We start from the raw sequence: 113,929 nt of genomic DNA, 5'->3' as shown, positions 1-113,929 counted from the left end.
TGAACTAATTGAATATACTGGGGTTCTTACTGTTGATAAAAGTGCAAATGTAAAAGAAATTAAGCAAGTTTAAGTTTAAAAGGGAGAGAGGAATCGGTATGGAAAATCAACATAGTCTTACTGTCAATGGATCAGGTAGCTCAGCAGGTGGAGATTATAACAAAGTAAAGATACGCGGCGAAGGAACAATCTCTAATCATATGAGTTGTAATGATTTTAAAACGTATGGTACGAGTGAAGTACGTGGCAATATGAAAGCGAAAAATTATGTCGTGTATGGAGATAGTGAAGTACAGGGGAATATGGAGGCGGAATATGTAAAAGTATATGGCAATGCCCAAGTACAAGGCGACGGACAAATTAATAAAACAAAAGTTAGAGGTATGATAGAATTTAAAGGGAAGCTATCCGGTGATTTCGTAGATGTGAAAGGCGCTTTAAATGTAATGGGAGATATAGAAGTAGAGGAATTATTACTAACTGGTGGTCTTGAAAGTGATGGTTTGCTTAATGCTGAAAATATTGAAATCTCACTTCGTTATGAAGGAAGTAAAGTGAGAGAAATCGGTGGGAAAAAGATTACAGTACGTAAAAAAGCGAGATTTATTCCTTTTACAAGTCATGCAGGAAGCCTTCAAACATCAATTATTGAAGGGGATGATATTTATTTAGAACATACAATAGCAGACGTAGTAAGAGGAAATCATGTTATAATTGGCCCTGGCTGTGAAATTAGTGTAGTAGAATATCACACTAGTTTTAATCAGAAAGGTAATGCAGTCGTAAAAGAACATAAACAAATATAAGTAGTATGAGGGAGAGCAAGGTTATGGTTGAGAAGAATAATAAGCTCGGTTTTGTTGTGGCGGGCTTATTGCTAGGGATTTTAATGGCATCAATGGATAATACCATTGTCGTAACAGCGATGGGAACAATCGTTGGTGATTTAGGAGGTCTTGAAAACTTTGTATGGGTTGTTTCTGCATATATGGTTGCAGAAATGGCAGGTATGCCGATTTTCGGTAAACTATCAGATATGTATGGTAGAAAGAGATTCTTTATTTTCGGTTTAATCGTCTTTATGATTGGTTCGGCACTTTGTGGTACTGCTGAAAATATTACACAGTTAGGTATTTATCGTGCCATTCAAGGTATTGGCGGTGGGGCACTAGTGCCAATCGCATTTACTATCGTTTTTGATATTTTCCCTCCAGAAAAGCGCGGGAAAATGGGTGGTTTATTCGGAGCAGTATTTGGTTTATCAAGTATTTTCGGGCCATTACTTGGCGCATATATTACGGATTATATTAGCTGGCACTGGGTGTTTTATATTAACTTACCACTTGGAATTTTAGCACTTATTTTTATTACATTATTTTATAAAGAGTCACGAGTTCATAGAGAACAAAAGATTGATTGGTTTGGCGCAATTACTTTAGTTGGTGCAGTAGTTTGTTTAATGTTCGCCTTAGAATTAGGCGGACAAAAGTATGATTGGGATTCTAGCTTTATTTTAAGTTTATTTGCTGGGTTCGCTATTTTAGTAATTGCTTTTATTGTTATTGAACGAAAAGTAGAAGAACCAATCATTTCATTTGAGATGTTTAAACAACGTCTATTCGGAATGAGTACAATCATTGCCTTATGTTACGGGGCGGCATTTATGTCAGCAACTGTGTACATTCCGTTATTTATTCAAGGTGTATACGGTGGTACGGCAACAAACTCAGGATTATTGTTATTACCAATGATGTTAGGATCAGTAGTTACAGCGCAGTTAGGTGGATTTTTAACATCGAAACTTAGCTACCGAAACATTATGATTATTTCTGCTGTAATTATGCTAATCGGATTATTCTTATTAAGTACATTAACGCCAGAAACAAGTCGTATATTATTAACAATTTATATGGTTATTATCGGTTTTGGAGTTGGTTTCTCATTCTCTGTACTAAGTATGGCTGCTATTCATAACTTCGGTATGGAGCAACGCGGTTCTGCGACTTCAACGAGTAACTTCATTCGTTCATTAGGTATGACACTTGGTATTACAATCTTCGGAATGATTCAAAGAACTGGTTTCCAGGATCAATTAGAAGAATCGTTTAAAGGTATGAGCGGGGGAATGAATACAAACGCTTTAGGAGATTCAAGAGCTATTCTATCAGAATCGGCAAGATCTCAAATTCCGCCGCAAATATTAGATAAAATTATTGAAGCTCTCTCTAGTTCAATCGTTCAGACATTTATGTGGGCGTTAGTCCCCGCAAGTTTAGCGTTCGTATTCGTTTTCTTTATGGGAAATGAGCGCATGGTATATAAAAAAGAACAAAACAAGGTGAAAAGTGAAACATCAAAAGCATAAAGAAAAAGCTCCTTTCAATTTTGAAAGGAGCTTTTTCTTATGTACGGAGTCGAATTAGCTTTCGATAATTTCGTATTCTTCGTCTGCTAATAATAAAATTTGTGTTTTCTTACCCTTGTTTTGAACTTCGATTACATCATATGTACCTAAGTCTCTTAGCTTGCTTTGAGAAGCGTTAACCATAACTTCCATAGAATCAATTAAGATATCTTCTTCAACGTATGATTCAGGTAATGCCATATCTTCAGTATCTAATACACATGTATATAGATTTTGTAAGTTCTCAGCAGTTGGGTTTTGTTCCTCAACATCAATGATGTTTTTTACTGCTTCCATATTTTCTTCTTTTACTTGATATACTTTAATTTTAGTCATTGTTTTAATCTCCTTTATTACGTAATCTTAGAGGCTGCAATTCATCCCGCAATAACGAGCAGTAGACTCCCGCCTCAAGGTGAAGAAGCAAATGATGAGGACGGCAGGAGATAACTGCCCGTAAGAGCCCGATTGGTGAGGGCTAACCATTAGTAGGAGATAAAGCTCCCCGCTAATAGAAGTTTCACTTTATTATAACGCTTTTTTGTTGAAAGATGAAATTGTTATATGCATTTATAGTGAAAAATATATTTTATTACTTATTTGAGGAACGATGAGTTTCTTAATTTGACAGGCATATGTCTGTATACTTATCTAGACTAATATTAGAGTTATATTGTCCAAGCTTTTCTTACATACCTTTCATATTATATTTATTAGGTAAAACATATAGGAAAGGAATGGAGAATCAGTGGATTGTGAGCCGAAACGTGATTGTCAATGTTGTCAAAATAGTATATGTGAATTTTTGAAAAGTTTACATCCTTATTCTAGGGTTGAGAGTATCGTAATAGACGGAAACGAAATAGTTGTATCCTATTTTATTTCATTTAATGAGATAAAAGGTATAGTGTCGTTTGCACAAGAAGACAGTGAGGTAATATTTGTAGATTGTTCAAGAATTGATGCGATTCGAATAGGGAAAGTTTGTAGTTGTAAAACGAAAGTTAAATTTATTGAAGATGAATTCAGTTTACTTGGAAATGTTTGTCCACATTGTTTAAATGAGGGAAGTACACTATTCTTCGATTTTAATAATCCTGAATTAAGTTTATCTTTACAGGCAACAACGATTGATCCACCTAGATGTATTGAATTTGTAGATGAGCTTGGGAATGTAGTAAAGCAAATTACTATAGTAGGTGAAGCGATTGTTTCTAAAGATTTCGTTCCGGTACCTGAACTGTTAGATTTTCGATTAATCTTATCGGATATAACTGGAAATCCATTGAAATTTGGATTACTGTTTATTAACTTCCCTGATATTACGTTTATCATTCTTTTCGCATCAAATGGATACCTCAACATTTCAAACTGTTTAAAAATAGAGAGTGGAACTGGAAATGCCGAAATAGAAGAGATGAAAAAAGAGATTATTAACGACAATAGTATGATGTACAATTCAATTATTAAGTTAACTAGAATATATAAAAATGGTGAGACGGAATCTTACATTTCTAAGAAGGAGTTATAACGTATTTATCGTAATTAACCCTCGTACACTATAATGAGGGTTTTTACATAAAAATGATTAAATGAAATATTGTTACATTTGAATTTAGCCATTTATTGTGTGGAATCGGAAATTTTTTAGCTTCTCTTTAGATACACTAATGAAAGTAAAGGTATTTATTGTTTTCTATACTGTATAGGCCGTAGTAGCGGGAAATAGGCTGGTTTGTACTATCAATTAATACGTGTTATTCCTTAATGCGTCACTGCCATAAACATGCAAATTAGGTACCCTGCTTACGCAACAAAATATGAAAGAAGTCAATTGCAGGGGGATATTTATTTAAGTGTAAATAAATATAGCGGTGGAGTAGGGTATTATACAATATTAGTAAAATAATTAAAAAAAGGCTGCTACGACAGCCCTTTTTTTAATTATGTAAATACCTGCTGTAAGTTTTTTTGAGAGTGAATTTTATTAGGAATAATTAGTCATCATTGTTACCATATATCGCCATCAAGTTAACGAAAATACACTACCAATTCTGATTTTATATTAAGATTTTACTTGCTAAGCTCTCTTTGAGCCCCCATATAGCTTCCAATGATATTTTGATAACTTGGAAGATGCTTAGCAAGTAAAGCTCCGAAACCTTCAACATCATTTCGCCAGTCACGCTGTAATTCTGCTGCAACGCTAAACCAGTTCATTAGTTGCACCCCTCCATGAGCCATACGCATAAGAGCGGCATCAGCAACTTGTTTACTAAAAGTTCCAGATGCATCCGTTACAACAAATACCTCATACCCTGCATTTATAGCTGATAGAGCTGGGAACGCAACACAAACATCAGTAACGACACCTGCGATAATTAACTGTTTTTTACCCGTTGCTTCAATAGCTTTTACAAATTCATCATTGTCCCACGCGTTAATTTGTCCAGGACGCGCTATTTTAGGCGCATTTGGAAATAGTTCGATTAATTGCTGCATGAGTGGACCATTAGGACCGTCTTCGAAGCTAGTTGTTAAAATAACAGGTAAATCAAAAAACTTAGCGGTATTCGCAAGAGCTAAAACATTATTCTTGAATTCATCAACACCATAGTCACGCACTAGACTGGAAATAAGACCTGTTTGATGATCCACTAGAAGAACCGCGGCATCACTTTTTGAAAGACGAGAATACAAATCAGACATTTTATAATCCCCCTTAATAAGCTTATTTACAAATCAATCTTACAGTTATTTATCTTGATTTGGTATACATGCAAAAATTTATCAACAAATAGTTTTCATTAGAATATTGGGATGTATGTATTTTTATATTGAGGAATTACAAATTTTTCGTTTTGGGAAAAAATGTATTAATTGAGTGGATAGCTATGTGGTATGGTCCTAATGCTATCTATTATTTGTGAATAATAATGTTTTTACCTGTAAATAGAAAATGAGATATGAGGACTAAAATGAATCTGAAAATAGCAATTCTTGATTGGTAAATCATTTCAATGAAATTAGATGTTATAATAAAATTGAATTTACGTATAATTTATAATTATTTGATATTTGAGTTTCATAGACATTTACTTAGATAATAAATAAGTGTGTATAAGAATACTAATAAAAGTTAACTCATGAAAATGTTGAGTCTAGTTGATTTTAAAGAAAGCGGGAATGTAAATGATATATGAGGCAAAAATACATACAAGAAAAAAATTAGTTTCTATGTTCGAGGATTTTAATAATGTTGTTCTACTTTCTTATTTACAAGGACATATGGGCAATGCCTGGGTGAACGATCTTGAAAACCCGACAGTAGCGCAAATTACGGTAGGAATTTTCACATTTTACGCTGGGGATCCAAATGCAAAAGAGACAGAAGAGTTATTACGTAACATCCCTGAAAGAATTTTAGTAATCGTAAATAGTGATCAATGGAAAAAGCGTTTAGAAACATTCCATGAAAGAAAAATAGATAAGTTTTTACGATATAAATTTAAAAGAAATGCAAAAGTGTTTAATCGCTCAAAATTACAATCTTTTATAACTGCACTTCCAAAAGGATATGAATTAAGAAAAATAGATGAGCATATCGCAACTAATCCAACATTACACAACGTTTCTGAAGATTTTACAAGTCAATTTCGATCAATAGATGATTATGTAAATCGAGGTATAGGTTATAGCATTTTGTATAATGGAGAAGTCGTATGCGGTGCATCATCATATAGTATTTATAATGATGGTATTGAAATTGAAGTTGCTACTGATCTTGATCATAGAAGAAAGGGATTGGCAACTGTAGTTTGTGCGACCTTAATATTGGATTGTTTAGAAAAGGGGAGGTATCCAAACTGGGACGCAGCGAATAGTACTTCTGTCAAATTAGCAGAAAAGCTAGGGTATGTTTTTGATAAGGCATATGATACTTATTTTGTAAATAATAAGTGAATGAACGGGAGCGTGTACGGATTGTACAACGTCATAAGACTAGTAAATTAACGTTTAGTAGTCTTATTTTTTATAATTGCAAACAAAAACTAAACTATCCAAAGATAAAAAGGTATTAAAAGAGATGTTAATAAATGAAATTAAGGGAAAAGAATGACGACAAGATTGGTTTCCTAAGAAGAGTTGATAAATTTTAGTGAAAAATTTGAGAATAAAACAATGATATTAATGATAAGGATGAAGGGATTCCGCAAAAATTCGGGTATAAAAACCGACTTTTTTTAGTCGGTTTTTATTTTTTTCAACAGTAGAGTGATACTAATATTGATTTTTCTTCTATTACTAGTGAATATAATTAACACATCAGTTCCTACTTCCACGATGAGGGTTCAGAAATTCTCTTTTTATATAGGTAGATAATCATAAAGGCTTAATATATTAAGTTATGTGTGTTTAACTAACAATAAATTTGCTATTTTTTTGTAAATGATGAAAGTAACTATTATACAAACCCACGCATTAATAGAAGAGATACATATACAGTATAGAGAGTTAAAAAACTCCAAAATATTGTATAAAGGAGATTATAAAATATGAGCGAACAATGCCCAATTAATGTACCATGTCAGGTAGATGGACAAACTCAAACGCCATTAAGTGATGCAGCTGCAACACCAATTCTTACTCCAGGAACACCGATTGTAAAAATACCAGTTGTATTAGCAGAAAGAACAATTCAAATTGTTGTAGAATCTGATATTTCATTAGATCCTCCAGCAACTGAGATTAAACGTGTGTTAAAAAATGTATTTTTAACACAATGTAAGTTAGTTCCTGTAGCATTTACTCCAGTACCAGGTACAAATTATCGCCGAGTTACAAGAGCAAAATTATTTGTACAAGGATATATTCGTAAAAATATTGAATATGCAAATGATGAGTGTAATGGAGTGCTATATGATCGTATTGCAAATGTTCCATTTTCTGGTTTTGCAGATTTAACAGCAGCTGATTTTCTATCACAAGCTGTAGTAGCTTCTTCCTCAGATACTACATCTCACTTTATTAATCCTAAAAATGGTGATTTACCACGTTTAGACAAATACTTCTTCGAAAATACAGTTTTTTATAATGAACAACCATATTGTGAATTAGTAAGCGCACAATTTTTCGAATTAGACTTTTCACCTTGTCCAACAGAATTAAACGAGCCATTTGGAACTCTTCGTGAAAAAATTGTACTAGATCTTACTTTAAAAGTTTTACAAGTACAACAAGTACAAGTATAAGACTAAAAAAGCATTGTCTTTAATAAAAAGACAATGTCTTTTTTATTATTATAAAACATATATAATGATGGAATGGTCGCGTACAAAAAGCATATTTTTATGAATTTCATCAGATGGGGGGATGGTGATGAATAAGCCATGGGTTGGTAAGGAAATATGGAACAAAGTTTACAAATGGAAAATGCTGAATATTCAAGATGATTCGCGCGAAATAAGAGAAAAAAAGGAAAGTAAAGAAACAGAGTCAAAAAAAGAAGAAAAAGCAATGGGGATAGAGAAAGAAAGTAAAGAAACAGAGTCAAAAAAAGAAGATAAAGTAATTGGAATAGAGAAAGAGAGTGAAAAAACTGGATTAACAAAAGAAAATAAAGCAATGGGGATAGAGAAAGAAAGTAAAGAAACAGAGTCAAAAAAAGAAGATAAAGTAATTGGAATAGAGAAAGAGAGTGAAAAAACTGGATTAACAAAAGAAAATAAAGCGATTGGGATAGAGAAAGAAAGTAAAGAAACAGAGTCAAAAAAAGAAGATAAAGTAATTGGAATAGAGAAAGAGAGTGAAAAAACTGGATTAACAAAAGAAAATAAAGCGATTGGATTAGAGGAAGAAGAGGTGAAAATTGAATCAGTAAAAGAATATGAAGAAAGAGAATTAGAGAAAGAAGAAAAAGCAATTGAATCAAACAAAGAAAGTGAAGAGACTGAACCAGCAAAAGAAAATAAAGTGATTGGATTAGAGAAAGTAGAAGTAGCAAATGAATCAGAGAAAAAAAGTGAAGAAACTGAATCAAAGAGAGAAAGTATAGGTTTAGGATCAAAAATAGAGACTTCAGTGCATTCAATGGTAGTGAAAACGCCATTTTCTATTATTTCAGAAGTGTCTAGCTTTAAAGTATTTCCAAAAATAAATGTGAAAAATCAAGATGCATTTGTATTTCGAAATGAAAAAGATGCGGAGGGGCGTGAATTAGATTCTAAGTTATTAACTACAGTGCAACAGTATCATTCGGAGGCTTATTGTAAATTAGTTTCTTTAAATCTTCATGAAAAGAGAGTGCTTGTTGAATTATATAATCAAAAAGTTAAAGGGAATAATGAAGAGAATAAGGTAGAGACATCTTCATGGATTCCTATTCACAGCATAATATTAGAGAGTGAAAATGGGGGAGAAGTAAGTAATTATATAACAGCCAGACTACCAATAGAAATAGGAAGATATAAAGGTGAAATTAGTTTACGAGAAAAAGTGGTATTTACAGAAAAAGTCATAGGAATAAAAGAGGTGGAACAGGAGATTGTTTTGACAAAAACCGAATTTTTAGTACCAAAAGTAAAAAAGAATGGACAAAATAAATTTACAGTTGAAAAAGGGAGCTTATTGGTAGAAGGATATATATATCAATGTATTGAATACATATCAGAACAAAGTACATTTCATGACAATGTGTATCAGTTAGTACAAAATATTGTATTGGAATTAATCATTCAAGTGATACAAGAACAGGAAGTACAAGTGCGAATTACATAAAAATGATTATATTCCCTTGATTAGCTCATTATTTTTATTCGTAGCGTATCAATGCGTAATCTTTTGTAAATCATTCAGTGCTATAGAATATCCTCCAAACGGTTTATCCTCAATGAATTCACTTTAATATTTGTGAAGGATGATATTATTGCTAGCTAGGATAGTTACTTAATTGTATGAATTTCTTCAGGTTTAAGTTTTAAAAAGGTGCTAACAAGTTTGTCAACGAACTTGCTAACACTTATTAAAAACGGGTATAAAATGTGGCGTATATGTTGTTTGAATAAAGAAGCTAATTCACAGATAATTGCTTGTATAATCTGATGTGTAATACAAAGTGCATTGACTCCTTTTTTACAAAACTCACAACTTAAATAGTAAAACATGTTTATCGTAATTTTCCAAACACCAATTATATTTTTTTAGAATAATTGGGGGGACAACTTCTTTCGTAGTATCGACTTCAGTATAGCCATATTTTTTATAAAAGTTTTCTAGTTCCTCGAAAGGAAGACAATACACATTTAGTATTTGTAATTTTTTTGCAGTTTGTACTAAAAGTGAAACGAGTTGCCCAGCTAATTGTAGACCTCTAAATTTAGGGAGAATAAAAATTCCACCCATTTCAATAGTACCTTCATCTATTTGGACTAAACGTCCAACACCTGCATACTCGTTGTTATATGTAATGATCGCAACTGTGTCTCGTGTTAAATCACTTGGTACAAATCCTATCGATTCATAATGATTATTAACCTATTTTAAATCATTATATGTAGCTAGTTGAATACTCATATGTATCCTCCCTCAGAAAAAATGTAATATTCTCATTATACACAGTGTAATAACTTGTAAAAAGAGGTTAAAATGAAATCATTTTTATTTGCAGTTCAAGTTTTGAAGAATAGTGCATACAATATAAAGTCTTTTCCTTTCTTCATTTAAGTTTTACGTATATAATTTAAAAGTACTATTTTTATTTTATATTTTTTATATTTATAACAGAATAGAGGTTTAAAAATGGGTGTTAAAATCATTACGGATAGTGCGGCGGATTTACCGGTAGAATTGCTGCAAGCATATGATATTGATTTAATTCCACTCCGTGTATATGATGAAGCAGAAACAGAGTACTTAGATGGGGTTACATTAAAATCGGTTACATTACTGCAAAAAATGAGAGAAGGCGCAGTTTATAGAACGTCATTGCCTTCACTTGAAACTTTCCAAGAAAAATTTGTTTCTTATGCAAAAGAAGGTAATCCTTGTATATATTTAGCTTTCTCATCTGAACTGTCTGGTACATATCAATCGTCAGTTCTCATTAAAGAAGAAGTGAAAGAAACATACACTGATTTAGATTTAGAAATTATTGATACAAAATGTGCCTCACTCGGTCAAGGTATTGTCGTATTAGAAGCTGCAAAAATGGCAAAAGAGGGCGCATCAAAAGAAGAAATATTAAACCGTGTCGCTTTTCTAATGAACCATATGGAACATATCTTCACTGTAGCTGACTTGCAGTACCTAGTGAGAGGTGGGCGTTTAAGTAAAGTAGCTGGTTTTATTGGTGGTTTATTAAACATTAAGCCGATCTTAAATGTGGATGAAGGAAAACTTGTACCACTTGAAAAGGTAAGAGGGAAAAAGAAAGTATTAAGCCGAATTGTTGATATTATGGAAGAGCGTGGGAAGGACCTTAAAGGTCAAACAATCGGTATGACTCACGGTGATGATTTAGAAACTGCCGAAGCATTAAAAGCATTAATTACTGAAAGATTCGCTTGTGAAGTATTTATCGTAAATACAATTGGAGCAGCAATCGGAGCGCATACCGGACCAGGTGCGTTAACGTTGTTCTTCTTAAATGAAGTAGAGTAAAGGATTGATCTTTTGATCAATCCTTTTTTAATTCTAATATAATTGTTTTATGCGGATGAAAAATATGTAATTTTATATTAGTTAGTAACTTTCTTTTTAGTAGGTATGAAGGTAGATAGGAAACCAGTGAAGGCTAGTATGAAACCAAATGTTTCAGTATCATCAACTACTAAACCATTGTTCCACTGATAAAGGAAGGATGCTAGCAATAAAAGAGTAGCAGCGCCTCCAACATATCTTGCCATTTTTCGTGTTGAATCTTTTTTTGTTTTTACAATCATATTTGTCATCCTTTCATATTTACTAAATAATTCGACAAACTAATTTCTAGGATGTGATATTGATAATTCATCTATTGAGCTCATTTAATTTATTTTCATTTACAATAGATGTCTTCCATGTACTAGGTAAATGTAATTAACCATTCGATCTATTTTAAGAATGATAGTTTACATGTAGTTAAATCCTTTTCATTAAGTTTATCGTAATTCAAGTATATGGCGCTGTCCTTGTTAATAACAAGTAGTAAAATTGTATGAAAAAAGTGGGCAAAAACCTTAAATTTAAACCATTAAATTTAACAAGCTATCTAGAAATAATCATAATATGAATGTAAAATTAAAATGAATGATACATTTTTTTACATTTGTGAAATTGTATATTTTATTTAGTATGAAAAATATGTAGATACATAATGACTTAATCAGTAAAAAGCATGAAATGGTTAATTAGGGAGAGAAAAAGATGGAAATAGGGGAACGTATTCGGCAAGTTCGTATGCATAAAGGATTGACACAGGGGGAGCTCGTATCAGAAATATGCTCAGTAACCTATTTAAGTAGAATTGAGAGTGGGAAAATCAAACCATCATCTTCTTTTTTAAAACAAGTTTCTAAGAAGCTGGGTGTTGATTGCGATTTTCTCATAGATGGCAATTACAAGGAGATAAAGCTTACTATTCTTGAAATATGTAATAAATATAAAAAAGATAAAATTATAACTGAAGCTGAATTATCTTTGTTAGAATTATACGTTCGTGAAGTGGACGCAATTCCTTTATTATTAAAGACGTATGGCGTCATCATATACTATCATGTCCGAAATAAAAACTTATTATATGTGAAGTTATTTGTAGATCAAGCTTCGCAAATGATTCCAAGTCAGGTGGAAATGCAAGATACTGAGGATTATATTTATTACTTAAGAGCTCGAGGTCTTTATTTTTCTAATAAAGGTGAATATTTTACAGCATATGAAGTTTACAAAAAGATAGAAAATATGCTGGAACTAGAAGAGACAGAGTTGCACGCAGATACGTATTACAATCTAAGTATAGTAAGTCAGAATCTTAATAAAGATCAAAGTATTAGTCGCATATATGCAAAAAAAGCATATAAATTGTATGAAAAGTTTAATATAGAACAATATAAAATTTATGCGCTAATACTTCTTGCGATGCAATATAACAAAGATAAACAGTATGAACAAGCATATGAAACTTTAAAACAAGTAGAAAATGAATCGAAGGTGGAAAATGAGCCATTAAATTTATGTTTTTTGAAATATAATTACGGGAAAATTTATCAAGCATTAAAAGATTATAAAAATGCAATAAAGTGTTACGAGGAAAACTTGATTCTTTGTGAGTATTTACCAAACAAAGAAGGTAAGGTATATACAATTCGGAATTTAATAGAAATTTATATAGAATTAAAAGATTGGCAAACAGTAACTAAACTTATAGATGAGGCATTTGAAATTTTATCGATTTGTGATGTACCGTATGCCCATGTTCAACTATATGGATTTAGAGCGGAAAAATCTAAAATATGGGCAGATTATAATGGATATGAGAAGAATATGAAAACAGCAATTGAGATGGGGATAGAAAAACAGCAATATAGCTTGGTTACTGAATTAGCTTATAAATTAGGAGATTATTATTATGAGAATCGTTCCTATAAATTATCTGCAAAGTATTTTAAAATATCAGCTGAAAATAAAATGGATTAAAACAGGGTTTCAGTAATATGTTTTCTTAGTTTATAAATTATTAGAGGTTATCCTAAAGAGTACGTGTTTTAACGCCCTTAGGGAGAAACTTTTTTTATCCCGCATTAGCGGTTCTGTATGGAAAGAACCGCTAATGTGAATTGCATATGCGAAGCAAAATAAAGAAGAAAAAGCCAATGTCCTTAACGTATGGAAATTGGTTTTTGTTTATCTGTATTATAGAAACTGGCCAACTGGAAAATCAAGATTGATAGTGGTATGGCACAACATTGATTTATGGAAGTTCGCTTTCTTTGAAAACAAACGCATTAAAACAACAACTTCTAAGGATTCACTAGATAAAGCATCTTCATCTTCTCTACCAATAAGCACTATATCCGGTAAAACAGGCCAGGAACCAGCGCGATTATAAAAGTGAGCTAAAGATGGTTTACATGTGAATATACCGAAATCTATATTGCTTTGTTTTTCAATCCATTCAGTAGCTGCAGCAACTGTTTGTAAACCTAAACCTTGCCCATGATAATCTGGATCAGTCGCTACACAACTAAGTCCGGCTATATTAAATATTTGCCCATTATGATGGATAGTTTTGCGCACTACACCTGCATAGCTGAATAACTTTCCATCTATGTAGGAATAAAATGAGTGTACATTAAATTCTTTAAGGTGAGTTTCTGAAATTGTTTCCTTAGGCGTGGAATCGAAATCTGGCCAAACCTGCTGTAGCATTACAGCAATTTCGCGTCGTAATGCATCAGATGCTTGATTATAGTCGGTTGATTGTACAATATGAGTTGTCATAAGTTATTCTCTCACTTTCTACTATGTTTAAATTCTATATATACTCAGTAAAAGCCAGCATCTTTAGATATCGTTAGGGTGGTATTTTTTTCAATTTGTTTGAAATATATTTAAAAATCAGTTCCAGTCATTCGAGCTAGCATAAATATTATTAAAAATATTGACTCTTCATGTTGTAACAATTACTTATAACATTAATCCAAGTGGAGTGAAAATTATAAACTTCAAACAAAAGAAAGAGTAAATAAACAGTGTAGTCTATACGAACCTAGAAATTCCCTAGCAGAAGTAGTAATACTTACAACTTATATAAATAGGAAGAAATAGAAAATGAAATATCAAATTACATTCATATAAATTTGAATATTTCAAGATATTAAAATTTTGATAGTTCATATATAATAGTGAAAAGAGTAGAATTTTGTAACTATTTGTAAAAAAAGGAGGGTGCAAAATGAATAAAATAATACAAGCCCAATCTCAATGGGATTTGGACAGGCTATATCCTCAAGAACAAAGCTTTACGTTTTCTATAGAAACGATAGAAAGATTAAAAATTGAATATAAAGCAACAAAAGACTCAGTAATCCTTTCACAACTTATACAGGCTATCGAAAAAGCAGAGTATTACTTATATTGCCGTGCTGCTGAAGATGAGAAGCATCCTGAAAATACTTTACTAAGTGTAAAAGTAAATCAATTAAAGAAAGAAGTTCAACTATTAATAGAATCTAGTAAGGGACAAAGTGTTAATACAAATCATTCAAGTATTAAACTAATAGAAAATGAATTAAAAGCTTGGGAAGATATGTATACACAATTAAGAAATAAAATAGAAGTAATACACGATAAAGAGACTTTATCATTTGGACAAGCAAATTACGTTGCGATGAATAGTGATGATCATAATGAAAGATTAATAGTATTTGATTCTCTTACAAATGCTTTGAATAAGGAAAAAGATATCTTTGCTACTGTATTGAATCAAATAGGAAGATTACGTCATGCTAAAAGTGATGAAATGGAAGGGGCAGAGATTTTAAAACAATCACTACAAGCAAATGGCATCTCTGAAACTGCATTATCCCAAATGTGGAATGCAACGGAACAAAATCTTACGAAGCTAGTAATTGCGTTAAACGGTTATAAAAAAGGAAAGAATTCAATTACATGGCACGAGCTAATGACATGGAAGGAAAGTAATAAGGCTGTTATTCCTTTTTCAGTAGCAGTAAAAAACATATATGATGCACTAAAAAATATAGATGAAGAATTGGCACAGTTCGCACAGAATGCAATAGCGAATGGCTGGATCGATGCTGAACCGAGAGATAATAAACCGCCGGGTGGATTTTGTGCTCCTTTTTTCAGTGAAAAAGAATCTCGCATTTCACTTCGTTATGATGGAACAATTGATAGTGTAAGAGTACTTGCTCATGAACTGGGACACGCTTGGCATTTTTATGTTATGAGTCTTGAACAATCTACAACATTTTTAGATGATTATCTGCCAATGAGTACAGCTGAATCAGCGTCTATTTTCTTTGAAACGGTAACCATGAATTATTTAATTCAAACAACAGATTGTGTAGAGATGAAAAAGTCATTGCTTAGCTGGAAAATAAGAAATAGTTTTAATTATGTTATGGCAATTCGTGCATCGTTTCAGTTTGAGAAGAAGTTTTATGAAGAATGCAAGGAAGGTCCTTTAAGTGCTGATGAAATTGAGAAATTATCTATATTGGTACAAAAAGAAGCATACGGAAATGCATTAAGCGAATATCAGCCATTTGTTTGGATGAAATACGTTCAGTTTTATATAGCAGATGTTCCTTTTTACAATTATCCATACACATTTGGGTATTTAGCGAGTTTTAGTTTAATTGAAATAGCAAAGGAAAATAAAAATGCATGTCATTTGAGGTATAAAGGGTTTTTACGAGAAACAGGAAAGGCCCCAGTTGAAGAATTGATGAAAAAACATTTTGATATTGATCTAACAGAGTATGAATTTTGGAATAAAGCTTTTATGCAAATTCATAAAGATATTGATGAATATTTGCAAATTAATTAAGGGGACTACATATATGAACAGAATCGGTATTATCGGAGCAATGCAAATAGAAATAGACTTACTATTAGAAAAACTACTTATTAAAGAGGAACATACTATTGCGGGAATACCTTTTTATAAAGGAAACTTCATGGATACAGAAATTATTATTACGCGATGTGGTGTAGGAAAGGTAAATGCCGCCGCATGTACACAAATTTTAATTAATAAATTTGATGTGAATTCTATCATTAATACAGGTGTTGCGGGTGGATTACATCCGGATGTGAAAATTGGCGATCTAGTTATTTCTACAAATGTTACGCATCATGATGTTAATAAAAATCAAATGAAGAATCTATTTCCGTTTCAAGAAGCGTTTCATGCAAGCGAGGAATTAAGAGATTTAGCCCGAAAAGCTGTTAATAGTAGTAGTTTAAATATTACTGTTCATGAAGGAAGAATCGTCAGCGGAGAATGCTTCGTCGAGGATTCAAAATTAAAGGAGCAATTAGTCACTGAATATACACCTCATTGTACAGAAATGGAAGGAGCAGCAATTGGACATGTTGCTTATATAAATGACATACCGTTTCTCGTTTTGAGATGCATTTCTGACAGTGCAGATGATTCAGCGCAAGTTTCATATGATGATTTCGCGAAAACTGCAGCGAATTATTGTTCAGAAATTATTGTTGAGATGCTTAAAAATATTTCGAGTAAAGCTGTATTGTAGTTCATAAGTAAAGAATGGGAGAGAATATCATGTTACAAGCACTAATTTTCGATATGGATGGAACTTTATTTCAAACAGATAAAATTTTAGAGTTATCACTAGATGATACATTTGATCATTTACGGTCACTACAATTATGGGATACGATAACACCAATTGATAAATATCGTGAAATTATGGGTGTACCTTTACCTAAAGTTTGGGAAGCTTTATTACCTAATCACTCTAATGAAGTAAGGGAACAAACAGATGCATATTTTTTAGAAAGACTAATTGAAAATATAAAGAGCGGAAATGGTGCTTTATATCCGAATGTAAAGGAAGTTTTTAGTTTTATAAAAGAAAATAACTGTTCCATTTACATTGCTAGTAATGGTTTAACGGAATATTTACAGGCAATCGTATCTTATTATGATTTAGACCAATGGATTACGGAAATATTCAGTATTGAACAAATACACTCGCTAAATAAAGGTGACTTAGTTAAAGGTATTTTGAAGAAGTATGATATACAAGAGGCAGCGGTAGTTGGGGATCGTTTATCGGATATTAATGCGGCAAAAGATAATGGTTTAATTGCGATTGGATGTAATTTTGATTTTGCACAAGAAGATGAGCTTGCTCATGCTGATTTAGTAATTGATGATTTAATGGAACTGAAGGGGATATTACCAGAATTGAAGAATACGTACATAACAAAATGAATAAGTTCACATTCAAATGAATGCTCAGGATAATATATTCTTGGGCATTTTTATTTTTTAAAAAGATACATTTGGATAGAGAAAGTGGGGGAGTAAGCTGGAAAATATACAAATAAAACGAATTGGAGATTTGCTAAAATATGAGGTCAATCACCTTGTCCAGGAAAGTAAAGAAGAAGGATTTAACTTCTTAATAAAACTAATAAATGAATATGAAAGTAAAAGAAATACGTTTAGTAAAACAGGTGAATGTTTATATGGAATCTTTCGAGAGGATACGTTAATTGGAATTGGAGGATTAAATCAAGATCCGTATACGAAAAATAATAAGATTGGTCGATTAAGAAGATTTTATATTGCAAAAGATTACCGGCGGAAAGGATTAGGAAAGTTACTGTTAGGGAGAATCTTAAGCGATGCAAAAATCTATTTTACTATTGTTGTCTTACATACAGATACAGAACAGGGGGATCAATTTTATACTTCGAGTGGATTTGCGAAAGGGAAAATGTATGTAGGAACAAGCCATTATCTAAACTTAGATAAAAGGATGTAGTGAATTATTATTTGATCTCTAAGAGAACGTTTGTTCTACATTATGTAGATTTATGGTATAATTTATTTGAATCTACTATTAGAATGGGGATTAGATGATGGGAGAAAATAAAATTATTAATGATTTTAAAGATTATTCAATGTGGATAACCACATTGAAAGGTATGAAAGAAGAATTGTGGACAGCGCCAATATCAGAGGGGAAATGGACTATTGGTGAGATTGTATCTCATATTATGAATTGGGATGACTATCTTTTACGTGAGACATTATCATCAGTGAGAGATGGACAGGGAATGGAGTTCCCTGACTTTGATACATATAATAAACAAGCCTCTAATTATGCAAAATCAGGTATATCTAAGATAAAACTTCTTGAAGAAGCACAAGCTAAAAGAGATTTACTTGTTCAAGAGCTTAACCGACTGTCTATTGGAAAGCTAAAGGAACATTTAACTGCCAATGGAGTATCATATTGTCCTCATACTGGAATGCCGTACTCTCTAATATATATTATTAAAGAATTCGTAGATCACGATAACCATCACAAAAGGCAGATTATTAATTTTTTAAATGAAAATCAAGTTGTTAACTGATAAAGAAAGATCCCGCGAATGATACTTGCGGGATCTTTAATTAATTATAATTTAACATTCATTTGTTTCAATAAACCCTTCGGATCACCTTTTACATAATAAAAATGTGGATTATTTTCATCATCGTAAAGCATAATGTAAGGTTTTTCATTAACTGGGAGAAGGATGAGTACTTCATCAATTGTTGTATGTAACCATTGATTTGTAATAGGAACAGGTTTCGATAATGGGATTTTTATCATATGTCCATCTTTCGGAACGACGTTTAAGTTTTTGAACGGGCCAGTAATGAATTTAGCATATTGAACAGCTTCTTTTTGAATGGCTGAATCTAAAGATTGTTTTTGGACCACCATTTCTTTTTTACAATCAAATACTTCAATTTGTTTATTTGTATTTGCGAACGCATTTGTTGATAATAAAAAGAAGAGAAGAGTAATGACTCCTATTTTTTTGAACATGAAACAACACCTCACGCTTACTATACCCTCAAACGTTGTAAATATTTTTATGTCACATTGATGTAACAAAGAAGTTGTATGATAAAATTGATATTTGTTTATAAGTAACGGAGGAATTGTAATGAAAGTATTAATCGCGGATGATGAACAAGATATGCTGAAAATTTTAAAAGCGTATTTTGAAAAAGAAGGCTTCGAAGTTTTATTAGCAAAAGATGGAGAGGAAGCACTTCAAATATTTTATGATGAGAAAATTGACTTAGCTATTTTAGACTGGATGATGCCGAAAAGTAGTGGTATTACTGTTTGTCAGGAAATAAAAAAGAATTCGAGTGTAAAAGTATTAATGCTTACTGCGAAAAGTGAAAGTGAAGATGAATTAGCAGCTCTTCAAAGTGGGGCAGATGAGTATGTGAAAAAACCATTTCACCCAGGAGTGCTAATTACGCGAGCGAAAAAGCTTGTACAGCATGAAGATGTTATTCAAGTTCAAGATTTAAAAATAGATTTCACCAAAAATAAAGTATATAAAAATGAGAAAGAATTAGACATTACAAAGACAGAATTACAATTAATAAAGTGCTTTTTAAATCATAAAGGCACGATTTTAACGAGGAAAAAGTTGTTAGATATCGTCTGGGGATTTGATTATTTTGGGGAAGAGCGAACGGTTGATACGCATGTAAGAAGATTACGTAAAAAAATAGGAGAAAATATTATAAAGACACATCGCGGTTTAGGATACAGTTTGGAGGAAGAGTGTGAATAAACTCGGTAAAAAGTTATTTTTCAGCATCTCTTTAACAGTCATCCTTATTTTTGCCATCTCTTTATTATTAATCAACTATTTTTTACCAAAATATAATGTGCACAAAACACGCGAAAGCTTAGAAGGCATTACAGCGCAAATCCAGTCAATACCGCGTAAAGAGCTGGATGATGCTATAAATCGTATTGAAAATGAAGGTAATGTTACGATTGCTTATACATCAATAAATAGTTCAGAAGATGCTATTAATGAAGAATTACGCATGCAACTTACAAAAAAGAGAGTTGCATTGAATAAACTTTGGATTACAAAAGAAGAAATTACGAAAGTGAAGAACCTCGGACAATCGAATAAAATATATGATCAAGAAAAGATAAAATCTAGTTTTTTTGCGAAATACATTGCGAAAGATGATATGTTGATTTTAGTAGGAGTTTCTATCGCACATTCAAATGAAGTAATTAAAACGCTTAACTCATTTTATTTATACATTTTGGGATTCTCACTATTTCTTATTATCGTGCTCGTCTGGATTTTTTCAAAAACAATCACTACACCACTGAATGAATTGAGTGATGTCGCAGAAGATATTTCACGTCTGAAATTTAAACGGACGAAAGTTAAAACGAATGATGAAATAGGTGATTTAGCAAATAGTATAAACATTATGAGTGATAAATTACATGAAGCACATCAAGATTTAACAGATCGAAATGACCACTTAAAACGATTTATGGGCGATGTAACTCATGAATTAAAAACACCAATCGCATTAGTAAAAGCATATTCTATGGGAATAAAAGACGGTTTAGATGATGGAACATATGTTGATACAATCATCAAACAAACAGATCAAATTTCAAATTTAATTGAAGAGTTATTGCGATTTTCTAAACTAGAAAGAGATATTTTACAAAAAGAAGAATTCCCTATTGAACCACTAGTACAAAGTATAATAGATAAGCATAAGATTGAACTGGAGTCGAAAGAAATCAAGTTGCAAGTGAACTATAGTGTTGGTGACACGATTGTTTATGCTGATTTAAATAAAATGAGAATGGTCTTTCAAAATTTAATTTCTAATGCGATAAAATATACAACGAATCAAAATATAAAAATCACATTAGAAGAGAAAAATGGCATTGTGTATTTTCAAATTCAAAATGGTATTGCTGCTGAGGGAATTAAAGAGATAGATAAAATTTGGGAGCCTTTTTACGTATTAGAGTCTTCTCGCAGTAAAGAAAAATCAGGTACTGGATTAGGATTAGCGATTGTAAAAAGTATATTAGAAAGACATGGTTTTGAATACGGAGTTTCGGTAGAAGATGGAGAAATACAATTTTATATGTATATAGAAAGGAACTAATTGTTATTAGTTCCTTTTCTATTATCTTGAAAGATTCGAATGTTTTACAAATTTCTCAACTTTCTACGAAATATAAACTGAATTTTCTGCATTTTTAATGTATAGTAAAAGAAGGAATATATGGGGAGGGAAGGGCATGAAGAAAAAGAAAATAGCAATTACACTATCGACTATATTATCTTTAACAATTACTTCAGGAGTTTCTAGTATGACTGCACATGCAGAAGAAAATGAAGGGAGCTCCGTAAAAGACAAAAATGTTATGTTAAATGGTCAAATTTCAGAGGGTTTAATGTCAAATACGAAAATTGAATTAGAAAATGGGATGACGAAGCCAATCTATTCACTTGATGAAGCCATCGTAGAAAATCTATTTGTAGAGACAGAAGTTGATAGTGATCGTGATGGTAAAAAAGATCGTGTATCAGTAAAGGTTATGCGTCCAAAGACGAACTCAGATGTGAAAGTCCCCGTTATTTATGAAATGAGTCCATATCGATCAGGATTAAAAGATGTTCCTGTTTATAATGTTGATGAAGAATTGTATGCGTATGAAGGAAAACCGTATGGGGCAGTTAATCTTGGGTCGTATGGTAATTATTATGTTCCGAGAGGATATGCAGTCATTTTAGGCGAAAGTATCGGAACTGGAAAATCAGATGGATGTCCGACAACTGGAGATGAACAAGAAATACTAGGGACGAAGTCTGTCATTGATTGGGTAAATGGGCGTGCGAAAGCATATACAGAGGATGGTAAGGAAGTAAATGCAAATTGGTCTTCGGGAAATGTAGGAATGACAGGAGTTTCTTACAATGGTACGTTACCGAATGCTGTCGTAACGACAGGAGTGGAAGGGTTAAAAACAATTATTCCAATCGCAGCGATTAGTAGCTGGTATGATTATTATCGTGCAAATGGGGCGGTTATTGCGCCAGGTGGTTATCAAGGAGAAGATACAGATAATATGGCAGAAGCAGTACTAACAAGAAAGAACCCTGAAGTTTGCGGGCAAATTATTAAAGAACTAACAGCTGGACAAGATCGTAAAACAGGCGATTATAACGATTTTTGGGATAAACGTAACTATGTAAAAGATGTTAAGAATGTGAAGGCTAGTGTGTTTGTTGTTCACGGTTTAAATGATTGGAATGTAAAAACGAAGCAGTTCGCACAGTGGTGGGAAGCTCTTGGCAAAAATAATGTTCCTCGTAAAATGTGGTTACATCAAGGTGGACATGGCGGAACATCAAGTAATAACTGGCAACAAACTCAAAATAAATGGTTCGATTATTGGTTATATGGAATTGAAAATGGAATTATGGATGAACCGATGGTAGATGTACAACGTGAAAATAAATCGTGGCAAAAAATAAAAAATTGGCCAGATCCAGCAGCTGTACCATCAAAAGTCCGTATGTATTTAAGTAATAAAGCAGTCAATCTACCATTAAGTATGGGATCAGTAAACAATGTTTTCTCATTAGTAGATGATGCTAAAATAAAGTCAAATCAACTAGTAGAAAACCCTGAGTTAGAAATAGCGAATCGATTAGTATATACAATGCCTGTACTGCAAAAAGATATGCGAATAAGTGGTACGCCTAAAATTTCAATAACAGGAAATATTGATCGATCTGTTTCAAATTTAACAGCTTTACTTGTTGATTATGGCGGAGCGAGGCCTGAAATTGTAACGAGAGGTTGGATGGATCCGCAAAACTTAAATAGTATAGAAAATTCAACAGCGATTCAACCTGGTAAAGATTACACATTTACATGGGACATGCAGCCAGATGATTATGTATTTAAAGCTGGGCATCAAATGGGGGTCGTTTTAATCGCAAGTGATTACGATTATACAATTAGACCGAAAGCAGGAACGAAGCTAACGGTGAAATTGAGTGAAGTGACATTGCCGATTGTGAAATAAATAGTTTTTGATAAAGAGCTTACTATAGTAAGCTCTTTAAATTTTGAAATAGAAATGCCTACAAACATAGGGAGTGTATTATGCATTTCTATTGGTAGATATAATAATATTTACAACAAATAAAAAAATTGCATTAATGATTAAAAGGCCACTAAAGATAAGCCCAGCAAAACCTCCAGCTAATCCATCTCCTACTTTTTCTCCAATTACGTGCATAGTGGCAAAGAAAAAAATGGGGGAAGAAAGAATGAAAATACCACTGGCTATTTTCCATATTCGTTTATACTGCTTTGCTATAAAGAAAATTAGAACATTAATAGCGATAAGAAGAAAAAGAAATCCAATTAATGAATTCATCATATCCTCCTTTCAGTATAAGTCTGAATTTTGTTTTCTATATGTTCATTTTGAAGGGAATATTATACAATATGATTATATTCTATGGAAAGCGAGTGATATATTATGACAGTCAGCTCTTTCGAATTCTCATTAAAATTTGAGGTACGGAAAGATTAAGTAAGTTAGAATCTTCCGTACACATAAAACGGAGGAGAAAATAAATGTTTAGTTATTATAGTACACTTTGTACGGAATTATATGATTTCACAAAACCTGTCGGTTACGCTTTGAATGGTGATATTGAATATTATCAAGATCGTTTAAAGAGTTGTAAAGGGAGAATTCTCGAAGCAGCAGTAGGATCGGGACGTGTCATTATTCCATTTCTTGAAGCTGGCTTTAAAGTTGATGGGATAGATTATTCGCCTGAAATGCTAGATTCTTGCCGTATGCGGTGTAAAGAGAGAGGCTTGCATCCTAATTTATATGAAGGAAGCTTACAACAATTTTCACTGCCGCATAAATATGAAGCGATAATAATTCCTACTGGATCCTTTTGTTTAATTGAAAATCGTGATGATTCTATAAATGCTCTGAAATGTTTTTATCGACATCTTAATCTAGGCGGGCGTTTAATTGTAGATCTTGCGCTTCCATATGACTGGAAGACGGGTGAGATTCATACATCGACTTTTTCTTTGCCAAGCGGGGACGGAATTACATTAGAAAATAAATCAATTGAAATAGATTGGCTTAACCAAGTAACTGTATCATATTTAAAATATGAAAAATGGAGTAAAGGAAAGTTAGTACAAACTGAACTACAACGTTTTGCAATGCGGTGGTATGGAATAGAAGAGTTTAGACTCCTTTTAGAAAGTATAGGTTTCACTGACATTACTTGCTCTGCTGACTATGTTTATGAAAAGCAACCGTCAAATGCAGAACAAATTATTACTTTTGAAGCTGTACGAAAGTAATAATATAGGAACTATTCATGAAAATAAGGCAATCGACACAACATCGACTGCCTTATTTTCAATTTTAGGATATGTTTTATTTCATTGTTTATAGAGAAAAATCGGAGGAAAACAAATGAAATTCATCTTAATATTTGGCCCGCAAGCAGTCGGGAAAATGACGGTCGGGCATGAGTTAGAAAAAATAACTGATTTAAAGCTATTTCATAATCATATGACGATTGATTTTGTTAGCTCGTTTTCTGATTACAGTACAAAGCGGAAGCACAACGGTTAGTAAGTTTGTTTCGTAATGAACTGTTTGAAGAAGTGTCTAAAAGTGATTTATACGGAATGATTTTTACATATGTATGGGCATTTGATCTTCAATCGGATTGGGATTACATAAACCATGTAGTAAGTATTTTTGAATCAAAAGGCGCAGCAGTATATTTTGTAGAGCTCGAGGCAGAAATAGATGAAAGATTAGAGCGAAATAAAAGTCCACATAGACTAGAGCATAAACTGAAAAAAAGAGACATTGAATGGTCTGAAAAAAATTTAAAAGAAACGATGAAAAAACATAGATTAAATTCATTTCATGATGAAATTGAAAAAGAAGAGTACATAAAAATTAATAATACTCATTTGAGTGCTAAAGAAGTAGCTGTAATGATTAAGGAAAAATTCCGATTGTAAAATACTTAAATGCTGTTACGTTTTCATTGTCCAAGCATTCTCCTACTAACTACATATACTATTTATATTAAGGACGGTCACTAATTTATTGAGCAACCGTCATTTATATATAAATGACAACTTTGGAAGGAGGTAAGAAAAAATTGGAACATGAACAGCCAGGAAGAATTGAAAATCAAGTGTATTCTAATCGAGTTGTAAGATCAGAATTTGATAAGCATTGGGAAACTTGTATTTCAAAAAGTGGTTATGTAATCTATGTAGCGACAAGTGATCATGCTGAAGTAATAGTACTTCTTTCAGATGGTTCAAGTAAATTGTTAATCTTCGAAAAAGGCGGAAAAGTAGTAGTGGGTGGTGGTGGAACGAGTCATTACAGCAAACCGCATATTGCAAGAAATATTTAATGTGAAAAATGTTAATCGAGAAGATGCTGGTAGTCTTATAATCTTTAATTTATATATAGAAATACAAATCATAAAGTAAGTTTTTTTAGATTCTGGCGTTTTTTGTAACAAAAATAAGATGAAAAAGATCTTTAACGTATAAAGGTCTTTTTTGTTTTATTATAGCAGGGATATACTGTATACATAAAAAAGTGTAGTGAAAAACAATCAGCCTTTCATGTATAGTACATGAAAGGCTGATTGTTTTTATGTGTTGAAGGAGTCTTTTAGAAGAATTGTAGTTTTTAGATTGATAGTTAAAACTGTAACAGCTTATGTATAATTAATATCATTTTGTCAAATGAATGTCACATAAAAGTCTTATAGTGTATATAGAAAGTGAAACATATACAAAGCAGGAGATGAAATGATGAAAAAGGCACTACAATATATATTCATATTATTTACGTTAGTTACTTTAAGTTATGTAATTTATATTAACTATGAAAAGCAGAAAGAGATTAAAAATAATAAACAAGTAATTAGTGAAGTTGCAAAGAGGTATGATATTCCAGATTGGATACCATTATCAATTGCGGACCATGAAACAAAATTTAACCGAAAAGCGATAGGGGATAACGGAACATCTTTCGGATTATTCCAATTACATCGTGGTGGATTAGCACCAGCGCAATTATCGGAAGAGAGTTTAGTGGATTCGCGTATAAATACAACGATAGCAATTTCAAGTATGGTCAAATCGTATGAACGTGGTGTGAAAAAAGGACTGCAGGATTGGGAGTTGCTTAAATATGTTGCTAATACATCAGGGTGGCCAGGAAACTTAGGGGGAGAATGGACAGATAATAATACGAAATATAATAAAGGGCTAGAACAATCATATCAATTATATAAAAAAGAGAAGTAGATATAAAAAGGCATTTTCAATTTGGGGAAATGTCTTTTTTATGTTATAGTATAAAAGTGTTTGGGCGTTATGTTATTTCGATATATCTTCAAATTTGTTGTGTAGTATTTTTATATTAAATAACTACTAAAATCATTTTTTTATATAAGGAGTAAGAAGTAGGGATATGAAAAATATAGATTTTATACTAGAAAGTGATGAAACATTAAAACCGTCAGAACGATTAGTACTATTATTATTAGAGAAGCATAGAATGTTATATACGAACGATCTATTAGCTCTTTCAAATTTATCATATAAAACATTAACAGATTCACTAACAGCACTCGTTTTAAAGTCTTATGTTTTAAAGGATACAGGTAAGGGAAGAAGGCAGAATTGTTATAGATTAGTATGATAAGTGTACTGCTATAGATTCTTGTCACATATGTATTTTTTAAATGTAAGGATAAATTCCATTTTTATTTTCAAATGATAAAAACTATTAATTTAAGTAAATAGCCGGTTTTGATATGTAAAGAGTTTATGGCTGCTAAATATATAATTTCATTTCATTTTTATTAATGTTTATTAGTTGTAAGTGAAAATGATATTTTTTTAAACAAATATAAAAATGAAATTAAAAAACAACCTACTCATTAGAGTCGGTTGTTTTTTTATTAGGATAGCGAATTATAAAAATAATATTATTATGTAAACTTAATTATTTAGAAAGGAACATGTGATTATTAATGGAATTTATTAAGGGGTACTTAATATTTGTATACATGGAGGTTCATTATGGAACAAATCATATCAATATCACAAGCAGTCATAAGAGGGGAAAAAGAAAAGGTAGTAGAAATCATTAATACGGATCCAAGTGTTGTTAACTCATTTAGTGAAGATGGATGGACACCGCTTCACTTAGCTGCTTATTTTGGACAGAAAGAAATTGCAAGTTTCCTTTTAGAACAGGGAGCAGAAATACATATTAGAGCAAAAAACGAAAATGAAAATACACCTCTTCAAGCAGCAATTGCGAATAAGCAAAGCGAGCTTGTAGCTTTCTTAATTGAAAAGGGATCAGATGTGAATGCTGTGCAAAGTGGTGGCTGGACAGGACTTCATGAAGCGGCGTTATTAGGAAATGAAGAAATCATTATATTACTTCTTGAAAATGGTGCTAATAAAATGATTAAGAAAAATGATGGGAAAACCGCATATGATATTGCTTTAGAAAAAGGGTATGAATCCCTATTACATCATTTGCAAGAGGAAGTGAGCTTATGATTAGCCACTGGAATGTAGGGATTTTTCTTTTTAATGAAGTGGAAGTGTTAGATTTTGCGGGTCCATTTGAAGTGTTTTCCGTTACAGCAACAAGTGAAGGTCAACTATTTACAGTTCGTACTGTTAGTCAAGATGGAGAAATGGTTACAGCGAGAAATGGATTAAAGGTACAACCGGACTATAGTATCGAAAACTTGCCTCCAGTTGATATTTTAATTATTCCTGGTGGGTTAGGTGTTAGAGAAAACGAAATGAAGAATGAAATAATAACAAATTGGATCCGCGAGCAAATGAAAGAAGTAAAGTTAATGACTTCTGTTTGTACGGGTGCGCTTTTACTTGCGAAAGCTGGATTACTCGATGGCTTCAAAGCGACAACACATTGGGCAAGTATTGAAAGTTTTAGAAATGATTTTCCGAATGTGGAAGTATTAGAGAATGTAAAGTTTGTAGATGAGGGGCATATTATTACGTCTGGAGGAATTTCAGCTGGAATTGATATGTCATTTCACATTGTGAGAAATTTGTTGGGTGCTCGGGTTGCTGAAGAAACAGCGAAGATGATGGAATATGATATTGATTTACAATATTAAAAAGTAAAACAAGACCAGCAGTTGGATATTTCCAGCTGCTGGTCTTGTTTTATATTGACTGAATATGCGCTAATTCCTCATCTGTAAGAATCGGACGGATAGACGAGTCTGCATTTTCTTTCGCTTGTTTTTCTGTTTTTGCGCCAGGAATTGCGACCGATACCGCTGGATGAGTGAGGACATAACGAAGTGCAAGTTGCCCTAAGGTTTGATTTTCATTTGAGAGTAATCGTAGTTTCTCTACTTTTTGTAAATCTTCTTGAAACCACTTTTCTTTTGGCCATTCTTTGCGTAAATCTCCGTCAAGAAAAGTTGTTTTATTTGTAAATTTTCCAGTTAATATCCCCATTTTTAAAGGGCCGCGTATAACAGCTCCTAAATTGTTCTCCTGTAGGTAGGGCAGTATGTCGTTTTCAGGTTTTCGGTTTAATATGTTGTAATCAAGTTGCACAACATCAATTTCATTGTTTTTATTGAAGTGTTTTATATATTGTATGTCGTGAGTTGAAACACCAACAGCTCTTACTTTTCCGTCCCGTTTTAATATTTCAAATGCTCGTAAAAATGCTTCTGTTTCTTCTTGTTTATCCCACCAAATGTGACAGAAATAAACATCAATATAATCTGTTTCTAGGCGCAGTAAGCTAGTTTCAAATACTGCGATCACTTTTTCTGCAGTATTATAAACAGGCTCTCCACTTGGATCATAGTGATGCCCAATTAAACCGCCTTTCGTTGATAAAACGATATTATTACGGTGCTCTTTTATCGCTTGAGTTACTAACCTTTCACTATGTCCTAATCCGTATACATCAGCAGTATCAATAAAGTTTACGCCACATTCAATTGCTTTCTTCATAGCGGTTATAGATTGTTTGTCGTTAACAGGACCCCATTCATCGCCGCCAATCGCCCACGCTCCAAAGCCAATTTCAGAAACAGTAATTCCAGTTTTACCTAATGTACGGTAGTGCATCATTTTTCCTCCTTGTAAGCATGTTATAACATCGGTATGCAAAACTAGAATTTATATGTGTAAAAATGTTTTCTACAATTGGGGAAAAAGAATAACATAAACTACTATTTTATAGCAGCATAAATAAAAATTCTCATTTTAAATACAGAGATGTCGTCGAACGCTATCTCTAATTGGTTAATTTGTGAGATTTTTTTGTGAAGGAGGTTATTTTATAAGAATAGAATTTAAGTTAGTAAGAGATCGTGCCTATGGTAGTGAGAAAATATGGGTTAGGGGGATTTGAAAATGAGGAAACTCAAAAGAGTCAATGTTCCTAATATACCAGAGCAACTATCACAGCCTAACGACAAGCGAACTATAAATAAGAAGAAGTTAAGGCGTTTTATTTTCATGTTCATTTTTATTGCTGCGACTACTTTGTACGTTCAATATATTTTAACGAAACAACAAGAAGTAATTAATGGCAAAAAAAATACAATAACAAATCAAAAGAAACAATTAGTTTCTTTAAAGAAAGATCAAGGTTCTTTAAAGACTAACATTGAGAATTTAACCGATAATGAAGAAGAGATTTTAAAGTTTGCTAGAAAAGAGTATCAATTTTCTAAGTCAAACGAAACAATATTCGTATTGCCAAAGTGAAGTGGTGGAACAGTTAGCGATAGCTAACTGTTTTTTGATGTATGAGGGAAAAGTTGTTTGTAGTGTGAATGTCATGGTACAAGGAGCAATGACATATTGTAAAAATGAGAAGTTTGAGCCAATTTTAATTGTTTTAAGAGATTTTCATAATTATGGAATATATGTCAAAATAAATATTGTTAAAATTCTGTCAATTGTATATAATACAAGGTAAGCGGATACATTTTTTAATCAACGTTGAGTTAACAGCTTATACGTCTGTTAAGAAAACCGTTATCCTCGTATAAGAAAGGAAGATAGCTGTGTACGCTTCAAATACAATTTACGTCGTAGGGGATGCGAAAGCACCTCAAAATAATCCCATTACCGAAAAGTTCAAAAGTTATTTTGTAGCATTTGTACTTGAGAAGGATACAGGGGAAATTGTAGATGCAGATTGCTCAGCCACAATTGCATTAACATCTCAATTTGTTAAATATTTGTTTCTACATAAAAATATTAATGACCCAGCATTAGTAACAGAAATAAAAAATCGGTACTTCGGTTCGTCTCAAAAGGCGCTACTTGTAGCGCTAAAGGATGCACAGAAAAAATATAATCAGATCGCTGCTTTGTCTACCCATTCATAGACAAAATCCAGCCGTAAGAATCTTCTTATGGCTGGATTTTTTTGTTTCGTATTAACGGAAAAGCCACCCGGATATTAAAGTATCACTCTATAAACAATGAAAGGATGAACAAAATGAAAATTACCGATGTGAAGGTAAACCGCCGACATGTAAAGCTTCATACACCGTTTAAAACTGCGCTTCGCACTGTAACGGAAATCGAAAGTATAGATGTGTTTATTCATACAGATGAAGGGATTGTTGGAAAAGGAGCTGCTGCAGCAACACCGGTTATTACAGGTGATTTTGCCAACGGGATTGAGGAAGCAATATTAGGGCCAATTCGCTCCGTATTAGTTGATAAAGATGTGCTGCAATTTCAAACGTTATTGTTACACATTCAAATGAGCTGTATAGGAAATACAAGTGCGAAAGCGGCGGTAGATATGGCTTTATACGATGTATATTGTCGATTTCACAACATACCGTTATATGCATTGTTAGGTGGGAAGAAAGAGATTCATACTGATATTACAGTAAGTGTGGATGAGCCTTTATTAATGGCAAAAGAAGCGAAAAAGCATATCGAAAAGGGATTCCAAACATTAAAAATTAAGGTGGGTAAAGAGGCACATTTAGATTTAGAACGCATAGAGGCAATTCGAAATGTAGTACCAAAGAATACGACGTTACGTTTAGATGCAAATCAAGGATGGAAACCGAAAGAAGCGGTTTCTATTATTAGAGAAATGGAGAATAGAAATTTAAATATAGAATTTGTAGAACAACCAGTTCATGCGAAAGATTGGGAAGGATTAAAGTACGTGAAGGACAATGTACAAACGCCTATTATGGCAGATGAAAGTATGTTTTCGGCAAGCGATGCATTAAAGATTGTCCAAGGAGGATATGCAGACCTACTTAATATTAAATTAATGAAATGCGGCGGCATACGAGAAGCATGGAAAATTGCAGATATTGCGGAAGCAGCAGGTGTGAAATGTATGGTTGGAAGTATGATGGAACCTTCACTTTCAGTTAGCGCTGTTGCCCATTTAGCTGCGGCACATCCGAATATTCATTACTTTGATCTTGATGCACCGTTATGGTTAGTAGAAGAGCCAGAAGGGATGACTTACACTGGTCCAAAGGTAAACCTACATTCTATAGTGAATATACAATCTTAGAGGTAGTACCTAGTAAACTATCTTATAAGGGGGATATATATGAAAAAAGTAGGAACTGCATTTTTAACAACTTTATTTATATTTTCATCGTTTACTTCGGTGAATGCTGAAGAGAAGAAGGATAGTAAAGCATTTATAGATGTATCTGCTGCAACGTTATGGACTGCACCAGATTCATTACGACCAATTGATGCACCGAGTGCGACAAATCCAGTTGATTTATGGAAGTGGACGAAATCAATGACGCTAGATGAGAAGCTTTGGTTAACGAGTGCAAATAAATTAGAAACGCAAGCGCTACTCGGTCAAGAAGTAACGGTTGTTGATAAGAAAGGTGACTGGGTGAAAGTGTTAGTCCACGGTCAGCCAACACCAAGAAACGAAGTAGGTTACCCGGGATGGATGCCCGAAAAACAATTAACGTATAATCAGGAATTTGCAGATAAATCAAACGAAGCTTTTGTATTAGTAACGAAACCGACAGCAATTGTATATATTAACCCTTCTGAAAAACATAAATCGCTTGAAGTCAGTTATAATACGCGTTTACCGCTATTAAGTGAAGATACGATCTCATACCGCGTATTGTTGCCAAATGGTCAGAAGGCGTGGCTACGGAAAAATGATGGAACTGTTTACCATTCTCAAAATGATATTCCGACTCCAACCGCTGATGACTTAATAAACACCGGAAAAATGTTTTTAGGATTACCGTATATATGGGCTGGTACAAGTGGTTTTGGATTTGATTGCTCTGGATTTACACATACGCTTTATAAATCACATGGCATTACAATACCGAGGGATTCTGGGCCACAATCAAAAGCAGGAATTGCGGTTGATAAAGAAAACCTACAAAAGGGCGATTTAATATTCTTTGCACATAATCAAGGAAAAGGTAGTGTTCATCACGTTGCCATGTATATTGGTGATGGAAATATGATTCACTCTCCAAAGGCTGAAAGATCGGTAGAAATTATACCGCTAAATACACCAGGATATATAGAAGAATACGCTGGTGCTCGTCGTTACTTACCTTAAAAAAGATAGGGGGGCTTTATATGAAAAAGGTTGTTCGCTACTCATTAGTGAGTACTCTACTTGTATCTTCATTTTTAGTAGGCTGTGCTAAAGAAAAAACAGCTACAAAGCCGAAAGCTGAGAAGAAAGTATTACAACTACTAGAAACGGGTGAAATTCCATCATTAAATTCAGGGAAAGTAACAGATGCGGTATCATTTAACGTTTTGAATAACGTAATGGAAGGGTTATTCCGTTTATCGAAAAATGATGAAGTGATTCAAGCGGGAGCACAAAAATATGAAGTGAGTAAAGATGGTAAGACATATACATTCCACTTACGTGATGCGAAATGGTCTAACGGAGATCCAGTAACAGCTCATGATTACGTATATGCTTGGAAGCAACTTATAAATCCAGATACAGCCTCTCAATATGCATATATCGCGTACGATGTGAAAAATGCGGAGAAGATAAATAAGAAACAATTAGGCTTAGAAGAATTAGGTGTGAAAGCAAAGGATGATAAAACGTTCGTTGTAGAGCTGGAACATCCTGTACCGTATTTTACGAAACTACTCATTTTACCATCTTTCTATCCAATCAATGAAAAATATGCGAAGGAGCAAGGCGATAAATACGGATTAGAAGCAAATAAAGCGATATATAATGGGCCGTTTACATTATCAGAGTGGAAGCACGAAGCGAGCTTTACAATGAAGAAAAACGATAAATATTGGGATAAAAAAGAAGTGAAGTTAGATGAAGTAAACTATCAAATTGTTAAAGAAATTTCAACTGCGGTAAATTTATATGAGACAGATAAAGTTGATAGAGCTGTCATTTCAACAGAATTTGTAGATAAATATAAAAATAATAAAGAGTTGAAACAATATACAGATCCGGTTATGTATTTCTTCCGTTTCAATGAAAATGTGCCGATTCTTAAAAATAAAAATGCACGTCTTGCGCTAAGTACAGTGTTTGATAAAAAGGGCTTGGCGACATCATTTTTAAATGACGGATCAGTTGCTGCGAATTACTACGTACCAAAAGGATTCTTAAAAGGACCAGATAAGAAAGATTTTAGAAGTACGGCAGGCGAGTTTAATAAGACGGATGTAAAACAGGCAAAGGAATATTGGGAAAAGGCGAAGCAAGAGACAGGCACAAATGAAGTGACGTTAGAACTATTAAACTATGACTTAGAGAACTTTAAAAAAGTAGGCGAATATATAAAAGAACAGCTTGAGAAAAACTTACCAGGGCTAAAAGTAAATGTGAAATTACAACCACATACGCAAAAACTAGCATTAGAGAAGAAAAAAGAATACGAAATGTCGTTATCACGTTGGTTACCTGATTATCCAGATCCAATGACATACTTAGAAGTTTTCCTTTCGGGAAGTACCGTAAATAATACAGGATATGCAAATCCAGAGTATGATGCGTTAATTAAGAAGATTAAAACAGAGTTAGGTAATGATGAAAAAGCTCGTTGGAAAGCACTACAAGATGCGGAAAAAGTGCTCCTTGATGATGCGGTAATTGCACCAGTATTCCAGCGCGGTCTTTCTTACTTACAAAAACCATATGTGAAAGAATTATATGTACATCAATTCGGTCCAGCTACAAGTTTAAAATGGGCAGATGTACAAAAATAAAGTGATGGAGAAACAGACTTCACGTATGTGATAGTCTGTTTTTTCTTATAGCTTCAAATGAATTATAGACATTTTATAAGTTTTTTCATCGCTTAAAAATAAAATTATTACATAAATTAAAGTGTGAAATTTATGTAGAATCTTGTATAATTAACATGTTTCTTTGGAAGCATTTTCTTGCGCTATTTGTATAGGACTTAATAGAGCAAGGGAGGAAATACATACATGTATATAATAGATAAATAGAATGGAACATGTATAGAAAAAAGGAGAAAAATGATGACGTGTCATAAACAAGGGTTACAATTTATTCGTAATAGAAAGAGGAATAAACGATGAAGATGAAGCATGCTTTTGGTCCAATTATTTTAGCGTGTCTACTCTTTTTCATTGTATTGCTTATTCCATCTAAGAGTTTAGTATCATTAATAAGCGATAAAAAGATAGAAGATGCAGCAACTTCCTTACAAAAAGAGAAATTACAAAGTGTTTTCTTGCAACAGAAAATGTTAGAGAATTCGCAGTATTTACCGATGTATGGTTCATCAGAGTTTTTACGAATGGATGCATATCATCCATCTAACTATTTTAAAGTAAATCCAGCAGGTTTTACTCCATTTTTAATAGGGACTGGTGGTACGCAAAGCTTGGCTCATATATTAAATATGACGTCTACAATGGATGAATTAGAAGATAAAAAGGTAGTCTTTGTTCTTTCACCACAATGGTTTACAAAAACCGGTGTATCACAAGGGGATTTTACAAATAATTTCTCCAAACAACAAGCCTATCACTTTATTTTTAATGACGAAATAAAGCCTGAAATGAAGAAAAAAATCGCGAAACGTTTACTAGATTATAAAGTTGTTCGTAAGGATGCGATATTAAATAGTTCGCTAGAAAGTATTGTATATAACGATACAAAACATAACATAAAAGCCGGACTAGCTAAACCGCTAGCGTATATGTACCGGAACATTTTAGATCATCGAGATTTATTTAACTCTCTATTTAAGATCGAACCGATGAAAGAGGAAACAAATATGGGATTACGTTCGCTTTCTTGGGAAGATGCACGTAAACATGCGGAACAAGAAGGTAAAGTAGGATCCACAACAAATAAATTCGGAATTGAAAATCCATATTATTATAAACATAATTTAAAGAAAAAATTAAAAGGTTTAAAAAACTTTAGAGCAAATGAATCGTATGATGATTCACCAGAATATGATGACTTACAAATTGTTTTAGATCTTTTCAAAGAAAAAAATGTAAAACCACTCTTTATTTCTGTGCCTGTAAACGGACCGTGGTATGATTACGCTGGTTTCCCAAAAGAACGTCGTGATGTGTATTACAATAAGGTTCGCGATCAAGTCGAGAAAGCAGGATACCCAGTAGTCGATTTTTCTAGCCATGAATATGATAAGTATTTCTTAAAAGATACAATTCATTTAGGCTGGAAAGGATGGATCTATTTTGATGAAGCAGTGCAGAGGTTTTACTCTGAAAAATAATGCATAAACAATAGAAACAGGAATGGCAATAAAGCCGTTCCTGTTTTTTAGTATAGAGGATTTTGGTGTGGGCAATTTGGAAAGGCGTGTATATCTTGAATTTGTCTAAAGTCATAATGTTTCATGGCGAACTGGGCTTGGTAAAGGTATTCGTAAACAAATAATTGATTATTTTGAACACCGCATAAAACGCCGGATGTCCCTTGCCCATTAATGAGAGAAACACCAACAGGGCGTCCGATTAAGTATGGTACTTTTTGCTGCCAATGCATAGGGAATCAATCCTTTTTGAGTTACTATACGTATTTTATGGTGGAATTGTTGCTTATCCATGTAAATCTTAGACTGGAGGGGTTTTTATGTAATGTCTAGAAGTTATATATGAATCGATTATTAGTGTGAAAGAGGAAGGAATGAATTATGGAGAAAGAAAGTATTCTAGAAAAAAAGTTAAGTCTAATAGATTGGTGCCAAACGTTGAAGTATGTAACTAAAATGATGTATGGTTAAACCTTTTAGAAAAGGTTCATGGGGAACCGCGGATGTGATTTCACATTTAATCGTTTGGGATGAGTTTTTAATGAAGTTTAGAATTCCATACTTTATAAGCGGACAATCTGTACCCAATGTTCCAACAGGTGTTGAGGAAATGAATGATGGTGCAATAAAATATGCGAGATCCGGTATTTCAAAAGAAGAACTATTAGATCAATTCAGCTTTACTCGTAAACAATTAGTAGACCAAATTGAGCGAATTCCTGCTCGTAATTTTAATAATGACTATCAATTTGGTACAAAAAAAGTGAGGTTAAATAATTATTTTCCATCACTCATTCAGCATGACTTAAAGCATAAAGAAGAAATAATGCAATTTCTAATACATAATCAAGCCTATAATAAAAACCGCTATAATTCTAAATGAATTTATAGCGGTTTTTATTATAATCTTAAGCAAGATTTTTACGTTTTTTTGTCCACTTTTTTATTACGAAATATAAAAGTATAAGTACAACGCCACCGATAGCGAACGATTTCACATACGGTCCAGCAATATCGTTAATATTCTCCCAATTTTCACCTAGTTTCTCACCTAAATAAATGAAAATGATAGACCAAGGGATGATCGCAAGTGCTGTTAATGTAGTGAAACGTAGTAATGGCATTTTTGTAATACCAGCAGGAATTGATATCGCATGACGAACGATAGGAATGAAACGTGCAGTGAAAATTACGCCAGTTCCGTAACGATTAAACCAATCTTCAGCAGCATCCATTTGTTTTTTATGTATGAATATATACTTACCGTAACGTTCTAATACAGGGCGACCACCATATCGACCAATCCAGTAAACAAAGATTTGGGCAATAACACCACCAATTGTACCGAATATAACTGCGCCTACAAATGAGATACTACCATTGAATACTAAGTATCCCGCATAAGCAAGGACAATCTCACTTGGAATAATTTCAATCATAAGTCCAAGCATTATGCCCCAATAACCTAATCCCTCAAAAAATGTTAATACTGAATGAATAAAACTACTTAACATTGTTGCACCTTCTAATTTATAAATTTTGAATATAAGCCCCTTTATTTAATAACATAAAAGGTTCACTATATGTAGATTATACCTTATTCATATAGGGGATTGCCATTTCAATTCTTTTATGTCTCTCATAAGTATTATAGTAAAGGATATAAGCCATGTTTTCATGAAGAGATAATGAAAAGATTATTAAAAATTTCTCATATATTAGTGAGAATAAAGGTGTCTACATAAAATTTTTTTAGTCTCCGAAAAAGTTCATGAAGGGCAATTTCGAATTTCATGTGAGCTTAATAGTACAAAAGATATATTGATATAAAAAAACAGGAGCAAATCTGCTCCTATTTTTTACGGTTTCACTTCTAAATTTTGTAAAAATAAAGTTGCTGTTACGTAACGTTTCGCTAACATTTGTACATATGCGGTATGTACAGAAAGGGTGGCGATAATAATGGCGTTACGAATTGCTTCGCGTTGTTCGTTATTAATTTGATCGAACTTACTTGCTATTTTATCAGCTCTTTCTTTCACGATATTTTCAATTGTATGGATTGTGTCTGTTGCATTTAATTGTAAGCAATTCCCTTGATTGAGTTCTTCAAATAGAGAAGAGTATGCTCCGTACAAATGAACAGGATTGATTAAGTCATCACTTCGATCGGCTGGGTCATTTACGATAAGACGTAATAGCTTACGAATAGATTCAAAATCAAGCGCTGTTTTTAAATCTTCGACAATGAATAGTAATGCTGCTTGTTCGATTGAGTATTTTTTCCCTTTTTGAGGGGAGCCAATCATTTCTTTTATATCTCGTTTCACCCAGTTTTGCATAGCAGTTACAGAGAAACTCGTGTTTTCAATCTGATTGCCAAGCGCAACTATTTCATTTAAAGAAAAACCGACATCTGTATCGTCAATCTTAATCAATTTTTCAAAAATAGGTGAAAGTGCGGTTGTAATAAAAGCAGTAACGCTTTGTCCGCTTTCAATATCTTTTTTATGTGACTTTGCCCAAGCTTCTTGTAAAATGCCGAGAGGCTTCTTCGTATTCCATCCTCTTAGTGATAGAAGGAGCGTTGCCATTTCGTTTCGTGTGAGATGAAATGTTTCCATCTTTTCACCTCCAAAATTATAAAAAGTTCTTATGAACTTATAATATGTTTTGTTTCATTTAAAGTCAATTCCGTTTTGCTTAATTTTTCCTATGTCATGAAATTGTCGTAAGTAAATAATGCTTGCATATTTCGACAAAAGTTCATATAATAAGTTCATAAGAACCTTTAAAATGGTTTTAAAACAAATCTATCATTCTGAATTTACTAGAAAGGTAGATTTCACATATATCTATATAAAAGGAGAATGGATATAATATGTTGAAAAAACTTGTAGCAGTAATGACAGCATTCATGGTTATCTTTGGGGCTAGTAGCTTTATGTTCGTAGATCATGCGGCAGCGAAAAGTTACAAATCTGGTAAAAAATCATATACACCAAGTTCAGGTCAAAAGTCAAAAGTTGATTTAAACAAAAAAGATTCTAATGTGAATTCACAAAAAACGACAACTGATTCAAAAACAAAAGCAACAAACACAGCGCCAAAAAGTAATAAAGGTGGCTTTATGAAAGGCTTATTACTAGGTGGTCTTGGTGGTTTACTAATGGGTAGCTTATTTGCAAATATGGGAGCACTTGGTTCTGTATTAGCGTTTATGGTAAATATGTTAGTAATGGCTGGTATCGTAATGTTAGCAGTTCGTGCATTTAAATACTTCAAAGATCAACGTAAGAAAAAGGCAGATGAAGTAGCATGGAAACAATAAAAATTTCTGAACAAGAACTTATAAATGCGCTTTGCGTATATATCGCTGAAAAAAGACAAGTTGGTCCAGAAGAAGTTTCAGTTGAACTAATGTATGATGATGACTACGGTTTCTCTGCAGAAGTAGAGGTAAATGGTCGCCAGCAAATTTTAATTCAAGCAAACTTAATCGAAGCACTACGCTTGTTGCTTGATCGAGAATACAACGTCAATTCATTTGCAGCAAGATTGCAACTTGAATTAGATGATGAAGAAGGCATCTACGCATTAGCGAAATTTAATAATAATGAACAATAAAACTGTTAGAGCTGTATGCTCTAACAGTTTTTTATTTGGATTAATATTGTTAGTATGTTTCCTCTTTTGGGATAAAATCCAATTATTAATAAACTAATGAATTGGTAAAAACATGTTATTATAATCAAGAATATTTTATGTTAATAGGAGGATATAATGAAAAATAAATTATTAGTAGCATTAGCTACGGTTTGTTTATCTTTAACTGCTTGCAATTCAACAGAACAAACGAAAGATGTACAAGCGAACGAAAAGAAAGATAATAATGTGGAACAACAAACTGGAACTACTAGTCCGAAAGCTAAAGAAATAACAGAAAAAAGTACAGTGGAGAGATTATCTCAAGATCATAATGTGTCATTAGAAGGTGATGGTGAGAATTCTTCTGACTTTTTTGAATTGAAATCTGGATTTGTCATTGCTGAGGTAGAACATACAGGAGAAAGTAATGCGATTCTTGAGTTGAAAGACGAACAAGGTAATGACGCTGGTTCACTTTCAAATTTTATTGGTAATGGAAAAGAAAAAAGGTTAGTTCTCATAAAAAAGAGCGGTAAATATTTCATTAATCCTACAGCGGATGGTCATTGGAAAGTTAATATGTCACAGTCTATTTCAATGGATAAAGTAATAACAACTCCGGGAACAATTAGTGGCCATGGATCTGATGCTGTTTTTGTAAAACTTGAAAAAGGCTTGAAAGAGTTACATGGTGTACATATGAACGGTGAAAGTAATTTTATTGTTGAATTAAATGATAGTATAGTATTTAATGAAATTGGTGCAGCTGATACAACGAAAAAAATGCCTGTAAAAGAAAACGGTATACATATATTCACTATTCAAGCAGATGGTGATTGGACAATTGAAGTGAAATAATTTGAAAAGCTCCTCTTATTGTTGTTGATAAGGGGAGCTTTTTGTTATAAAAAGTGTAGTATAAGTATATTAAATAATTTCTTGTTGCTTATATGAAGTATCCTTTTTAGAATGAAAATCACGCCAAAGTTCATTCATCTTCCGTCTACCAACATCAACCATCGGATTAAACTGAATCGCAGCTTGTTGACGCACAGTGTGGACATTTTGAATTGCTTGTTGCAAGTGTTGTTCAACCGAATTGGATGTTTGAATTGCTTGCTTCACGATTGAATATCCAGCGACAGTACCTTGTGCCATCGCGATTTTTCCGCTTTCAATTCCGGTAATATTTCCAGCTACAAATAAACCTGGAAGAGGGGTTTCCATTTCTTCTGAATGAAGTGGAACATGTCCGCCTAATTCTGGAATGTAATGGAAAGGGCATCCTGCTACAGCGGCAAGCTCAGCAAGCGGATATAAACCTCCGGCTATACAAACGAAGTCAGCCTCATATATCTTTTCTGATCCATTAATAATATTTCCTTTAGAATCAATGTTAGCAACACGAACACCTTCAACTTGTTCCGCTCCGATAATCTCAAGTGCAGCTTTACGAAGATGAAGCGGCGTCCCGTTTATTTTCATGCCGCTATTTGGATAAAATGTTAATCCAGCTTTTCGAATCCAATCATATTTCATAAAACGGCTACCTATACGTAGGAAGGGAGATGGGGCGAGGTGAGCCGCATTTAAGAGTGAGTTTAAAACTTCTTCTGGTTCACCGGCCTTTTGGCTTAATTCGCTTTTTTCAGGGAGTACAATATGATCCACTGTGATTCCAGCTAATTGCAATTCGTTTAAAATGGCGAATGACAAAATATTAGCACCGATAATGATTCCTTTTTTACCAACTTGAACGCGGTGAACATTTGTCATAACTTGAGCTGCTCCAATTGACATAACTCCTGGAAGTGTCCATCCAGGAAGGGGAATGGAATACTCAGCAGCCCCAGTAGCAATTAGTACGAACGGTGCTTCTAGCGTCCCGATATTTGTATGCACGAACCAAGACCTCTCATCTTCATCTAAGTTATATACGGAAACACCGCACCGAATATCGACTGAAAGGGATTTTGCTTCTTCATGAAGGCGCTTTGATTCTTCTATTCCGTTCCACCATTCCCCAGTAGGCTCTTGATGCAACTGTCCTAACAATCTCCCGCCCGGCTTCATAAATTCATCAATAACAAGTACGTTAAGTCCAAAACGTGCACAAGAGATGGAAGCTGATAATCCTGCTGGTCCTGCACCAATAATAATTACATTGATCATCGCTTTTTCACCATCTCTCTCACGATATTTGGATGCTGTTTTCCGCTGTCAACAACCATATCGTTTTCAACTACAGTTAAGCAAGCTCGTACATTTGTTTGATTGTTTACAGTCACGCGGCATTCTGAACAATGCCCGATATTACAATAAATACCTCGCGGAGTTCCGCTATCTTCATGCACTCTTAACGTTCTTATTCCGTTTGCAAGTAGAGCGGCCGCTATCGTTTCATGTTCATATGCTTCGTATTGTTGACCGTTAAATTGAAAAGTGATGTGCTGATTATTATTTAAACTATCTAAAATAGGGTGATGTGTAATTCTACTCATTGATTGTCACCTACCGCTCCAAAAGTAACAGCACGCACTGGCGGTTGATATTTTAATGGAATTTCATTTTGGGATATGTTAGGATTCGCATTTTCTACCATTCGTTCTATCGTCATTCTACATGTTCTACCGCCGCAAAAACCCATACCAGCACGTGTTCTTAGTTTTAGCTCACGAGCTGAGCAATTATATTCAGCAATTGTCGATTGAAGTTGTCCGTATGTAACTTCTTCACAACGACAAACAATTAAGTTCTCTTTATTCGTCATATGTATTCCTCCTCTAGTTCGGTTTACACAAATTATTATGCAAAAACTATGCCAATATAGAGGAGGAGAGGGATTATTGTAACCCCAGTCTTTTTAAACGATTATATAAAGTGGCTCTTGTTACGCCAAGTTGTTTCGCACATTCTAATTTATTACCATCTAAAATGCGTAAAGCTCTTTCAATTACCTTTTTCTCGTGCTCATCCATTTCTTCTTGTAAAGAAAGAATCGTATTATTGTTGCTGAGTAATAGGGATTGAGCTGTATGATTGTCTAAAGTTTCATTTGTATGAAATGGTAAATATTCTTGTTTAATAATGCCGTCTGTCGCAAATACGACGAGTCTTTCAACTACGTTTCGGAGCTCGCGAATATTACCAGGCCAATTGTAATGAAGTAGTTCATGCATAATATTTGAAGGTAAGTCTCGAATAGGCCTGTTATAGTTTATTGAAAAATCGTTTAAAAAGGAGTACGTCAATTCGATAATATCCTCTCGTCTTTCGCGCAGCGGTGGAATAAGCAAGCTAACTACATTTAAGCGATAGTATAAATCTTCTCGGAAAGTTCCTTTTCTCATTTCTTCTTGTAAATCACGGTTTGTAGCAGCGATAATGCGGAAATCGATATTAATTTCTTTTTCTCCACCAACTCGGTAATACTTTCGTTCTTGCAGTACACGCAAAAGTTTCACTTGCATATCGAGAGGCATTTCTCCAATCTCATCAAGGAATAAAGTACCGCCTTGCGCGAGCTCTATTTTCCCTTTCTTCCCTTTACTATTTGCACCAGAAAACGCCCCGCGCTCGTAACCAAATAATTCACTTTCAAATAACGCTTCAGGAATTGCACCGCAGTTAATTGAAATAAACGGGGCATTCGCTGTCTCACTTGCTTCATGAATTGCTTTCGCAAACACTTCTTTTCCAACTCCGCTTTCGCCGAGTATTAAAACCGTGGATTTTACTGAACAAACCTTTCTAGCTAATTGAATCGTTCGTTGTATAACAGGGCTTTTTCCATTCATCGCAAGGAAAGGATCGGATGTATCTTTATATTTTGCTACTTCTTGTTCTAATCGGTGCATTTCATGCGACATATTAAATAGTTTTTCATTCAAAGCGACTTGATTTGTAACATCAGTTTCAGAAACGACTGCTCCTATAATTTCATTGTTACAATAAACTGGATTTGAATTAATTAATACGAACAAATCCGGACGAGGCTGATGGAACTGGGCGATTATGCTTTTTCCGTCATGTAATGATTGTAAAATTTCTAAATCTTTATAATCAAAAAAACGTGTAATCGGTTGCCCGATAATTTCGTTATATTTGACTGAAAAGATTTTTTCAGCGCCATCTGTCCACGTACGAACGCATTCTTTCTCATCAATGACGGTAACAGAAGAATCAGTCGTTTGAATGACAGTGTTATAAAAAGCTAGCAGATCATTGTAAGACTTATAAAGAAATGGAATCATTTGTTGAGCAGTTACACAGCATATAGGATCTAGATTTTCGTTCACAATTACAACTGCCGAATTGTTAGAAAAAGCTTCGATTAACGTAGTGAAAGAGTCCTCTTCATAAATAACTGCGCAACTACATTCTTCAGTAGATGAAGGAAGGTAATAAAAATTTTCACCTTCCTGTTTCATGTGCTGAATGGTGCTTGTACGATCAATTGATAAAATTTTTATAAACTCTTTTATTGTTGGAAATGAAAATGTCATAGTGTCCTCCTGGTATGTATAAAAATTTAGACAGTGATAAAGAAATAATACACCTATTTACGATAAATTTAAAATATTTTTACAAATAAATTTATTTTATATAAATATTTATGTGTGTAGAGTTGGCACACCAATTGCATAAATAGAAAGTGAGAGATTTAGGAGAAAGGAGGAGTGCTATGTGAGGCACTGTGACGTTTTAATAATAGGCGGTGGAATTATAGGATGTTCTATCGCTTATTACACATCAAAATTCGGAAGAGACGTAACAATCATTGAAAAAGGGGAATTTGTCAGTGGGACGTCTTCACGGTGTGACGGGAATATTTTGGCTATTGATAAAGACCCAGGGTTTGATAGTCAAATGTCGTTAGTAAGTCAAAATTTAGTAACTGAATTAAGTGAAGAATTGGAGCACTCATTTGAATATAGAGCGCCAGGAAGCATTCTCGTTTGTGAATTAGACGAAGAGATGGAGGCAGCGCAGCAATGGGTAAATCGTCAAAAAGAGGTTGGTTTACCATTTCGAATGCTTGATAGGCAAGATATAAAAGAAGAATCACCATTTTTTGCAGATGATTTATTAGGCGGTTTAGAATGTGCAACGGATTCAACTGTAAATCCATATCTTCTTGCTTTTTCACTTCTTGCAGAATCGAAGAAATTTGGTACAAAAGCTTTTAATCATACAGAAGTTAAAGAAGTGAAAAGAGATATAGACGGTTCCTTTATTGTAGAAACAACAAATGGAACGTTTACTGCGAAGCAAGTTGTGAACGCAGCCGGTGTGTGGGCTCCTAAAATCGGACAGATGTTAGATGTGAATATCCCAATTGAACCGAGAAAGGGACATATTATTGTAGCTTCAAGGCAACAACACGTTGGCTGCCGTAAAGTAATGGAATTTGGTTATTTAATTTCTAAATTTGGTGGAAAACGAAAAGTGGATGCTTTAACTGAAAAGTATGGGGTGGCACTTGTATTTGAACCGACAGAAAGCCAAAATTTTTTAATTGGTAGTAGTAGAGAGTTTGTAGGTTTTCATACGAAGATAAATAACGAGGTTATTAAATGTATTGCGAATAGAGCAATTCGTTTTTATCCGAAAATGGCAGATATGATGGTGATTCGTTCATATGCTGGATTACGCCCGTGGACAGAAGATCATTTGCCGATAATTTCACGAGTGGAACATATTCCGAACTACTTTATAGCAGCAGGACATGAAGGTGATGGAATTAGTCTTGCGGCAGTTACTGGGAAAGTGATTGAAGAGTTATTAAATGAAAAAGAAACAATCATTCCTATTGAACCACTTCGTTTGAGTCGTTTTACAGAAAGGGTGTTAAACGGATGAGGTCACAAAGAGTCTTTACGACGATTGATACACATACCGGCGGGAATCCAACGAGGACATTAATTAGCGGACTTCCTAAGTTAATTGGAGAGACGATGGCAGAGAAGATGTTACATATGAAAAGAGAGTATGACTGGATTCGGAAATTGTTAATGAATGAACCTCGTGGTCATGATGTAATGTCAGGGGCATTATTAACAGATCCATGTCATCCTGAAGCTGATATAGGTGTTATATACATAGAGACAGGTGGATATTTGCCGATGTGTGGCCACGATACAATCGGTGTATGTACAGCTTTAGTTGAATCAGGTTTAATTCCAGTAATTGAACCGGTTACTTCTTTAAAGCTAGATACACCAGCTGGCTTAGTTGAAGTAGATATTTCTGTTCAAGATGGGAAAGCGAAAGAAGTCTCCTTCTGTAACATACCAGCTTTTTTACTGAAAAATATTTCTGTACACGTCGAAGAAATTGGAACTGTAGAGGCTGATATTGCGTATGGAGGGAATTTTTATGCCATTATCGATGCGAAGTCAGTAGGTTTAGAGTTAGTACCAGAAAACGCATCTACAATCATTGATAAGGCTATTCATATTAGAAATACAATTAATGAGAAGTTTGAAATCATTCATCCGCAGTATTCGTTTATAAGAGGATTAACACATGTTGAATTTTATACAGATCCTACTCATGTAAGTGCGCATGTGAAAAATACAGTTGTTGTTCCGCCAGGAGGAATTGATCGATCTCCATGCGGCACAGGAACATCAGCGAAGTTAGCTGTATTATATGCTCATAAAAAAATTGATATCGATGAAGAATTTGTTCATGAGAGTATTGTAGGTTCTTTATTTAAAGGGTGTGTTATGAATACAACATATGTAGAAAATATTGAAGCTGTAGTAACGAAAATTACGGGATCAGCTTGGCTTATGGGTATGCATAGATTTTTTTACAATGAAAAGGATCCACTTAAAGAAGGCTTTTTGCTAATTCCGCCGATGGAACATGAAACGGAGGATGTAAAATGAACATTCAAAAAATGTATACAGCAGTAGACGTACACGTAAATGGCGAGGCATTTCGTGTAATGAAAGACGTACCATGTAAATACTACTACAGTTTGGAGCAATTAAACGAACAATTTTCAGGTGAATTAGCAGAAGAAATGAAGCTTTTATTAAATGAACCACGTGGTTTTATCGGTTTAAATGGATCTATTGTCGTTCCTTCTATTCATAATGAAGTGGATGCAGCTGTATTGTTTTTTAATCATGAAGGATCCATTCCTCTTCATTACGGAGGCATTGTCGCAGTAATAACGATGTTACTAGAAAGCGGGTATTTAAAAAAGAGAGAGTCTAATCAATACAAAATCGAAACGCTATCTGGCATATTTTCAGTGAATGCATATGTAGAGAATGATGAAGTTGTATCTGTTTCGTTTGAAAGCAAACTATGTTATATGATTGAGAAAAATTTAAAGGTTGGTAATATAAGTTACTCTCTCATACAGGCAGATAAAGTATATGCAGTTGTAGAAAAGGATACGTATTCGCCAGAAATCAGTATTGAAAACATCTCTAAATTAAAAAAATGGGGTGAAGCTACACTTCAAGCTATACAAAAACAGTCATTAATAAAAAGACTTATTTTAGTAGATTCTATGCAAAAAGAAAAGAACCATATAAAGTCGATTACATTTCATGAAGATAACTTTATAGTACGTTCACCAGGTTTTGTTTCTACTATTGTGTCTTATGTTCATACATTATTTAAAAATGATTATATAGCGGATAAACCTTTTAGAAATGAAAGTATTTTTAATAGCTTTATAACAGTAGAAAAAGTGAAGAAAGAAGAACTCGGATACATTTTTCGATTTGAAAGTAGAGGGTTTATTACAGGTATGCAAACATTTATATTAGATCCTACTGATCCGTTTCCAACAGGTTTCTTATTAAAATAATATGTTAAAGGGAGAGATAAAGATGCAAAAAATTAAAGGGGCATTTCCAGTATTAATAACACCGATGGATGAATTTCAAGAGATTGATTGGAAAGGCGTAAAACAAAACGTAAACTACTTTATTGAGCAAAAGGTAGCTGGAATTATTATTAATGGAAGTACAGGGGAATTTGTTAGTTTATCAAAAGAAGAACGATTTAACATGGTAGAAACAGTATTAAAAGAAGTTGATGGCCGTATTCCTGTCATTGTTGGAACTGCTGCAGAGACGACGAAAGAAACGATTGAATATACGAAACATGCAGAAGCACACGGAGCGGATTGCGCATTAATTATAAACTCTTACTATTGTAAACCGAAGGAAGAGGAGATTTATTTTCATTTTAAAGAAATCTCAAACGCTGTAAATATACCAATTATGCTATACAATAACCCATTTACTTCTGGTGTTGATATGAGCACAGAGTTAATGCTCCGTATTGGAAAAGAGTGTGAAAATGTTACACATATTAAAGAATCTAGCGGAGATATTCGAAAAGCGAGAGATTTAGTAAGACAAGGTGAAGGTGCTTTCCAAGTCTTCTGCGGATCTGAAGATTTAGTTATGGAATCTTATTTAGTTGGTGCATCGGGATGGGTTTCAGTAGCCGGAAATATCGTTCCAGGACTCGTTACGAAAATGTATGAGCATTTTCAAAATGGTGAATTAGAAAAAGCGTGGGAAATGAACGGTGCTATTTTACCTCTTTGTGAGTTTCTTGAAGGATCAGGAAAGTATGTGCAAATCGTTAAACGTTCAATGGAATTACATGGGCAAGTCGGAGGACCTTCACGTTATCCGAGATTAGGATTAACTGAAGAAGAAGATCAAAAGCTTCAAACGATTTTATCAGAAATTGCGGCTCATGCAGCTGTTTAAATAAGGAGGAGAGTATATATGTTAACGACAAACATTGAGCTGAAACCAAAAGTGAAAGCGTTTTTAAATGAAGGAATTAAAATGTTCATTAATGGTGAATTTGTTTCTTCAATAAGTGGGAAGACATTTGAAACATACAATCCAGCGACAGAAGATGTTCTAGCAGTCGTATGTGAAGCGCAAGAAGAAGATATTGATGTCGCAGTAAAAGCGGCAAGATTTGCTTTTGAATCAGGCCCGTGGGCAGAGATGACTACTGCTGAAAGAGCACACCTTATTTATAAATTAGCAGATTTAATTGAAGAGCATAGAGAAGAATTAGCACAGCTGGAAGCTTTAGATAATGGAAAACCATATCAAGTAGCACTTGATGATGATATTTCAGCGACTGTAGAAAATTACCGCTATTACGCGGGATGGGCTACAAAAATTATTGGGCAAACCATTCCAATTTCAAAAGATTATTTAAATTACACACGCCATGAACCGGTTGGCGTTGTAGGTCAAATTATCCCGTGGAATTTTCCGCTCGTTATGTCTTCTTGGAAAATGGGAGCCGCTCTTGCGACGGGTTGTACGATTGTATTAAAACCAGCAGAGCAAACACCTTTATCTTTACTATATACAGCGAAGCTTTTTAAAGAAGCTGGTTTTCCAAACGGTGTCGTAAACTTTGTACCAGGTTTCGGTCCTGAAGCAGGATCGGCAATTGTAAACCATCATGATATTGATAAAGTAGCTTTCACAGGTTCAACAGTTACAGGGAAATATATTATGCGTCAATCTGCAGAAACAATTAAACATGTAACGTTAGAACTTGGTGGTAAGTCACCAAACATCATTTTAGAAGATGCTGACTTAGAAGAAGCGATTAACGGTGCGTTCCAAGGTATTATGTATAATCATGGTCAAAATTGTAGTGCAGGCTCTCGCGTGTTTGTCCACCGAAAACATTATGAAACAGTCGTAAATGAACTTGTAAAAATGGCGAATGACGTGAAGCTAGGGGCAGGTATGGAGGCGGAAACTGAAATGGGACCGCTCGTATCTAAAAAACAACAAGAGCGTGTGCTAAATTACATTGAACAAGGAAGAGCTGAAGGTGCTACTGTTGCAGCTGGTGGTAAACGTGCATTTGAAAAAGGTTATTTTGTACAGCCAACAGTATTCACAAATGTTACAGACGATATGACAATCGTTAAGGAAGAAATTTTCGGACCAGTTGTCGTTGTACTCCCGTTCGATTCGACAGAAGAAGTAATTGAAAGAGCAAATCGCTCGTCTTACGGGCTTGCTGCGGGCGTATGGACACAAAATATTAAAACCGGACATCAAGTTGCCAATAAATTAAAGGCAGGAACAGTGTGGATTAATGATTATAACTTAGAAAATGCAGCTGCACCATTTGGTGGATATAAGCAATCTGGTATCGGACGTGAATTAGGTTCATACGCCCTTGATAACTATACAGAAGTGAAAAGTGTTTGGGTAAATATAAAGTAATAGAGAGTCTAACTGTTAATAAATAGAGGGATGAAATAATGAGAGATGCGGACAACTGGAAGGTTTAATAATAGTTGTCCGTTTTCTTATATATAAAATTGCTTTTTCAAAAGAATTATAAGGGGGATTTGGATGGAGCAGTTAGTAGAATGGTTAGTAGGGCAAGTTTGGAGTATTGGTTTAGTTGTTTTCGCATTAGGAGCAGGAGTGTATTTCACAATTGCAACTCGTTTTTTACAAATTCGCTATTTTAAGGAGATGATTAAACTATTATTTGAAGGGAAGAGCTCGGAGACTGGGATATCATCCTTTCAAGCATTTTGTTTGGCGTTATCAGGTAGGGTTGGAATTGGTAATATCGCAGGAGTAGCGACAGCTATCGCTTTCGGCGGACCTGGAGCTGTATTTTGGATGTGGGTGATGGCATTATTAGGAGCAGCTAGTGCATTTATTGAATCAACATTAGCACAAGTATATAAAAGTAAAGTAGGCAATGAATACCGTGGTGGTACGCCATATTTCATTGAGAAAGGCTTGAAAATGAAATGGTTTGCGGTCATTGTAGCGGTCGTTGTAACACTATCATATGGCGTTTTATTACCAGGTATTCAATCGAGTAGTATCGCAGTTGGATTTGAAAATTCTAATGGTATTAGCAAATATATAACTGGTATATTGTTAGTCGTATTATTAGCAGCTATCATTTTTGGTGGCGTAAAGAGAATTGCGGGCGTTTCTCAAATGCTAGTTCCATTTATGGCAATTGGTTATGTAATTGTTACATGTATCGTATTAATTGCGAATGTAACGGAAATTCCAAGTATGTTTGCTTTAATTTTCTCAAGTGCTTTTGGTGTAAATGAAATGTTTGGCGGCATCGTCGGCGCAGCTATTGCATGGGGAGTAAAGCGTGCTGTATTTTCAAACGTCGCTGGTGTTGGGGAAGCGACATATAGCTCCGCTGCTGCTGAAGTATCTCATCCTGCAAAACAAGGGCTAGTTCAAGCGTTTTCTGTATATATTGATACAATTGTAGTATGTACAGCGACAGCTCTTATGATATTAATAACAGGTATGTATAATGTAATACCTGAAGGGAAAAGTGCTATTGTAAAGAATATGGGAAATGTAGATGCAGGTCCAATCTATACACAACAAGCAGTTGAAACTGTTATGACAGGATTTGGTCCATTATTTATTTCAATCGCAATCTTCTTTTTTGCATTTACAACTTTACTCGCGTACTACTATATCGCTGAAACGACACTCACTTATTTAGATCGTGACCTCAAATATAGCTGGTTAAAACCAGTTTTGAAAATTGGGTTTTTAATTATGGTTTACATCGGTAGCGTAGAATCAGCGTCGCTATTATGGAACCTTGGAGATTTAGGAATCGGTAGTATGGCATGGTTAAACTTAATCGCGATTCTATTATTAAGTAAAACGGCATTAAAAGTGTTAAAAGACTATGAAACGCAGAAAAAAGAAGGGAAAGATCCAGTGTTTGATCCTAAAAATGTGGGAATTGAAGGTTTAACATTTTGGGAAGAAAGAAATAAAGAGGTTGAAAGGAAAAATTCTAAAGAAAAAGTGTCAGTAGATAATGGGCTGAAACTGTAGATGTGCAAATTTAAAAGTAAAATAAACTGAAAATTCATTCTATTTTTTAAAGTAAATATTTGTATATGTCCTTCATTTTATCTCATACTAAAGTAAGTGTGAATAAAATGAATGGAGGATATACGATGGAAAATCAACAATATGGCTCTATAAATGATGTATTACTTGATTATAAAGAAGGTATAGGGAATTTTACGCAACAAATCCCTGAAATTGCAGAAACATATAACGCTTTTACACAAGCATGTTTTCAGGAGGGTACATTAACTAAAAGAGAAAAGCAGCTCATTGCATTAGGGATTAGTTTAGCAACACAAGACGAATATTGTACGATTTATCATACGAAGGGCTGTATTGACCAAGGATGTTCTGATAAAGAAATTTTAGAAGCTTGTGGTGTTTCAGCCGCGTTTGCTGGGGGAGCTGCAATGAGTCAGGCAGTAACCTTAGTACAAGAATGTCTGGTGGAATTGAAACATCAAAGTCATTAAACAAGAAAAAGCCCTCCTTAAAATATTCTTTTAAGGGGGACTTTCTAGTTTAGTCTAATTTTTTTGAAAGAGTTTCAATTGTTTCATATAGTCGATAGCTTTTGTTTTATTACTCTGTTTAGAAACATAGTGTGCCTCGTTTAAATCTCTATAAAAACTATTAAATATTTCTTCAGAAAGTATGCCGTCAGAGATAGCTTTTTTTACTGCACAGTGTGGTTCATTTGTATGCGAACAATTAGAAAATTTACATTTCCGAGATATACCCGCAATATCTTCATATCCAAAATCAAAGTTACCTTTATGTTCTATCAAGTCAAATCCCATTTTAATATTCTATATTTTTATAAATCGATGTCTCTATATTAGGGAGAAGTGTGTATATGCTCTTACCAATTAAAGATTCTAATTCTTTCTTAATTGCATAGAATCCCTTCCAATGGAAAGAAGTATGAGAGGTTGTGCCATGACGTAAACCAACTGAAACCAATCTTTTTTCAAGAGTAGTAAAGCCTTCCGCATCAGCAAGTGCGTCACAAAGGGTAATCACCTTATTGTATAAGTCGTAGTCACTGTTTTCATTCAATATTTCAATTAATCGGCTTTCCATATAATCAGGAACAATGCTCCACTCTGCCGCGATATCTAAATGCTCATTTTTGCAAGGAAATGAATGCGTCACACATATAATGGCGTTTCCTGTATACCCTAAATCATTCATATACATATAACCATCATAGGAATGAATAACAGATTTAGTAAAACCTTTATATCTTCCTATGTCATGCAGGAGGGCAGCGTTGTATGCTATATCAGCATCTAGGTCGTACCCATTATTAATAAGTTCAACAACTATCTTTTCAGTTGCAAGGGCAACATTACGTGAATGATCGAACCACGGACCTGGGTTTTGCTCATATGCCCACTGGAGTAATTTTCTTGCATATTTCCTATCTAATATATACTTCATATAGGTATCCTTTCTCTAAAAAATCATATATTTAATAATTTCATCTTAGTATTTCATTATTCCTGCTTTAAAAATTGTTACAATGAAACAAAAGGGGGAAAAGGAATGCGAAGTATAGTAATAGAAGAAATTAAACGACTTGATGAAGACATTGAAGAGCTTTCTGAACTGTTGAAAACTGTAGTAAATGATGAGGCGTCAATTGGTTTTTTACCTCCACTGGAACAAAAAGAAGCAACAAATTATTGGCAAACTGTATTAGCACCAGAAGTGATATTGTATGTTGCTAAAATAAACAATGAAGTGGCAGGGAGTATTCAATTACATTTAGTTACAAAGCCTAATGGGATACATAGAGCTGAAATTTGCAAGTTAATGACTCATCCAAACTTTAGACGTAATGGTATTGGACGTTTACTCATGCAAAAAGCAGAGGAGCGAGCAAAACAAGAAAAACGGTCTCTTTTAGTACTAGATACGAGAGAAGGAGACCCTTCCAATAGATTGTATAAATCATTAGACTATCAAGAAGTTGGAAAAATACCTGAATATGCAATTTCTCCGAATGGTGAGTTAGATGCAACGGTTATTTATTATAAAATGATTTAGTATTTTTATTTAAAAAGAGGGATATTTTCAAACCACGAAGTTGTTATTAGGTCTGAGTATTGATTTATAAAAAGATTGATAAACCCCTGTATAATAGGGGTTTTCTTTTCATTCATTAACTTCATATTGAATGTTCAATTTGAGGGCCAATTTGTATAAGGTTTTAATAGGTTTATAAGAGGTATTATTTAAATAGGAATTTTGAAGTCTTTTGGTGAATATTAAATGTTAATCTAAAAGATGGAGGTTGCTGTGATGTTGAAACTGTTTCAATATAACTGGCAAGTTCGTGATGAGTGGTTTACATTGTGCGAAGACATGCCGGATGAAGAACTATTAAAGAAACGGGTCGGTGGGTTCGGCAGTATACTACATACTTTATTTCACATTGTAGATGTGGAATATATGTGGATCTTAGGTTTGCGAGGTGAGCCAGTTCCTGAGGAGCCATTGTTTGAAGAGTATGCCAGCTTGCAAAAAGTAAAAAATCTCTCAGCTCAATATCACGAGAAAGTGAAGCCATTTGTGACATCTTGGACAAATGAAATGGATTATCGGAAACTTTCAGAAACTGATTTCAATGAAGAAACGATTAGCTCTAGAGACGCCCCAATCAGGCGCCGAGTCATTGAATGTACACACGGAGAGATAATACGTCATGTCATTGTCCATGAAATCCACCATATCGGCCAGTTATCTATATGGGCACGTGAAATAGGAAAGGAGCCTGTTTCCGCAAATCTGAGAGGAAGAGGGCTATTCGATAACTAGACTACCTTTGCCAATTTCGTAATTTATTTATAAACGAATGGTTTAATTGAGTATATTTAAAGCGTGTTTAGATCAATCTTTTTCAAAACACACTTTTTCTTTGTATTATTTTATCTAGGTTTATAGAGTTAATGTAATCAAACTTTTTTCGAAGCTACACAGTGATATATAATTGTAAGTAGTTAACAGTAAAACGACAAAATAAATAATAGATTTGATAACTGGTAATTAAAATGCGTGAAGAATTGATATTTTTGTAGCTAGAAGAATTTGAGAAAGTTTTTAGAGGGTTCTTTTAGTAATACTCTTCCACTTATAATGGATGTAGAGAAGATGACTAGGCAACTATAGTTATTTTTATTTCATTTTTGGGAAGGGGATGAAAGAATGAAAAAGACAAGTTTACAAAAGGTGAAGAAGGTTATATTAAGTGGCGGGATATTACTTACGGGGTTATTAACATTTGGATTTTCAGAAAAGGCTTCAGCTCATGGGTATGTAGAATCACCAGCGAGCCGATCTTATTTATGTAAGCAAGGGGTAAATGTAAATTGCGGTCCAGTTCAATATGAACCACAAAGTGTAGAAGGAATAGGGGGTTTTCCGCAATTAGGACCTTCTGATGGACAAATCGCAGGAGCTGGCCATTTTCCTGCTTTAGACGTTCAAGCAGTTGATAGGTGGAAGAAAGTTACGTTAAACGGCGGGATGAATACATTCAAGTGGAAACTAACCGCTCCTCATAGTACGAAAGAATGGAAATACTACATTACAAAGAAGGATTGGAATCCAAATATGCCTTTAACAAGGTCTAGTTTAGATTTAGTGCCGTTCTATGTAAAAAATGATGGCGGAGTTAGACCGGGGACAACAGTAACGCATGAAGCAAATGTACCAACTGACCGTAGTGGCTACCATCTTATTTTAGCTGTTTGGGAGATTGCGGACACTGGAAATGCGTTTTATCAAGTTATTGATGTGAACCTTGTGAATAATGGTTTAAATTCCAATTTTGCTTTTAACAATGTAGTGCAAGTTCCTACACTATTTTAAATTAAATATACATTTTGATCATCTAATTCATTTTAGATGATTTTTTTATGAAAAATATAGAAGAAACTGCAATTATTTATAAAAAAATGTGTCTAAAATATTGTCATATTTGCTTCTTTAAGATATCCTTTTCATGAAGAGGTGGAAAACATGGAAAAAGTACTAGTTTTCGGGCATAAAAACCCAGATACAGATGCAATTTGTTCTGCGATTGCTTATGCAGAATTGAAAAAAGAATTAGGAATGAATGCTGAGCCTGTACGTTTAGGCGAAATCAGTGGTGAAACTCAATTTGCGTTAGACTCTTTTAAAGTAGAAGGACCGCGTTTTGTTGAGACAGTAGCAAACGAAGTGGACAACGTTATTTTAGTTGACCATAACGAGCGTCAACAAAGTGCTAACGATATCGAATCTGTTCGTGTGTTAGAAGTTATTGACCATCACCGTATTGCTAACTTTGAAACAAGCGATCCTATTTACTACCGTTGTGAGCCAGTTGGATGTACAGCTACAATCTTAAACAAAATGTACAAAGAAAATGGCGTTACAATTCGTAAAGAAGTTGCTGGTTTAATGTTATCTGCAATCATTTCAGATTCTTTACTATTCAAATCTCCAACTTGCACAGAACAAGACGTAGCAGCAGCTCGTGAATTAGCGGAAATCGCTGGTGTAGATGCAGATAGCTACGGCTTAGAAATGTTAAAAGCTGGTGCTGATTTAAGCGGAAAAACAATGGAGCAATTAATCTCTCTTGACGCTAAAGAATTCCAAATGGGTAACGCGAAAGTTGAAATCGCACAAGTAAACGCTGTTGATACAAACGACGTTCTTGTACACCAAGCAGAACTTGAAAAAGTTATCACTACAGTAGTAGAAGAAAAAGGTTTGGACCTATTCTTATTCGTTGTAACTGATATCTTAACTAACGATTCTGTTGGTCTTGCGATTGGTAAAGCAACAAACGTTGTTGAGAAAGCTTACAACGTAACATTACAAAACAACGCAGCTACTTTAAAAGGTGTTGTATCTCGTAAAAAACAAATCGTTCCTGTATTAACAGAAACATTCCAAGCTTAATATTATAGAGTATGGATAAAAGAAAGGACAAGTAGTCATATTGGCTACTTGTTTTTTTTGAAAAAATGACAGAAAATTATAATTTTAAACAAGGAGGTTTGCGTATGTTTAATGGTTCAAAGACGTTAAAAAGGGATGGAAATAGGAAATGTTATGACTTGGAAACGTTGGAAAACAAATTTCAATCACTTTTAAATCAAAATATTTCTTCTGTTGCTGAATTAGAGGAATGGCTAATAAAGGAACAGCGTTTAACTGCTGAAGTAGAAGAGGTGTTAACGAGTCAATTAATTGCTGTGTATAGAGATACGAAAGACAGTACAATACGTAATCTACATAAATATAACCAAAATAGTATTCAACCACTTTTTAAAAAATACAATGCAAAATTTGATCGAAAATTTAGTGATTGTCCGTTTTCAAAGCTATTGGATGAACGAAAATACGGATACATGAAAAAAGTAAGATTGGTGAACAGCGAATTATTTAATGAAAAGAATATTTCTCTTGCCGTTAAGGAGGAGGGTTTTATAACGAAGTATAGAGAAATTATGTCTAACATAACAATCAATTGGAACAACGAAATAAGGACGTACGCATACGTTAAAGCAGAGTTGGATAACCCAAATAGAAGCATTCGTGAAAAGGCATGGCATGCTTTATGTGAAGCACGAAGTGTAGTAAAACCAGAAATAGATTGTATTATGAATGAACTTGTACAATTACGGAATCAAATGGCCCTAAATGCAGGGTTTAACAATTATAGCGAATATATTTTTAAGCTAAAAAACAGAGAATATAGTATTGAAGACTGTTATACGCTTCATGAATCTATAGAGAAGCTGGTTGTACCCGTATGGAAACGATTAGGGAATCTTTTTAAAAAGGATCTTGGTGTAAAAGCGTATCTTCCATGGGATCTTGCTCCTTGTACATTGCAGAAAGTTTCATTTCAAAATTCCAATGATTTATTGGATGGGATTGAAGAGATGTTAAGAAAGACAGATTCATATTTTCATGAGGAATTTATTCATATAAGGAAATCAGGATTAATTGACGTAGAAGAAAGGGAAAATAAGGCGCCGGGGGCTGCTTGTTTTACCTTACCTTATAACCAAGAGGTTTTTATTTATTCTAATTTTAGTCTATCATTTAACGCAATTAATGCACTCATACATGAAGTGGGTCATGCACTTCATTTCAATAAACAGTTTAACAATGAAAGTAGTATGCAAGAAAAATATCTTCGTGAAGAAGTAGCTGAGTTGTATTCTCATAGTCTCGAGCTATTACTAATGGATAAACTTAACATTTTTTATAAGGAAGAGAATGAATATAAGAAAGCACAACGAGAACAACTGCATCGAGCTTTGTCTTTATTAATTACGCCAGTTTCAGGTGATCTATTTCAGCATTGGCTCTATACCAATCCAAATCATTCATCAGAAGAACGGGATGAGAAATATCTTGAATTATGTAAAAGGTATAAATTTTCGTCAATCGATATTACAGGCTATGAGGAAGGGCTTGGTGCGAGTTGGATAGAATCGTTCCATTATATTCAGTATCCTTTTTACAAAATTGAATATGCAATTGCACAATTAGGAGCACTACAATTATTTCAAATATATCGGGAGAATCAAGAAAAAGCGATTACTTTCTTTAAAGAGGGAACGAGTGCGGATTGGAATGTTTCCGTACAGGAAATTTATGGTAATACAGGTGTTGCATTTGATTTTTCGCAAGAAACGGTACAAAGTACTGCTGGAGCTGTGTTGAAGTTTATAAGTGAATTAAAATAAGGATAGCATTCGCTATCCTCTTTATTCATAAGATCGTTTCTTGTTTATATAAAATGTAACAATAGCAGCAATAATGAAAATAGGTATTGCGTACGCTTGCCCAACGAATAATTTCCATCCTACATTATTATAGCCGTCAGATGCTGGAATGATAATTGCGATGATACAAACAATAATATAAGCTAATAATGCTGGGAGTATATTTTTCATAATTGTTCACCTCCTTTTAATACCAATGTTATGACTATATTTATATAATACATGATAAGTTTGTATTTGGAAAATTATGTACAAGATATATATTTTTGTAATTATGTAAATGAAATGGTTATTTGAAAATAGGGTAGATGATATATATATAGAATGATATAGGGGGGATTTGTATAATGGACAATATATTAAATAGAATGAAGCAAGATATAAATATGGAGTTATTGTATAAGTTATGGCCTGATTTTAAGAGGGCTGCTTTTGCATTGTATGATGATGAGTATGTGTATGTATTTCATCATCCATTATTTCTGACAGAGGATGATGATGGGTATACCGTTTTAAATTGGAATGAACAATTTAAAGGAGATACATTCATCATATTCAAAGATTATCCAACTGCCATCGTCAATATGAATAGGTATAGAGATTATGAAAGTTTATTTGCGATTGTAGTGCATGAACTTTTTCATTGTTATCAATATTTGAATGGTGAAAGTAGATTTTCAAATGAATCTCTAGGATTTCAATATCCTATATTAAAAGAAAATATTGAATTACGAAATAAAGAACGAATTTGTTTATATGATGCTGTTCATTGTAAGTCACAAGCTGAGAAGAATAACTATATTAAGCAATTTATTGAACTAAGAGAGCAAAGGGCTAATTTTATGAAAGAAGAGTTTGTAACATACGAGTGTATGGTTGAAAGTATAGAAGGGCCTGCTTGGTATGTTGAAATGAATGCTTACAATACAGTATGCAATAATGATGAAAGTGAAACATTACGAAAATATAGTAGATTAATTTTAGATGCATATGAAGCTAATTGTAACATAAGAAAGAGTTGCTATAGCTCAGGAATGTTTTTATGTTTATTATTAGATGAAATCCTTCCTGAGTGGAAAACGAGCTTCTTTAATAGTGATAAATCGCTATATGCTTTTTTAAAACAAAATATAAATGTGGATTTGGATTTAAACAATGAAATTACAATAAGTAATGAAACAAAGCAAATGATTCATTTTGTTCAAAACGAAAGAGACAAGGATTTTAAAGAATTTAATGAGAAAAAAGGATATCACCTGTATATTATAGGGGATATAAAATTAAATATGTTTAATCCAATGAACGTAAATTTAAAGGGAAATAAAGCATTACATAAAACCTTTGTAAGTGTAAGTATGCATAATAAAACATATATGCTAAATCAGCCTGTTTTAGCATCTTTTGAAGAAGATTATAAAAATATGAAACAAGTTCATATCATTATGAATGAAAAACCGGTAGAAAAAAATAATAGTTGGAACGTTGTGGGAATTGGAGACATAGAAGCTGAGTATGAAGAAGTGGAGAATTCTCTATTTTTATATTTAAAAAGTTAGAAGCGAGGTAAGAAATAACAATGAAAAGGTTATGCATAATTCCATGCGGAAAGAAGAAAATTTGGGATAATTACCCAGAGTATGGGGAGGCAGAGGCAAAAGATGTATATATTAGTCCATTCGGAAAAGCATGTCAGGCGTATGCAACTGAGTTTTTCGAGAATTGGGTTATATTATCAGCAAAGCATGGATTTTTAAGACCAAATGATATTGTAAAGGAAAATTATGATCTTGCATTTGATTCAAATAGTAATGAGATTATTAGCATAGAACAATTAAAACAACAGATGATTGATAAAGATTTACATCAGTTTGAAGAGATCGTCTTACTTGCGGGGAAGAAGCATAAAAAAGTAGTGACGAAGTTATATCCAGAAGAAATCATCACATATCCGTTAGCGGGATGTAGAGGGATTGGGTATATGTTGCAGAGGTTGAATGGGGCAGTGGAAGCGCAGAAGGAAGTATAGGGATAAATTAGTAATATAGATTCAAATTATGCTAAATTAATACATTTAAAATAGACTAGTAAACAAGCCTTTTTACGTTTTTAAACATAGAATATGATGAATTCTATTTTATATTAGGGGAGAGTCATATTCATGTGTAATAATTGTGGTTGTAGACGCAGAGATTGTAATAGATTTTGGGATGATTTAATGTTTGGAAGATGTAGACGCAGAGATTGTGATGATTGTGGTTGTAGACGTAAACGTGACTGTGATTGTGATGATTGCCGTCGCAATCGTAAACGTGACGACGATGATGATAAATGTCGTAAGTGGTAATATTTTAAAAAGAGTACTTTGAAGTAAGTACTCTTTTTGTGTATAAACCTTTTAAATTCCATCTTGAACAGATTTTTTTTCAATTTCCCATGAATCCTGTTTTATAATCTTTAAAGCTACATTAGTACCATTAGATTCCTTATAAAAGATATATCCGTGGTTTGATTTAACGTAAGTTAAAGGTTCGCCAATGCAATCTTTAGAACAAGATGTGTTGATAAGTTCAATTAAGGATAGTTCGCTAGGATCGGTTTTACTAGCATCTATAAGTGTATCAAGGTTCGTTTTACGAAAACCTTGTAAGTTTACATCGAAATTCTTTTCTATTTCTCCAGTAACGCTAGTATTCATTACTTCAACTGAATTTTTCTTTTCTAGAAGAAAACCATTTCCATAAAGGAATTTTGTATATCCAAGCCATGCGATTAAAAATAGTATAAAAAACATACCAGTTGTTTTAAGTTTTCGAAGCCGTTTACTTACGATTGATTCTGAATATTTCATTCAGCCTAATCCTCCAATGTTTTTATTTTAAAGTATGCGTGGGTATATATATTTAGAAGGAGATGAAAGTTAGAGAGTTACTGATTCAAAAAAAGAAAGCATCTGAAGTTAGGTGCTTTCTTTTTGATTACTGTCCGCTATCTGTTAGTTACTTGTTTCATAAGCGGTCTTATTTCTTTAACAGGTGGTTTTTTATCATAGGCATCAACGTAAGAAAAGTAATAATTTAAGTTTCTAAGAAGTCCCTTTCCTATTTTTGCGCTTAAGAAGGGGAATACTTGTCCAGTATAATCATCGAGAGATTTACAATAGTATTTTTCATCTAAGTATATGCTGTATTTACATGTTAGTTCTACTAATGAGTTACCTTCATCATCAAATACTTCTTTAGAATCAATAATGTCTATTAATGCGAATTTTTCATTCAGATAAACTTTCTTCTTTTTCTCGTGCTTATTTGTGAGAATAAATACGAGACCAATTGCGTTAATCAAACTATTTCCTCCTATAAAAAACGGATATTAATAAAATATATCGATATACGTTAAATGTAAAGAGGAGTAGTGAAATATCATTGATAGAAAACTAAATAAGCCGATTTGTTTTTTCAAATCGGCTTATTTTTATTGAAATACTTGCGGAAATTGTTTTACGATTGCGTCTGTTATCATGTCGGCCATTTCTAATGCTTCTTTTTCAATTTTATCGTATAGTTTTACACTGGCATCATAATCTTTATTTAGGAAGGCAAGTGCTTCCGCTTTCGTTAACGCTAAATGCTCATAAAACATTTTTCTAAATTCTTCTTTATCTATATATGGGTTGATACTGTTAAGAAATTCAGTGATTTCATCACCATTAGCGTACCATTTCTTTTCTATAGCGGCCGCTGCGTTTTGATCACCAGCTTTTGCGGCTTTAACAAGATCAGCAGCGATTGTTAAGTGGTCTTTAATTAATGCACTATATTTTTTCACTGCATTTTCTCCGTAGAATGGTTCAAGTGATAGCCCCATGTGTGTTGCATTTTGTAGAAGACGTCCAACGGTAACGTTTACGTCGGGCAAGTTAAAGATGATGCCTATAATGGCTAATCGTGTCCAAGCAACGTGTTGTTCCCATAAAGAACGCATATATCCTTTTAGAAAGTTTTCGTTTTTACTAACTCGGTAATTTCGTACAAATGAATCGAAGTTTCCATTAGTGATATGATAAGGGGAGTAATACGATTGCCAATAAGTATACATAAATAGTTACACTCCTTTGAACATGTATATCTCACAATATGATAAACGTTATTTTTAAGTTACGTGTCCAAGAGTTTTTTTGAGAGTTGGAAAAGGAGAAAGTTGAAGGGGAATAAAAAAACACACTTATGATATATATGAATAAAAAGAATTTTAAAATAATAGAGGTCCTGCAAGGGAAATTGCAGGACCTCAAAAGGGTATTGCCGAGATGTCGGACTCGACTACGTAATATTAACATAAAATTCTTTCAAAAAACCCTGGTAAATGTGTCCAAATGAGAAGGGTGCTTTTTAATAAAGTTAAAGGGATCTGCTTCCCGCGGCAGATCCCTTTAACTAGATAATGTTGATGAGCAAAAACTCATCTAGAGTACTTTTATAGTAACAAATGAAATTCACTTTGTGTATTGAGAAAAAATGAATTGCTTGTATGAATGTAGCGGATTTATATTTTGCTTTTTGGAATTATAATCATTTGTGGAGAGCGGAATAGGGTTCTAAAATGGAGAAAAGACTTTTCAGCCAGGCTACGATACATTGCAATATGTAAGTATAAAAAAAGACCTGCTAATTTAAGCAGGTCAACATAAGGGGTTTATCTAACAGATTATTATATATGGTAACAACTGTATTGTAGTTAGTCTAGAAGTTATATGTTGAGAAAATTTGTTTGAATGATATATATTTGGCACATGTATTAACGTTTAAAAAGTTGAGAAAGGAAATTCATAAGCTTGCTATAAGAAAATAAGGGCTGATACTTATAAAATGATTCATATTTCCACGCATCATTATTAGAGAATTGGAGTTATTTATTTAATGCTTTAGGTTTGTTGGAATTATTGTAACGACTCTTCATAATTTAACCTCCTCAAATTCATATGTATACGATTAGTAGTATTCTAGGAAGGTAAATTAAATGAATATTTATTTTGAAATTCTTTCTTCTTGTGTACTAGATTTGTTTTTTTATGTTGGAAAACGTAGGAAGCAAATAGAACTCAAATACTTATAAAATTCAAAGTGGCGAGAATCAGTTTGATGATATAATGGGAATAGATGAAAGATAAAGAAAAGCAGGTGACTCTTTTTTGTTTACAAAAGCACAAGAACTTTTAGCGTCTTATTTCGGTTATTCGTCATTCCGAAGAGGACAAGATGAAACAATTAAAAATGTATTAGATGGGAAAGATACAGTCTGTATTATGCCTACGGGTGGTGGTAAGTCAATTTGTTATCAAATTCCCGCATTAGTATTCGAAGGAACGACATTAGTTATTTCACCTTTGATTTCACTTATGAAAGACCAAGTAGATACATTAGTACAAAACGGTATTTCAGCTACTTATATTAATAGTTCTATTTCTATTACAGAAGCAAATCAACGAATTCAATTAGCGAAACAAGGCCATTATAAGTTACTTTATGTGGCGCCTGAGCGTCTTGATTCAATGGAATTTGTTGATCAACTTATCGATATGAAAATCCCGATGATTGCAATTGATGAGGCGCACTGTATTTCGCAGTGGGGACATGATTTCCGTCCGAGTTATTTACATATACATCGCATATTAGATTATCTTCCAGAAAAGCCGCTCGTATTAGCGTTAACTGCGACGGCAACACCACAAGTTCGTGAAGATATTTGCAACACACTTGGAATTAATCAAGAAAATACGATTATGACAACGTTTGAGCGCGAGAACTTATCATTCTCTGTCATTAAAGGACAGGATCGTAATGCTTATTTAGCGGATTATATTCGTCAAAATCAGAAGGAATCTGGGATTATATATGCAGCTACAAGAAAAGTTGTCGATCAGTTATATGAAGATTTAGGGAAAGCAGGAGTTTCTGTATCGAAATATCATGCTGGTATGAGCGACCACGATCGAAATGAACAGCAAGAACTCTTTTTACGAGATGAAATAAGTGTTATGGTGGCAACATCTGCATTTGGAATGGGTATAGATAAATCGAATATACGTTACGTTATCCATTATCAACTTCCAAAAAATATGGAAAGTTACTATCAAGAAGCAGGACGTGCTGGTCGTGATGGATTAGATAGTGAATGTATTTTGTTATATTCTTCTCAAGATGTGCAAGTACAACGCTTTTTAATCGATCAATCAACTGGAGAATCACGTTTTTCAAATGAGCTTGAAAAACTCCAAAATATGACCGATTACTGTCATACAGAACAATGTTTACAATCATTTATTTTGCAATACTTCGGAGAAGAGCCGAAGGAAGATTGTGGTCGCTGCGGTAATTGTACGGATGACCGTGAAAGTATCGATGTGACGAGAGAATCCCAAATGGTACTATCTTGTATGATTAGGACGAACCAACGATTCGGAAAGCAAATGATTGCACAAGTATTAACTGGATCTAAAAATAAGAAAGTCATTGAATTTAATTTTCATACTTTGCCAACGTATGGTCTTTTATCAAACCGTAGTGTAAAAGAAGTCAGTGAGTTTATTGAGTTTTTAATTTCAGATGAGTTAATTGCAGTTGAACATGGTACGTATCCAACATTAAAAGTAACGGAAAAAGGAAAAGAAGTATTACTTGGTAAAGAGAATGTTTTACGCAAAGAACGAGTAGAAACGAGACAAATTGTTCAAGACCATCCTTTATTTGAAGTGCTTCGTGAAGTGCGTAAAGAAATTGCACAAGGAGAAGGTGTACCGCCGTTCGTTATTTTCTCTGACCAAACGTTAAAAGATATGTGTGCGAAAATGCCACAAAGTGACTCCGAACTCCTAACTGTAAAAGGAATCGGAGAACACAAACTTGTGAAGTACGGATCTCACTTCTTACAAGCAGTTCAGCACTTTATTGAGGATAACCCAAACTATGCGGAAACAATTAAGACTGAAGTTGTTTCAGAGAGTAAAAAATCAGGAAAAGCGTCAGCGAATTCTCATTTAGAAACGTATGAAATGTATAAACAAGGCATTGATCTAGATGAAATTGCTAAAGAACGTAGCTTATCAAGACAAACAATTGAAAATCATTTAATTCGCTGCTTTGAAGATGGAATGGAAGTAGACTGGAACAGTTTTGTTCCTGCAGAATATGAATCACTGATTGAAACTGCCGTGCAAAATGCAGAGGGTGGTCTGAAATCGATTAAGGACCAACTTCCAAATGAAGTGAGTTACTTTATGATTCGTGCTTATTTACAAATTAGAAAGTAGAGACATATAAAGGGGATAGGGATTTATGCATCACGTTTTCGTGTATGGCACGTTAAGAAAAGAGCAAACGAATGCTCATTTTATGCAAGGTGCAATATGCATCGCAGACGAAGCATGGACGTATGGTAAATTATTTGATACATACGAAGGGTATCCTGCGATGATTTGTTCAAATGAGGACAAAGTATACGGAGAAGTTTATGAAGTAAATGATGATGTTCTGCAAAAGTTAGATGAACTTGAAGAATACACAGGTAATGCAGAGAGTGATTTATATGACCGAATCACCGAAACGATTTATTTAGGTGATAGAGAAATACGTGCATTTGTGTATATTGCTCAAGATAAAGAGATGCTAAAGAAAGTTATCATTTCTGGTGATTGGGTGGAGTATCAACAAGGAAAATAAAAGCAGCTATAGAGCAGATAGTGGAATCGACCATTATCTGCTTTTTATATTGGTACTTTTAAAATTCTTATTATTTTGATAAATTGTAAATATAGAGAAATAAGAATGGTTTTTTTTATGGGTGTCAGAAATTTAGTTTCTCACCTGTGGCAGAAAAGTCTAGTGCAGGAGGAGAATAATAATGAACGAATTAAATGTGAAGGAATTTTACCAAAAACAATTCGAACTGTCGAATTACGATATCAATACAGAAAGCTGGTTAGAGCAGGTTGCTAAAGAAGTTCAAGAACAAGTTGGTCATCCATTTCAAACGATGTTAGAACTAGGAGCAGGAAATGGTAGATTTGCAAGGGCGATGTCTAGGTTACAAGTGAAAATGACTACGGTTGAACTTGTACCAGAGTTAGTTATGTTTGCAAAAGAACATTCTACTAATAATATAGATATTCATTGCGCAGATTTTTATAAAATTAACTTTGAAGAAAAGTTTGATGTTGTTAGTTATTTAGACGGTTTTGGTGTAGGAACAGATGATGAGCAATTGATTCTATTAAAACGGATTAAAAATTGAATGAAGGATGTGCACTTATTGATATTTATCAACCATTGTATTGGAAAAAAGTAAGTGGACAAGAAATGTCCTTAAGTGCAGCTATGCGAAAATACGAATATGATAGTATAAATGAAAGAATGTTAGATCATTGGTGGGACCCTAATTATCCAAATGATGTAGTAACACAGTCTTTACGATGTTATACGGTAGATGAGATTAGCAATCTATGTGCTGAAGCTGGTTTAAGTATTATGGGATTCTTCCCTGGGGGAGCATATGATTTTGAAAAACGAAAATATAAAGAATTGGCAACATTAAATGAATGTTTGGCATATCGAATTAAAGTAAGGAAGAGTAGGGATTAATCTCTACTCTTTTTTAATTTAGAAAATTCTTACTAAAACTATTGACTTTATGAATGGATTTTTAATACAATTATATTTCGACTGAAAAAATTGGAACGGACAGGAGGGAATCATCAAATGAACAACATTTTTGACGAAGAGTTACAAAAAATGAAAGATACTTTAAGTACGATGGATGATCAATTAGAACAGCTTGAAAAAATCCCGGTTTATTATGGAGAAGATTTTAAAGAACAAATTCTTGAAAGTATGAGGGAGTCTAATAGACAAAGCTTACGTATTGGTATACATGAGCCGTACTTTGGAAGATTAGATTTTCAGGAGGATGGCAAGGAAGATGTAATGCCGATTTACATCGGTAAAGTAGGTGTTTCAGATAAAGATACGATGAAACCAATTGTAATTGATTGGCGTGCACCTGTCGCAAGTATGTTTTATTCATTTACCGGTGGAGAAGAATTAGCATTTTATCATTCACCAGACGGATTAGTAGAAGGAGATGTTTATTTAAAACGAAACATTTCGATTCGAAAGAGAGAACTAGAACGTGTTGTTGATACATATGTGAAAGGAAATGAAGATGTCTCACATGCTGATGATTTTCTTCTATATCGATTAGGTGAGAATAAAGATAATAAATTGAAAGATATCGTTTCGACTATACAATCGGAGCAAAATGATATTATTCGTGCGGAAAGAAACTTACCGTTATTAATTCAAGGGGTTGCAGGGAGCGGAAAAACAACAATCGCTTTACATCGCCTTGCTTTTTTAATTTATGAATATCGTGAACAACTTGAAGCGGAGAGAATGATCGTATTCGCTCCAAACAGTTTGTTTTTAGACTATATTTCAAGTGTACTTCCTGAGTTAGGGGTAGGAAATATTAGTCAAACAACGTTTCCAGATTGGGCATTACGTACGTTAGATGGTTCGGTGAAACTGAAGCAGACAGAAGAAAAATTGAAAGAAGCTTTCTCAATTAATCGCGATGAAAAAAAGGTTATGCTAGGTAAATTGAAAGGCACGCTGGAATTTAAGTCGTTTATTGAAGAAAGAATGATTCAATTTGAAAAAGATTTAGTGCCAACAAAAGATTTTGAGGCATGGGATAAAGCTGTTATTCCAGTGGAAGACGTTAAAAAATGGATGCAGGTTGAATATAAACACTATCCATTAAAGAAAAGAAGAGAACGTTTAGTCGGCCGTATGAAGCGCTGGATTGAAATTGAGCTTAAAAAGTTTGGAGAAACAAACGAGAAAAAATTACTAAAAAAAGAAGCGACAAAGAGATTGAACACATATATGAATTTTTGGCCGAAAATGAGCCCGCTCTCACTATATAATTCAATGATAAAGAGTAAAGAAATACTCGAAGTATTACCTGAAGAACTTGTTCAAGAAACAGAAAAGAATTGTCGTAAAAAAGAAGTGTATGTAGAAGACTTACCAGCTTTAATTTACATACAACATCGCATAACAGGAATTGAAATTGGACAAAAGTTCCATCACGTCGTTATTGATGAAGCGCAAGATTTCTCGCCATTCCAAGTATATGTATTAAAAGAAATTACACTAGGTAATTCTTTCACTATATTAGGTGATTTATCTCAAGCGATTTATGATTATCAAGGAATTGAAGACTGGGGTGCTTTTAAGGAAGTATTCCAAGAAACAGGTTATTACGAATTGACGAGAAGTTATCGTTCTACAAAAGAAATTATTGAATTCGCGAATGAAATAATTAAAAATGCAGAGATTCCAGTGGGACTGGCAACTCCAGTTTTCCGTAGCGGTGAAGACGTGAAAGTAATTCCGGCAGAGGACCAATTTACTGAAGTTTTAAAGACATTACAGCATTTGCAAACTGAAGATGTGAAAACAATCGCGGTAATTGGAAGAACAGACGATGAATGCCGTGATATATATGAGAAGTTAACAAATGCAGGGTTGACTGTTAATGTCATTGAAGCAGATCAAAGCAAATATGAAGGTGGTATTTCGGTAGTACCTGTATATTTGGCGAAAGGTTTAGAATTTGATGCCGTACTTCTAATCGACGTTGATGAGGAACATTACAAAAATACAAAACATGATGCGAAATTATTGTATGTCGGATGTACGAGATCGCTTCATGATTTATGGATTTTCCATAGTGGGGAAGCGTCGCCATTAATTAAGGGGATAAAATAAATAAAAAAGAGGATTTTCTAGTAATAAACAAAAAAACCTCTTTTTTTCTATATAAGGATATAGGGGGAATGGATATGATTACAAAAGTAATAACAAAAAGAAATTGGGAAATCGCAAAAACAACTAGAGAAATTAATGAAAAATCACTAATAGAAGAGGGATTTATTCATTGTTCATTATTAGACCAAGCTTTAATAGTTGCGGAAACATATTTCAGTCATGAAGAAGATGTTTTATTACTTACAATTGATCCATCCCTAGTAAAAGCAGAAATAAAATATGAACTTGCTACTAACGGTCAAGAATACCCGCATGTATATGGAGTAATCAATTTTGAGGCAATTGTAGGTGTTGCTCCATTTTTTAAAGAAAAGGGAGATTTTTTATTACCAGAGGGACAAAGTTAAGAGTGTTATAGGTATTTAAGTTAGCTAGAAAAGCGCAAATTATATAGTTTGTGCTTTTTATTGTATATATTTTTTGAAAAATTATTGTTTTTGTCACACTAATACTGTACGATACATAGTATAAAACACATACTGTATGACATATAGTAATGGAAATGAGGTGGGTGAATGGATACTTTATTAAATTCATTAATTACTGAGCTAAGGAGAGGGACATTGACATTAGCGGTTTTAAGTCAACTAAGAACGCCGCAATATGGATATTCGCTTGTCCAATTATTGGAGCAATCAGGAATCATGATAGATCAAAGTACTTTATATCCACTACTTCGCCGATTAGAAAAGCAGGAGCTAGTGACGAGTAGTTGGGATAAAACGGAGAGTAGACCTCGTAAGTACTATGTTTTAAGTGAATATGGATTAAATATATTTTTGCAGTTGAAAAAGGAATGGATAAAGGATTCAAAAGAACTTTATAACTTATTAAAGGAGGAGGACGAGAATGAGTTTGATTGATATGTACGTCCAAGAAGTTGCGAAGAGATTACCTGAAAAAAATCGTGAAGATATTACGCTTGAGCTACGGTCGACAATAGAGGATATGTTATCAGACGATTATAATGAAGATGATGTGAAGATCGTTCTCGAAAAATTGGGGAGCCCGGTTTCATTGGCTAATGGGTATTTGGATAGACCGATGCATTTAATTGGACCACGCTATTTTGATGTATATACGACGCTATTAAAAATGATTATACCAATTGCAGCTGTTATCGCACTCATTGCAATGATTGCAGAAAATTTTATAGGCTATACTGGTGATCAAGCAGTATTAAATGTTATTTTACAATTGATAGGTAAAGGCATTGGGGAAATTGTCGAAGTAGGCCTCCATGTATTTTTCTGGTTGACACTTGTATTTGCTATTTTAGAAAGAACAGATAAAGACAAAGGTACCCAACCGTTGACGACAAGTTTAAAAAAATGGACTCCTGATGATTTGAAAAATATCTCGTATGTTCCAAAGAAAAAGTCGATCTCAAAGTTTGAAGTTTTTGGAGGTTTGATGTGGACAGCAGTTTGGGCTACCCTTTACTTTTATGCGAATCATCTTGTTGGCGTATATAATGGTGCAGCAGATGGACTGAAATTTGTCGCACCAACTTTCAATCAAGATGTTTTACTTCAGTATTGGCCAATCGTTGTAATTATGATCATTTTCGAAATAGGTATATCTCTTTATAAGTTAGTGCAAGGAAAATGGACGCAAAAATTGGCAATTGGGAACGCAATCCTACAGTTAGCTGCAACAATAGTATTCATTGTAATCGTAGTAAATCCTCATTTATTTAACGAAGGATTCATTACGTATGTGGCAAATGTGTTTGCAATTTCTCCAGAGGAATTTAAAACGTGGTTAATTGGTGGAGGGATAATTATCTTCATATTATCTGCGGTACTAAATGCAATTGATGGTTTTCGAAAATCTAGAATTCGGTTGTAAAAATAAGTTTGTATTATTATTAGGTAGATCAGTTGAAAGAAAGGTACAGAGAAAAATCATTATGAAAGGAAGAAAACAATGATAAGGGAAGCAATGAAAGAAGATGTAACATTTATTTTAGATATTTATAATGATACAATCTTTAATTCAACAGCTGTATATGCGTACAAACCTGTAACCCTTGAAAATAGAATAGATTGGTATGAACAAAAAAAGGCTGATGGCTATCCAATTTTAGTCTACGAGCTAGATAATAAAGTAGTAGGATTTGCGACATTTGGTCCATTTAGAGCATGGCCTGCCTATAAATATTCAATTGAACATTCTATATACGTTGATAAGGAATATAGAAAAAATGGAATTGGGAAGTCTTTAATGAAAGAACTAATAGCTATTGCACAGAAAAGAGAATATATGACCTTAATTGCTGGAATTGACGCAGAAAATGAGAAAAGTATTGCCCTGCATCAAAACTATGGATTTGTTCATGCAGGAACAATAAAAAAAGCCGGTTATAAGTTCAATCGATGGCTAGATTTAGCTTTGTATCAATTGGAGCTTAACGGACCTGGAAATCCTATCGAAGAATAGATGTATTCGTTATGCGTAATAATTAATTTTAAAAGGTAGTGTGAAGAAATTTCATACTACCTTTTTCTTATTGTATTCATGATTATCATTTAACAAAAAAGGATTCTTATATTCTATATCGAATTTTGAGAAGATGATAAAACGATATAAAAAGAGGGATGAATATGCAGGATGTCATTGGGAAAATTAAAGAAATACAATCTGGTCAAGTTGGAGTAATTGTTTACTCTACAAAATATGAAAACATAATTGCTTCTTATAATAATGAACTTTATGTTCCTTTAGCATCAGCAGCAAAAGTTGCAATTGGATTTGCAGTAGCAAAGATGGTAAAGGACAAACAAATTAATTGGAATGATACACTTCATCACATTAAGTTTAATCCAAATGAAGATAGTGCTCAGTTATATCCTCACTTACAAGGCAGAGCTACATTAACACTTAGTAAAGCTGTTGAAGTAATGATAGCATGTCACGATAGCTATATCGCTCACTCGGTTGTTATGCACTGCGGAGGATGGGATACTGTCAAAGAATATGTTTCAACGAACTTTTCCAAGATTCATATACAGGAAAATCCTAGAGATGAGAAAAATATAGGGGAATTAAAACAAGTTCTTTCGCTTTTATTACATATTTTCCAAGGATATAAATCCGCACCAGAATTATGGGAACCAATTATAAGTGGAATGGTAATGCAACAAGGAGAGTATGAAGGTATACCGTATTATCATTTAGCACATATGACAGGCGGATTATCCACGGCTACAATAAATATTGGTATAATAGGAATGTTTCATGAATTTCCGTTTCTTTATGTAATTGGGGGAAGAGATTTACCTAATCGATTTGATAATAAAGAGGTTGATGAAACAATTCTAGAAGCTTTGAAGTGCTTATATAAAGAATATAAGATGACAAGTCAAACAAACGTTGTAACCGATAATTGAATAAAAACGTTATTTTAATAGCAGGGAGGGGAATAGTGCACCTAAAGGAGTATACCGTTTACAAAAGTGAATCGCTCATATGTATCGGGACTATAAAGGAATGCGCTCAGCATATGGGAGTGTCTGGTGATTTCTAACATAAAAAGAGAGCACAAAGGCTCTCCTTAATGGTTTTGTGATCCGCCAGCAAAACGAAAAGATTCAAGTACTTCAATACATTAGAAATTTTGTGAACATGAAGTACAAGGTCCACCAGTCGGCTGAAATACAACATTGTCAACAAAAGCTGTTGCGCCTTCTCCCCCTGTAGCAGTATTTTGGAAAGAAATACATGCTGTAGTTACAGTAGCAGGTATACACACAACAAGAATATAATGTTGGAAAAGAGATTGTGGTTGATTCATAACTGGTACAATATGTGGAATGTTTAATGGACCAAGAGTTACAGGGGCAGGAGGACATGCTTGCCCAAGTTCTGGGAAAGATACTGAAGCTATAAGAAATGCACCATCCCTTACATCTGCAGCAAAAGAAAACGTATAACAACAACCTGCGTCAACATCAACTGTTTGATTAATACTTCCACCTGGATTAATTGATGCAGCTAAGAGACTAAATGAACCATTTGACAGAAACCGGCCACTATGAACGTTTGGAAACCCTACTTCTGAAACAGAACCTGCTTGATTCCAACCTGGAACTGGATCTCCTACTACTGCCGGCTCGTCAAATCCAGGGTTGTCAAGAATATTATTACATGGACAACATCCTACTGCTGTTGGACCCGTTGGGCCAGTTACGCCTGTTGGACCTGTTGGGCCTGTTGGGCCCGTTGGACCTGTTGGACCTGTTGGACCTGTTGGGCCCGTTGGACCTGTTGGACCTGTTGGACCAATTTCAGGTGGAGGTAAAGGGGGACCGAAACATTCGCACGGAATATGAAATTTTTTTTTGTATTTACTCATTTTTACACCATCCTTATCATTTACCCACTTACACTCTATAGTTTATGAATCAGCTAACACGCAAGTATAAGGAAAAAGCCTTTAAAAATAAAAATAAGCATAAGCCCTTATGACACAAATATAAACCCATTCTATAATATATAAGGAACATGGCTTTACTCCAAACAGCACTTATTTTTTGGCCATCTATTTTATTATTAATCGCTAGTTTTGCCGTTATAAGTTATGTGAGAATAGGCTATGTCTCTGTACCAGGCATAATGGGTTTTTCATGCTTTGTTACATATGCTGGATTTATATTCATCAGTATATTAAAGAGAAGAAGTAAAAATTAAATGTAGCTTACTAAGTTGAAAGGAGGAAATATATGAAAAGCATAGAGAACGGTACTCGCACTGAAGGTGAATACATTAAAAATAAATTAATTCAATATAACATGTCTGCGCTGTCAGATGAAGTAAAACAGCCAATGGAACAAGTAAGTTTCGTAGTGAAAGATGAGGAAGGAAAAATCTTTGGCGGGGTAACAGGAACGATGTATTTTTATCATCTTCATATAGATTTTTTATGGGTTGATGAATCTGTTCGTCATGATGGTTATGGTAGTCAATTGTTACATAAAATAGAAGGAATTGCGATGGAAAAAGGATGTAGACTTATTTTACTAGATTCATTTAGTTTCCAAGCACCAGATTTTTATAAAAAGCACGGATACCGAGAATATGGTGTTGTTGAAGATCATCCTAAAGGGCATAGTCAACACTTTTTAGAAAAGAGATTATAATAATATTATGTATACTGGTTGAGGGGAGAAAAAATGTACACGTATAGATTACAACATGAACAACCAATCTGTGTAGAAAAAATAAAGAAACTTTACGATTCTGTAGGTTGGTGGCCAGAAAGAAAAGAAGTCGATATTCAAAAAATGTTAAAGAATAGTATAGCAATTGGAGTATGGGAAGAAAACGAATTAATTGGATTTGCTAGAGTTGTTACTGACGGTGTTTTTCGGGCGTATATTGAAGATGTTGTCGTACATGAGAGTGTAAGAAACAAGGGAATTGGTGAGAAGATGCTTACAATGTTACTTCAAGAGGTATCCCATATTGATATTGTTAGTCTATTTTGCGGAGAGAAACTAATAAAGTTCTATGGTGAACAGCAATTTCAAGTTACGAAGCAAATTGTGATGCATCGTAATCAAATAGTGAAAGAATAAGAGGTGCCAATTAGAATGAATGCAACAAGAGCATATTGTTTATCGAAAAGAAAAGCGACAGAAGATTCTCCAGATGGCTGGAGTGCAACATGTATGAGGTTAAATAATAAAATATTTGCGATAGTGAATCATGAAGAAGATGAAAAAGCTGCGATTACATTAAAATGTGATCCAGAACTCTCTTTACGAATAAGAGAAGATTACCCAGAAACAATAATTCCTGGATATCATATGAATAAAAAGCATTGGAATACAGTGTACATACATAAGGATGTAGGACAAGAACAAATTAATAAAATGATAGATTGGTCGTATGATTTAGTATTACAATCATTTTCAAAGAAAAAGCAGCAAGAGTTATTGGATTAAATACAAAGTGAAGTCGACTATAAATAGCTAGTAAAATGATTATATTTTACTAGCTATTTGCAGTTTTACATTATATATTAGGGGATTTTGAAATGAATACGAAACGAAATAGATTACTATATGCGGTGTTTACTATAGTTGTTATTATTTTAGGTCTTAGTTCAAGAAAGTTTGCTTTTGCGTTACCAGATTTGTTAAATGGGTACTTAGGTGATGCTTTATGGGCATTAATGATTTTTATTGGATTTGGATTTTTGTTTCCTAAAATAGAAACGAGGAAATTAGCTTTTATTAGTTTAATATTTTGCTATGGGATTGAAATTAGCCAATTGTACCATGCGGAATGGATAGATAGCATTCGAGCAACGACTTTAGGTGGACTCGTATTAGGTTACGGATTTTTATGGAGTGATTTAGTGGCTTACACAATTGGTGTTGGAGTAGGAATGCTTGGTGAGTTTATGCTACGGAAGAAATAAAAGATGTAAAAAGGGGTATTTATGAAAAAAATAATATTAATAGGTTCTGGTGGTTCAGGAAAATCTACATTAGCAAAACAGTTAGGGAATAAATTAAATATTAAGGTGCATCATCTTGATGCACTATTTTGGAAACCAAATTGGGAGGGTGTACCGAAAGAGGAGCAAAGAACGGTTCAAAATGAATTAGTTAAAGGAGAAAAGTGGATTATTGATGGGAATTATGGCGGGACAATGGACATAAGAATTAACGCAGCTGATACAATTATCTTTCTTGATATTCATAGAACAATTTGTGTTTATCGTGCTTTTAAAAGAATTGTGCAATATCGGAATAAAACAAGACCGGATGTGGGGGCTGGATGTGAAGAAAGATTTGACTTGCAATTTTTCAAATGGATATGGGAATATCCTAAGTCGAAAAGACCTGCAATTTTAAAAAGACTCGATCAATTCAATAAGGATAAAAGAATTATTATTTTAAAAACACCAAATGAGGTTCAACGATTCATAAAGGAAGTGCAGTAAGTATAAATTGGTGCATTAAAAACATTAAATTATGTTCCATTTTGAATGGAGGAATAATATTGAATGAAATAATTCGCTTGATTGATTCTTATATGGTAAAAATCCCAGCAGGGGAGATAGTTTTAAGAGACGATCGAATTAAAAGAGAATGGAAGGCCCAAATTAAGCCGTTTCTTCTTGCACAATATACTGTAACGATGGAATTATATTATACTGTTATAAATGAATCATCAAATTTTTTTCTAGGCAATCATAAACCCGTTGTTAATACTTCTTGGAATGATGTGATTATATTTTGTAATTTACTTTCAAAAAAAGCGGGATTAAAAGAATATTATTCTATTAGTGATGGCGGTCAAAAGGTTAGTTGTAATGTAGAGTCCAACGGCTACCGATTACCTTCTGAGGCAGAGTGGCAATATGCATGTAAAGCAGGGACTACTGGGTATACATATGGAGAACTTGATAAGATAGCTTGGTATAATAAAAACTCGGATGGGAAAATTCATGAGGTCGGTAAAAAAGAACCGAATGCATGGGGAGTATATGATATGTTAGGGAACGTTTGGGAATGGTGTTATGATTTGTATGATGAAAAGGTATATGGATCGTACCGGATTTTCCGAGGTGGTAGCTGGGCTGAAGAAGCGAGAGGGTGCGGTGCCACTTGTCGCCGTCGTAGTCATCCTACATTTCATATAGATGATCTCGGTTTTAGGCTTGCTAGGTCAATTTAGCAGGAAAATGATACATATAATTCCATAAAGAGTATGGAAAGTATCCATACTCTTTACAACATAGAAATTTTAAAATTTAAGGAGTGTTTTGAATGGCACGTGTTTTATTCATTAACGCTGGATCAGAAGGACATATAAATCCAACATTACATGTTGTAGAAGAACTGATTTCTCGCGGTGAAGAGGTAGTTTATTTTTCAATAGAGGCTTTCAGGGAGCGTATTGAGAAGACAGGTGCTACTGTACGAACGATTGATGATCAAAAATTTATACAAGCATTTCTTTCCGGTGGTCGAAATTATTTACAGGAAAGAATAAATGGTCTTTTACATACAGCAGATGTTATTATACCGAGTGTTCTTGAACAAATTGAAGGAGAACATTTTGATTATATTATTCATGATTCGATGTTTGGCTGTGGCCGCTTAATTGCCCAAATTCTTAATCTTCCAGCCATAAATTCATGCACATCTTTTGCACAAGATGAAAAATCATTTAAACAAATGTTAGACCATCTTTCTAAAAATATCCCACTGGAAGTTCAGGATAGAATACATAATGATTTTGAAAACTTAACTAATGGAATTACAGAAAAATATGGTGTTAATATAAACTCACCGTATGAAGTTTTCTGTAATCCAGCTTCACTTACTATTGTGTATACAATTAAGGAGTTCCAACCTTTTGGGGATACATTTAATGAAACATTCAAATTTGTGGGTCCATCTATCTCTACACAAGTGAAAAATGAAGGTTTTGATTACACTTCAATTGAAGAAAAAAGCCTGATTTACATTTCATTAGGTACTGTTTTTAATGAAGCGCTTGATTTTTATAAACTTTGTATGAAGGCGTTCGAGAATAGTAAGCATACAATTGTTATGTCTATTGGCAACAAAACGGAAATAAGTGATTTAGGTAATATCCCTAAAAACTTCATTGTGAAAAACTATGTACCACAAACTGAACTTCTCAAATATACGAAACTATTTATTACACACGGCGGTATGAACAGTACGCATGAAGGGATATATAACGGTGTTCCACTCGTTGTAATTCCGCAAAGTGCAGATCAGCCAGTAATCGCAAGGCAAGTTGAGAATCTCGGAGCAGGGGTTACATTACAAATGCAAGGATTAACTGCGGATCAACTAAGTGAAAGTGTAGAAATAGTATTAAATAATCCGTCATGTAAAGAAGCTGCTTTGAATTTGAAGGAGTCTCTCCGAAAATCAGGTGGGTATAAGCAAGCAGTTGATGAAATTTTTAAATTTACAGGCTGTTATTAAAACTATACATGTGAAAGGGTGTCTATATTAAATGATATAGACACTTTTATGTTATATGAAGCGAGGAATTGATGAAATGGAAAGAATGAAAATACTAGATGTAAATTTTGCTGACATGACAGCTACACCATTTTTTCAAGTGGAGGCGAAAAATAGAATTAGATTCGATATAGAATTATTTGAGGGTAATTTGAGAGGATTAAGAGGGATTTTGACTGAACTTTTTAAAAGTCCTGATACAATTGGTGTTTCATTTATTTCCGGTTACATAACATATGGTAAAAGTAAGAGAATAAATGAGAAAACAAAAATTGGAAGGTTCATGAAGATTAAGAATTGGGCAGAAACGAAAGTAGACGTTGATGATCTTGAAAGTACAATCATATTTACTACGATTAAAGGTGTACATGAAGATGAAGTATATAAGTATTGCAAGTATGTCGTTAATGGTGGTCAGCAAGCGTATATTTCTTTTTATAACGACACTTATTTATTGTATATAAGTACAGACGTTATTGACATTGTTTCACCAGATACAAGTTTAATAGAAAAGTTAAAACTTCAATACAGTGAAGCATATGATAAGTTTTATGAAACTATATTGACGGATTCAGAAATGTTTACAAGTGATAAGTAATTTCAAAGTATTGATAGAAAGATATATGGAAAATGGAGATGGCACGTTGTTTTAAAATAATGTGATCTCACATTGCCACGCGTTTTAAGTTAACGATGAAGGGTTTCAAGACGACTTGGTGCAATTCATCCATATATATACCTAAAATTTTTCATTACAAGTACTACAATTTCTATTGCTCACTTTTACTTTATAAATTTAGGATGTAGTTTTACGTGTTAGTAGTAATTTCACTGTTTCTGCACAACTTCTGCACACATTTAGGTGATTTCTATGTCATGATATATTCCATCAGTGAAATATTTCACAAGAAATGAAATGTTTCTTTACGACGGTGTATGCATATTTACGCATACACGAAATAAGATTGACTCTTGTTATTCTTTTACATCAAAGCCCACATTACACTACGAAGTATAACAAGAAGGGGACAGGAACATGAATAATCGATTTTTAAAACAACTACAAAACTTGAAAATGAACAAAAAAAGTATAGGAGCTGTTGCATTAACAGCTGGAATTATCAGCACGACACTTATTCCTCAAAATGCATACGCGCACGGCTTTGTTGAAAAGCCTGGTAGCCGTTCCGCTTTATGTAGCCCAACTTATGGTGCTCTAAATGTAAACTGCGGAAGTGTTATGTATGAACCACAAAGTTTAGAAGCTCCAAAAGGATTCCCACAAGGTGGCCCAGTGGATGGGCAAATCGCTTCTGCAGGTGGAAAATTTGGCGGTATTTTAGATCAACAAACAGCAAATCGTTGGTTTAAAAATACAATCACTGGTGGGGAAAATACATTTACTTGGAAGTATACAGCACCTCACTTAACAAGCAAATGGCACTACTATATTACAAAAAAAGGATGGAATCCAAATAAAGCACTAACAAGAGCAGACTTTGAGCCAATTGGCACTGTACAACATGATGGTTCTGCAGCTTCAAATAATTTAACTCATAAAATCAATGTACCTACTGACCGTAGTGGATATCATGTGATTTTAGCTGTATGGGATGTAGCTGATACAGCAAATGCGTTCTATAATGTAATTGATGTGAATCTCATCAATAATGTGAAACCAGACACAGAAGCGCCAAGTATTCCAAATGGAATTCAGGCGCAAAAAGTAACAGCAAATAGTATAGAACTAACATGGAACGTTTCTACGGATAATGTAGGAGTAAAAGGGTACCAAATCTTCCGTAACGGAGAGATGATTGACACAGTACCAGGCACTTATTTTATTGATAAGAAATTACAACCAAGCACAGAATACACTTATACTGTAAAAGCAATTGACGCAGCTGGCAATGTATCGAAAGAAAGTACAGCGCTTACAGTGAAAACAACAGTTGAAGCTCCTGATACAGAAGCACCAACACAACCAAAAGGATTACATAGCATGGGAACAACAGCGTCAAGTGTGGATCTAATGTGGAGCCCATCTGATGATAACGTTGGAGTAGACTATTACGATATTTATAGAGAAATAGAAGGAACAATGAAAAAAATTGCAACATCCAATACGACTTCTTATATGGATAAAAATTTACTCGCTAATACTACTTATAAATATGCAGTGAAAGCAGTGGATGTAGTTGGAAATGAATCCGTACAAAGTGATACGTTCACAATTACTACAAAAACTGAAAGCGCTTCATATGAAGCGTGGGATGCAAAGAAAGCATATAAAAAGGGGGATAGAGTTTTACACGAGGGAAAAGTGTATGAAGCAGTCCAGAATTATGAAGGACATGGGGATCCAAACTGGATTTTTGCTTTATCCTTATGGAAAACAGTGTAAGCTTTACCTCAAAATGAAATGAAAGATGATGGGCTTTGATGCAAAAAAAGGAAGTTTGAGAGTTAACTTTTCTGCTTATAAAAAAGACGACGTATTCAGCGTCGTCTTTTTGTATTAATCTAGAATATTCATCAAAGAGACTTTCAAACGAATAAGCTACAGAAAGGTTACTATACGAATACATAATGTAGAATCATATAGTAACCTTTCTATTATGATAACACTTTCGTCATAAGAATATGTGGAATTCCATCTTCCATAAATACGTCGGAAGAAGTTTGATAGCCTAATTTTTCATAAAACCCTTCAGCTTGTGTTTGACCGTGTAGTTTCACTTTATTTGCTTCTTTGTTACGAGCAATCTCTTCTAACTTTTGAATGATTACTTTGCCTAATCCGTATTTGCGATAGTCTTTTAAAATACAAATTCTTTCTAGTTTACCCATTCCGTCAACGAATCGTATACGGCCAGTTCCTACAGGAAGTTCATTATAATAAACTAATATATGTTTGCATACTTCGTCAATTTGGTCATATGTATCGAATTCATCCTCAAGAGGTACACCTTGTTCTTTTACGAATACTTCTTTTCGAATGTAAAAGGCAGTTTCTAAATCTGTAAGTTCTGTTATGAGTTTGGATTGCAAATTGTTCAGCCCTTTCTAGTGTGATATGAATGTGTTTTCATAGTATATCATACTGTAATGCTATAAAAGAAAAAACTGACTTGTAAAAGTCAGCCTTTAAAATGCTTAATATTCTTTTATACCGTTTTTTGTTCCGATGATCGCTTTGCTCGTCATATTGATAAATAATCCTGTTTCAACTACACCGGTAATCATCTTTAACTCTGTATGTGTATCATTTGGATTCAATATTTTATTTGGAAAAATACAATCAATAATTAAATTGCCGTTATCAGTTATAAATGGTCCGCCATCTTTCATACGTAAACGCGTTTCGCATCCTAAAGATTGAATTCTTTTTTCAGTTTGCTTCCAAGAGAAGGGGATGATTTCAATAGGAAGTGGAAAGGTACCTAAATGTGAAACGAGTTTGGATTCATCTGCAATAATAATAAGTTCTTTAGAGGAGGTGGCAACAATCTTTTCGCGAAGTAATGCACCACCACCACCTTTTATTAATTGTAAATCATTATTGATTTCATCTGCTCCATCAATTGTGAGATCAAGTATATCAATTTCATTTAAAGAGATTAGCGGAATAGATAATTGTTTTGCTAATACTTCAGTTTCTTTTGATGTCGGTGCAGCTTGAATAGATAACCCTTCTTGTACACGGTGACCTAATTTTTGTATCGTCCAATATACGGTTGAACCCGTACCAAGTCCAATCGTCATACCATCTCTTACAAAGCCAGCAGCATATTCGCCTGCAAGCTGTTTTAAATTCATCATTTTACTCCGCCGGGCGTGATCCAGCATCTAAACCGGAATTTTCAACTGTAAGTATAGGGCGAACGGTAATATCTTTATGTACACGCATTTGGCACGATAATCGTAAGTGGTCTTCAATTCCTTTTTCCGTAATAGCTTGTTTTTCATCATTTGTCGCCTCACAAAAATCACCTGCAATGACTTCAACTCTACAAGTTGTACATCTTGCTTTGCCACCGCAACGATGAAGAATGTGTACACCGTTATCTTCAAGTGCTAATACTAATTTCGTTCCTTCTTTAATATCGAAAGTTCCGGTACCTTCAACTGTTAATTTTGGCAAATTGATTCCTCCTCATGTAAAATGCTATATAACATATTTATGACCCGTATTCATGAACATAAACATAAAATTAATTATAAGCCCCGTAACTTTTTTATTTCTTCAATCGTTTATTAAGTAAGCGCTGAAAAGGAGTGGTTATTTTGTGCACAAAAGTAACTCAGGTTTTAAAGGATCATATCGATATGAATCATTCAAATATAAATTTTTTAATTACACATTATGCAGAGGTAAAAAGATACTGTACGTTTTTGACGAAAAACAAATGGGATGGGGAAGACCTTGCCCAAGAAGCAATTTGCAAAGTTCTTCAAAAGTATAGTGAGAAGGAAATTTGTATAACGCTTCTGTATAAAATTGCTCGAAATCAATGGTTAGATCAAATGAAATCAAAATCCGTTCAAGAAAAGTTAGAACAGCAAATTACATTTGAAGAACCACATGAAAAAATTGCAGATTTGCATGAAATGGTAGGGAAAGTATTGTCTTCGTTAAATGTGCAACAATCCGTAATTTTATTATTGAAGGATGTTTTTCAATATAGTATCGCGGATATTGGAAAAATATGCTCTGTATCAGAAGGGGCAGTGAAAGCATCTTTATTTAGGAGTAGAAATAGGCTGAAAACTGTAAATGAAGAAGGCATTGAAATAGTCGAGTACACGGATGATGTTGAAATCGTTGTAACTTCTATTCGAGAAGAAAGACCCGAATTGTTGACGAAACTTCTCCCAACAATAGATTTCACTAAGTTACCATCAATACAACCAGTGTTATTCTTCAGTATGAAACAATCTTCTTCTTACAGTTGTATGCTTAATGCGGCATAAAACAGATGGAGGGATTTATAATGAGTGTAATTCCTTACGTAATAGAACAAACGAAATTAGGAGAACGCTCCTATGATATATATTCAAGATTATTAAAAGACCGAATTATTATGATTGGTTCAGAAATTAACGATCAAGTTGCAAGCAGTGTAGTAGCACAATTATTGTTTTTAGAAGCGGAAGATGCAGAAAAAGATATATTCCTGTATATCAATAGTCCGGGTGGTTCAACGACAGCGGGATTTGCAATATTAGATACGATGAACCTTATTAAACCAGATGTGCAAACACTTTGTATGGGCTTTGCGGCATCGTTTGGTGCGCTTTTACTATTAGCTGGCGCAAAGGGAAAAAGATTTGCGCTCCCTAATAGTGAAATCATGATTCATCAACCGCTTGGCGGTGTAAAAGGGCAAGCGACGGAGATTGAAATTACAGCAAAAAGAATATTAAAGTTAAAACATGATATTAACAAAATCATATCTGATCGAACAGGGAAACCAGTTGAAAAAGTAGCACATGATACAGAAAGAGATTATTTTATGACGGCAGAAGAAGCGAAGGAATATGGAATTGTCGATGCAGTTATTGAGAAAAAATAACATAAAACAGGCTAGAGAATATACTAAATTCTCTAGCCTGTTTTTGTCATTCTTTATTCTTTTATCCATTCATCAACTAAAGCTTGATTCTTTTTTATCCATTTTCGAGCAGCTTCTTCTGGATCTTTCGTTTTATTTAACATGACCATTAACGTACCAAGCTGTTCATCGTTCATTTTCCATTGATCAAAGTATTTCACGATATCAGGATGATCTTTTTCGAAACCTTTACGAACGGAGTAATAAATGTCATCTTTTTCACCATATACTTTCTTAGGGTCTTTTAAATATTTTAAGTCAAATTCTGAAAAGCCCCAATGTGGATTCCAAAGCGTAACAGCGATTGGTTTCTTTTTCGTATATGCCTTCTTGAGTTCGCTCATCATCGCAGCTTCTGAAGATTGGACAAGTTTTAATTTTATATCATATGCCTTCATTGCTTTATTCGTTAAATTCATTAGGCTACTACCAGGTTCAATCCCAACAATTTTATTATCTAGCTCATCTTTATGTGCATTTAAATCTTCAATACTGTTAACGTTTTTCACATAAGAAGGGACGACTAAACCAAGCCCAGTACCTTCATACCATTTTGATTTTAAGACGAAGTCATCTTTGTAACGGGCATTTAATGGTTTATCCGTAACAGGAAGCCATACTTCTAGATTCGCATCAACATCACCACGTGCGACGCCAGTCCATATCGCAGCTTTTTCTAAATACATGAGTTCAACTTTATAGCCTTTTTCTTCTAATAAAACTTTCCACATATTTGCGGTTGCGATATTTTCTTTCCAACTTGTTACACCAAGTTTAATTTTTCCTTTCGAATTTGCATTTGTTGCATTACAAGAAGTGAAAATCATACTAATAAATAGTAACAGACTTATAATCCATATTTTTTTTCGCATTCAAAACCTCCTGTGAAGCTTTTGCTTTTTATAAATTAATCTATAAGTGAACCTTCTTATTATGAACGGAAACAAGAATTTTTAAAGAAATCTTATATATGTCATTTTTATGTAATATTTCTCTGTAAAATCGCAACACTATGTAAATAGATGGGTAGAAAAGGAGTAGTGACATGGATAATACAAAGGTACGTGTTGAAAATGTAACAAAAGTCTTTGGGAAACATCCGCAACGAGCGCTTACCTTATTAAAAGAAGGAAAAAGCAAATCGGAAATTTTAAAGGAGACAGGAATGAACGTTGGTGTGAAAAAGGCAACGTTTGAAGTATACACTGGAGAAATTTTCGTTATTATGGGTTTGTCTGGTAGTGGGAAATCAACGCTAGTTCGAATGCTAAATCAATTAATCAAACCGACAGCCGGGCATATATACATAGATGGTGAAGACATCGCAACGATGGGAAAAGAAGAATTGCGAAGAGTAAGAAGGACGAAAATGAGTATGGTTTTTCAGAAGTTTGCTTTATTTCCACATCGTACGGTAATACAAAACGTTGCGTACGGGTTAGAAATTCAAGGAGTTCCAGTAGAGGAACGAGAAAATAAGGCGTTAGAATCGCTACAGTTAGTAGGACTCGATCATCATAAAGATAATTACCCTAGTCAACTTAGTGGTGGTATGCAGCAGCGTGTTGGAATTGCAAGGGCACTAACGAATAATCCAGATGTATTACTAATGGACGAGTCATTTAGTGCATTAGATCCACTAATTCGAAAAGAAATGCAAGATGAATTGTTAGAGTTACAAGATAAAATGGAAAAAACAATTATTTTTATTACACATGATTTAGATGAAGCTCTTCGAATTGGTGATCGTATCGCATTAATGAAAGATGGAGAAATTGTCCAAATTGGAACACCGGAAGAAATTATGATGAGCCCTGCAAATGAATTTGTAGAGAAATTCGTGGCGGATGTGAATTTAGGAAAAGTAATTACGGCAGAATCTATTTTAAAAAGACCAGAAACGTTATTAATCGATCGTGGGCCGCGTGTAGCTCTGCAAATTATGAGAAATGCAGGTGTTTCTACGGTATATGTTGTGAACAAAAAGTATGAGTTTTTAGGTATTTTAACAGCGGATGATGCAAGTAAAGCAATGAAAAAACAATGGCCAATTGCTGATTTATTACTTAACGATATTCCACACGTTTATCTAGATACATTACTGGAAGAAACGTATGCAAAAATGGCGGAGATGAAATATCCATTACCCGTAATTGATGAAAAGAAAAGGTTGAGAGGAATTATTAAACGTGAAAGTGTCATTCAAGCTCTTGCAGGTAACATTGAGGAAGAGGTGAAAGACGATGAATAATATTCCGCGCATTCCATTAGGCGAATGGGTCGATTCATTTGTTGCAAGTTTATATGAGCACTTTGAAGGCTTGTTCCGAGGATTCTCCTATATTATCGGTGGATTTGTTGATTTACTCACTAATTTTTTAACAATAATACCAGCCATAGTGATGATTATCATCTTATGTTTCCTCATTTGGTACACAACGAGGAAATTATCTTTAGTCATTTTTACGCTCATCGGATTATTATTTATTTTAAATATTAACTACTGGGCACAAACGATGCAAACATTAGCGCTCGTACTTACGTCAGTTATTATTTCAATTATTATCGGAATTCCCATTGGCATTTTAGCATCTCAAAATGAACGTTTCTCAAAATTTTTAAAACCGACATTAGATTTTATGCAAACAATGCCGGCATTCGTCTATCTCATTCCCGCGATAACATTTTTTGGAGTAGGCGTCGTACCAGGCATTATTGCTTCCGTTATTTTTGCTATGCCACCGACAATCAGATTTACAGACTTAGGAATTAGACAAGTTCCAGAAGATTTAATTGAAGCTGCGAATGCGTTTGGCTCTACCGCATCACAAAAATTATTTAAAGTACAATTACCGCTCGCAACCGGAACGATCATGGCTGGCGTGAATCAAAGTATTATGCTTTCGTTATCAATGGTTGTAACAGCTTCACTTGTAGGAGCGCCAGGACTTGGCGTCGATGTATATCGTTCTGTAACACAAGTAAATATCGGAATGGGATTTGAAGCTGGACTTGCTATCGTCGTGATTGCGATTATATTAGACCGAATTACGCAAGGGTTTTATACAAAAAGAAAATAATTCAAAAAACACACTTTATAATACAAAGTGTGTTTTTTGAATTCGAATTACATCCGAACAATAACAGAACCTCCAGCTGGTGCACAAACTTGGTTTTGCTGTTGTTCCATTGATTTTATTAATTGATTATTTTCTTTGATTAATGAGATTAATTTAGCTAATTGGCTTTCAAGGCTTGCGATGCGCTGCATCATGTATTGCGAATCATAATGCAGTGTATTCCTTACTGGATGGGGGGAGTAAGCATATTGTTGATTTATATTTGGATTCCAATGAGGATACATTTGAATCGTTCCTCCTTCAATAAATTACTGATCTTTCTTATAGTAAATGCCTATGTATATGTAATGGTGACTTAAAAATTCTTTCAAACGAAGAGGATTATGTAGGGGGAATGGAAAAGTAATAAAGTACATTTTCTGGAAATTTTCAAGCGGAATAGCAAATATATTAGGAGACAGCAACGTTCATGTAAATGGATATTATATGGGGAGAAATTATGAGAGGAGATGCTATTTTGGCTAATAATAAAAAAAGAAATGATGCTATGACAATTGGTGTCGCTATAGGTGTTGTAATCGGTGTAATTCCTGGTGTATTTACTGATAATATAGCAATCGGAATAGCGATTGGGATTGCAGTTGGAATGGGGATTACGCTTTTGAAGAAATAATGAGTTGTAAATTATTTTAATGTGAAAATTCTTGTTTCAAGAGATTGAATTTTCGGAATATAAAACCTATTTTTCCTTTTTTTATGATATTATATATGCAAAGGATGGTGATGGATATGCCAATAAACAATCAAGCAGAACAAAACTGCTTCATTTGTGAAAAACATAAAGGGAACATTACAGTTCCAGGTGGAGCTATTTACGAAGATGAACTCATTTACGTTGGACATGTCCATTGGGATGCAGAAGAAACATATCTTGGTTATGTAATGATTGATATAAAGAGACATGTACCTGGTCTCGCTGAATTAACTGAAGATGAGGCAAAGGCATTCGGACTGATAACAAGTAGAGTAAGTAAAGCGCTTAAAGAAAGCAAAGGTGCAGAACATATTTACAGTTTCGTTTCAGGTAATGGTGTACCACATTTGCATATGCACATTATTCCGCGTTATCCAAATACACCAAAAGAGTTTTGGTCACCGACTGAAGTAGCAAATTGGACTGGTGCACCACATGAAGATTCAGAGAAAATTAAAAAACTATGCGAAAGAATACGAAAGTATATGGTGAATGAGTATGCATACAACAAATAATACACAATATTCATGGGTTGGAAGTAGGGAAATGTGTTTAGACGAAGTTTCAGTAAAGCAATATGGTGATATCGTACTTGGTAAATACGGCGGGAATATAAGTGCCGGAGCAAAAAAGAATGAAGACGGTGCATTAGTTTTGTCGAATGGTGATTGGGAATTCGCCGTTATATTAGACGGACATAATAGTACAGAAAGTGTTGAATTAGTAGTAAATACAATCCAAAAAGAATATGAAAATATAGAAGTGATTATGAAAGAATCAATTGAAACCGTATTTCGATCTGTTGAAAATTATATACTTACGATATTTCAATCCCGCTCATTTAAAGAAAAGTGCGAAAGGGTAAAAGGTGAAACTGCTTGCTTAATATGCGTAAGAAAAGAAAATTACATATGGTGGCTTTCCATAGGTGATTGCTTAGTTTATGTATTTCATGATGAATTACATAAATTAGGACAATATACATTGAATCAACGCCACTTTTACGAATGGATTGGAAATGTAAACACATTTGATTTACCCGTTCCTTGCTATTCATCAGGAATTCGTGAATTACGTACTGGAAAGAATCGAATTGTAATGGTGACAGATGGGGTATTAGAATGCGGGGAACGCCGTTATGAAACTCCATTAAATCTTTATAATGATATGAATGGAAATAATGTAGAGCTTAAAGAACATGTTCACAATGTTTTAGAACACGTTCATCATCAATTAGGACGAGATAGTGCGACCATTATTAGTTGGGACCTAGAAAACAAAACAAATGCTACGTATCCGAGTGATCAGCCGGAGAAAATTAAAGTAAAAAAATAAAAAGGAGAGGGTTTTCTGTCCGTTACAAAAATATCCTTATTAATTTTATGGGTGCTATCTTTATTGGTTTTTGAAAGAATAGCGAGAAGACAGTTAAATATACCGAAACAAAAAGGATGGAATAACCAATATGTGAATGATACACATAAGTGGGGAAATAGAATTATCATTTCCTCTTATATAGTTGTTATTGCTATAAGCACTTTTCTTCCAAATCGTATATATATGGGCTATGTACCTCTTTTATTTTTTATTACGTTATATGGATTTCAATCATATATGGAGTGGAAATATGATAAGGAATCGCGGGAGTTTTTGATTTCATTATTAGGAGTTGTAGCATTAATAATAACAGGGTTCATACTATATTTCTTCCTTTAATATAGTATAAATTTAAAGGAAGAGGGAGAGAAGAAATGAAAAACCCTTTCTTACGTGCAGAATCGATCATTTTTAATGAAGATCATTCAAGAATACTCGTTCAATAACCGTTAATATAGTCCACTTTATTTTAAACAATTCAATGAAGTAATAGGAGGAATGATATTGAGAACCTATACATTTTGGATTATAATTTTTGTGTTTTGTATAGCGGGCTACTTTTTGGATCGATTTTTAAGAAAAAAATTGAATATGCCAAAGAGCGGGTTTTGGGGATATAATAAATATGTAAATAGCTTACATAAAAAATTGGAAATAGGACTGCTTTTTGTTTATTTAATAATTAGTTTTATTTACATCTTTAAATTCGAAAGCACTAATATTTGGTTTATCATTTTCACTTATTTAGGGGTTACGTGGATCCTAAGGACATGGATGGAATGGAAGTATGATAGAGAATCGAAAGAATATATTTTTTCGATAATTGGATTATTTGCATTTATTTTTATGACTTCGATGCTATTTTACTTCGTTCCACCTGCTGCATAATAAAATGATTATTGATGGTACAAATAATGAGATAACTAATTAATAAGAAACCATTCATCTATACATGAATGGTTTCTTATTATGTGTACGAAGTTCGGTCTTCGCAATTTAATCATTTATTTTAGCCAATATGGATTTAATGAAATTTGTTTTATCCTCTGCATATTTATGCTTATCATTAGGGTTAGCTGTTGAAAGTTGAATCTTTAACTGTTCATACTGCATACGAGAAGTTTTATTGTCTATTAAGCAATCTCTGAATTTTAATTGTTCTATTAAATATGGATTCCCTTGTTCATACATATGAATTTGATGAGTTCTTGGCTCACCTTTATTGAAATAATACCTTTCGGGTAATACATCTTTTCTATATTTATAATTTAATTGTTCTAGGTTCGTAATACATTTTAGACCACTTTTGGAATCTCTTAATTCCATCGCAATATCAATAATAGGTTTTGCGCTTAAATGCGGGATGGAAGTACTTCCAATATGGTGTATCGCTAAAATATATTTTCCAATGTGTTCCTCAATTAATTGTTTTTCTTTTGAAAACTCAAATTCCCACTCTTCGGACCACGGAACTAAAAACACTTTACCATAGGGTAAACCTAGCATTTAATTAGCACCCCCTTACATATTTTTTCAATAAAGTTACTTACATCTTCTTAAAACTCCTCAATACAAGAAACTCCCACAATCTCCAAGGAAGAACCTTCTTCGCAAAGATCATAAATTTTACACCTTTCCCAATTGGGTATCGTAATGTAGTACGCCTTGCTTCAGCAATTTCTACGATTTTATTTGCAACATCCATCGGATTACCAAGTGTATCGTTGCCATTGTTTATGTGCTTTTGTATTTTATCCATATATTCTTTGTAAGGAGAGGTTGTATCAGATTGGTTTTCAGCTAATTGTTTACCAACTTCCCATATGTTCGTGTTATAAGAACCAGGTTCAAGTAAGGCAACGTCTATTCCGAAAGGCTTTACTTCTAAGCGAAGGGATTCACTCCAGCCTTCTAATGCATATTTTGAAGAAACGTAAGGAGATAGACCAGGGAATCCTACTTTCCCGCTAATACTGCTTATATTAATGATTTTTCCGCTTTTCTGCTTTCTCATATATGGTAAGACAAGTTGCGTGATGGATATAGCTCCAAAAAGATTTGTTTCAAATTGTTTACGGTAGTCCTCCACTGGGATTTCTTCGATAAAGCCCCCATTTGCATATCCTGCATTATTTATGAGAATGTCTATTCTGTTTATTTCGTTTAAAAATAATTGGAAGTTATGTATAGAACCTTGATCTGTTACATCTAATTGTTGAACTTTTATATTTTGTTGTAAGTCGAGTTTAGTAGCTTGAGATATTAAGTCTATTTGTTTCTCAAGATTGCGCATTGTAGAAATGACAAAATAGTCTTTTTTTGCAAGTTCAAGTGCCGTTAAAAGTCCGAATCCACTTGATGCTCCTGTAATAATCGCGATTTTTTTATTCATTGTTCGCTCGCTTTCTTTTTCTTTTATCATAACGAGTTATAAAGAGAAAATCTATTTATTGTATAAAGATATTTGATATAATTGAAAATAATTATCAATTAAATTTTGGTTTTTACATAAAAGGAGTGTGGGTTTCATGGAGACTAACGGTTTTCATGATATTTTTCATAAATATTTTTATGGTTTACAAGTTGTAGAGGAAAGACATATGAATGTTCCAAAAACAATAGGTATGGGTGAAATACGAAGATGGACTTCATTTTCAGGTATGGAAATTGTGTTATCAAATTATCAATTTCATAATAACCATCGCATCCAGTTTGCATCTGATGCAGCAATGGTGGAGCTTAATTTTTGTTTACAAGGGTTCGGAGGAGTGCAAGTTGGTCATTCTTCGTATGAATTAATGACTGGAAATAGCTATTTATATTTTATGAATGATTTTGATGTAGTATTTGAATATGAAAAAGAAACGCCTCTATATTCATTAGCGATTGGGATTCCTGTACAATTGTTTAATCATTTCATGATGAATAATGCTATTGAAAAAAGTCTTGATTTTCATTCTATATTAGGAAATCAATCTTTTAAAAAGTTTCAAAATCCAATTGATTCTATAACATCTAATCTTATTAAGAGAATGATAGAGCATCCCCAAAAGGATCGTATTAGTCAACTAGAATTAGAAAGTAAAGCGCTCGAATTGCTTTCTATACATTTGGGGAGAGTGTTGCTTAATGATTGTGACGCAAATAAAAGGAGTCAATTATCAAAACAGGATTTGAATGAAATAAAACAGGCTGAAGAAATTTTACTTCAACGAATGGAATCACCCCCATCATTATTAGAATTAGCTAAAATAGTAGAGTTAAATGATTATAAATTAAAAATTGGGTTTAAAGAATTATTTGGGATGTCCACATTTGCATATTTACGAGAAAAGCGTATGGAGCATGCGATAGATTTACTGCGTTCGGGAAATAGTAATGTGACCGAAACGGCATTTGCAGTTGGATACAATAATGTCAGTCATTTTTCAGAGTTATTTCGTAAAAAGTATGGAATGAATCCATCAGAATTTTTACGTATTTATTAACGTAAAACAGGAATAATCCGCTATACCGTAAATTCCTCCGTCATTTGGTAGTTGCTTTTTGTAATGGTCATTATAATTACAAACAACATCCAATTGGAAATAACTTTTTATGGAGGAATTTAAATGAAAGAACGGAATGAAAGTCATTTTTGGATATTTGTATTAACAGGAATGTTTCTTATTATAACAACGACGGGTTTTGCACGTATGGCATATGGAATTATATTGCCGTTTATGCAAGAAGGACTCCATTTATCTACAGCTCAAGCAGGTATGTTAGGAACCATACTCTTTTTAGGGTATTTATTAACAGTCGGAACATCTGGAATACTTACTATCCGTTTTGGAGCAAAATCAGTTTTATTAATAGGGAGTTGGCTCGTCATTATAAGTTTAATAGGATTAGCATTTGTCTCCTCATTTTGGATAGCCTCTATTTGTATGTTATGTGCTGGAGCTGGTAGTGCCCTTGTATATACACCACTCATGTCAATAACAGTAGGATGGTTTCCAGAAAAAAGAGGAACTGCAATGGGGCTATTATTAAGCGGTGCTGGCATAGGCATGCTATTTAGTGGAATAATTGTTCCTTATATAGTACGTGCATTTCCAGAGTATAGTTGGCGTGGTTCATGGCTTTTGTTTGGAGTTATTACATGTATTGTTGTATTCGTTGCCTCAATTGTTTTGAAAAATCCAGAAGTTACTGAAGATGAGGGGGAAAGGAATAATAAGTCGTTTTTATGGAAAACGAAAGAGCTATACATCATTGCATGGATGTATTTTATTGTGGGCGTTGTTTATTTAATTCCAAATTTATATCAAACTAGTTTTATGATTAATAATGGTATTGCGGCATCAATTTCGGGAACTGTTTATGCGATTGCAGGAATGTTTTCAATCGTAGGAGCTCCTGTCTGGGGATTGATTTCGGATCGGGTTGGTATAAAGAAGACGTTATGTATTGCACTTTTATTAGCTGTAATAGGTGATATGATTCCAATTATATTTGGACATACCATTGGCTTTATCATGTCGGCAATTATTTGGGGTTCCAGCCTCGGAGGTATCCTTTTATTAATTCAAGTTGCTGCTTCAAAGCAAGTATCTCCGAAATATGTCTCAATGGCAATTAGTTTTATATCCGTTTTCTATGCAGTTGGTCAAATGATTGGACCAGGACTTGCAGGATGGATTATCGGGGAAAGTGGATATACAACAGCTTATGGATTAGGTGCTTTTGGTTTCTTTATGTGCATATGTTTGGGATTAAGGCTAAAAAGAGGGGATCTGGCAAACTCAGCGTATATAGAGAAGTGAGTATTGTCTTGAAATGAATCTTTTTAATGGGGGGAAGCAAAGTGTTCCATGTTAAAGACGTATTAGCAGATCAGTTATTAGCAAATGCGAATGATCCCAGTTGGTATATTCCATTTTCAGATGCAGTTAAGGATTTATCTGAGAGAGAAGCTTTCTGGAAACCGAATGAAGAGTGTAATAGTATAGCTGAAATTGTACAACATTTACTGTATTGGAATACGACGTGGCAAACTAGGTACAAAGAATCAAATGTTAATGCTGTGCCCGCTATTGGTGATAATAACAAAAGTTTTATGCTTTCAGATAATCAAACATTTGAAGAGTTAAGAGAAAAACTATTAGAGAAACTGTTACAATGGCAAAGTCTCATAAATGAAGACAAGGTTGAAAGTGATGTAATTGGATTTCCTGTATCTGCGAAGTGGTGGGAAGTATTAGCTAATGTAACGACTCATAACGCGTATCACATTGGTCAAATTATTTACATTCGGAAATTACAGAAGAGTTTTGATGATGAATAAGATAATAATTCTCTAATTTTATTTGAAGCAAATTATGAAGCATTATTGCAGGCGGTAGGACATGCTGTGCATGCTTGAAGGTAGAAAGACCAGTCTAAAATGACTGGTCTTTCTACTATTTAATAATATTTAAGTAGTAATATGTGTGAAACTATATAAAAATGTAGTTCCACCTATTCAATTAAAATGCCCTGTTGCTATTTGATTTCAATTGCTGAAGTAATATCGTTCCAATCCGCAGCTAAATTAGCAGTTTGACCATACCAATCAGAGTGTCTAAAGGAGACACCTTTTCCATATCCTTGAGTTGAAGAATGTTCCCATAGCGTTGTTGAATAACTTGCAGAAGGTGAAGCTGTACTTACAGAAGAAATTCTGTCGTTCCAGCTAGAAGGTAGGTTTTTAAAGCCACTGCTCCAATAAATATACTGTCCACCTTTATTTTGATGCTCATAAAAATCGGTACTACCAGCACCACTACCTAAAGGGTTAATTTGATTTTTAAGTGCCTTTTTATCCTTTTCAATAAAAGCATTCAATGTTTCTCTGCTAGTAAAACCATAAGCTAACCAATCTCCATTTTCATTTTGCTTAGGTAGTACCATAGTAATTTGGATGTCTTTTTTTGATTGATCGCTTAATTTTGTGAATGAATTAACATTCTTTTCATCAACTTTTAAATAATCAAATGATTTAATTGTATTATCTTTTTCTGCAGCACTTACTACTCCTAATCCTCCAGTTAATGCAAAACCTGCTACTAATGTCCCTGCTACTAATTTCTTCAACATATAACCATCCCTTTTTGTTTAGATTTTTGTACAGGAAAATCTTGTACAAGTAAAATGTAATCTAGTTTTATAATTTTGTAAATATTCTGAAGCTTTAGAAATAATAAACAGAATATTAACAGTTTTACATTTTCTTTTTAGAAAAAACAGTTATTAGAATGATATAATAAATAGATTAATTACTTTTTTGGGATATAAATATATTTTAGGAGAGATGTCTTTGAAATATTTCACAAAAGATTGGTATAAAGAAATGCAAATTTCAGGATTTGTAAAATTCATAGAGTCGATAGAAGAATGGGAAGAGATGGAGAAAGAGTATAAACAAAGTTTGAAAGAAGAATTATTAAAGTTTCTTCCTGAGTCACTGCATCCGTATATTCATAACAACACAATTAATTCAGAATGTCCGCTCGATAAATTAAAGAAATTTTTGCTGGAGTGGAACGAGGATTACGAGAAAAGAATAACTCATTTAGATCAATCCTATATAGAACACTTTAATTTTATTAAGAAAAATCTTCCGTCAAATGTCATTCAACTTCATGAGTTCTCTCTACATGATAGTGATGTTCTCTCAGCAGAGAGAACATCAAAAGATACACTAACTATATTTTTGGATTGTAGTGGTACTTTTAGTGATTTCGATAAACTTCAAGTAACTTTTACAGGTGTGACGAAATGTTCTATGCCGGAGAATTTTGAAGGTGCTTGGTGGCTTTATCATGAAATAGAGCTTACTGAAGATGGTTTTGAATTGGGTGTTTTATTTGATTGTCCATTTAAAGAGGTGATAATTTGTGCAGAGGATGTACAAATCGAAAAGGGATAACCCTGTATGGTGCATCACAAATGTTTGACACGATAAAAAAATAAAGTTATTGTAGATACACGAAGTCTACAATAGGAGTCTACAATATGAAATATTCTAAAGCTACAAATTATGCTCTTCATACAATGCTTTTTCTTGCAAAGGCTACACCAAATAAACTCGTTAGTGTTCATCAATTAGCAGAAATGCAAAAAGTTTCACCTACGTACTTGTCAAAAATATTAACAAAGTTGACTAAGGAAGGCATGATTCATTCATCCTCAGGACCTAAAGGTGGTTATTCACTTAGCAGTAATTGGGAAGATATCTCTTTTTTAGATATTATACATGCTATTGAAGGGAAAACATCATTATTTGAATGTTGTTTGCATCATGAACCTGGATGTGTAATAAATGAAGTAATGCTTGAAGCAGAGGGGAAAATGGAAGAAGAGCTAAGAAATCAAAAAATAGCAGATCTTACGAAGAAAATAACGGTGGATTTTTGATCTGCTTTTATTTTTTAAAGATATTAAAGATAATAGAGCTCTTTAATACCTTTAATATAAATGTTAATTATTGGAGGGTTTTTATTTATGAAATTTATTGATTGTGCTGTTATAGGTGCTGGTCCAGCAGGGCTTAATGCAAGTTTAGTTTTAGGGAGAGCTCGTAAACAAATAGCGTTATTTGATAATAAAACGAATAGGAATCGTGTAACGCAAAAGTCTCACGGATTTATTACACGTGACGGGATTAAACCAGAAGAGTTTAAGGAATTAGGATTAAATGATTTGAAGAAGTATTCATCGATTCATTATTATGAAAAAACAGTTTTAACGATAACGAAGCAATCCACTGGTTTATTTGAGATTGTGACATCGGATCATACAAAATATTTGGCGGAAAGAGTTTTATTAGCAACGGGTATACAGGAAGAATTTCCATCCATTCCTGAAGTACGGGAATTCTATGGAAAAAGTTTATTTAGTTGTCCGTATTGTGATGGATGGGAATTAAAAGACCAACCTCTTATTATTATTTCTGAAAACGAAGATTATACGTTGCATATGACAAAATTAGTTTATAACTGGTCTACGGATTTAGTAATCGCAACAAATGGTAATGAGTTAAGTAAGCCTTTCATGGATGAACTGTGTAATAAAAATATAAGAGTTATTACAGAGCCTATTCGTTCACTACAAGGTGAAGAGGGTTATTTAAAGCGAGTAGAGTTTCATTCAGGTTTGCACATTGAAAGAGCCAGTGGATTTATAGTACCTACTTTTTTTAGGCCAAATCAATTTTTAGAACAACTTGGTTGTGAACTGCAAAGTAATGAAACTTTTGTAATAGATGATTTTGGTCGTACTTCAGAAAAAAATATTTACGTAGCAGGAGAAACAACGACTCAAGGGCCATCGTCATTAATTATTGCTGCATCACAGGGAAATAAAGCGGCGATTGCTATTAATAGTGATATTACAGATGAGCGGTTCTAACTAGCATTTAGAAGGAGGAGAAGAAGATGAATAACATGTGGGTTGATCAATTTAAATCGGATGAATATTATTATGGGCAAGAACCTAATACGTTTATTCAAGAACAAGCATTTCGTTTGGCAAATTATAATAAAGTAATAGCTTTCGCAGAGGGAGAAGGTAGAAATGCTGTTTTTTTAGCAAGAAAAGGCCTCGAAGTGACTGCTATTGACTACTCTGAGAGTGGATTAGAAAAAACAAAAAAGTTAGCCGAGAAGTATGACGTAAACGTGCATACAAAAAAGGTAGATTTATTAACTGATAGTTTACCAGATAATGAATTCGATGCGGCAATTATGGTATTTGGACATTTTCATGCTGACAATCAAAAAATGGTATTGAATAAAATGATTTATACGATTAGGCCTGGTGGATTAATAATGTTTGAAGTTTATTCGAAAAAACAATTAAATTATGGTACTGGTGGGCCAAAAGATATTGATATGCTGTATGATCCAATTGATATTCTTACTTGGTGTGAAGGGCATGAGGTTATTCATTTCTTTAATGGAGAACAAGAGCGAATTGAAGGGAAAGGACATACTGGCTTAGCTCATGTTATTCAAGTTGTTATTAGAAAATCAATATAAATGTTATTGGAAGTTGAATACTTGAATGTAAAAAGACCAGTCATTTAAGACTGGTCTTTTTATTTAGATACTAGATTATCAAGCTTCCAATATGTATTTATTAATGGAGCAACTTTACTATCTATGTACAAATACATATTATTTAAATCTTTTGGTGAATTTTTCATATTAAATACAATGTCAGTAGTTAAAGAGAAATCAGATGGAACCTTTTCAGCATTCTCATTTTGTATAAATTCACCTTCATATTTTTCACCAGTTTTTTCATCTTTTATGAAATATTTTATTTCTGTAAGATCTATTGTTTGTCCGTCAGCACGAGCATTATTAATTGTAACACGAGCTGTAAGACGCCACTCTTTGTCTATTTTTTCAAATTTTGCATTTTCAACTGTTGCTCTATAGTATCCGTTTTTAAATATTTCCCCATAATGCATTGCATTCTTTTCGAGAGCGCTCTTTTCTTGTTTTGGTGTAGCACTGCTATTACATCCTGCCATGATTCCTGTAAATATTAATGCTGTACAAGTTACCTTAATTAAAGATTTCATAGTAATTCCTTTCTGTATTGAAAAGTGAAACATAGGAATAATTTTACATCAGCAGGAAAATAAATGGAAGTTTTTTTGTGGAATATGCATGTATTTGGTATTAAAATTAATGAAATAGAAAGAGAGAAAGAACCCGCATAAAGCTGGGGAAATAAGAATTGAAAATATTGTAAAACGGAAGAAACGTGCATATAATTAACATGAAGTTTAAATTTCAGAATCTTCAATAATGGTGGTGATAACATGTTTACTGAAGAGCGTCGAGAGAACATTTTAGAATTGCTTAAGAAAGATGGAAGAGTAGTCGCAAAGGATCTTGCTAAAATATTTGATATGTCTATTGATTCTATAAGGAGAGATCTATCTATTATGGAGAAAGAGGGGTTATTAAAAAGAACGCACGGAGGTGCAATTGAACTTGCAAGAGTGAGGAACTTAGCCGTAGAGCCATCTAAACGTTATAGTAATGGCTCTATATATGAGGACGCAATCGCTAAAGTTGCTGCATCTTATATACAAGAAGGAGATTCCGTTTTTATTGGTGGGGCTTCAATTCATTGTGCCATGTTAAAATTTTTACCCGAAACATCATTCACAGTTATTACGAATTCTATAGAGATAGCTAGTTCGTTACGAGAATATAAGAACATAGAAGTGTATTTAATTGGTGGTAAGGTAAAACCTTCAGGAAATATTACTGATACACTTGCCTCTGAATTGATTAATAGTTTTACTATTGATCTTTATTTTTCTACAGGTGGTGGAGTTTCATTACATGGTATAAGTACTGCAACACCGGAAGTTGCTCATTTTGGAAAAACAGTAAGCAAAATCGCTCGAAGAAATATTTGTTTAGCTCCTCATAATAAACTCGGAATAGACTGCTTTATAAAAGGAGAGTCACTTAAAGAAATTGACCTTATAATAACAGATGAAGAGGCTAGTAAAGAAACTATTCAAGAATTTGAGAAACAAGGTAAACAAATTGTAATAGCGCCAATAGACTGCATTTAAAAGGAGTTTGAAATGATTATAAAAGGACAAGAGTTTCATATAAATGGATTAACTTATACAGTTCGTTCTGCAGCTGAGACAGATGCAGAGCAGCTATCGAAAATAAGAGTACAAATCGATGGAGAAACTGAAAATATGGATAGAGAAGAAGGTGAGGGATTTATAGCTACGAAAGGTTTCCAGGAAATAATAAAAATGGATAGTGAAAAAACGAGAAATCTCTTTTTAGTTGTGGAAGTTCATAACCGTATCGTTGGATTTTCGAGATGTGAAGGATCGGACTTAAAGAGATTGTCTCATAAAGTAGAGTTTGGCATTTGTATTTTAAAAGAGTTTTGGGGATATAGAATGGGTAAGAGCCTATTACAACAATCTATTAATTGGGCTGATGCAAATGAAGTGAAAAAGATAGCGTTACAAGTGTTAGAAACAAATGCAAAAGCAATTCAGCTTTATAAAAGATTAGGCTTCGAAGTAGAAGGCATTCTGAAAAATGATAAGAGGCTGTCGGACGGTAAGTATTACAATACGTTTGTAATGGGTAGGGTGAATAGTACTTTTCATAAAAGAGGTGAAGAAGTATGTTTTACAGAAGGAAGTACTATGTAGTAAAAAATGAATTCATAAAAATATTTAATGATCATTTCAATGATACTAATTTACCTAATCAATTAAAACATGGTTCGCGTTTAATAGGACGCTGGATGAAAGATAATAATGATGGTACGACTGATGTATTTGCAATATGGGAATATGATAGTTATGAAGATTATGAAGAAATTGAAACTAAAGTTAGAAGTGATAAGATGCATGTTAGAAGAATACATGATTGGTATGAAAAGCATGGCGGGAAAGAATATGTTTTACGAGAGTACATAATAGAGATGAAAAATGAAGAGTTACTATGTACTGTAAAATGATAGGGAGTGAAGCCTAATGGAGATTAAAACGAAATTATATATTAGTCTAGCATCCACTATTTTATTCGCAATAGCGATGATAATTTTCTTTATAAATAACAATCCGCAAAAGTGGTTTTGGTTATGTATTTTCTTTGGATCTATTATACAAAATATAGTGCTACTAAAAAAGAATAAAGAAGCGCATTGAAATATTCGAATTTTTAACATACTCGTATCTTTTTCTAATTATGTTGAAAACACTATTTCTCCTGTTCGATTGAGTCTTCACATCATGGGTAACTTCAATTGCCCATGCGATTAAACGTGAATTAGCATTCAAATACATCAAAATAAACTATATTTAATTCACCGCTTTTTAGATGAAATTGCTAGTGATGGAGAAGTTGTTATTTGTAATCAATTTTCAAAATATAAATGGACGGGAAATATGCGAAACGTAAATATCATTTTATTACAGACAATGATGGGAAATCAAAATAAATTGAGTTACAAAATGGAAATGTTTCATTAGCTGCAAAACTATTAGATGTGCCACGCAGTACGTTTTATAAACGTATGCAAAAATTTAGGCTATAAAAGTAGATTTTTGTAATCTACTTTTTCTTTATGGGCTCACGTTCTGTCGGAATGTGCGCTTGCCAGGGAAATAATAGAATAATTAGAAAGAAGATTTCCTGAAGGGGGGTAGCATGTGAAGTATATTGAAATTGGAATCGGGAATAGGTGGTTCATTCGAACGGAAACCGAAAATAAAGATGGAACTGAATTCGAGGAACGAGGAATTATTAAACCTATTTATTTTGAGTCTTTATATGTACGGATTTGGTTTCGGAAAACGTGTTTTATTTTTGATACGAAAGAGGGCTTTAAGAAAGTAAGAAAAAGTAGAGCTGAGTATAAGTTTATTGTTGGAATGGTGAGTAGGTTAAAACAATAGAATCACACAGGGGGGTGTTTTTATGATTAGAATTATCACATTCATACTCGCTTTTATTATAATGGGCTATTCTATTTACAGTTGGAATGATGATTCGAAGCAAAGTATGCTCATTTTACAATTACTTTTAGGTTTTATGCTTGCCGGTATGGGGATACAAAACGTTAAGAAGGATGAAAAAGAGAATAAGAATATGGGGCTTTTGCTATTACTTACATCACTTTTTTGTATTATTGTATCGTTAATAAAATATTTTAAATAAACCGTTACTAAGCATATTGAGTAACGGTTTATTGAGGTTATAATGTGCTATTTATATAACCCCGTCGTATACATTACCGTTAAAGTGTGTACAATTTCTTCTAATTCTAGTTCTTTATCATTTTGCACGATTGTCCAAAGAAACGTTTCATTCATAGAGAACCAGCCGCATGCGACAATCTCTTTATTTAACTCAGTTCGTACTAATTCATTTTCCTGGGAATGAGTAATGTCTTGTATAATCCGTGTTACAAAGCGTTCGCGAATCTCATCCCATTTTTGACGTATTTCTTTTGAGGTTCTTATTGCTTCTTCAACAACTTGTAATATAGCTCTTTCTTCTTGTGCTAACTGTAAAAAAGCGCGTACTTGATTCTGAATCATATCTCGTGCTTCAGCCTTTGTTTGAGGGGAAAAAGAGCGATCAGCAATATCATAAAAGCGATTCATAACATCTTCCATCAAAACGACGAGGAGAGCATCTTTGTTTTTAAAATATACATATGCTGTTCCATAACCAGTTTCTGCATGTTTAATAATTTGCGTGATTGTAGTTTTCTGAAATCCGTTTTTTATAAACATAGTATAACCGGAATGTAATAGTTTCTTTTTTGTTTCTAAGGAGCGGTGTTTTCTTGTTGAAAGAGTAGAATTTTTCAAGGAATCACCTCTTTATACTGAAATATCTGAAAATATAATTGTATTGTAAAAGAAGTTTGTATATAAAGTCAACTGACATAATATCATTGACGTTATATCAATTTAAGTGATATATTTCAATTAGTTAGAATAAAAAGAAAATTAAAAGAAGGTGACACCATGTATAAAGAACCATTTCAACCAACTTATGAGTATGCGCTTGAATGTGATAAACATGATGAACTGAAAGATTTTCAATCTGAATTTTATAAAAAAGAAGGAACAATATATTTAGATGGTAACTCTTTAGGGTTGCTTTCAAAAAGAGCAGAGAAATCGTTACTTACCTTGCTAGATTCATGGAAAGAGTTTGGGATTGATGGATGGACTGAAGGTGAGCATCCATGGTTTTTCCTTTCGGAGAAATTGGGTGAATTGACAGCACCTCTTATTGGATCTTTACCGGAAGAAACGATTGTAACCGGTTCCACGACTGCGAATATACATCAAGTTATTGCGACGTTTTATGAGCCTAAAGGAATACGAACAAAAATTCTTGCGGATGAATTAACTTTTCCGTCAGATATTTATGCACTTCAGAGTCAAATTCGTTTAAAAGGCTTAGATCCAGATGAACATTTAGTACGAGTGAAAAGCCGAGATGGAAGAACACTTTCTGAAGATGATATTATTCATGCGATGACCGATGATATCGCTTTAATATTATTGCCTTCTGTACTATATAGGAGTGGACAAATTCTTGATATGAAGCGATTAACAGCTGAAGCTCATAAACGTGGTATTCATATCGGTTTTGATTTATGTCATTCAATCGGCTCCATTCCGCATCATTTTAAAGAGTGGGATGTAGATTTCGCTGTATGGTGTAATTATAAATATTTAAATGCAGGTCCTGGTGGTGTTGCAGGCCTTTATGTAAATAATAAACACTTTAATAGACTCCCAGGATTATCTGGTTGGTTTAGTTCTAGAAAAGATAAGCAATTTGATATGGAGCATTCATTAACTGCGGCTGACCATGCTGGAGCTTATCAAATAGGGACACCTCACGTATTAAGTACTGCACCATTAATCGGTTCTCTTGAAATTTTTAAAGAAGCTGGTATTGAAAAGTTACGTGAAAAATCATTACATATTACGAGATATATGCTTGATTTAATTGAACATGAATTAAAAGGCTTTGAATTTACAATTGGAAATCCATTAGAGGATGAAAAACGAGGCGGGCATATTTATTTAGAACATGCCGAGGCGGCACGTATATGTAAAGCGTTAAAAGCAAATGGGGTTATTCCAGACTTTAGAGCTCCAAATGGAGTTAGACTTGCGCCTGTTGCTTTATACAATACGTATGAGGAAGTATGGAATTCTGTACAAATCTTAAAGAACATTATGAAAAATGAAGAATATAAAAACTTTGAAAATAAGCGAGAGGTTGTGGCGTAAGCATGAAAACATCGCAGTGGATTGATATTTCACAACCGCTAAATAATGATATCGCGACATGGCCAGGGGATACACCGTTCTCGTATGAAGTTTCATGGTCAAAAGAAGACAGTGGCTCAGTAAATGTCGGAAAGTTAACGATGAGTATCCATACAGGTACTCATATTGATGCACCTTTTCATTTTGATAATGACGGTAAGAAGGTGTTGGATTTAGATATTCAAGTTTATGTTGGTCCAGCACGGATCATTGACGTTTCTAATCTTGAAAGCATCGGGAAAAAGGAATTAGAAAACTTTCATTTAGAAGGTGTAGAACGATTGTTATTACGTACATCTTCACATGGTAAAGCAAATGAATTCCCAGATGTAATCCCGCATTTACGCGCAGATATTGCAGCCTTTCTTTCTGAAAAGGGAATTCGTTTAATCGGAGTGGACGTACCATCTGTTGATCCTTTAGATGATAAAGAACTAGCAGCACATCATCAATTATTTAAACATGGAATTCACATTTTAGAAAATGTCGTACTCGATCACGTAGTAGACGGCGATTACGAACTTATTGCATTACCACTTGCATTAACAGATGCGGATGGGAGTCCAGTTCGAGCTGTTATTAGACCAATATAAGTAGAAATGAACACAAAGGGGCGTTTGGCTAATATGAAAGAAAATGAAAAGGTAATTATGGAAAAAGGGATTCATACGGATTTTAAGGAGAATATGACGTACGGAGAGTATTTACAGCTAGATAGCTTATTATCTAGTCAACAAAGATTATCAGATCATCATGATGAAATGTTATTTATCGTTATCCACCAAGCGAGTGAGCTTTGGATGAAACTAATTTTACATGAATTGAATGCTGCAATTGAATCTATTAAACAAGATAAATTACCACCAGCTTTTAAAATGTTAGCACGTGTATCAAAAATTCAGTCGCAAATTATTCAATCTTGGGATATTCTTGCGACATTAACACCATCAGAATATATTGAGTTTCGTGATTCACTTGGTCAGGCTTCAGGTTTTCAATCGTATCAATATCGAATGATTGAATATGCACTTGGTTATAAAACACCACATGCATTAAAGATTTATGAAAAGGACCCAGAATTACATGCTCGTCTTCATAAAGCACTTCATACACCAAGTTTGTATGATGTGGCGATACAAGCGCTTGTTAAAGAAGGATTCCCAATTCATAAAGATGTGTTAAATCGTGATATTACGCAGCCTTACGAAGAGGATGCAACTGTAGAAGCGGCTTGGATAGAAGTATATGCGGACGTGCAGAAATATTGGGATTTATATCAGCTTGCAGAGAAATTAATCGATATTGAAGACTGGCTACAACAATGGCGTTTCCGTCATATGAAAACGGTAGAACGAATTATTGGTCATAAAATGGGAACAGGTGGCTCTTCTGGCGTATCTTATTTAAAGCGAGTGCTTGATCAATGCTTCTTCCCAGAGCTTTGGAACGTTCGAACGAAATTATAAAAATAAACTTGTCAGCTATTAAATGCTGGCAAGTTTATTTTTTGTTTTAATAACAAATATGATTTAATAGAGAGAACGAAATGAATAACAAATATTACATAACCATTTAGATGGAGGAAGATTTCTTGAATTTCGAGCAATTACAAAATAAATTTGAAAAGAAAAAGGTTAATACATTTCTTGTTTATCAAAAGGGGGAATTAACGACTGAGTACTATAAAACGATAGACTGTGCAAATGACTTATTTAAAATTAATTCGATTACAAAAAGTATCGTATCTATATTAATTGGTATCGCAATTGATAAAGGATTTATAAATAATATACATACACCAATCACAACATGGATTCCCAATGTGCCGGAGGAAAAGAGGGAATTAACGCTGTATCATTTATTAACGATGACAACAGGAGAAAATTGGAAAGAGTTCGGAAATGGGGTTGTTTTCCCGAATGATTTTGTGGAATCAGACAATTGGGTGCAATACATTTTAGAAAAGCCGTTCATTGAAGAAATAGGTACGAAAATGAATTATAATTCAGGTTCTTCTCATTTACTTAGTTACATCATTCAAGAAGCAACTGGAATGTCGACGGAGCAGTTCGCGAAAAAGTATTTATTTGAGCCGTTAAACATTACGGAGTATGAGTGGCAACAAGACCCGCAAGGTATATATGTTGGCGGATTCGGTATGAAAATGAAATCTATAGATTTATTAAAGTTAGGAAAAGTATGTTTGAACAATGGATATTGGAAGGGAAATGATATTGTATCATCGAAATGGTTAGAAGAATCAGGTGAGGCTCTATTTGAAACGTATGAACATGTCGGAGCATATGGATATCACTGGTGGGTATTAAATAACGAAAGATTTCACATACCGTATTGTATGTATTTTGCTATGGGATACGGAGGGCAATACATTATTATCATTCCGCAGTTAGAGCTCGTAGCTGTAATTAGTAGCCACATGCCAAAACGTGGCCTCGTACCATTAAAGTTATTTATAGAGCATATAAAAGAGAATTCCAATCATAAATAAGTAGAGAAATGAGGTGTTTTATGAGAAGTGCAAAAATGATAGCGATTTATAGACTGTTATTAAGTCTTCTAGCGTTTAGTGCACTTATTACTCAATTTGTTACAAGGGCACAAGTGAAACCGTTCAATCCAGTTAACTTTTTTAGTTTCTTCACAATTGAAAGTAATATTTTAGTTGCGGTAATTCTACTATTTAGTAGTTTTGGGACAGCCCTATTTGGACGTTCCGAGCAATTTGGAGTTCTTCGCGGTGCAGCTACAGTATACATACTGTCAACAGGACTTATTTATTTTTTGTTATTAAGGGGATTAGAAGAGTCACTTCAAACAGCGATACCATGGGTAAATACTGTACTTCATTACATCATGCCATTAGCGATGATTTTAGATTGGGTTATAAATCCACCTACGAAGACCATTACATGGAAACAGGCTGCGAGTTGGCTTGTTTTCCCGCTTTTATATGTTGTCTATAGCTTAATACGCGGGCCATTCGTGAATTGGTACCCATATCCGTTTTTAGATCCGAGAATAGGTGGATATGGGAGAGTATTTTTATATAGTATAGGGATATCTGTTGTTATTGGAGCTATTTGCGGATTAGTAAAAATGTTAGGTAATCGATCTTTGCATATAAAAAATAATCCTCCTTATTAAGGAAGAAGTACATAAAGAAACCTCTGTCTGTATGTAAAGACGGAGGTTTTTTTGTTTTACCGACTTGTCTTCTGAAAGGACATCTTTAAAAATTCCTCTGTTTTCGTATCAAACTCTACATCCACAAAAACACCATACTCTTTTCCACCCTCACGTAGCCATAATTTAAACTTTTCAACTGTTATTTGAACAGTTTTTGGTTGTCTACCTATATGAAGGTAATCGATAATCTCAGCTTTCGGATATTGTTCTTTCGTTTTTTCAACGGCTAGTTTACCCCATTTTGCATATGGCGGCTGTGCGTGAACAATAGATGGGTCGGTATATATATTTGAACATGTTGTTATTAAAAAAAATATAAATGCTGTACGTACGAAGAATCGCTTCATAATAAGCTCCTTTTATTCTTTTTGTATATTGTTTACATATTTCTTCAAGCATATAAGTTTGGATTTTTTTGTCTTCTTTACATAAAAGCGAGGGTTTTACAAAACATAACCATGAAATCATTTCCGTAATTAAGGAGGGAAATACATGCGTCAAAAAGCTGTTTTTAAAATAGCGATTTTGCTTGTCTTTATCGGGCTATCTTTAATGGTAAGTAGTATACAGACCAAAAATGTGGAAGCCTTCTCTAATCAAGTGATTCAAAGAGGGGCATCTGGAGAAGATGTCATTGAACTGCAAACTCGTTTGAAATATAACGGATTTTATACGGGGAAAGTTGATGGTGTTTTCGGATGGGGTACATATTGGGCACTTCGAAACTTTCAGCAAAAATTCGGATTGCCAGTTGATGGTTTAGCGGGTGCTAAAACGAAGCAAATGCTTGTAAAGGCAACGAAGTATGATAAGTCGACCGCTAATAAAGATACTACAACTAATAAAGGGAACAGTGGTGGAGGTAAACAGGAAAATAAGCCGCCAAAAAGTACAGGGACAAATGTTCCAAACGGTTATTCTCAAAATGACATTCAGTTAATGGCAAACGCTGTATACGGAGAATCCCGTGGTGAGCCGTATTTAGGACAAGTTGCAGTAGCTGCGGTTATTTTAAACCGTGTCACAAGTGCATCATTTCCAAATACTGTTTCAGGAGTAATCTTTGAGCCAAGAGCATTTACAGCAGTAGCAGATGGACAAATATATTTAACGCCAAATGAAAATGCGAAAAAAGCCGTATTAGATGCGATCAACGGATGGGACCCAACTGGGAATGCATTATATTATTTCAACCCAGATACTGCGACAAGTAAATGGATTTGGACTCGTCCACAAATTAAAAAAATTGGTAAGCATATTTTCTGTAAATAGAGCGGAGGTGGAAACATGTTACGAGGTATTATCATCGTATTGTTAACAGTAGGTGTAGTCGGAACAGGGTATTGGGGCTATAAAGAGCATCAAGAGAAAAATGCAGTATTAATTCGAGCGGAAAATAGTTATCAGCGTGCGTTTCATGATTTAGCATATGAAGTTGATTTATTACACGATAAAATTGGAACAACACTGGCGATGAATTCACGTTCCTCATTATCGCCAGCTTTAGTAGATGTATGGCGTTTAACATCAGAGGCTCGTTCTGATGTAGGACAATTACCTTTAACATTAATGCCATTTAATAAAACGGAAGAGTTCCTTGCGAATATCGGTGATTTTAGTTATCGTGCAGCGGTTCGTGATTTAGAAAAAGATCCGTTAAATGATCAAGAATATAAAACGTTACAAGGTTTATATTCAAATGCAGCAAATATACAAGATGAACTGAGAAAAGTGCAGCATCTTGTATTGAAAAATAATCTTCGCTGGATGGATGTAGAAATGGCTCTTGCGTCAAACCAAGATCCAGCAGATAACACAATTATCGATGGATTAAAGACGGTAGAAAAGAATGTAACATCATACTCGTCCACAAACTTTGGACCGACTTTTACAAGTGCACAAAAGAATAAAAAAGGCGGATTTGAAGCAAAAGGAAAGGCGATTTCGAAAGCGGAAGCGGAAAAAATCGCGAAATCATTTTTAAACTTAAAAGGGAATGAAAAAGTAGAAGTTGAGAAAAGTGGAAAAGGTGCAAAAGAATCATTCTACAGTGTGAAAATTCAAGATCCAGCAACGAACAATGAGTATTATATGGATATTACCGGAAAAGGTGGATATCCAATTTGGGTAATGAACAACCGAAAAATTAAAGAGCAAAAAATCAGTTTAAATGATGCAGGAAGTAAAGGATTAACATTTTTAAAGGATCACAAGTTTACAAATATGGAGCTGTTTGATAGTTCTCAATATGATAATATCGGTGTGTTTACGTACGTTGTAAATGAAAATGGAGTGCGTATTTATCCAGAAGCAATCCAAATGAAAATTGCCTTAGATGATGGGTCGATTGTTGGTTTTTCCGCAAAGGAATATTTAGCATCACATCAAAAACGAACGATTCCGAGTGCGAAGCTAACCGCTGCTGAGGCGAGAAAGAAAATTAACCCCGATGTAAAAGTTATGGAAGAACGTAAAGCTGTAGTAGTAAATGACTTGCATAATGAAGTACTTTGTTATGAATATATTGGTACTTTAGGGAAAGATACGTACCAAATTTTCATTAACGCAAATAGCGGAGCAGAAGAAAAAGTGAAAAAGATGCAAGCTGTTGAAAAAATTTATGATTAAACATCAATGATAAAGTGGTGAAAATAATGAAAATCATTATATATATGTTAATGCTTTGTTTCGTTATTACTGGATGTAGCATTGGAAAAAAAGACAATCCTAATGAAAAGCCAGAACAAAAAAATGTCTCGATGAAAAATGTTACGTATACAAATAAATCAAATAAGCCAAATGAAAAAGCAGCTGATCATCTGGCATCTTTAGCTGCAAGTATACCTGGTGTAAACGATGCGACAGCAGTAGTAGTTGGGAAGTATGCTGTTGTAGGTATTGATGTGAAAGCGAAACTTGATCGAACTCGCGTTGAGTCAATTAAGTATTCTGTTGCAGAAAGTTTAAAGAATGACCCGAACGGTGCAAATGCAGTCGTTGTAGCAGATGTTGATACGTATGAAAGACTAAAACAAATAGGCAAGCAAATTAAAAAAGGTAAAACTGGTGAAGGCATACTTGATGAATTAGCAGCAATTGTTGGCCGAGTAATGCCGCAAGTTCCAAATGATATGATTGAAAATAGAGAAACGAATCCGATTAAAGATAATGATAAACAATTACCAAAAGATGAAGAACAAGAACTACGAAAAGAACAAGAAGATCAGTCAAATAACCATTTGAAAAAATAGTGAAAACCCCGTACTAAATTGTACGGGGTTTTTCTTCAAGATTAAATATTCAGTTTATTTTTAAGGGAATATATGGTTTAATAATGAGGGGAGGGACAGCCGTTATGATGAAAAAAAGCGCACTCATATTAGGTAGTTTATGCATAGGTTTTAGTATGACAGCGTGTGACCAGAAGAAAGAAGTGAAGAAGAAAACAGCTATGTCTTCTACTATAACGGAAAATAAAAAGCAAGAGACCATTAATATAAATCATTTCTCAAATATTAATGAAGGAATGACTTATTTAGAAGTGAAAGATTTAATCGGTTTTGAAGGGGATTTACTCATAGAAGAAGGGGAAGAACATTCTACACGAATTAAGCAAATTTTTGCTTGGAAAGGAAACGATCCAAAATCATTTGCTAAAATAACATTTTTGGATGGAAAAGTGCATTCTAAAACACAGCAAGGTTTAAGTTAATAACTTGAAGGAATGGGAGAGTTAAGCATGAACATACATACAGGAGAAATACAATTAGTGCCGTATAAGGAGCAATATAAAGAGATAATACAATCATTTACTTTACCAAGTGAACAAGTTCAATTTACGGCGAATCCAGGTGAATTACTGGAGAAAGCGAAAAATGATCGAACGAAAAATGTAGTTGTTATTTTAGACTATAACGGAGTACCTGTTGGTGTATTTATATTACAAACAGGTGATAGGGTACAAGAGTTTACAGAAAATAAGGATGCCATACTTTTAACTTCTTTTTCCATTAATCACAATAAATAAAATAAAGGATATGTTAAAAAATCATTGGCGTTATTACAAGACTTTGTAAAATATTATTATCCAGTAAAAAATGAAGTGATTCTTGCTGTAAATGAAAAAAATATTCCGGCACAAAAGTTATATGAGAAAGTTGGATTTCAAGATAAAGGGTTTAGAAGAATGGGACCAATTGGACAACAATTCATATTACATTTACCTATAACGAGATAATGAGATAACAAAGCTTACTCTTGAAAAAAATCATGTAGTAAGTTTTTTAATTTGAGATATTTTCCGTACATGATATGTTAGATGTATTAAAGTAAGTATTCGAGAAGCATGAAGGTGCAAAACAATTCGATTGTTAAGCATTTAAATACGTGAGGGGTAATCATATGACAATTTATATTGCACTACTACGGGGAATTAATGTAGGTGGACATAAAGTAATCAAAATGGCAGATTTGAAAATAACGTTTGAATCAATAGGGTTAAAAAGAGTGAAAACATATATTCAAAGTGGAAATGTAGTGTTTGAGTCAGAAGAAGAGATAAGTTTTTTAAAGGAACGAATTGAATGTGAAATTAAGAACGTTTTTGATTTCAATGTTCCAGTCATGTTACGAACAAATGATGAATTTATTAATATTATTAAAAAGTGTCCTTACGAGACCCATTCGTTATTAGAAGGAGAAAGTGTACATGTGGCCTTTTTAGCTAATCCACTTTCTGAAGAAGACAGTAAGCGGTTACTTATGTACAAAAGTGACATAGAAGATTGCCATATCGAAGGAAGAGTAGTGTATTTATTTTTCAAAAAAAGCATTCGTAATTCTAAACTAATGAACCAGTTTCAAAAATTACATACGCAAGCTACAGTAAGGAACTGGCGGACTGTGAATAAGCTGAAAGCAATAGCAGAAGGTATTTAAACATAAAAAAGTGGTTTTCTGCATTTAGAAAACCACTTTTTTTATTTATATTGTTTGGCGACAATGAGTTCAACAATAGGGAAAATAAGAAAGGAAGAACAGAGTGCAATAAAGAGTGGAAGGTTTTTTACACCATCCAAATTGGAACCCATAGAAAATCCTTCCGAGCAGAGTAATATAAGGAACATAACACCTACAAGCACAAAATACGCGATTTTAAAGCTTTTATATGTAATTTGTTGTCCCATCTCATCTTGACTTTCTTTCGATACTCCGTTTGGATCTCCCCATGTAATATGATTAATTAAATTACTAAGTATTAAAGAAGCAGCGAAAATTGTCCCGCCAAAAATCGAGCCTTCAGTTGCATATTTGTATGCGCCATGTCCGAGTATCGCGATTAACGATAAAACAATGATTACAAAAATAATCTTTTTAGTATTCAATATATAATTGCACCTCCACCATTGTAAAAAACTCTTTACATCCATAGTATAAAATTGGAAAAGTCTTATGTCAAATGTTTTTTACATATGAAGTGAGTGTTTATAATTTTTTATTTTTGGGATAAATAAAAAATTAAATTACATTTGAATGTAAAAGAATGGGTTCGCATATATTTGGAAGGGATGTCAGATTAATTTAGGGGGTAGTTATGTCTATTCTTTTAAAAGCTGGTGCAGATGCAGGAAATAATGGTTTGAAGTTAATGGTGAAAGGGCAGGAACCTATTTTTATTCCGAGTATTTATTCCTTATATATAGGTGAGTCTACGGGGTTGTTAGATGAGGGTGAAGTTTCATCGTCAGAATTAGAGAATCACATTGATGTGACCATTAGTTCTCCATCGCTAATGTTAAATAATGTACGATACATCGTTGGAGAAAAAGTGATTCAAGATCAATTAAAAGGTACTGAAGTGGAGAAAAAATCAAATAAATCTACTGATGAGTTAATGGTCATTACAATCCTTTCAGGTTTAGCGATAAGTGCTATGCGTCAAAGCCCTACTTCAAGTCATATTAATATTCGTTATGATTTATCTGTTGCTCTTCCAATGCAACTTATTACACAGGAAATTGCTGCTGAAAATGCGAAACGGTATATGGGTAATCACAAGGTCATATTCCATTATCCAAATGGACGCGATGTTACGATTAATGTTTCTATTGAGTTTTGTAAATGTCTACCTGAAGGCGCTTCTGGGACGTGGGGGATTGTATATGATGAGGAAGGAAATGTTGTGAAACATAAAATAGAATGTGAACAAAATCAAGTTTCAGAAATTGATTTTGTAGATAAAACTTTATTGTCTTTTGATATTGGCGCGGGGACAACGGAAGAAGTTGTTTCATTAGGGGTAAATTTCCGTCCGCAATTAAGTAAAGGATTATCATATGGTGTAAAAGAAACGTTACTACAAATTATTACGAGATGGAATCGGAAATATCCTACGAAAACAATTGATAGCATTACAGAATTTAACCAAATTTATTTAAATGAAAAGCACCCAAGAAATGCATTGTTAGTTGAGGAATCGCAGCCAGCATTTTTAGGTTTAGCAGCACGTGTCGCAACGGATATTATTAACAAAATTGATGATATGAAAGACGATCCATATGTATTTATTTATGGTGGGGGCGCAGTTATTATTAAAAATAGCTTAAAAATGATTTTGAAACAAAAAGGACGCTTGAAAAATGTGATCTTTGTAGATAACCCGTTATTCACCAATGCTCGTGGGTTATTAGTATATACATGCTCGCCAAAATATAGAGAGCATAAGCAAAAAGAGTTAGGGTTTACAAACTTAACGATAAGTTAGTTGGTGGAAGTATGCGATCTAGGCGATATAAACGTGGTGATCGAGTGAAAATTAATATTAATAAATCGGTATCGCCTGAAATGATTGCTTGGCTTAATAAACAAT

133 protein-coding genes and 6 pseudogenes (2 of these 139 running past the window's edge) are annotated in these 113,929 nt (G+C 33.7%); 105 read left to right on the top strand and 34 right to left on the bottom strand.

The genetic code is table 11. The features are described from left to right. The 3 genes in view from NSQ08_RS12730 to NSQ08_RS12720 are tightly spaced (at most 25 nt apart) and all read left to right on the top strand, a layout consistent with a single transcriptional unit that may run on beyond the window. Positions 1–73: the 3' end of a bactofilin family protein gene (locus tag NSQ08_RS12730; RefSeq protein WP_002189907.1), read on the top strand. It extends 638 nt beyond the left edge of the window; 73 of the gene's 711 nt are visible here — the last part of the coding sequence; the start codon falls outside the window, past its left edge; it ends in the stop codon at positions 71–73. A 25-nt stretch (positions 74–98) separates the two neighbouring features. Then, positions 99–806, top strand: a complete 708-nt coding sequence (locus tag NSQ08_RS12725; RefSeq protein WP_061674101.1) for a polymer-forming cytoskeletal protein — start codon at positions 99–101, stop codon at positions 804–806. A 23-nt stretch (positions 807–829) separates the two neighbouring features. Continuing rightward, positions 830–2,365 (top strand): MDR family MFS transporter, encoded by a 1,536-nt coding sequence (locus NSQ08_RS12720; protein WP_012261118.1) that lies wholly within the window; start codon positions 830–832, stop codon positions 2,363–2,365. A gap of 54 nt (positions 2,366–2,419) precedes the next feature. On the opposite strand, the gene NSQ08_RS12715 is transcribed toward NSQ08_RS12720, so the two are convergent. After that, positions 2,420–2,740, bottom strand: coding sequence for a hypothetical protein (locus NSQ08_RS12715; RefSeq protein WP_002189904.1), 321 nt, complete (start codon positions 2,738–2,740; stop codon positions 2,420–2,422). 412 nt (positions 2,741–3,152) lie between these two features. Between NSQ08_RS12715 and NSQ08_RS12710 the strand changes: the two genes are divergently transcribed. Continuing rightward, positions 3,153–3,935: a BC_2878 family exosporium-associated protein gene (locus tag NSQ08_RS12710; protein WP_016101230.1), complete on the top strand. Its 783-nt coding sequence runs from the start codon at positions 3,153–3,155 to the stop codon at positions 3,933–3,935. 542 nt (positions 3,936–4,477) lie between these two features. Here NSQ08_RS12710 and ycaC read toward each other — a convergent pair. Next, positions 4,478–5,113 (bottom strand): isochorismate family cysteine hydrolase YcaC, encoded by a 636-nt coding sequence (gene ycaC, locus NSQ08_RS12705; RefSeq protein ID WP_002192841.1) that lies wholly within the window; start codon positions 5,111–5,113, stop codon positions 4,478–4,480. Between the two features lie 483 nt (positions 5,114–5,596). Here ycaC and NSQ08_RS12700 point away from each other — a divergent pair, with 483 nt between their 5' ends. The 3 genes from NSQ08_RS12700 to NSQ08_RS12690 all read left to right on the top strand — a co-directional run bounded on the left by NSQ08_RS12700 (position 5,597) and on the right by NSQ08_RS12690 (position 9,181). Further along, positions 5,597–6,367, top strand: coding sequence for a GNAT family N-acetyltransferase (locus NSQ08_RS12700; RefSeq protein WP_340775330.1), 771 nt, complete (start codon positions 5,597–5,599; stop codon positions 6,365–6,367). A gap of 593 nt (positions 6,368–6,960) precedes the next feature. Beyond that, on the top strand, positions 6,961–7,656 hold the full coding sequence (locus tag NSQ08_RS12695) for a CsxC family protein (protein WP_002013348.1): 696 nt from the start codon (positions 6,961–6,963) through the stop codon (positions 7,654–7,656). A 127-nt stretch (positions 7,657–7,783) separates the two neighbouring features. Beyond that, entirely contained in the window at positions 7,784–9,181 is a 1,398-nt protein-coding gene (locus tag NSQ08_RS12690) for a BC_2427 family protein (RefSeq protein ID WP_340775325.1), read from the top strand. Between the two features lie 363 nt (positions 9,182–9,544). On the opposite strand, the gene NSQ08_RS12685 is transcribed toward NSQ08_RS12690, so the two are convergent. Beyond that, entirely contained in the window at positions 9,545–9,916 is a 372-nt protein-coding gene (locus NSQ08_RS12685) for a GNAT family N-acetyltransferase (RefSeq protein ID WP_340780145.1), read from the bottom strand. Positions 9,917–10,201: 285 nt separating this feature from the next. Between NSQ08_RS12685 and NSQ08_RS12680 the strand changes: the two genes are divergently transcribed. After that, positions 10,202–11,062 carry a DegV family protein gene (locus tag NSQ08_RS12680; RefSeq protein WP_002032551.1) on the top strand — a complete coding sequence of 287 codons (861 nt, stop codon included), beginning with the start codon at positions 10,202–10,204 and terminating at the stop codon, positions 11,060–11,062. 77 nt (positions 11,063–11,139) lie between these two features. Here the strand turns inward: NSQ08_RS12680 and NSQ08_RS12675 are convergent, their stop codons facing one another. Further along, a complete protein-coding gene (locus NSQ08_RS12675; protein ID WP_002189898.1) occupies positions 11,140–11,343 on the bottom strand; it encodes a hypothetical protein in 204 nt (67 codons plus the stop codon). 463 nt (positions 11,344–11,806) lie between these two features. Between NSQ08_RS12675 and NSQ08_RS12670 the strand changes: the two genes are divergently transcribed. After that, complete coding sequence (locus NSQ08_RS12670; RefSeq protein ID WP_340775322.1) at positions 11,807–13,075, top strand: helix-turn-helix domain-containing protein; 1,269 nt, start codon at positions 11,807–11,809, stop codon at positions 13,073–13,075. A 216-nt stretch (positions 13,076–13,291) separates the two neighbouring features. Here NSQ08_RS12670 and NSQ08_RS12665 read toward each other — a convergent pair whose 3' ends face one another. Further along, a complete protein-coding gene (locus NSQ08_RS12665; protein WP_340775319.1) occupies positions 13,292–13,879 on the bottom strand; it encodes a GNAT family N-acetyltransferase in 588 nt (195 codons plus the stop codon). A 169-nt stretch (positions 13,880–14,048) separates the two neighbouring features. Here NSQ08_RS12665 and NSQ08_RS29915 point away from each other — a divergent pair. The 6 genes and pseudogenes from NSQ08_RS29915 to NSQ08_RS12640 all read left to right on the top strand — a co-directional run. After that, a pseudogene (locus NSQ08_RS29915) lies at positions 14,049–14,123 on the top strand (DUF3888 domain-containing protein); the annotation flags it as partial. Between the two features lie 210 nt (positions 14,124–14,333). Continuing rightward, complete coding sequence (locus NSQ08_RS12660) at positions 14,334–15,953, top strand: M3 family metallopeptidase (protein WP_340775316.1); 1,620 nt, start codon at positions 14,334–14,336, stop codon at positions 15,951–15,953. Between the two features lie 13 nt (positions 15,954–15,966). Beyond that, a complete protein-coding gene (locus NSQ08_RS12655) occupies positions 15,967–16,668 on the top strand; it encodes a 5'-methylthioadenosine/adenosylhomocysteine nucleosidase (RefSeq protein ID WP_088039567.1) in 702 nt (233 codons plus the stop codon). A gap of 29 nt (positions 16,669–16,697) precedes the next feature. Continuing rightward, the gene (locus NSQ08_RS12650; RefSeq protein ID WP_340775309.1) at positions 16,698–17,372 is read left to right on the top strand and encodes an HAD family hydrolase; all 675 of its coding nucleotides are present in this window, start codon (positions 16,698–16,700) and stop codon (positions 17,370–17,372) included. 130 nt (positions 17,373–17,502) lie between these two features. Further along, positions 17,503–17,928, top strand: a complete 426-nt coding sequence (locus tag NSQ08_RS12645) for a GNAT family N-acetyltransferase (RefSeq protein ID WP_159146762.1) — start codon at positions 17,503–17,505, stop codon at positions 17,926–17,928. Between the two features lie 97 nt (positions 17,929–18,025). Next, entirely contained in the window at positions 18,026–18,523 is a 498-nt protein-coding gene (locus NSQ08_RS12640) for a DinB family protein (protein ID WP_016091565.1), read from the top strand. 44 nt (positions 18,524–18,567) lie between these two features. Here NSQ08_RS12640 and NSQ08_RS12635 read toward each other — a convergent pair whose 3' ends face one another. Next, the gene (locus tag NSQ08_RS12635; protein WP_340775301.1) at positions 18,568–18,984 is read right to left on the bottom strand and encodes a hypothetical protein; all 417 of its coding nucleotides are present in this window, start codon (positions 18,982–18,984) and stop codon (positions 18,568–18,570) included. 121 nt (positions 18,985–19,105) lie between these two features. Here NSQ08_RS12635 and NSQ08_RS12630 point away from each other — a divergent pair, with 121 nt between their 5' ends. From NSQ08_RS12630 to NSQ08_RS12620, 3 genes are all read left to right on the top strand, one after another. Then, complete coding sequence (locus NSQ08_RS12630) at positions 19,106–19,753, top strand: response regulator transcription factor (protein ID WP_000865958.1); 648 nt, start codon at positions 19,106–19,108, stop codon at positions 19,751–19,753. Further along, on the top strand, positions 19,746–21,122 hold the full coding sequence (locus NSQ08_RS12625; protein ID WP_340775294.1) for a sensor histidine kinase: 1,377 nt from the start codon (positions 19,746–19,748) through the stop codon (positions 21,120–21,122). The genes NSQ08_RS12630 and NSQ08_RS12625 overlap by 8 nt, the downstream gene beginning before the upstream one ends. Before the next feature lie 136 nt (positions 21,123–21,258). After that, positions 21,259–23,055 (top strand): Xaa-Pro dipeptidyl-peptidase, encoded by a 1,797-nt coding sequence (locus tag NSQ08_RS12620; RefSeq protein ID WP_340775292.1) that lies wholly within the window; start codon positions 21,259–21,261, stop codon positions 23,053–23,055. Positions 23,056–23,133: 78 nt separating this feature from the next. On the opposite strand, the gene NSQ08_RS12615 is transcribed toward NSQ08_RS12620, so the two are convergent. After that, a complete protein-coding gene (locus NSQ08_RS12615) occupies positions 23,134–23,412 on the bottom strand; it encodes a hypothetical protein (RefSeq protein WP_340775289.1) in 279 nt (92 codons plus the stop codon). Between the two features lie 203 nt (positions 23,413–23,615). Here NSQ08_RS12615 and NSQ08_RS12610 point away from each other — a divergent pair, with 203 nt between their 5' ends. From NSQ08_RS12610 to NSQ08_RS12580, 7 genes and pseudogenes are all read left to right on the top strand, one after another. Continuing rightward, positions 23,616–24,374, top strand: a complete 759-nt coding sequence (locus NSQ08_RS12610) for a class I SAM-dependent methyltransferase (RefSeq protein ID WP_340775286.1) — start codon at positions 23,616–23,618, stop codon at positions 24,372–24,374. Between the two features lie 115 nt (positions 24,375–24,489). Beyond that, positions 24,490–25,052 (top strand): annotated as a pseudogene (locus tag NSQ08_RS12605) (shikimate kinase). Between the two features lie 143 nt (positions 25,053–25,195). After that, complete coding sequence (locus tag NSQ08_RS12600) at positions 25,196–25,459, top strand: hypothetical protein (RefSeq protein WP_340775284.1); 264 nt, start codon at positions 25,196–25,198, stop codon at positions 25,457–25,459. Between the two features lie 406 nt (positions 25,460–25,865). Then, positions 25,866–26,366 carry an invasion protein gene (locus NSQ08_RS12595; protein WP_002032582.1) on the top strand — a complete coding sequence of 167 codons (501 nt, stop codon included), beginning with the start codon at positions 25,866–25,868 and terminating at the stop codon, positions 26,364–26,366. Positions 26,367–26,532: 166 nt separating this feature from the next. Further along, positions 26,533–26,763 (top strand): hypothetical protein, encoded by a 231-nt coding sequence (locus tag NSQ08_RS12590; protein WP_000789035.1) that lies wholly within the window; start codon positions 26,533–26,535, stop codon positions 26,761–26,763. A gap of 383 nt (positions 26,764–27,146) precedes the next feature. Continuing rightward, entirely contained in the window at positions 27,147–27,638 is a 492-nt protein-coding gene (locus NSQ08_RS12585) for an ankyrin repeat domain-containing protein (protein ID WP_002127784.1), read from the top strand. After that, positions 27,635–28,231, top strand: coding sequence for a DJ-1/PfpI family protein (locus NSQ08_RS12580; protein ID WP_033709175.1), 597 nt, complete (start codon positions 27,635–27,637; stop codon positions 28,229–28,231). Before NSQ08_RS12585 ends, NSQ08_RS12580 begins: the two co-directional genes overlap by 4 nt. A 49-nt stretch (positions 28,232–28,280) precedes the next feature. Here the strand turns inward: NSQ08_RS12580 and NSQ08_RS12575 are convergent, their stop codons facing one another. Beyond that, positions 28,281–29,207 (bottom strand): aldo/keto reductase, encoded by a 927-nt coding sequence (locus NSQ08_RS12575; protein WP_033709176.1) that lies wholly within the window; start codon positions 29,205–29,207, stop codon positions 28,281–28,283. A 288-nt stretch (positions 29,208–29,495) separates the two neighbouring features. Here NSQ08_RS12575 and NSQ08_RS12570 point away from each other — a divergent pair, with 288 nt between their 5' ends. The 7 genes from NSQ08_RS12570 (at position 29,496) to dltD (ending at position 35,848) form a co-directional block, all read left to right on the top strand. Next, the gene (locus tag NSQ08_RS12570) at positions 29,496–29,852 is read left to right on the top strand and encodes an FtsB family cell division protein (RefSeq protein WP_002085024.1); all 357 of its coding nucleotides are present in this window, start codon (positions 29,496–29,498) and stop codon (positions 29,850–29,852) included. Continuing rightward, entirely contained in the window at positions 29,791–30,066 is a 276-nt protein-coding gene (locus tag NSQ08_RS12565) for a hypothetical protein (RefSeq protein ID WP_002136778.1), read from the top strand. Before NSQ08_RS12570 ends, NSQ08_RS12565 begins: the two co-directional genes overlap by 62 nt. A gap of 88 nt (positions 30,067–30,154) precedes the next feature. Beyond that, on the top strand, positions 30,155–30,481 hold the full coding sequence (locus NSQ08_RS12560) for a DUF3870 domain-containing protein (protein WP_002012954.1): 327 nt from the start codon (positions 30,155–30,157) through the stop codon (positions 30,479–30,481). Between the two features lie 104 nt (positions 30,482–30,585). Then, positions 30,586–31,647, top strand: coding sequence for a dipeptide epimerase (locus tag NSQ08_RS12555; protein WP_002032592.1), 1,062 nt, complete (start codon positions 30,586–30,588; stop codon positions 31,645–31,647). Between the two features lie 39 nt (positions 31,648–31,686). Then, on the top strand, positions 31,687–32,688 hold the full coding sequence (locus tag NSQ08_RS12550; RefSeq protein ID WP_340775259.1) for a C40 family peptidase: 1,002 nt from the start codon (positions 31,687–31,689) through the stop codon (positions 32,686–32,688). Positions 32,689–32,708: 20 nt separating this feature from the next. Then, positions 32,709–34,331, top strand: coding sequence for a peptide ABC transporter substrate-binding protein (locus tag NSQ08_RS12545; RefSeq protein WP_002032594.1), 1,623 nt, complete (start codon positions 32,709–32,711; stop codon positions 34,329–34,331). A gap of 335 nt (positions 34,332–34,666) precedes the next feature. Beyond that, positions 34,667–35,848 (top strand): D-alanyl-lipoteichoic acid biosynthesis protein DltD, encoded by a 1,182-nt coding sequence (gene dltD, locus NSQ08_RS12540; RefSeq protein ID WP_340775255.1) that lies wholly within the window; start codon positions 34,667–34,669, stop codon positions 35,846–35,848. A 47-nt stretch (positions 35,849–35,895) separates the two neighbouring features. On the opposite strand, the gene NSQ08_RS12535 is transcribed toward dltD, so the two are convergent. After that, the gene (locus NSQ08_RS12535) at positions 35,896–36,120 is read right to left on the bottom strand and encodes a hypothetical protein (RefSeq protein ID WP_002032598.1); all 225 of its coding nucleotides are present in this window, start codon (positions 36,118–36,120) and stop codon (positions 35,896–35,898) included. Between the two features lie 148 nt (positions 36,121–36,268). Between NSQ08_RS12535 and NSQ08_RS12530 the strand changes: the two are divergent. Then, positions 36,269–36,770 (top strand): annotated as a pseudogene (locus NSQ08_RS12530) (DinB family protein). A 25-nt stretch (positions 36,771–36,795) separates the two neighbouring features. On the opposite strand, the gene NSQ08_RS12525 reads toward NSQ08_RS12530, so the two are convergent. Continuing rightward, positions 36,796–37,401, bottom strand: a complete 606-nt coding sequence (locus tag NSQ08_RS12525) for a DedA family protein (RefSeq protein WP_002032601.1) — start codon at positions 37,399–37,401, stop codon at positions 36,796–36,798. A 345-nt stretch (positions 37,402–37,746) separates the two neighbouring features. Further along, positions 37,747–38,511: a DUF1836 domain-containing protein gene (locus NSQ08_RS12520; protein ID WP_002032602.1), complete on the bottom strand. Its 765-nt coding sequence runs from the start codon at positions 38,509–38,511 to the stop codon at positions 37,747–37,749. Between the two features lie 257 nt (positions 38,512–38,768). Between NSQ08_RS12520 and NSQ08_RS12515 the strand changes: the two genes are divergently transcribed. From NSQ08_RS12515 to NSQ08_RS12505, 3 genes are all read left to right on the top strand, one after another. Beyond that, positions 38,769–39,218, top strand: coding sequence for a hypothetical protein (locus NSQ08_RS12515; protein ID WP_002032604.1), 450 nt, complete (start codon positions 38,769–38,771; stop codon positions 39,216–39,218). After that, a complete protein-coding gene (locus tag NSQ08_RS12510) occupies positions 39,206–39,514 on the top strand; it encodes a YxcD family protein (protein ID WP_000447767.1) in 309 nt (102 codons plus the stop codon). The genes NSQ08_RS12515 and NSQ08_RS12510 overlap by 13 nt, the downstream gene beginning before the upstream one ends. Before the next feature lie 156 nt (positions 39,515–39,670). Continuing rightward, positions 39,671–40,393 (top strand): hypothetical protein, encoded by a 723-nt coding sequence (locus NSQ08_RS12505; RefSeq protein WP_002142100.1) that lies wholly within the window; start codon positions 39,671–39,673, stop codon positions 40,391–40,393. Between the two features lie 69 nt (positions 40,394–40,462). Here the strand turns inward: NSQ08_RS12505 and NSQ08_RS12500 are convergent, their stop codons facing one another. The 4 genes from NSQ08_RS12500 to NSQ08_RS12485 all read right to left on the bottom strand — a co-directional run bounded on the left by NSQ08_RS12500 (position 40,463) and on the right by NSQ08_RS12485 (position 44,040). After that, positions 40,463–41,707: an NAD(P)/FAD-dependent oxidoreductase gene (locus NSQ08_RS12500; RefSeq protein ID WP_340775244.1), complete on the bottom strand. Its 1,245-nt coding sequence runs from the start codon at positions 41,705–41,707 to the stop codon at positions 40,463–40,465. Further along, complete coding sequence (locus tag NSQ08_RS12495) at positions 41,704–42,036, bottom strand: (2Fe-2S)-binding protein (protein WP_340775241.1); 333 nt, start codon at positions 42,034–42,036, stop codon at positions 41,704–41,706. Before NSQ08_RS12495 ends, NSQ08_RS12500 begins: the two co-directional genes overlap by 4 nt. Then, positions 42,033–42,305 (bottom strand): (2Fe-2S)-binding protein, encoded by a 273-nt coding sequence (locus NSQ08_RS12490; protein WP_002012972.1) that lies wholly within the window; start codon positions 42,303–42,305, stop codon positions 42,033–42,035. The genes NSQ08_RS12495 and NSQ08_RS12490 overlap by 4 nt, the downstream gene beginning before the upstream one ends. A gap of 73 nt (positions 42,306–42,378) precedes the next feature. After that, complete coding sequence (locus NSQ08_RS12485; RefSeq protein WP_340775236.1) at positions 42,379–44,040, bottom strand: sigma-54 interaction domain-containing protein; 1,662 nt, start codon at positions 44,038–44,040, stop codon at positions 42,379–42,381. Positions 44,041–44,221: 181 nt separating this feature from the next. Here NSQ08_RS12485 and NSQ08_RS12480 point away from each other — a divergent pair, with 181 nt between their 5' ends. From NSQ08_RS12480 to NSQ08_RS12450, 7 genes are all read left to right on the top strand, one after another. Next, on the top strand, positions 44,222–45,397 hold the full coding sequence (locus NSQ08_RS12480; RefSeq protein WP_340775234.1) for an NAD(P)/FAD-dependent oxidoreductase: 1,176 nt from the start codon (positions 44,222–44,224) through the stop codon (positions 45,395–45,397). After that, positions 45,394–46,431 carry a proline racemase family protein gene (locus NSQ08_RS12475; protein ID WP_256485526.1) on the top strand — a complete coding sequence of 346 codons (1,038 nt, stop codon included), beginning with the start codon at positions 45,394–45,396 and terminating at the stop codon, positions 46,429–46,431. Before NSQ08_RS12480 ends, NSQ08_RS12475 begins: the two co-directional genes overlap by 4 nt. After that, entirely contained in the window at positions 46,428–47,369 is a 942-nt protein-coding gene (locus NSQ08_RS12470) for a proline racemase family protein (RefSeq protein WP_340775229.1), read from the top strand. The genes NSQ08_RS12475 and NSQ08_RS12470 overlap by 4 nt, the downstream gene beginning before the upstream one ends. Before the next feature lie 22 nt (positions 47,370–47,391). After that, a complete protein-coding gene (dapA, locus tag NSQ08_RS12465; protein WP_340775226.1) occupies positions 47,392–48,288 on the top strand; it encodes a 4-hydroxy-tetrahydrodipicolinate synthase in 897 nt (298 codons plus the stop codon). Positions 48,289–48,306: 18 nt separating this feature from the next. Then, a complete protein-coding gene (locus NSQ08_RS12460; protein WP_340775223.1) occupies positions 48,307–49,791 on the top strand; it encodes an aldehyde dehydrogenase family protein in 1,485 nt (494 codons plus the stop codon). 132 nt (positions 49,792–49,923) lie between these two features. Then, positions 49,924–51,414 carry an alanine/glycine:cation symporter family protein gene (locus NSQ08_RS12455; protein WP_002189873.1) on the top strand — a complete coding sequence of 497 codons (1,491 nt, stop codon included), beginning with the start codon at positions 49,924–49,926 and terminating at the stop codon, positions 51,412–51,414. A 125-nt stretch (positions 51,415–51,539) separates the two neighbouring features. Further along, positions 51,540–51,905, top strand: a complete 366-nt coding sequence (locus tag NSQ08_RS12450; RefSeq protein ID WP_002085063.1) for a carboxymuconolactone decarboxylase family protein — start codon at positions 51,540–51,542, stop codon at positions 51,903–51,905. A gap of 54 nt (positions 51,906–51,959) precedes the next feature. Here the strand turns inward: NSQ08_RS12450 and NSQ08_RS12445 are convergent, their stop codons facing one another. Continuing rightward, complete coding sequence (locus NSQ08_RS12445; protein ID WP_002012986.1) at positions 51,960–52,232, bottom strand: hypothetical protein; 273 nt, start codon at positions 52,230–52,232, stop codon at positions 51,960–51,962. A gap of 1 nt (position 52,233) precedes the next feature. Further along, positions 52,234–52,875, bottom strand: a complete 642-nt coding sequence (locus NSQ08_RS12440) for an HD domain-containing protein (RefSeq protein WP_002189871.1) — start codon at positions 52,873–52,875, stop codon at positions 52,234–52,236. 105 nt (positions 52,876–52,980) lie between these two features. On the opposite strand from NSQ08_RS12440, the gene NSQ08_RS12435 reads away from it, so the two are divergent. The 5 genes from NSQ08_RS12435 (at position 52,981) to NSQ08_RS12415 (ending at position 58,190) form a co-directional block, all read left to right on the top strand. Beyond that, entirely contained in the window at positions 52,981–53,484 is a 504-nt protein-coding gene (locus NSQ08_RS12435; RefSeq protein ID WP_002065767.1) for a GNAT family N-acetyltransferase, read from the top strand. A 255-nt stretch (positions 53,485–53,739) separates the two neighbouring features. Next, entirely contained in the window at positions 53,740–54,255 is a 516-nt protein-coding gene (locus tag NSQ08_RS12430) for a DinB family protein (RefSeq protein ID WP_012261083.1), read from the top strand. A gap of 387 nt (positions 54,256–54,642) precedes the next feature. Beyond that, on the top strand, positions 54,643–55,308 hold the full coding sequence (locus tag NSQ08_RS12425; RefSeq protein ID WP_002012991.1) for a lytic polysaccharide monooxygenase: 666 nt from the start codon (positions 54,643–54,645) through the stop codon (positions 55,306–55,308). Positions 55,309–55,458: 150 nt separating this feature from the next. Further along, a complete protein-coding gene (gene ppaC / locus NSQ08_RS12420; protein WP_002189868.1) occupies positions 55,459–56,388 on the top strand; it encodes a manganese-dependent inorganic pyrophosphatase in 930 nt (309 codons plus the stop codon). A 104-nt stretch (positions 56,389–56,492) separates the two neighbouring features. Next, positions 56,493–58,190, top strand: a complete 1,698-nt coding sequence (locus tag NSQ08_RS12415) for a M3 family oligoendopeptidase (RefSeq protein ID WP_033728234.1) — start codon at positions 56,493–56,495, stop codon at positions 58,188–58,190. Positions 58,191–58,211: 21 nt separating this feature from the next. Here NSQ08_RS12415 and NSQ08_RS12410 read toward each other — a convergent pair whose 3' ends face one another. Further along, positions 58,212–58,400 (bottom strand): DUF4017 family protein, encoded by a 189-nt coding sequence (locus NSQ08_RS12410; protein WP_002032631.1) that lies wholly within the window; start codon positions 58,398–58,400, stop codon positions 58,212–58,214. Positions 58,401–58,576: 176 nt separating this feature from the next. On the opposite strand from NSQ08_RS12410, the gene NSQ08_RS12405 reads away from it, so the two are divergent. The 3 genes from NSQ08_RS12405 to NSQ08_RS12395 all read left to right on the top strand — a co-directional run bounded on the left by NSQ08_RS12405 (position 58,577) and on the right by NSQ08_RS12395 (position 60,573). Then, positions 58,577–59,785: a peptide ABC transporter permease gene (locus NSQ08_RS12405; RefSeq protein ID WP_340775195.1), complete on the top strand. Its 1,209-nt coding sequence runs from the start codon at positions 58,577–58,579 to the stop codon at positions 59,783–59,785. Between the two features lie 20 nt (positions 59,786–59,805). Next, positions 59,806–60,255: a DUF6884 domain-containing protein gene (locus tag NSQ08_RS12400; protein WP_340775192.1), complete on the top strand. Its 450-nt coding sequence runs from the start codon at positions 59,806–59,808 to the stop codon at positions 60,253–60,255. A gap of 132 nt (positions 60,256–60,387) precedes the next feature. Further along, positions 60,388–60,573 carry a hypothetical protein gene (locus NSQ08_RS12395; RefSeq protein ID WP_002085081.1) on the top strand — a complete coding sequence of 62 codons (186 nt, stop codon included), beginning with the start codon at positions 60,388–60,390 and terminating at the stop codon, positions 60,571–60,573. A gap of 51 nt (positions 60,574–60,624) precedes the next feature. Here the strand turns inward: NSQ08_RS12395 and NSQ08_RS12390 are convergent, their stop codons facing one another. From NSQ08_RS12390 to NSQ08_RS12380, 3 genes are all read right to left on the bottom strand, one after another. Beyond that, on the bottom strand, positions 60,625–61,077 hold the full coding sequence (locus NSQ08_RS12390; protein ID WP_002012998.1) for a hypothetical protein: 453 nt from the start codon (positions 61,075–61,077) through the stop codon (positions 60,625–60,627). A gap of 137 nt (positions 61,078–61,214) precedes the next feature. Continuing rightward, positions 61,215–61,571 carry a hypothetical protein gene (locus NSQ08_RS12385; RefSeq protein ID WP_000606233.1) on the bottom strand — a complete coding sequence of 119 codons (357 nt, stop codon included), beginning with the start codon at positions 61,569–61,571 and terminating at the stop codon, positions 61,215–61,217. 129 nt (positions 61,572–61,700) lie between these two features. Beyond that, entirely contained in the window at positions 61,701–62,324 is a 624-nt protein-coding gene (locus tag NSQ08_RS12380) for a hypothetical protein (RefSeq protein ID WP_002189863.1), read from the bottom strand. A gap of 1,093 nt (positions 62,325–63,417) precedes the next feature. Between NSQ08_RS12380 and recQ the strand changes: the two genes are divergently transcribed. The 9 genes and pseudogenes from recQ to NSQ08_RS12335 all read left to right on the top strand — a co-directional run bounded on the left by recQ (position 63,418) and on the right by NSQ08_RS12335 (position 72,507). After that, complete coding sequence (recQ, locus tag NSQ08_RS12375; protein WP_002013002.1) at positions 63,418–65,535, top strand: DNA helicase RecQ; 2,118 nt, start codon at positions 63,418–63,420, stop codon at positions 65,533–65,535. A gap of 25 nt (positions 65,536–65,560) precedes the next feature. Continuing rightward, positions 65,561–65,944, top strand: a complete 384-nt coding sequence (locus NSQ08_RS12370; protein ID WP_002032638.1) for a gamma-glutamylcyclotransferase family protein — start codon at positions 65,561–65,563, stop codon at positions 65,942–65,944. 181 nt (positions 65,945–66,125) lie between these two features. Continuing rightward, a pseudogene (locus NSQ08_RS12365) lies at positions 66,126–66,862 on the top strand (class I SAM-dependent methyltransferase). Between the two features lie 117 nt (positions 66,863–66,979). Next, positions 66,980–69,055 carry a HelD family protein gene (locus NSQ08_RS12360; RefSeq protein WP_002189855.1) on the top strand — a complete coding sequence of 692 codons (2,076 nt, stop codon included), beginning with the start codon at positions 66,980–66,982 and terminating at the stop codon, positions 69,053–69,055. Positions 69,056–69,129: 74 nt separating this feature from the next. Continuing rightward, positions 69,130–69,462, top strand: a complete 333-nt coding sequence (locus NSQ08_RS12355; RefSeq protein WP_002189854.1) for a DUF952 domain-containing protein — start codon at positions 69,130–69,132, stop codon at positions 69,460–69,462. Positions 69,463–69,630: 168 nt separating this feature from the next. Next, the gene (locus NSQ08_RS12350) at positions 69,631–69,978 is read left to right on the top strand and encodes a PadR family transcriptional regulator (protein WP_002013008.1); all 348 of its coding nucleotides are present in this window, start codon (positions 69,631–69,633) and stop codon (positions 69,976–69,978) included. After that, a complete protein-coding gene (locus tag NSQ08_RS12345) occupies positions 69,965–70,966 on the top strand; it encodes an HAAS signaling domain-containing protein (RefSeq protein ID WP_340775178.1) in 1,002 nt (333 codons plus the stop codon). The genes NSQ08_RS12350 and NSQ08_RS12345 overlap by 14 nt, the downstream gene beginning before the upstream one ends. Positions 70,967–71,044: 78 nt before the next feature. After that, positions 71,045–71,557, top strand: a complete 513-nt coding sequence (locus tag NSQ08_RS12340) for a GNAT family N-acetyltransferase (protein ID WP_340775175.1) — start codon at positions 71,045–71,047, stop codon at positions 71,555–71,557. 164 nt (positions 71,558–71,721) lie between these two features. Beyond that, positions 71,722–72,507, top strand: a complete 786-nt coding sequence (locus tag NSQ08_RS12335; protein WP_340775173.1) for a serine hydrolase — start codon at positions 71,722–71,724, stop codon at positions 72,505–72,507. 218 nt (positions 72,508–72,725) lie between these two features. Here NSQ08_RS12335 and NSQ08_RS12330 read toward each other — a convergent pair whose 3' ends face one another. Continuing rightward, entirely contained in the window at positions 72,726–73,472 is a 747-nt protein-coding gene (locus NSQ08_RS12330; RefSeq protein ID WP_340775170.1) for a collagen-like protein, read from the bottom strand. Positions 73,473–73,839: 367 nt separating this feature from the next. On the opposite strand from NSQ08_RS12330, the gene NSQ08_RS12325 reads away from it, so the two are divergent. From NSQ08_RS12325 to NSQ08_RS12285, 9 genes are all read left to right on the top strand, one after another. Further along, on the top strand, positions 73,840–74,256 hold the full coding sequence (locus NSQ08_RS12325; RefSeq protein WP_340775167.1) for a GNAT family N-acetyltransferase: 417 nt from the start codon (positions 73,840–73,842) through the stop codon (positions 74,254–74,256). 33 nt (positions 74,257–74,289) lie between these two features. Continuing rightward, positions 74,290–74,694, top strand: coding sequence for a GNAT family N-acetyltransferase (locus tag NSQ08_RS12320; protein ID WP_002032650.1), 405 nt, complete (start codon positions 74,290–74,292; stop codon positions 74,692–74,694). Between the two features lie 15 nt (positions 74,695–74,709). Beyond that, positions 74,710–75,063: an MmcQ/YjbR family DNA-binding protein gene (locus NSQ08_RS12315; RefSeq protein ID WP_078185636.1), complete on the top strand. Its 354-nt coding sequence runs from the start codon at positions 74,710–74,712 to the stop codon at positions 75,061–75,063. Positions 75,064–75,155: 92 nt separating this feature from the next. Further along, positions 75,156–75,542 (top strand): ribosomal maturation YjgA family protein, encoded by a 387-nt coding sequence (locus tag NSQ08_RS12310; RefSeq protein WP_002032651.1) that lies wholly within the window; start codon positions 75,156–75,158, stop codon positions 75,540–75,542. Positions 75,543–75,563: 21 nt separating this feature from the next. Continuing rightward, entirely contained in the window at positions 75,564–76,070 is a 507-nt protein-coding gene (locus NSQ08_RS12305; RefSeq protein ID WP_002032653.1) for a DNA topology modulation protein, read from the top strand. A 59-nt stretch (positions 76,071–76,129) separates the two neighbouring features. Next, positions 76,130–76,807, top strand: a complete 678-nt coding sequence (locus NSQ08_RS12300; protein WP_033709186.1) for a formylglycine-generating enzyme family protein — start codon at positions 76,130–76,132, stop codon at positions 76,805–76,807. Positions 76,808–76,899: 92 nt separating this feature from the next. Beyond that, the gene (locus NSQ08_RS12295; RefSeq protein ID WP_340775150.1) at positions 76,900–78,096 is read left to right on the top strand and encodes a macrolide family glycosyltransferase; all 1,197 of its coding nucleotides are present in this window, start codon (positions 76,900–76,902) and stop codon (positions 78,094–78,096) included. A 76-nt stretch (positions 78,097–78,172) separates the two neighbouring features. Next, positions 78,173–78,733 (top strand): phosphatase, encoded by a 561-nt coding sequence (locus NSQ08_RS12290; RefSeq protein ID WP_340775147.1) that lies wholly within the window; start codon positions 78,173–78,175, stop codon positions 78,731–78,733. 438 nt (positions 78,734–79,171) lie between these two features. Next, a complete protein-coding gene (locus NSQ08_RS12285; protein WP_340775144.1) occupies positions 79,172–80,539 on the top strand; it encodes a lytic polysaccharide monooxygenase in 1,368 nt (455 codons plus the stop codon). A 212-nt stretch (positions 80,540–80,751) separates the two neighbouring features. On the opposite strand, the gene NSQ08_RS12280 is transcribed toward NSQ08_RS12285, so the two are convergent. From NSQ08_RS12280 to NSQ08_RS12270, 3 genes are all read right to left on the bottom strand, one after another. Then, on the bottom strand, positions 80,752–81,186 hold the full coding sequence (locus NSQ08_RS12280) for a GNAT family N-acetyltransferase (RefSeq protein WP_340775142.1): 435 nt from the start codon (positions 81,184–81,186) through the stop codon (positions 80,752–80,754). A 105-nt stretch (positions 81,187–81,291) separates the two neighbouring features. Then, positions 81,292–81,954, bottom strand: a complete 663-nt coding sequence (rpiA, locus tag NSQ08_RS12275; protein WP_002136714.1) for a ribose 5-phosphate isomerase A — start codon at positions 81,952–81,954, stop codon at positions 81,292–81,294. A gap of 4 nt (positions 81,955–81,958) precedes the next feature. After that, a complete protein-coding gene (locus NSQ08_RS12270) occupies positions 81,959–82,279 on the bottom strand; it encodes a 2Fe-2S iron-sulfur cluster-binding protein (RefSeq protein ID WP_002189833.1) in 321 nt (106 codons plus the stop codon). Between the two features lie 143 nt (positions 82,280–82,422). Here NSQ08_RS12270 and NSQ08_RS12265 point away from each other — a divergent pair, with 143 nt between their 5' ends. Continuing rightward, a complete protein-coding gene (locus NSQ08_RS12265; RefSeq protein WP_137077353.1) occupies positions 82,423–83,109 on the top strand; it encodes an RNA polymerase subunit sigma-70 in 687 nt (228 codons plus the stop codon). A 20-nt stretch (positions 83,110–83,129) separates the two neighbouring features. Further along, positions 83,130–83,711 carry an ATP-dependent Clp endopeptidase proteolytic subunit ClpP gene (clpP, locus tag NSQ08_RS12260; RefSeq protein ID WP_002189832.1) on the top strand — a complete coding sequence of 194 codons (582 nt, stop codon included), beginning with the start codon at positions 83,130–83,132 and terminating at the stop codon, positions 83,709–83,711. Positions 83,712–83,764: 53 nt separating this feature from the next. Here the strand turns inward: clpP and NSQ08_RS12255 are convergent, their stop codons facing one another. Then, the gene (locus NSQ08_RS12255; RefSeq protein WP_002189830.1) at positions 83,765–84,622 is read right to left on the bottom strand and encodes a glycine betaine ABC transporter substrate-binding protein; all 858 of its coding nucleotides are present in this window, start codon (positions 84,620–84,622) and stop codon (positions 83,765–83,767) included. Between the two features lie 173 nt (positions 84,623–84,795). On the opposite strand from NSQ08_RS12255, the gene NSQ08_RS12250 reads away from it, so the two are divergent. After that, the gene (locus NSQ08_RS12250; protein ID WP_002013036.1) at positions 84,796–86,001 is read left to right on the top strand and encodes a quaternary amine ABC transporter ATP-binding protein; all 1,206 of its coding nucleotides are present in this window, start codon (positions 84,796–84,798) and stop codon (positions 85,999–86,001) included. Further along, a complete protein-coding gene (locus NSQ08_RS12245) occupies positions 85,994–86,830 on the top strand; it encodes an ABC transporter permease (RefSeq protein WP_002127727.1) in 837 nt (278 codons plus the stop codon). The genes NSQ08_RS12250 and NSQ08_RS12245 overlap by 8 nt, the downstream gene beginning before the upstream one ends. Before the next feature lie 47 nt (positions 86,831–86,877). Here NSQ08_RS12245 and NSQ08_RS12240 read toward each other — a convergent pair whose 3' ends face one another. After that, positions 86,878–87,114, bottom strand: a complete 237-nt coding sequence (locus NSQ08_RS12240; protein WP_340775125.1) for a hypothetical protein — start codon at positions 87,112–87,114, stop codon at positions 86,878–86,880. Between the two features lie 215 nt (positions 87,115–87,329). On the opposite strand from NSQ08_RS12240, the gene NSQ08_RS12235 reads away from it, so the two are divergent. From NSQ08_RS12235 to NSQ08_RS12215, 5 genes are all read left to right on the top strand, one after another. Next, on the top strand, positions 87,330–87,503 hold the full coding sequence (locus NSQ08_RS12235) for a hypothetical protein (protein ID WP_002127725.1): 174 nt from the start codon (positions 87,330–87,332) through the stop codon (positions 87,501–87,503). A 104-nt stretch (positions 87,504–87,607) separates the two neighbouring features. After that, positions 87,608–88,099 carry an HIT family protein gene (locus tag NSQ08_RS12230; RefSeq protein ID WP_002032677.1) on the top strand — a complete coding sequence of 164 codons (492 nt, stop codon included), beginning with the start codon at positions 87,608–87,610 and terminating at the stop codon, positions 88,097–88,099. A gap of 31 nt (positions 88,100–88,130) precedes the next feature. Next, positions 88,131–88,919 carry a PP2C family serine/threonine-protein phosphatase gene (locus NSQ08_RS12225; RefSeq protein WP_002032679.1) on the top strand — a complete coding sequence of 263 codons (789 nt, stop codon included), beginning with the start codon at positions 88,131–88,133 and terminating at the stop codon, positions 88,917–88,919. A 63-nt stretch (positions 88,920–88,982) separates the two neighbouring features. Continuing rightward, positions 88,983–89,300, top strand: a complete 318-nt coding sequence (locus NSQ08_RS12220) for a DUF4181 domain-containing protein (RefSeq protein WP_002013042.1) — start codon at positions 88,983–88,985, stop codon at positions 89,298–89,300. 165 nt (positions 89,301–89,465) lie between these two features. Beyond that, complete coding sequence (locus tag NSQ08_RS12215) at positions 89,466–89,849, top strand: DUF4181 domain-containing protein (protein WP_002142055.1); 384 nt, start codon at positions 89,466–89,468, stop codon at positions 89,847–89,849. 108 nt (positions 89,850–89,957) lie between these two features. On the opposite strand, the gene NSQ08_RS12210 is transcribed toward NSQ08_RS12215, so the two are convergent. Next, positions 89,958–90,467, bottom strand: a complete 510-nt coding sequence (locus NSQ08_RS12210) for a GrpB family protein (RefSeq protein WP_002189826.1) — start codon at positions 90,465–90,467, stop codon at positions 89,958–89,960. Positions 90,468–90,507: 40 nt separating this feature from the next. After that, positions 90,508–91,353: an oxidoreductase gene (locus NSQ08_RS12205; protein ID WP_002189825.1), complete on the bottom strand. Its 846-nt coding sequence runs from the start codon at positions 91,351–91,353 to the stop codon at positions 90,508–90,510. Positions 91,354–91,489: 136 nt separating this feature from the next. On the opposite strand from NSQ08_RS12205, the gene NSQ08_RS12200 reads away from it, so the two are divergent. The 3 genes from NSQ08_RS12200 to NSQ08_RS12190 all read left to right on the top strand — a co-directional run bounded on the left by NSQ08_RS12200 (position 91,490) and on the right by NSQ08_RS12190 (position 94,290). Continuing rightward, on the top strand, positions 91,490–92,449 hold the full coding sequence (locus tag NSQ08_RS12200; protein ID WP_340775114.1) for a helix-turn-helix domain-containing protein: 960 nt from the start codon (positions 91,490–91,492) through the stop codon (positions 92,447–92,449). A gap of 123 nt (positions 92,450–92,572) precedes the next feature. Beyond that, positions 92,573–93,769: an MFS transporter gene (locus NSQ08_RS12195; RefSeq protein ID WP_340775112.1), complete on the top strand. Its 1,197-nt coding sequence runs from the start codon at positions 92,573–92,575 to the stop codon at positions 93,767–93,769. A gap of 41 nt (positions 93,770–93,810) precedes the next feature. Next, entirely contained in the window at positions 93,811–94,290 is a 480-nt protein-coding gene (locus NSQ08_RS12190) for a DinB family protein (RefSeq protein WP_002189822.1), read from the top strand. A 197-nt stretch (positions 94,291–94,487) separates the two neighbouring features. Here NSQ08_RS12190 and NSQ08_RS12185 read toward each other — a convergent pair whose 3' ends face one another. Continuing rightward, positions 94,488–95,081 carry a hypothetical protein gene (locus NSQ08_RS12185; protein WP_000914462.1) on the bottom strand — a complete coding sequence of 198 codons (594 nt, stop codon included), beginning with the start codon at positions 95,079–95,081 and terminating at the stop codon, positions 94,488–94,490. Between the two features lie 220 nt (positions 95,082–95,301). Here NSQ08_RS12185 and NSQ08_RS12180 point away from each other — a divergent pair, with 220 nt between their 5' ends. From NSQ08_RS12180 to NSQ08_RS12165, 4 genes are all read left to right on the top strand, one after another. Further along, complete coding sequence (locus NSQ08_RS12180; protein WP_002189820.1) at positions 95,302–95,913, top strand: DUF4085 family protein; 612 nt, start codon at positions 95,302–95,304, stop codon at positions 95,911–95,913. Between the two features lie 86 nt (positions 95,914–95,999). Next, a complete protein-coding gene (locus NSQ08_RS12175) occupies positions 96,000–96,401 on the top strand; it encodes an Rrf2 family transcriptional regulator (protein WP_002032693.1) in 402 nt (133 codons plus the stop codon). Positions 96,402–96,488: 87 nt separating this feature from the next. Then, positions 96,489–97,394 (top strand): NAD(P)/FAD-dependent oxidoreductase, encoded by a 906-nt coding sequence (locus NSQ08_RS12170; RefSeq protein WP_002192858.1) that lies wholly within the window; start codon positions 96,489–96,491, stop codon positions 97,392–97,394. A gap of 26 nt (positions 97,395–97,420) precedes the next feature. Further along, positions 97,421–98,023: a class I SAM-dependent methyltransferase gene (locus NSQ08_RS12165; RefSeq protein ID WP_340775103.1), complete on the top strand. Its 603-nt coding sequence runs from the start codon at positions 97,421–97,423 to the stop codon at positions 98,021–98,023. A gap of 59 nt (positions 98,024–98,082) precedes the next feature. Here NSQ08_RS12165 and NSQ08_RS12160 read toward each other — a convergent pair whose 3' ends face one another. Beyond that, on the bottom strand, positions 98,083–98,574 hold the full coding sequence (locus tag NSQ08_RS12160) for a hypothetical protein (protein WP_002032698.1): 492 nt from the start codon (positions 98,572–98,574) through the stop codon (positions 98,083–98,085). Between the two features lie 243 nt (positions 98,575–98,817). Here NSQ08_RS12160 and NSQ08_RS12155 point away from each other — a divergent pair, with 243 nt between their 5' ends. The 7 genes and pseudogenes from NSQ08_RS12155 (at position 98,818) to NSQ08_RS12125 (ending at position 101,710) form a co-directional block, all read left to right on the top strand. Then, positions 98,818–99,588 carry a DeoR/GlpR family DNA-binding transcription regulator gene (locus NSQ08_RS12155; protein ID WP_002032700.1) on the top strand — a complete coding sequence of 257 codons (771 nt, stop codon included), beginning with the start codon at positions 98,818–98,820 and terminating at the stop codon, positions 99,586–99,588. 12 nt (positions 99,589–99,600) lie between these two features. Then, complete coding sequence (locus NSQ08_RS12150; RefSeq protein WP_340775099.1) at positions 99,601–100,197, top strand: GNAT family N-acetyltransferase; 597 nt, start codon at positions 99,601–99,603, stop codon at positions 100,195–100,197. After that, positions 100,170–100,508, top strand: coding sequence for an NIPSNAP family protein (locus NSQ08_RS12145; RefSeq protein WP_002189815.1), 339 nt, complete (start codon positions 100,170–100,172; stop codon positions 100,506–100,508). Before NSQ08_RS12150 ends, NSQ08_RS12145 begins: the two co-directional genes overlap by 28 nt. A 16-nt stretch (positions 100,509–100,524) precedes the next feature. Further along, entirely contained in the window at positions 100,525–100,698 is a 174-nt protein-coding gene (locus tag NSQ08_RS12140) for a hypothetical protein (protein WP_002032706.1), read from the top strand. Between the two features lie 201 nt (positions 100,699–100,899). After that, positions 100,900–101,087: pseudogene (locus NSQ08_RS12135) on the top strand (helix-turn-helix domain-containing protein); the annotation flags it as partial. Positions 101,088–101,202: 115 nt separating this feature from the next. Beyond that, positions 101,203–101,448, top strand: coding sequence for a DUF3977 family protein (locus NSQ08_RS12130; protein ID WP_000873838.1), 246 nt, complete (start codon positions 101,203–101,205; stop codon positions 101,446–101,448). Positions 101,449–101,470: 22 nt separating this feature from the next. Continuing rightward, positions 101,471–101,710, top strand: coding sequence for a DUF3953 domain-containing protein (locus NSQ08_RS12125; RefSeq protein WP_002085155.1), 240 nt, complete (start codon positions 101,471–101,473; stop codon positions 101,708–101,710). Between the two features lie 47 nt (positions 101,711–101,757). Here NSQ08_RS12125 and NSQ08_RS12120 read toward each other — a convergent pair whose 3' ends face one another. Beyond that, positions 101,758–102,369, bottom strand: coding sequence for a TetR/AcrR family transcriptional regulator (locus tag NSQ08_RS12120; protein ID WP_002136674.1), 612 nt, complete (start codon positions 102,367–102,369; stop codon positions 101,758–101,760). Between the two features lie 159 nt (positions 102,370–102,528). Here NSQ08_RS12120 and kynU point away from each other — a divergent pair, with 159 nt between their 5' ends. The 5 genes from kynU (at position 102,529) to NSQ08_RS12095 (ending at position 107,019) form a co-directional block, all read left to right on the top strand. After that, entirely contained in the window at positions 102,529–103,815 is a 1,287-nt protein-coding gene (gene kynU / locus NSQ08_RS12115) for a kynureninase (RefSeq protein ID WP_002032712.1), read from the top strand. A 2-nt stretch (positions 103,816–103,817) separates the two neighbouring features. After that, the gene (kynB, locus tag NSQ08_RS12110) at positions 103,818–104,447 is read left to right on the top strand and encodes an arylformamidase (RefSeq protein ID WP_002032714.1); all 630 of its coding nucleotides are present in this window, start codon (positions 103,818–103,820) and stop codon (positions 104,445–104,447) included. Positions 104,448–104,480: 33 nt separating this feature from the next. Further along, positions 104,481–105,320: a tryptophan 2,3-dioxygenase gene (gene kynA, locus NSQ08_RS12105; RefSeq protein WP_002127699.1), complete on the top strand. Its 840-nt coding sequence runs from the start codon at positions 104,481–104,483 to the stop codon at positions 105,318–105,320. Between the two features lie 125 nt (positions 105,321–105,445). After that, positions 105,446–106,363: a serine hydrolase domain-containing protein gene (locus NSQ08_RS12100; protein WP_002168241.1), complete on the top strand. Its 918-nt coding sequence runs from the start codon at positions 105,446–105,448 to the stop codon at positions 106,361–106,363. Positions 106,364–106,383: 20 nt separating this feature from the next. Beyond that, positions 106,384–107,019: a Pr6Pr family membrane protein gene (locus tag NSQ08_RS12095; RefSeq protein WP_033709198.1), complete on the top strand. Its 636-nt coding sequence runs from the start codon at positions 106,384–106,386 to the stop codon at positions 107,017–107,019. A gap of 56 nt (positions 107,020–107,075) precedes the next feature. Here NSQ08_RS12095 and NSQ08_RS12090 read toward each other — a convergent pair whose 3' ends face one another. Beyond that, complete coding sequence (locus NSQ08_RS12090) at positions 107,076–107,408, bottom strand: DUF3889 domain-containing protein (protein WP_002032720.1); 333 nt, start codon at positions 107,406–107,408, stop codon at positions 107,076–107,078. A gap of 145 nt (positions 107,409–107,553) precedes the next feature. Here NSQ08_RS12090 and sleB point away from each other — a divergent pair, with 145 nt between their 5' ends. The 6 genes and pseudogenes from sleB to NSQ08_RS12060 all read left to right on the top strand — a co-directional run bounded on the left by sleB (position 107,554) and on the right by NSQ08_RS12060 (position 111,999). Next, positions 107,554–108,333 (top strand): spore cortex-lytic enzyme, encoded by a 780-nt coding sequence (gene sleB, locus NSQ08_RS12085; protein WP_002032721.1) that lies wholly within the window; start codon positions 107,554–107,556, stop codon positions 108,331–108,333. Positions 108,334–108,348: 15 nt separating this feature from the next. Next, positions 108,349–109,689, top strand: coding sequence for a germination protein YpeB (gene ypeB / locus NSQ08_RS12080; RefSeq protein WP_340775081.1), 1,341 nt, complete (start codon positions 108,349–108,351; stop codon positions 109,687–109,689). A 26-nt stretch (positions 109,690–109,715) separates the two neighbouring features. Further along, positions 109,716–110,312 (top strand): YhcN/YlaJ family sporulation lipoprotein, encoded by a 597-nt coding sequence (locus NSQ08_RS12075; RefSeq protein WP_002085166.1) that lies wholly within the window; start codon positions 109,716–109,718, stop codon positions 110,310–110,312. A gap of 104 nt (positions 110,313–110,416) precedes the next feature. After that, entirely contained in the window at positions 110,417–110,773 is a 357-nt protein-coding gene (locus tag NSQ08_RS12070; protein WP_002127693.1) for a hypothetical protein, read from the top strand. A gap of 27 nt (positions 110,774–110,800) precedes the next feature. After that, positions 110,801–111,298, top strand: a pseudogene (locus NSQ08_RS12065) (GNAT family N-acetyltransferase). 164 nt (positions 111,299–111,462) lie between these two features. Then, positions 111,463–111,999 (top strand): DUF1697 domain-containing protein, encoded by a 537-nt coding sequence (locus NSQ08_RS12060; RefSeq protein WP_002032729.1) that lies wholly within the window; start codon positions 111,463–111,465, stop codon positions 111,997–111,999. Between the two features lie 41 nt (positions 112,000–112,040). Here NSQ08_RS12060 and NSQ08_RS12055 read toward each other — a convergent pair whose 3' ends face one another. Beyond that, positions 112,041–112,445 (bottom strand): hypothetical protein, encoded by a 405-nt coding sequence (locus NSQ08_RS12055; protein WP_002136663.1) that lies wholly within the window; start codon positions 112,443–112,445, stop codon positions 112,041–112,043. Between the two features lie 209 nt (positions 112,446–112,654). Between NSQ08_RS12055 and NSQ08_RS12050 the strand changes: the two genes are divergently transcribed. Continuing rightward, a complete protein-coding gene (locus NSQ08_RS12050) occupies positions 112,655–113,824 on the top strand; it encodes a ParM/StbA family protein (RefSeq protein WP_002013097.1) in 1,170 nt (389 codons plus the stop codon). 11 nt (positions 113,825–113,835) lie between these two features. After that, a protein-coding gene (locus tag NSQ08_RS12045; RefSeq protein ID WP_002085171.1) for a hypothetical protein crosses the window boundary here: on the top strand, positions 113,836–113,929 show its beginning. It continues 242 nt past the right edge of the window; 94 of the gene's 336 nt are visible here — the first part of the coding sequence; the start codon lies at positions 113,836–113,838; its stop codon lies beyond the right edge, outside the window.

Source organism: Bacillus sp. FSL E2-8887, assembly GCF_038007205.1.
GTDB classification, from domain to species: domain Bacteria; phylum Bacillota; class Bacilli; order Bacillales; family Bacillaceae_G; genus Bacillus_A; species Bacillus_A mycoides.
Note: the sequence above shows the minus strand (reverse complement) of the source record. Positions and strands in the feature narration are given on the sequence as shown.

Bases quoted from the DNA above. Each gene is read 5' to 3' on its own strand.
- NSQ08_RS12725 (WP_061674101.1), top strand. From the start codon at position 99: ATGGAAAATCAACATAGTCTTACTGTCAATGGATCAGGTAGCTCAGCA.
- NSQ08_RS12720 (WP_012261118.1), top strand. From the start codon at position 830: ATGGTTGAGAAGAATAATAAGCTCGGTTTTGTTGTGGCGGGCTTATTG.
- NSQ08_RS12715 (WP_002189904.1), bottom strand. From the start codon at position 2,740: ATGACTAAAATTAAAGTATATCAAGTAAAAGAAGAAAATATGGAAGCA.
- ycaC (WP_002192841.1), bottom strand. From the start codon at position 5,113: ATGTCTGATTTGTATTCTCGTCTTTCAAAAAGTGATGCCGCGGTTCTT.
- NSQ08_RS12700 (WP_340775330.1), top strand. From the start codon at position 5,597: ATGATATATGAGGCAAAAATACATACAAGAAAAAAATTAGTTTCTATG.
- NSQ08_RS12695 (WP_002013348.1), top strand. From the start codon at position 6,961: ATGAGCGAACAATGCCCAATTAATGTACCATGTCAGGTAGATGGACAA.
- NSQ08_RS12690 (WP_340775325.1), top strand. From the start codon at position 7,784: ATGAATAAGCCATGGGTTGGTAAGGAAATATGGAACAAAGTTTACAAA.
- NSQ08_RS12680 (WP_002032551.1), top strand. From the start codon at position 10,202: ATGGGTGTTAAAATCATTACGGATAGTGCGGCGGATTTACCGGTAGAA.
- NSQ08_RS12675 (WP_002189898.1), bottom strand. From the start codon at position 11,343: ATGATTGTAAAAACAAAAAAAGATTCAACACGAAAAATGGCAAGATAT.
- NSQ08_RS12670 (WP_340775322.1), top strand. From the start codon at position 11,807: ATGGAAATAGGGGAACGTATTCGGCAAGTTCGTATGCATAAAGGATTG.
- NSQ08_RS12665 (WP_340775319.1), bottom strand. From the start codon at position 13,879: ATGACAACTCATATTGTACAATCAACCGACTATAATCAAGCATCTGAT.
- NSQ08_RS12660 (WP_340775316.1), top strand. From the start codon at position 14,334: ATGAATAAAATAATACAAGCCCAATCTCAATGGGATTTGGACAGGCTA.
- NSQ08_RS12655 (WP_088039567.1), top strand. From the start codon at position 15,967: ATGAACAGAATCGGTATTATCGGAGCAATGCAAATAGAAATAGACTTA.
- NSQ08_RS12650 (WP_340775309.1), top strand. From the start codon at position 16,698: ATGTTACAAGCACTAATTTTCGATATGGATGGAACTTTATTTCAAACA.
- NSQ08_RS12640 (WP_016091565.1), top strand. From the start codon at position 18,026: ATGGGAGAAAATAAAATTATTAATGATTTTAAAGATTATTCAATGTGG.
- NSQ08_RS12635 (WP_340775301.1), bottom strand. From the start codon at position 18,984: ATGTTCAAAAAAATAGGAGTCATTACTCTTCTCTTCTTTTTATTATCA.
- NSQ08_RS12630 (WP_000865958.1), top strand. From the start codon at position 19,106: ATGAAAGTATTAATCGCGGATGATGAACAAGATATGCTGAAAATTTTA.
- NSQ08_RS12620 (WP_340775292.1), top strand. From the start codon at position 21,259: ATGAAGAAAAAGAAAATAGCAATTACACTATCGACTATATTATCTTTA.
- NSQ08_RS12615 (WP_340775289.1), bottom strand. From the start codon at position 23,412: ATGAATTCATTAATTGGATTTCTTTTTCTTCTTATCGCTATTAATGTT.
- NSQ08_RS12610 (WP_340775286.1), top strand. From the start codon at position 23,616: ATGTTTAGTTATTATAGTACACTTTGTACGGAATTATATGATTTCACA.
- NSQ08_RS12595 (WP_002032582.1), top strand. From the start codon at position 25,866: ATGATGAAAAAGGCACTACAATATATATTCATATTATTTACGTTAGTT.
- NSQ08_RS12590 (WP_000789035.1), top strand. From the start codon at position 26,533: ATGAAAAATATAGATTTTATACTAGAAAGTGATGAAACATTAAAACCG.
- NSQ08_RS12585 (WP_002127784.1), top strand. From the start codon at position 27,147: ATGGAACAAATCATATCAATATCACAAGCAGTCATAAGAGGGGAAAAA.
- NSQ08_RS12580 (WP_033709175.1), top strand. From the start codon at position 27,635: ATGATTAGCCACTGGAATGTAGGGATTTTTCTTTTTAATGAAGTGGAA.
- NSQ08_RS12575 (WP_033709176.1), bottom strand. From the start codon at position 29,207: ATGCACTACCGTACATTAGGTAAAACTGGAATTACTGTTTCTGAAATT.
- NSQ08_RS12570 (WP_002085024.1), top strand. From the start codon at position 29,496: ATGAGGAAACTCAAAAGAGTCAATGTTCCTAATATACCAGAGCAACTA.
- NSQ08_RS12555 (WP_002032592.1), top strand. From the start codon at position 30,586: ATGAACAAAATGAAAATTACCGATGTGAAGGTAAACCGCCGACATGTA.
- NSQ08_RS12550 (WP_340775259.1), top strand. From the start codon at position 31,687: ATGAAAAAAGTAGGAACTGCATTTTTAACAACTTTATTTATATTTTCA.
- NSQ08_RS12545 (WP_002032594.1), top strand. From the start codon at position 32,709: ATGAAAAAGGTTGTTCGCTACTCATTAGTGAGTACTCTACTTGTATCT.
- dltD (WP_340775255.1), top strand. From the start codon at position 34,667: ATGAAGATGAAGCATGCTTTTGGTCCAATTATTTTAGCGTGTCTACTC.
- NSQ08_RS12535 (WP_002032598.1), bottom strand. From the start codon at position 36,120: ATGCATTGGCAGCAAAAAGTACCATACTTAATCGGACGCCCTGTTGGT.
- NSQ08_RS12525 (WP_002032601.1), bottom strand. From the start codon at position 37,401: ATGTTAAGTAGTTTTATTCATTCAGTATTAACATTTTTTGAGGGATTA.
- NSQ08_RS12520 (WP_002032602.1), bottom strand. From the start codon at position 38,511: ATGGAAACATTTCATCTCACACGAAACGAAATGGCAACGCTCCTTCTA.
- NSQ08_RS12515 (WP_002032604.1), top strand. From the start codon at position 38,769: ATGTTGAAAAAACTTGTAGCAGTAATGACAGCATTCATGGTTATCTTT.
- NSQ08_RS12510 (WP_000447767.1), top strand. From the start codon at position 39,206: ATGGAAACAATAAAAATTTCTGAACAAGAACTTATAAATGCGCTTTGC.
- NSQ08_RS12505 (WP_002142100.1), top strand. From the start codon at position 39,671: ATGAAAAATAAATTATTAGTAGCATTAGCTACGGTTTGTTTATCTTTA.
- NSQ08_RS12500 (WP_340775244.1), bottom strand. From the start codon at position 41,707: ATGATCAATGTAATTATTATTGGTGCAGGACCAGCAGGATTATCAGCT.
- NSQ08_RS12495 (WP_340775241.1), bottom strand. From the start codon at position 42,036: ATGAGTAGAATTACACATCACCCTATTTTAGATAGTTTAAATAATAAT.
- NSQ08_RS12490 (WP_002012972.1), bottom strand. From the start codon at position 42,305: ATGACGAATAAAGAGAACTTAATTGTTTGTCGTTGTGAAGAAGTTACA.
- NSQ08_RS12485 (WP_340775236.1), bottom strand. From the start codon at position 44,040: ATGACATTTTCATTTCCAACAATAAAAGAGTTTATAAAAATTTTATCA.
- NSQ08_RS12475 (WP_256485526.1), top strand. From the start codon at position 45,394: ATGAGGTCACAAAGAGTCTTTACGACGATTGATACACATACCGGCGGG.
- NSQ08_RS12470 (WP_340775229.1), top strand. From the start codon at position 46,428: ATGAACATTCAAAAAATGTATACAGCAGTAGACGTACACGTAAATGGC.
- dapA (WP_340775226.1), top strand. From the start codon at position 47,392: ATGCAAAAAATTAAAGGGGCATTTCCAGTATTAATAACACCGATGGAT.
- NSQ08_RS12460 (WP_340775223.1), top strand. From the start codon at position 48,307: ATGTTAACGACAAACATTGAGCTGAAACCAAAAGTGAAAGCGTTTTTA.
- NSQ08_RS12455 (WP_002189873.1), top strand. From the start codon at position 49,924: ATGGAGCAGTTAGTAGAATGGTTAGTAGGGCAAGTTTGGAGTATTGGT.
- NSQ08_RS12450 (WP_002085063.1), top strand. From the start codon at position 51,540: ATGGAAAATCAACAATATGGCTCTATAAATGATGTATTACTTGATTAT.
- NSQ08_RS12445 (WP_002012986.1), bottom strand. From the start codon at position 52,232: ATGGGATTTGACTTGATAGAACATAAAGGTAACTTTGATTTTGGATAT.
- NSQ08_RS12440 (WP_002189871.1), bottom strand. From the start codon at position 52,875: ATGAAGTATATATTAGATAGGAAATATGCAAGAAAATTACTCCAGTGG.
- NSQ08_RS12435 (WP_002065767.1), top strand. From the start codon at position 52,981: ATGCGAAGTATAGTAATAGAAGAAATTAAACGACTTGATGAAGACATT.
- NSQ08_RS12430 (WP_012261083.1), top strand. From the start codon at position 53,740: ATGTTGAAACTGTTTCAATATAACTGGCAAGTTCGTGATGAGTGGTTT.
- NSQ08_RS12425 (WP_002012991.1), top strand. From the start codon at position 54,643: ATGAAAAAGACAAGTTTACAAAAGGTGAAGAAGGTTATATTAAGTGGC.
- ppaC (WP_002189868.1), top strand. From the start codon at position 55,459: ATGGAAAAAGTACTAGTTTTCGGGCATAAAAACCCAGATACAGATGCA.
- NSQ08_RS12415 (WP_033728234.1), top strand. From the start codon at position 56,493: ATGTTTAATGGTTCAAAGACGTTAAAAAGGGATGGAAATAGGAAATGT.
- NSQ08_RS12410 (WP_002032631.1), bottom strand. From the start codon at position 58,400: ATGAAAAATATACTCCCAGCATTATTAGCTTATATTATTGTTTGTATC.
- NSQ08_RS12405 (WP_340775195.1), top strand. From the start codon at position 58,577: ATGGACAATATATTAAATAGAATGAAGCAAGATATAAATATGGAGTTA.
- NSQ08_RS12400 (WP_340775192.1), top strand. From the start codon at position 59,806: ATGAAAAGGTTATGCATAATTCCATGCGGAAAGAAGAAAATTTGGGAT.
- NSQ08_RS12395 (WP_002085081.1), top strand. From the start codon at position 60,388: ATGTGTAATAATTGTGGTTGTAGACGCAGAGATTGTAATAGATTTTGG.
- NSQ08_RS12390 (WP_002012998.1), bottom strand. From the start codon at position 61,077: ATGAAATATTCAGAATCAATCGTAAGTAAACGGCTTCGAAAACTTAAA.
- NSQ08_RS12380 (WP_002189863.1), bottom strand. From the start codon at position 62,324: ATGTATACTTATTGGCAATCGTATTACTCCCCTTATCATATCACTAAT.
- NSQ08_RS12370 (WP_002032638.1), top strand. From the start codon at position 65,561: ATGCATCACGTTTTCGTGTATGGCACGTTAAGAAAAGAGCAAACGAAT.
- NSQ08_RS12360 (WP_002189855.1), top strand. From the start codon at position 66,980: ATGAACAACATTTTTGACGAAGAGTTACAAAAAATGAAAGATACTTTA.
- NSQ08_RS12355 (WP_002189854.1), top strand. From the start codon at position 69,130: ATGATTACAAAAGTAATAACAAAAAGAAATTGGGAAATCGCAAAAACA.
- NSQ08_RS12350 (WP_002013008.1), top strand. From the start codon at position 69,631: ATGGATACTTTATTAAATTCATTAATTACTGAGCTAAGGAGAGGGACA.
- NSQ08_RS12345 (WP_340775178.1), top strand. From the start codon at position 69,965: ATGAGTTTGATTGATATGTACGTCCAAGAAGTTGCGAAGAGATTACCT.
- NSQ08_RS12340 (WP_340775175.1), top strand. From the start codon at position 71,045: ATGATAAGGGAAGCAATGAAAGAAGATGTAACATTTATTTTAGATATT.
- NSQ08_RS12335 (WP_340775173.1), top strand. From the start codon at position 71,722: ATGCAGGATGTCATTGGGAAAATTAAAGAAATACAATCTGGTCAAGTT.
- NSQ08_RS12330 (WP_340775170.1), bottom strand. From the start codon at position 73,472: ATGAGTAAATACAAAAAAAAATTTCATATTCCGTGCGAATGTTTCGGT.
- NSQ08_RS12325 (WP_340775167.1), top strand. From the start codon at position 73,840: ATGAAAAGCATAGAGAACGGTACTCGCACTGAAGGTGAATACATTAAA.
- NSQ08_RS12320 (WP_002032650.1), top strand. From the start codon at position 74,290: ATGTACACGTATAGATTACAACATGAACAACCAATCTGTGTAGAAAAA.
- NSQ08_RS12315 (WP_078185636.1), top strand. From the start codon at position 74,710: ATGAATGCAACAAGAGCATATTGTTTATCGAAAAGAAAAGCGACAGAA.
- NSQ08_RS12310 (WP_002032651.1), top strand. From the start codon at position 75,156: ATGAATACGAAACGAAATAGATTACTATATGCGGTGTTTACTATAGTT.
- NSQ08_RS12305 (WP_002032653.1), top strand. From the start codon at position 75,564: ATGAAAAAAATAATATTAATAGGTTCTGGTGGTTCAGGAAAATCTACA.
- NSQ08_RS12295 (WP_340775150.1), top strand. From the start codon at position 76,900: ATGGCACGTGTTTTATTCATTAACGCTGGATCAGAAGGACATATAAAT.
- NSQ08_RS12290 (WP_340775147.1), top strand. From the start codon at position 78,173: ATGGAAAGAATGAAAATACTAGATGTAAATTTTGCTGACATGACAGCT.
- NSQ08_RS12285 (WP_340775144.1), top strand. From the start codon at position 79,172: ATGAATAATCGATTTTTAAAACAACTACAAAACTTGAAAATGAACAAA.
- rpiA (WP_002136714.1), bottom strand. From the start codon at position 81,954: ATGAATTTAAAACAGCTTGCAGGCGAATATGCTGCTGGCTTTGTAAGA.
- clpP (WP_002189832.1), top strand. From the start codon at position 83,130: ATGAGTGTAATTCCTTACGTAATAGAACAAACGAAATTAGGAGAACGC.
- NSQ08_RS12255 (WP_002189830.1), bottom strand. From the start codon at position 84,622: ATGCGAAAAAAAATATGGATTATAAGTCTGTTACTATTTATTAGTATG.
- NSQ08_RS12250 (WP_002013036.1), top strand. From the start codon at position 84,796: ATGGATAATACAAAGGTACGTGTTGAAAATGTAACAAAAGTCTTTGGG.
- NSQ08_RS12245 (WP_002127727.1), top strand. From the start codon at position 85,994: ATGAATAATATTCCGCGCATTCCATTAGGCGAATGGGTCGATTCATTT.
- NSQ08_RS12240 (WP_340775125.1), bottom strand. From the start codon at position 87,114: ATGTATCCTCATTGGAATCCAAATATAAATCAACAATATGCTTACTCC.
- NSQ08_RS12235 (WP_002127725.1), top strand. From the start codon at position 87,330: ATGAGAGGAGATGCTATTTTGGCTAATAATAAAAAAAGAAATGATGCT.
- NSQ08_RS12230 (WP_002032677.1), top strand. From the start codon at position 87,608: ATGGTGATGGATATGCCAATAAACAATCAAGCAGAACAAAACTGCTTC.
- NSQ08_RS12225 (WP_002032679.1), top strand. From the start codon at position 88,131: ATGTGTTTAGACGAAGTTTCAGTAAAGCAATATGGTGATATCGTACTT.
- NSQ08_RS12210 (WP_002189826.1), bottom strand. From the start codon at position 90,467: ATGCTAGGTTTACCCTATGGTAAAGTGTTTTTAGTTCCGTGGTCCGAA.
- NSQ08_RS12205 (WP_002189825.1), bottom strand. From the start codon at position 91,353: ATGAATAAAAAAATCGCGATTATTACAGGAGCATCAAGTGGATTCGGA.
- NSQ08_RS12200 (WP_340775114.1), top strand. From the start codon at position 91,490: ATGGAGACTAACGGTTTTCATGATATTTTTCATAAATATTTTTATGGT.
- NSQ08_RS12195 (WP_340775112.1), top strand. From the start codon at position 92,573: ATGAAAGAACGGAATGAAAGTCATTTTTGGATATTTGTATTAACAGGA.
- NSQ08_RS12185 (WP_000914462.1), bottom strand. From the start codon at position 95,081: ATGTTGAAGAAATTAGTAGCAGGGACATTAGTAGCAGGTTTTGCATTA.
- NSQ08_RS12175 (WP_002032693.1), top strand. From the start codon at position 96,000: ATGAAATATTCTAAAGCTACAAATTATGCTCTTCATACAATGCTTTTT.
- NSQ08_RS12170 (WP_002192858.1), top strand. From the start codon at position 96,489: ATGAAATTTATTGATTGTGCTGTTATAGGTGCTGGTCCAGCAGGGCTT.
- NSQ08_RS12165 (WP_340775103.1), top strand. From the start codon at position 97,421: ATGAATAACATGTGGGTTGATCAATTTAAATCGGATGAATATTATTAT.
- NSQ08_RS12160 (WP_002032698.1), bottom strand. From the start codon at position 98,574: ATGAAATCTTTAATTAAGGTAACTTGTACAGCATTAATATTTACAGGA.
- NSQ08_RS12155 (WP_002032700.1), top strand. From the start codon at position 98,818: ATGTTTACTGAAGAGCGTCGAGAGAACATTTTAGAATTGCTTAAGAAA.
- NSQ08_RS12150 (WP_340775099.1), top strand. From the start codon at position 99,601: ATGATTATAAAAGGACAAGAGTTTCATATAAATGGATTAACTTATACA.
- NSQ08_RS12145 (WP_002189815.1), top strand. From the start codon at position 100,170: ATGTTTTACAGAAGGAAGTACTATGTAGTAAAAAATGAATTCATAAAA.
- NSQ08_RS12140 (WP_002032706.1), top strand. From the start codon at position 100,525: ATGGAGATTAAAACGAAATTATATATTAGTCTAGCATCCACTATTTTA.
- NSQ08_RS12125 (WP_002085155.1), top strand. From the start codon at position 101,471: ATGATTAGAATTATCACATTCATACTCGCTTTTATTATAATGGGCTAT.
- kynU (WP_002032712.1), top strand. From the start codon at position 102,529: ATGTATAAAGAACCATTTCAACCAACTTATGAGTATGCGCTTGAATGT.
- kynB (WP_002032714.1), top strand. From the start codon at position 103,818: ATGAAAACATCGCAGTGGATTGATATTTCACAACCGCTAAATAATGAT.
- kynA (WP_002127699.1), top strand. From the start codon at position 104,481: ATGAAAGAAAATGAAAAGGTAATTATGGAAAAAGGGATTCATACGGAT.
- NSQ08_RS12095 (WP_033709198.1), top strand. From the start codon at position 106,384: ATGAGAAGTGCAAAAATGATAGCGATTTATAGACTGTTATTAAGTCTT.
- NSQ08_RS12090 (WP_002032720.1), bottom strand. From the start codon at position 107,408: ATGAAGCGATTCTTCGTACGTACAGCATTTATATTTTTTTTAATAACA.
- sleB (WP_002032721.1), top strand. From the start codon at position 107,554: ATGCGTCAAAAAGCTGTTTTTAAAATAGCGATTTTGCTTGTCTTTATC.
- ypeB (WP_340775081.1), top strand. From the start codon at position 108,349: ATGTTACGAGGTATTATCATCGTATTGTTAACAGTAGGTGTAGTCGGA.
- NSQ08_RS12075 (WP_002085166.1), top strand. From the start codon at position 109,716: ATGAAAATCATTATATATATGTTAATGCTTTGTTTCGTTATTACTGGA.
- NSQ08_RS12070 (WP_002127693.1), top strand. From the start codon at position 110,417: ATGATGAAAAAAAGCGCACTCATATTAGGTAGTTTATGCATAGGTTTT.
- NSQ08_RS12060 (WP_002032729.1), top strand. From the start codon at position 111,463: ATGACAATTTATATTGCACTACTACGGGGAATTAATGTAGGTGGACAT.
- NSQ08_RS12050 (WP_002013097.1), top strand. From the start codon at position 112,655: ATGTCTATTCTTTTAAAAGCTGGTGCAGATGCAGGAAATAATGGTTTG.